The sequence below is a fragment of the Dactylosporangium sp. CA-139114 genome, assembly GCF_050955725.1.
In the GTDB taxonomy this organism is placed as follows: domain Bacteria; phylum Actinomycetota; class Actinomycetes; order Mycobacteriales; family Micromonosporaceae; genus Dactylosporangium.
This window is the reverse complement of the sequence record NZ_CP192080.1, coordinates 8,341,431-8,455,692: the sequence shown is the minus strand read 5'-3', so window position 1 is coordinate 8,455,692 and position 114,262 is coordinate 8,341,431. Positions and strand designations below refer to the sequence as shown.

The window sequence follows — 114,262 nt, the reverse complement described above, 5'->3', positions numbered from 1 at the left end:
GGACGCGGCCACGCTGGAGCGCATGGCGGTCGAGCTCGAGGAGCACTTCGCGATCGAGGAGGCGGAGTTGGTACCGCTGATCAGCCGCCTATGAGCCCGGCCACGATCTTCGCCGAGAGCATGACGAGGGGCAGCCCGCCGCCGGGGTGCACGGACCCGCCCACCAGGAACAGGCCCGGCACCGGCGCACGGTTCGGCGGTCGCAGCAGGCCGCCCAGGCCGTGGCTCGCCGTGCCGTAGATCGCGCCGCCGGGGGAGCGCGTCGCCCGCTCCAGGTCGGCCGGGGTGAGCACGTCGCGGAAGAGCAGGCGGTCGCGCACGTCGTACCCCCGCGCGGCCAGCACCCCGAGCACCCGCTCCGCGTAGTCGTCCCCGGCGGCGGCCCAGTCGACGGCGCCCTGCGGGGCCGCGTTCACGAGCACGAACCAGCCCTCGTGGCCGTCCGGGCGCACGAGGGGGTCGTCGGCGGCGGTGACGAAGATCGTCGGGTCCTCGACGGGGCGGGGCGGGGTACCGAAGATCGCGTCGAACTCGGCGTCGTAGTCGCGCGGGAAGAGGACCGTGTGGTGGGCCAGGCCCGGGGTGCGCCCGCGCAGGCCGAGCAGCAGCACGAAGCCGCCCAGGCTGCGCGACTCCAGGCGGCGGGCCAGGCGCGGGCGGGGGAGCAGGTCGCGGTACACGTGCAGCGCGTCGGCATTGGCCACGACGACGTCGGCGGGGACCTCGGTGCCGTCGGCCAGGACCACGCCGGCCGCGCGGGAGCCGGCCACGGCGATCGAGCGGACCGCGGCGCCGGTGACCACCCGCACGCCCCGCTCCAGACAGCGCTCGAGCAGCGCGTCGGCGAGGGTGCCGAGGCCGCCGCGCAGGTACCACCCGCCGAACTCCAGCTCCGCGAACGGGATCGCCAGCAGCGCGGCCGGGGCGCGGCGGGGGTCGGCGCCCGTGTACGTCGCGTAGCGGTCCAGCAGCATCCGCAGCCGCGGGTCGCGCAGGTGCGTGCGGCCCAGCCCGCGCAGCGTGCCCCCGGGCGCGATCGCGGCGAGGTCGCGCAGGCGCCACGCGAGGCCGGCCATCCGCAGCGGGGAGTCCACGGGCGCGGTCAGCACGTGCCGCCAGGACGTCGCCCACACCCGCCCGGCCCGCCGCCACAGCCGCCGCCAGTCCGCCGCCGCGCCAGGCCCGAACGCCGCCGCGATCCGCTCGGCGAACGCGTCCCCGGCGGCCGAGTCGAGCGTGGAGCCGTCCGGGAAGTGGTGGCGCACGATCGGGTCGAGCGGCACCAGGTCCAGCCCGCCGCCGCCCGTCGAGGCGAAGAGCTCGGCCGCGACCTGGGGCAGCGTGAACAGGCTCGGCCCGGTGTCGAAGCGGAACGTCCCGGCCGCGGTCTCGCGCACGTGCCGCCCCAGCTTGCCGCCGACCGTCTCCGCCTGCTCGAACACGGTCACCCGATGCCCGGCCGCGCCCAGCCGCGCCGCGACGGCCAGCCCGCCGACCCCGGCCCCCACCACCACTACGGTTGCCACGTCGGACGGCCCTTCCACGTCGTGCGGCCGCGGCGCGCGAACGAGCGCACCACCAGCCAGGCGAACAGCAGCACCGACACCGGGTGGGCGAGGGCGTCGGGCAGCGCGCGGCCGCCGGTCGCCCGGGCGCTCACCACGCGGCCGGCGACGCCCAGGCCGTACGCGAGCAGCCCCCACCACTGTCCGAACAGGACGGACGCGGGCGCCACGACGTAGAGCGCCAGCAGCAGCGCCAGCACCGCCGCCGCGCCCGCCGGCGAGCCGAAGGAGGCCCACAGCGACTTCGCATAGCCTTCGGCGAGCGCGTTCCAGGAGTCGTACATCCGGCAGCGCGCCAGCCCCGATCCGTCCGCGAGCGCGATCCTCCCGCCGGCCCGCTTGACCGCCCGCGCGAGCTCGATGTCCTCCAGCACCTTGTCCCGCACCGCCGCGTGGCCGCCCGCGCGCACGTACGCGTCCCGGCGCACGACGAGGAACTGCCCGCCGGCCGCGGCCAGCGACGGGCGGGGCGAGCGCTCCATGGCCCGCAGCGGCAGGAACGTCAGCCAGGACCACTGCAGCAGCGGCTGGACGAGGCGCTCGCCCGCGGTGCCCGCCTCGATCCGCGGGTACGGGCTGAGCAGGTCCACATCGGACTGTCGCAGCAGGACGGTCGCGCGGTCGGCGGCGTCCGGGGCGAGCACGACGTCGGCGTCGAGGAAGACCAGCACCGTCGCGTCACCGGCGGCGTCGGCGAGCTGCTGGCACGCGTGCGGCTTGCCCAGCCAGCCCGGCGGCAGCGGGCGCCCGGCCAGCAGCGTCACCCGGTCCCCGGCCACGCGCCGCACCAGCTCCGCCGTGCCGTCGGACGAGCCGTCGTCGAGGACCAGCAGCCGTACCGCGGGCGGCAGTTCCAGCAGCGCACGCAGGCACGGCTCCACCCGCCCGGCCTCGTCACGCAGCGGCAGGAGCACCGCCACGGAATCCGCCGCCGGGTCCACTGTGGAACCCGGCCGGCGCAGGAGGCGGGCGTTCACCAGGGTGTGCACCAGCAGCGCGAGCAGTGCCGCGCAGGCGATCAGGAGCGCCACAGCCGCACCGCCAGCGGGATCGCGACGAGCCCCATGCCCAGGGCTCCCCAGGCCGCCGACGCGGGGAGCCCGAGGAAGACCGCGTGGGCGAGGATGCTCGAGGCGTACGTCCAGAGGTACATCGCGTACATGGGCGCGTCGTTGCCGGGCTTCGCGGCCGCCGCGGCGTGCAGCAGGGCCATGAGCGCGACGGCCACGAGCAGCCAGCCGAGGTAGTTGGTGAGCGGGATGCCCGCCACGCCGGGGAGCGCGGGGGAGTCCGTGTGCCACAGCCAGTACCGTTGCCGGACCATCTGGGGATCGAGGAACAGGTCCCAGGCCGCGAGCCCGAGGCCGGCCACGGCGATCCGGGCACCGGCGTGCGCGGTCAACCGCCCCGCGGCGACCCACGCGGGCCACGCCATCCACGTCCACGCCAGCGGGATGACCAGCGGCACGCCGAGCAGCCGCGGGCCGAGCGCGCCGGTGTAGTCGTAGTCGCCGAACGGGTAGCCGGTCGAGCGCCCGATCGCCTCGACGAGGAACCCGCCGCCGGTCGTCACGAGCACCAGGGCGCCGGCGGTGCGCGGGCCGCGGGTCACCCACGCGTGCGCGACCGACACGACGTAGCCGAGCACGACGGTGGCGACCACGAGCGCGGTGCGGGCGGGGCCGCCGGTCAGCGGGTATGCGATCTCCGCGAGCACGAGGGCCCCGAACAGCGCCCAGACCGGCCTCACAGCGGCAGCCGGCGGCCCAGCACGGCGAAGGGACGGTCGTCACCCGGGAAGTTGAAGTGGCGCAGGACGTCGACGAAGCCGAAGCGGCGGTACAGCCGCCACGCCCGCGAGGTGTCCTCGGGCGCCTCCGGGGTGGACAGCAGCACGGTCTGGTGCGCCGCGCGCTGGAGCAGGTCGTGCAGCTGGCGGGCGCCGATGCCGTGGCCCTGCGCGTGCGGGCGGACGTGCAGCTCGACCAGCTCGAAGCAGTCGGTCAGCCAGAACTTGCGGGCGTCGCGGCGCAGCGCGTTGCGCACCTGGTCGTGCCACCACTGGCCGCTGGTGCCGCGGTAGCCGTAGCCGAAGCCGAGCAGGCTGCCGTCGTCGTCGAGCGTGGCGACCGCCTCGAACGAGTCCCGGCGGGTGTGCCCGGCGACGTAGCCGCGGCGGGTCTGCAGCAGCTGCACGGAATACCCCATCGCCTCCCCGTAGACGGCGATGACGTCGTCGAGCCGCTCGACCAGGTCCTCACCTCGCCACCGCACGAGCCTCACTGGACGTCCCTCCACCCGATCACCTCTCGGTCGCCGTCGATGCCGAGCACGCGGAACCGGGCGAACAACTCCTCCGCATACCATCCCAGCTCCGCCGTGCGCGTCACGACCGCGGCGTGCTCGGGCCGACGGTACGCGAACCGCACGACGTCCGCCGCGGAGCGCCAGACGCTCATCGTGCCCTGGAATCCTACGGGGGCCTCGCCGAAGCCGAAGGCGCAGTGGAGCCCTTCGGCCCCGTCGACGGCGATCCCTTCGATGGACCTCCAGAACGTTCTCGCGAGCCGGGGCCGCAGCCGCGCCCGTGTGAGCACCGCGACCGGTCCGTCGCCCTTGCCGGCCCGCACCGGCGTGAACGGGGACCTTCCGGACCACGTCCCGCGGGCGGCGATCGGCTCCAGCGTCAGGGTGCAGCTCGTGGTCGCGCCGCGCATCGGCGGTACCGTCGCCGCGTCCCCGGCCACCAGAGCGGCCCAGCGGGTCAGGTCGGCCGAGCCCACCCCGAACTCGCTGCCCCGGCCGGTGCCGAGCAGCTTCGCGAACTCGGCCGTGCGCCGGACCCGCCGCCGATCGAACGCCATGGACCAGAACATCGCCGGGATCGCGCGCTTCGGCACCCGCCACACGTGCAGCCGGACGGTCACGCCACCTCGGCGGCGGTACCGCTGGTGATGCGCACCAGCTCCGCATATGTGATCGGGAAGACCGCCTGGGGGATGCCGCCCGCGGCCCAGACCTCGCCGTACTGCCCGAGATCCACGTCCACCAGCGTGCGCAGCGGCTTGGGGTGGCCCAGCGGCGACACCCCGCCGATGACCTGGCCCGTGCTGACGCGCACGAAGTCCGGCTCGGCGCGCTTGAGCTTGGCGACGCCGAGCAGCGCGGCGACCTTGGCCGTGTCGACCCGGTGCGCGCCCGACGTGAGCACGAGCAGCGGCTCCCCGTCGGCGTTGAAGATCAGCGAGTTGGCGATCTGGCCGACCTCGATGCCGAGCGCGGCGGCGGCCGCGGCGGCGGTGTGGACCGGCTCGGTGAGCACCTTGACCTGGCACGGGTGGCCGGACTGGTCGCGGGCCCCGGCGGCGTCGAGCGCGTCCTGGATCGCCTGGACGTTGGGATGAGGCTGCATGGCTTCTATCTTGCCCTGCCTGCCTCGGCCTTCTGCTCTTTGGTTTTCGGGGCGTGGCCCTTGCCCGGTGCCGATCCTGGTCTTTCGTTGGGTGCCGACCCTGTGCTCCGTTCGGCGTCGGCCTTGTCCTCTTGCTCGGCGCCGGCCTTGTCCTCTGTTCGGCGGCCGGCTCTGTGCTCCTGTTTGGTTGCCGACTCTGTGCTCCGTTTGGTTCCGATATGTCGGCCGCTTCGCGGCCGAAGCCGCCGACATATCGGATTTATGCGGCGCTGGGCGACATGTCCGTTACTGCGGCTCCGGCCGGCTTTTTTGTCGTACCCCGCCGCTATGGTGCGGATATGACGGTGGGGGCGCGGTGGATGCGGGCCCAGCTGCTGTCCGGGCCACCCGCGGAGGGCGTGCTGGCCGCGGTCGAGCGGCTGGTGGGCGTGCGGGCGCAGTCCTGGCCCGCGGGCTGCCTCGCCGTGCGGGCCCGGACCCGGGGCATGACGCGTGACTTCGCCCAGCCGTGCTCGCATTCGGGCTCTGACCCTGGCGTTGGCCTCGGCCGGGAGGTTCATGGCCTCGTCGGGCCGGCGTCGCGCTCGGGCTCTGGCCTCGTCGGGCCGGCGTCGCGCTCGGGCTCTGGCCTCGTCGGGCCGGCGTCGCGCTCGGGCGCTGGCCTTGGCTTCCGTGCTGGCGTCCGGTCGCAGGGATGATCACCCGAACGGATGTTCGAAAAACCTGGCCCAACCACTGCCGCGCACGAACCCCGCGGTGTACTCTAAACCCATCGAACGAGTGTTCGAACTGCTTCGGGAAAGCGATTCGCGGCGCTGATCCCGAGCGCGGTCCGCGACACCGCGGAGGCCGGATTTTCGCGGGTCCGGCCTCAGGCGGGGCCGCCGTTCGCCGCCCACGACCCCCGGGCGGCGGACGGCGACCCAGCCGGTCGGGTGTGGTGTGGGGAAGCTCCATGCCCGACCGGCACGCCGTCGCAGTCGCGGACCGGCACCCGCTCGACCTACAACTTCATCCGTTTCCAAGTTCCATCCGTTCCCCGGGCTCCACTGCTCCACCCCGATCCCGCGGCGTGACTAAAAGCCGGCTCCGGCCGACTCCCGCGCACCCGCGGCCGAGGCTCCGAAGCTTTCGCCCGACCGGCGGGAGCTGATCCACACCGCCAGGCGGTCGCGACTCCCCCCGCGACGGCCCGGCATGCGCACCACGCGCACCCACAGGCGCAGGCACGACCCTGCCGACGCACCACCGAGGGAGAGCACCGATGCCGACGAACCGATCGACCAGCTCGTCCAACATCAGTCGTTTCCCGGGCCCCCCCTCGACCGCGGGGCCGGACGGCGGTGCGTCCCGCCGGCAGCTCCCGGTCCCCGCGCACGCGCTTCCCCACCGCACCCCGCGCGAGCTGCTCACCATGGCCCGCCACGGCCTGGAAGAGGCCGCCGAGATCCGCGCCGACGGCATGCGTTACGCGACCGCCCACCTGGCCGCCCTGCGCGCGGCCGCCGCGGTCCTGGCCGCCCGAGCCGTCCCCGCCGCCCCCGGCCGCCGCAGCCGAGTGACCAGCGTCTGGTCCCTGCTGGTCCTGGTTGCCCCGGAGCTGAGCGAGTGGTCCGCATTCTTCGCCTCGACCGCGAGCAAGCGCTCCGCGGCCGAGGCCGGCATCCCGCGCGTGGTCACCGCCCGCGAGGCCGACGACCTGATGCGCTCCGCGGAGCAGTTCATCGCCGTCGTCGAGGTCGCCCTCGGCTACTCATACCAGCCGAGGCTCGAAGGCCTGGCCAGCTGACCCGCCACCCCACCAAGCCCGTGCCCGCCACCACCAGCCGCCCGCGCTCATCGCCACCCGAGCCCCCGGCCCCACCCGGCACTCCGGCCCCGTCGGACCAGACCGCGGCCGGCGCTGGCTCACGCCCGGTCACGACGAGCGCGTCAAGCCCTTCGACCCGCACGCCCGTCAGCTCCGCGCCCCCCGCCCATTCCGCGGCACGCGCCCGCTCCTCAGCTCCCGCCTATCCCGCGGCACCTGCCCGCTCGTCAACGCCCTCCCGCTCGTCAGCGCCCTCCCACTCTTCAGCGCCCTCCCACTCCTCGGCTCTCGTCGCGCCGGAGCGCACCGACCTGGCGCCACGCCGTTCGGTGAGCAGCGCCGGGCCGCGCTCAAGCGCGAGGAGCGCGCCGGGCTCGTCGGTGCCTGGACAGGCTGCGCGATCGGTTACGGCCGTCTTCTCGCGCTCCGCCTCGGCGCCGGACGACCCGGACCCGGGCGCGCCCGCGTCCTCGCCCTCCAAACCTGCGGCGCGCCCACCCGCGCCCGTGTCGCTGTTCGTGCCCGTCGCGGGCGGCGAAGTATCCGTCGTCGCGCCTCGGGCTGTTCCCGCGGTCGAGTTCAAGCCGCCGATCGAGTTCGAGTCCGGCTCCGAATACGACGGTCGCGTGGCCGTGGCCGAGATCGTCGAGGCCGCGCAACCGTTCAGCGCCGCCGTGTACGGGGTCCAGCCGGTCGCCGTGTCCGGGGGCGTTGCTGACGTGTCCGGGGTTCGGCCGCTCGGTGCCGCCGCGTCCGAGCGCGGTGCCAGGTTGCCCGGACTCCAGTCGGCCGGCGTGCGTGCTCTTGCCGTGTCCGGAGTTCAGCCGGCCGGCGCGTCCGAGGGTGCCGTGTCCGGGGCGCGGTCGGCCGGCGCGGGTGCTGGTGCCGTGTCCGGGGTGCGGTCGGCCGGCGTGGGCCCGGGTGCTCTTGCCGTGTCCGGAGTTCAGCCGGCCGGCGCGTCCGAGGGTGCTGGTGCCGTGTCCGGGGTGCGGTCGGCCGGCGTAGGCGGGCGTGTTGTTGCCGTGGGCGGGACTCCGGCGACCGACGTTGCCGTGTCCGAGCCTGCGTTTGCGTCGATGGCCCCCACCGTCGAGTACGCGCCGTTCGCGGCCCCCTCGGGGGGATCGGTCTCGGTGTGGTTCGTTCCGCCCGGGGCCGCGTGGCCCGGGTTCCTCACCGCGCCGCCGGGCGAGTCCGCCGGCGGCGAGCGTGAGGACTGAGCGGTCGCTCGTCGCCAGGTGGCGTAGCGAGCTGAGGGCGATTTGCCCATATTTATGCAGACTTATCTTCCGGGGTTTCGCCGGGAGGCCGGGTAGCACAACAGGTGGGGGAGCAAGGAGCCGTGGCTGGCACATCGGCTTCGGTGGTCGCCGAGTTCGAGGGCGGAGCGTACGACGACGTGCGCCCCGGCGATGACGACTGGTCCACGATCAGTGTCGTCGGGGGCCGGGCCGCTCGGCGCCTCGATCGTTCGGCGGCCGCGGACTCCGAGGGCGGGCCGGAGCCCGGCGGTGCGCTGGGGGAGGCCCGGGCCTTCGTGCGCGGGCTGGCCGCCCGGAACAAGGGCGGCGCCACGGTCACGGCCATCGGCGCGGCGACATCCGCCGGACCGGCGGCCGGAGAGCGCCGAAGTGTCGAGGGTCCCGTAAGGCGGAGCGGCGCGGAGACCGTCGGAGAGCGCCGGAGTGTCGAGGGTCCCGTAAGGCGGAGCGGCGCGGAGACCGTCGGAGAGCGCCGAGGTGTCGAGGGTTCCGCAAGGCGGAGCGGCGCGGAGGCCGCCGCAGAGCGCCGGAGTGTCGAGGGTTCCGCAAGGCGGAGCGGCGCGGAGACCGCCGCAGAGCGCCGGAGCGCCGAGAGCGCAAAGAGCGTTGGGCTGCAGGTCGTGCAGGTCACGGGGCTGGGCGGCGTGGTGCGCACGGCCGGTGAGCGCGACGCCGGGATCCTCGCCGGCGCGAAGACGCTGCCCGTGCTCGCCGGGCTGCGAGACCTCCTCCCCGGCGGCGGGCTGCGCCGTGGAGCGACCGTGGCCGTGCACACCTCCTCCGTGCTGCTCGCCCTGCTCGCGGCGGCCTCGAAGAACGGGTCCTGGTGTGCGGTCGTCGGGCTGCCGGCGCTCAGCCCGGTAGCGGCCGCCGAGATGGGGATCGCGCTCGAGCGGCTCGCGCTCGTGCCGCATCCCGGCACCGAGTGGACCACCATCGTGGCCGCGCTGCTCGACGGGTTCGACATCGTCGTCGCGGCGCCGCCGGGGCCGATCGCGCCCGTCGTGGCCTCGCGGCTGGCGGCCCGGGCCCGGCAGCGGGGCAGCGTGCTCATGCCCGCCGGGTCGTGGGCGGGGGCCGACCTGGTCCTCGCGCCGATTCGCCGGGCCTGGGCCGGGCTCGGGGCCGGGCGTGGGCGCCTGCGGGCCCGGGAGCTCACCATTCAGGCCCGGGGGCGCGGGTCCGCCGCCGCGCCGCGCGAGGTCACGCTGCGGCTCCCCGAGATCTCGGGTGTGCTGCCGGCGGTGGCCGGGCCGGCGGAGAGCGGGCCGGCGGTGGCCGGGCCCGGGAGCGATGCGGTGCAGGGCGGCCCGCTGCGGGGGCGCGGGTCCGGGAGCGACGCGGTGCAGGACGGCCCGCTGCGCAGGGTGGGGTGACGAGGACCGTGCGGACGATTGTGATCTGGTGCCCCGACTGGCCGATCGTGGCGGCCGAGATCGTGGACGGCTACCCGGCCCAGGAGCCCGTCGCCGTCCTGCACGCGAACCGGGTGCTCGTCGCGTCCCCGGCCGCGCGGGAGGAGGGCGTGAAGCGCGGGCTGCGCAAGCGCGAGGCCCAGGGGCGCTGCCCCCACCTGATCGTGCTGGAGCACGACCCCGGCCGCGACATGGTCGCGTTCGAGCCCGTCCTCGCGGCCGTCGAGGGCATCGCGGCCGGGGTCGAGGCGCTGCGGCCGGGGGCGTGCGCGCTGGCCGCTCGCGGGCCCGCGCGGTACTACGGCGGCGAGGCGGCCGCGGCCGAGCGGATCGTCGAGCAGATCGCGCAGCAGTGCGGCGTCGAGGCGCAGGCCGGCATCGCCGAGGGCACGTTCGCGGCGGGGCTGGCCGCGCGGGCGGGGGTCCTGGTGCCGGACGGCGGGACCGCGGACTTCCTGGCGGGGCTGAGCATCGCGGCGATCGGGCGGCCCAACCTCGTCGACCTGCTCCGGCGGCTCGGCATCCACACGCTCGGGGAGTTCGCGGCGCTGCCGGGGGCCGACGTGCTGGACCGGTTCGGGTTCGACGCGGCGCTCGCGCACCGGCTGGCCGGCGGGCGCGACGAGCGGCCCCTCGCCCCGCGCCGCACGCCGCCCGATCTCGGCGTGAGCGAGGCGTTCGACGAGCCGATCGAGCGCGTCGACGCGGCCGCGTTCGCCGCCCGGGGGCTCGCCGAGCGGCTGCACGACCGGCTCGCCTCGCACGGGCTGGCCTGCACCCGCCTGGCGATCGAGGCGACCACGGAGACCGGCGAGGAGTTGGTGCGCACCTGGCGCCACGACGGCCTGCTGAGCGTGAACGCCGTCGCCGACCGCCTGCGCTGGCAGCTGGAGGGGTGGGTCCGGCGCGAGCAAAGCGGACAAGATAAACGCATCGTAAAAATCAGACTCGTTCCCGAAGGGGTGGTCGAGCACCTCGGGCTGCAGCCCGGACTCTGGGGCGAGGCCGGCGAGGAGCGCGACCGGGCGCACCGGGCGATGAGCCGCGTCCAGGGACTCCTCGGCCCCGACGCGGTGCTCACCGCCGTGCTCGACGGCGGCCGCGCCGACAAGAGCCGCATCCGCCTCGTGGCCTGGGGCGACGAGCGGGTCGCGCGGGGCGCCGAGGCCCCGTGGCCGGGCCGCGTCCCGGGCCCGAGCCCCGCGACCGTCTACCCCGAGCCCATCCCCGCCGAGGTCCTCGACGAGCACCACCAGCGGGTCCAGGTGAGCGGCCGCCTGGACCTGAGCAATCCGCCCAGATACGCGAAGATCGCCGACGACCCGGCGGTCGAGATCAAGGCCTGGGCCGGCCCCTGGCCGATCGACGAGCGCTGGTGGGACGAGGAGGAGGCCACGAGGGCGGCCCGCTTCCAGCTCCTGCTGGAGGACGAGCGCGCCTACCTGGCGGTGCTGCAGAACGGGTCCTGGTTCATGGAAGCGCTGTACGACTGATGGGCTTCAACAACCCCGACATCCCGTGGAAGCGGCTCGAGCAGAGCATGAGCTGGGAGTCGCCCGGCCCGGACTACCACCCGGACGTGCTGGCGGCCGACGGCGGCGACGGCCCGGCATGGTCCCGCAAGCGCCCGGAGTATCAGAAACCAGACATCAACTACCAGGAATCGACCGTCCCGTACGCCGAGCTGCACTGCCACAGCAACTTCAGCTTCCTCGACGGCGCGAGCCACCCCGAGGACCTGGCCGAGACCGCCGCGCGCCTGGGGCTGGAGACGCTCGCGATCACCGACCACGACGGCTTCTACGGCGTCGTGCGCTTCGCCGAGGCCGCCCGGGCGCTCGGGCTGCGCACGGTGTTCGGCGCGGAGCTCTCCCTCGGCCTGCCCGGCCCGCAGAACGGCGAGCCCGACCCGCTCGGCCGGCACCTGCTGCTGCTCGCCCGGGGCCCCGAGGGCTACGCCCGGCTCTCCCGCGTGCTCAGCGAGGCGCACCTGCGCGGCGGCGAGAAGGGCCGCCCGGTGTACGACCTGGAGCAGACGGCCGCCGCCCTGCGCGACCACGTCGTGCTGCTCACCGGCTGCCGCAAGGGCCCGGTGCCCGCGGCCCTGCTCGAACACGGCCCGGACGCGGCCCGCAAGGAGCTCGACAGGCTCACCGCGCTCTTCGGCCCGGAGTCGGTGCTCGTCGAGCTGACCTCGCACGGCGACCCCCTGGACGACGAACGCAACGACGCCCTGGCGGGCCTGAACCCCGGCCTCACGACCATCGCCACCAACAACGTCCACTACGCCCAGCCCCGGCAGCGCAGGCTCGCCACCGCGCTGGCCGCGGTCCGGGCCCGCCGCAGCCTCGACGAGATCGACGGCTGGCTCCCGGCCGCCGGCTCGGCCTACCTGCGCTCCGGCGAGGAGATGGCCCGCCGGTTCGCCGCCTTCCCCGATGCCGTGCCGAACGCGGCGAGACTCGGCCGCGAGCTCGCCTTCGACCTGCAGCTGGTGGCCCCGAACCTGCCCGCCTACCCGGTGCCCCGGCCCGGCGTGAGCGAGATGGAGTGGCTGCGGCACCTCACGGCGGAGGGGGCGAAGGAGCGGTACCCCGGCAACCAGAAGGCCCACGAACAGCTCGAGCACGAGCTGGCGCTGATCGAGGAGCTGGATTTTCCGGGGTACTTCCTGGTGGTCCACGACATCGTCACCTTCTGCCGCGACAACGGCATCTACTGCCAGGGCCGGGGCTCGGCGGCCAACTCCGCGGTCTGCTACGCGCTCAAGATCACCAATGTCGACGCGGTGCGCTGGGGGCTGCTGTTCGAGCGCTTCCTGTCACCGGAGCGCGACGGGCCGCCGGACATCGACATCGACATCGAGTCCGACCGGCGCGAGGAGGTCATCCAGCACGTCTACGGCAAGTACGGGCGCACGTTCACGGCCCAGGTCGCCAACGTCATCTCGTACCGCCCGAAGTCCGCCGTCCGCGACATGGCCAAGGCGTTCGGCCACTCGCCGGGGCAGCAGGACGCGTGGAGCAAACAGGTCGAGCGCTGGGGCGCCATGAACGCCGGGGAGATGGAGGAGATTCCCAAGCCCGTCGTGGACTTCGCCAACGAGCTGCTCACGTTCCCGCGGCACCTCGGCATCCACTCCGGCGGCATGGTCATCTGCGACCGGCCCGTGATCGAGGTGTGCCCGGTCGAGCACGCCCGCATGGAGAACCGGACCGTCCTGCAGTGGGACAAGGACGACTGCGCGGCCGTCGGGCTGGTCAAGTTCGACCTGCTGGGCCTGGGCATGCTCTCGGCGCTGCGGTACGCCTTCGAGATGATCGACTCCGAGCTGGACATCGCGCACATGCCCCTGGACGACCCCGAGGTGTACGACATGCTCTGCCGCGCCGACTCCGTGGGCGTGTTCCAGGTGGAGAGCCGGGCCCAGATGGCGACCCTGCCGCGGCTCAAGCCCCGCGAGTTCTACGACCTGGTCGTCGAGGTCGCGCTGATCAGACCGGGTCCGATCCAGGGCGGCTCCGTGCACCCGTACATCCGCCGCAAGAACGGCCAGGAGGAGATCACCTATCCGCACGAGCTGCTCAAGCCCTCGCTGCGTAAGACCCTCGGCGTGCCGCTGTTCCAGGAGCAGCTCATGCAGATGGCCATCGACGTCGCCGGGTTCACCCCCGCCGAGTCCGACGAGCTGCGCCGGGCCATGGGCTCGAAGCGCTCGATGGAGCGGATGGGCGCGATCCGCGACCGGCTCTTCGCCGGCATGGCCCGCAACGGCATCACCGGCCCCCTGGCCGTGGAGCTGTTCGACAAGCTGGCCGCGTTCGCCAACTACGGCTTCCCGGAGAGCCACGCGATGAGCTTCGCCTACCTGGTCTACGCGAGCGCGTGGCTCAAGCGATATCACCCGGCCGCGTTCTGCGCCGCGCTGCTCAACGCCCAGCCGATGGGCTTCTACTCGCCGCAGTCCCTGGTCGACGACGCCCGCCGGCACGGGGTGGAGGTGCGCCGGCCCGACATCAACGCGAGCGCCGCGGCGGCGACGCTGGAGGGGGAGCACCTGGACGAGATCCCGGACGCCCCGCGCGACTGGGGCCGCGGCGGCCCCGCCGTCCGGCTCGGCTTCAAGTCCGTGCGCACGCTGGGCGACGCGGTGGCCGAGCGCATCGCGGCGGTCCGGGCGGAGGGCGGCCCCTACACCTCGCTGACCGACGTCGCGCGGCGGGCCGGCCTGTCGGCGGTACACCTGGAGGCACTGGCGACCGCGGACGCCTTCGCGAGCCTCGGGCTCACCCGGCGCGAGGCGCTGTGGGCGGCCGGCGCCGCGGCCCGCGAGACGGCGAACCGGCTGCCCGGCACGGTCGGCGGCCAGCACGCCCCGATGCTGCCCGGGATGGACGCGGTCGAGCGGATGGTCGCCGACGTGTGGGCGACCGGCCTGGCCCCGGACGCGCACCCGGCCCAGTTCGCCCGCCCCTACCTCGACACCATCGGCGCCGTCCCGGTCGAGGCCCTGCACGGGGTCTCGGCCGGGCGCCGGGTGTCGGTCGGCGGGATCGTCACCCACCGCCAGCGCCCGGCCACGGCGGGCGGGGTCACGTTCATCAACCTCGAGGACGAGACCGGGATGCTGAACGTGACCTGCACGCCGGGGCTTTGGCAGCGGTACCGCAAGGTCGCGCGAACGGCGAACGCGATGGTGATCCGCGGGGTGCTCGAGAAGGCCGAGGGCGTGCTCAACCTGCGGGCCGATCACCTGGCGGTGCTGAGCCTGCCGATCCGCTCCTCGAGCCGCGACTTCCGCTGAGTCCCGCGGGGCCGCTCACCCGGTCGCGAGCCGGTCCCAGTCGGCCGCGAACCGCATCGGGTCGGACGGGTCCGCCTTGATCGGGATCACGCCGCCGGGCTGCATCACCGAGACGCGATCGAGCGGCACCGCGAACACGGCCGGCCCGGCGACCGGGGCCCGGCCCTCGACGGTGATGTGCAGCTGGGTGGAGTACACCGGCCGCCCCTGCTCGTCCAGGCTGCCCGCGAACTCGGCGGCGAGCACCCGGATGGTGCCGGGCAGCCCCGTGGCGAGGATCTTCTCCTTCGCGAACGCGGACGCGGCCGGGGGCGCCGCGGGCGGGGCGGCGGCCTGGGCGGGGGCGAAGGACCACTCGATCACGACCCGGGCCGGGTCCAGCGGGTCGACGAGGACCGTGAGCGGGCGGCCGGTGCCGAGCATGCCGGTCGCGACGAGCGGCACGTACTCCTTGACCGTCGTGTCGTAGGTCCCGTGCCCGGGCGCGGTGATGCGCAGCTGGAGGGCGACCTGCGGCTGCTCGTTCAGGTAGACCCCGGTCTGGCGGGCGCCGAGCACCTGCGCGGTGCCGCGCACCCCGCGCTCGCGCACCTCCTGGGCCTCCCGGAACCGCCGGTGCAAACGCGTGCCGACCAGGATCAGGATCACGGCGGTGCCCGCGAGCCCGCCGCCGACCAGCATGAAGGTGGTCCGCACCTCGGGCACGAAGTTCCCGACCGAGAAGAAGACGGCGCCGAGCACGAACTCGAACGCCCCCACCAGGTACATGATGATGGCCGGCCCGCGGGAAGTGGTCATGCCGCGAATCGTGGGGCAGTCAGCCCTTCGCCGCTGTCGTCTCCGCGACGGGTTCGTGTCGCTTCGTGCGCCACAGCCAGAAGAGTCCGATGAACGGCAGGACCAGGGGGACGTACCCGTACCCCTGCCCGTAGTCCGACCAGACCGTCGCGTCCGGGAACGCCTTGCCGTCCACGAGGCTCGCGGTGCCCACGGCGAGCACCCCGAGCAGCTCGAACCCGACCGCGAACCAGGCGACCCGGCGCGAGGTGGCGCTGGAGCGGGCCAGGGCGACGGTGGCCACGATGTAGACGAGCGCGGCGAGCGCGGACAGCGAGTAGGCCAGCGGGGCCTCGGAGAACTTGGTGCCGATCTGCACGCCGGCCCGGGCGCTCGCCGACAGCGCGAAGACGCCGTAGACGAACACGAGCACGCGCCCGAAGCCGCGGTTCAGGGGCTTGCCGGCCGGACCGGTGGAGGTGGGTGTGTCAGCCATTCCAGATCTGTCCGAGTCGCAGGATGAGCACGGGCACGATGACCGCCGCCGCGCCGATGAGCAGGGATCCCCAGCGGGTCGGCTCCATGCGGGCCAGCACGATGCCGGCCGGGGGGAGCAGAACCGCGGTGAGCAGGTATCCGATGAGCGTGACCAGGTCCCCGCCGCGCGGCTCGCCGCCGCCCGCCAGCCGCACCACGAGCACCACGACCTGCACGAGCACCAGCGCCTCGACCAGCCAGAGGCCCGCGAACAGCGGCCGGGAGGGCTCGCGCTGCCGGAAGAACTCCACGAACGCCCAGACGGCGAGCGCGAGCGACAGCACGTGGGTGGCGACTGCCAGCGGCCCGATCACGGCCGAAGCGTATCCGGCCGCGCCGGATGTCCGGGCCGGAGGTCTCGGCCGGAGGAAGGACAGGCCCGGCTCCGCGAGCGTGGTTCACTTCTGTCGGCTACCCGCCACTGGCACATTTCCGGGATTGTTCCGCGCCACCGTGGCCGTACCGTTCATCGCAGCGAAACACGACGACCAAGGGGAACGACAATGAGCGACTTCGACGCCGGCGACACCGGGCACGACGTGGACTTCGGCCACTACGAGGCCGGTCAGGAGCAGGGCTCGCTGGACCAGATGCACCACGCCGCGGGCTCGGAGGCCGACGCCAGCAGCCAGTTCGGCGTGTACGAGGAGGGCCACCACGACACGGACTCGACGGACTTCTCGCAGGGTCACCACGTCGAGTACGACGCGCCGGCGGCCGTGCACTACGAGTCGGACGACTACACGAACTACTCGCACGACGCGACCTCCGACGACCACGTCTTCGCGGCCGAGAGCAGCGAGAACGCCCACCAGGCCAACTTCAGCGAGCTCGACCAGCTCGAGAACAGCTTCGGCAAGTCGTTCGTCGACGGCACCGAGTTCCACTCGGCGGGTGGCGAGGCCCAGTTCGGCGTCGCGGGCAACTAGTCCCACCCCGCATCACACCCCAGCATCAAGCACCGAGCACAGCGAGTGCCCGGCCGGCTCGCCCCGGCCGGGCACTCGTGCGTCCGGCGGGTCCTCAGGCGTGGCCGAGGACGGGGTGGGGGACGTACGGGGACTCGAGGCGTTCGACCTCCCGCTCGTCCAGCGACAGCTCCGTCGCCGCGATGGCGTCCTCCAGGTGGTGCAGCTTCGTCGCGCCGACGATCGGGGCCGTCACCGCGGGCTTCGACAGCAGCCAGGCCAGGGCCGTCTGGGCCGGGGAGACGCCGCGCTCGGCGGCCAGGGCGGCGTTGGCGTCCACGACGTTGAAGTCGGCCTCGGTGTACAGCTGGTCGCCGTACGGGTCGTTGTTCGCCCGGGTCGTGCGCCGCTCGCCGCCGCGGCCCCGGTTGCCGGCCAGCAGACCGCGGGCCAGGGGGCTCCAGGGGATCACCCCGACGCCCTGGTCCGCGCAGAGCGGGATCATCTCGCGCTCCTCCTCGCGGTACACCAGGTTGCAGTGGTTCTGCATCGACACGAACGGGGTCCAGCCGTGCTCGCGGGCGAGGTACTGGGCCTTGGAGAACTGCCAGGCGTACATGCTGGACGCCCCGATGTAGCGGGCCTTGCCGGCGCGGACGACGTCGTGCAGGGCCTGCATCGTCTCCTCGATCGGGGTGGCCGGGTCCCAGCGGTGGATCTGGTAGAGGTCGACGTAGTCGGTGCCGAGCCGGCGCAGCGAGTCGTCGATGCCCGCCAGGATGTGCTTGCGGGACAGGCCGCCGTCGTTGGGGGCGTCGCTCATCCGGCCATGGACCTTCGTGGCCAGGACGTAGTCGTCGCGGCGCTGGAAGTACTTCGCCAGCAGCCGGCCCGTGATCACCTCGCTGGCGCCGAGGGAGTAGACGTCGGCGGTGTCGAAGAACGTGATCCCGGCCTCGGCGGCGCGGCGCACGAACGGGTCGGCGCCCTCCTCGTCCAGCGCCCACGGGCGCTGGGCCGGGTCGCCGTAGCTCATCATGCCGAGACAGATTTCAGAGACCTGCAGGCCGGTCCGGCCGAGTCGCACTTGCTGCATGTCTGAAAAACTATCGCGGTGCCCACCCTCGGACGACTGCATCTCGTGACCGACACCCGGCCCGGCCGCAACCCGCTCGAGGTCGTCGCCGCGGCCCTGCGCGCGGGCTTCGACACGGTGCAGGTGCGCCCCGAGGACGCCCTGACCGATCGGGAGGCCTTCGAGCTGACCGTGCGCGTGCTGGCCATGTGCCGCGAGCTGGGCCGCACGTGCCTGGTCAACGACCGGCTGCACCTCGCGCTCGCGGCCGGGGCCGACGGCGGGCACGTCGGCGCCGACGACCTGCCGGTGGCCGCCGCCCGGCGCATCCTCGGCCCGCACGCGATCCTCGGCGCGACCGCCCGCGATCCGCACACGGCGCGCCGGGCGGTCGCCGACGGGGCCTCGTACCTCGGCGTCGGGCCCGCGTTCGCGACCACCACGAAGAGCGGCCTGCCCGACGCGATCGGCCCGGCCGGGGTGCGCGCGGTGGCCGAGGCGGTGCCCGTGCCGGTGGTGGCGATCGGCGGGGTGACCGCGGCCCGGGCCGGCGAGCTGTTCGCGGCCGGGGCGCACGCCGTCGCCGTGGTGGGCGCGATCAGCGGCGCGGCGGACCCGTACGCGGCGGCCTTGGAGTTCTCGGCATGAGCATGAGCATCGGCATCGTGGGCGGCGGGATCATCGGGCTCAGCGTCGCCTTCGAGCTCGTCGAGCGGGGGGCCGGCGACATCACGGTGTACGACGCCGACCCGGGGCGGGGCGCCGGGCTGGTCGCGGCCGGGATGCTCGCGCCCACGGCCGAGGCCGTCTTCGGCGAGGAGGATCTGCAGGCGCTGATGCTCGAGTCGATGCGCCGCTGGCCCTCGTTCGCCGCGCGGGTCGAGGCCCGGACCGCACTGCCGATCTCGTACCGCACCGACGGCACCCTCCTCGTCGCGCTCACCGCCGACGACCAGGCCGAGATCGACCGCCTCATCGGCTTCTACCGCCGCGCCGGCACCGCGATCGAGCCGCTCACCGGCCGCGAGCTGCGCGAGCGCGAGCCGCTGCTCGCCCCGCGGGTCCGCGGCGGTGCCCTCGCCCCCGGCGATCACCAGGTCGATCCCCGGCTCCTGCTGCGGGCCCTGCGCACCCTGCCGGTGCGGTTCGAGGCGCGGGACGTCGCCGACCCGTCCACGCTGCGGGACGATGTGATCATCGTCGCGGCCGGTGCCGCCTCGGCCGCGCTGACCGGGCTGCCGGTGCGCCCGGTGAAGGGCCAGCTGCTGCGGCTGCGGGGCGCCGAGCCGCTGCTGCGCCACGTCGTGCGGGGCGTGGCCCGGGGCCGGGACGTGTACCTCGTGCCGCGCCGCGACGGCGAGCTGGTCGTCGGCGCCACCGAGGAGGAGCGCGGGCCCGACACCACGGTCACCGCCGGCGGCGTGCTGGACCTGCTCCAGCCGGCCGCCGACCTCCTGCCCGGGGTCGCCGAGCTCGTCCTGGCCGAGACCCTCGCCGGCCTGCGCCCGGGCACGCCCGACAACGCCCCGGTCATCGACCGGCTCGAATCCGGGGTGATCGTCGCCACCGGCCACCACCGCAACGGGGTGCTGCTGGCCCCGGCGACCGCCGCGGCCGTTGCCGAGCTGGCGCTGCTCGGCGCGACCGGGGTGGACGTGCGGGCCTTCGGGGCCGGGCGCTTTACCTGACGGCTCCGGCGGCGTTATCGTCGGACGCGTACCCCACGGGAGTCCGGTGCGACCGGGCTGAGAGGGGGGCTGTGAGCCCCCGACCGTAGAACCTGATCCGGATCATGCCGGCGCAGGGAGGCAGGAGTGAGTTCCATGCAGCTTGTGGTCAACGCCGTCGCATCGACCGTCGACGAGGGCATCACCGTCGCCGACGTGGTGAAGGCGCTCGCCGGAGAGGACCCGCGCGGGATCGCCGTCGCCCTCAACGGTGACGTGGTGCCCCGGTCGCGCTGGGAGCAGACCCGCCCGGCCGAGGGCGACCAGGTCGAGGTGCTGACGGCGGTGCAGGGTGGCTGACGCCCTCGTGCTGGACGGCGTGGAGCTGCCGTCCCGGCTCATCCTGGGCACCGGCGGGGCGACCAGCCACGCGGCCCTCGAGGCGGCCATCCGGGCCAGCGAGACCGCGCTCGTCACCGTCGCCCTGCGCCGGCTCGACCCGGCCGCGCCCTCGCTGCTCGACGTCGTCGAGCGCTGCGGGGTGCGCGTGCTGCCCAACACGGCCGGCTGCTACACGGCGACCGAGGCGGTCAAGCTCGCCCACCTCGCCCGCGAGGCCTTCGGCACCGCCTGGGTGAAACTCGAGATGATCGGCGACGAGGAGACCCTGCTGCCCGACGGGGTCGAGCTGCTCGACGCGGCCGCGCGGCTCGTCGGGGACGGGTTCACCGTCCTGCCGTACACCAGCGACGACCCCGTCCTCGCCCAGCGCCTCGCCGACGTGGGCTGCGCGGCCGTCATGCCGCTCGGCGCCCCCATCGGCTCCGGCCTGGGCATCCGCAACCCGCACAACATCGCGCTCATCCGGCGGCTCGTCACCGTCCCGGTCATCCTCGACGCCGGGATCGGCACCGCCTCCGACGCGGCCCTCGCGATGGAGCTGGGCTGCGACGGCGTGCTGCTCGCCTCCGCCGTCACCCGGGCCGAGCACCCGGCGCGCATGGCCGAGGCGATGCGCCTCGCGGTGCGGGCCGGGCGGCTGGCCCACCTGGCCGGGCGCATCCCCCGGCGCCTGCACGCGACCGCATCCAGCCCGACCGGAGGTATGCCGTGGTAGAGCCCGGCCTCATCGTCTTCACCGACCGCCGGCAGACCGGGCGCCCGCTCGACGAGGTGATCGCGGGCGCCGTCGACGGCGGGGCCCGGGTGGTGGTCCTGCGCGAGCACGACCTCCCGCCGCGGCGCCGGCTCAAGCTCGCGGCCACCCTGCGCAGCCTCCTCGACCAGGTCGGCGGCCGGCTGCTGCTGGAGGAGGACGGGGCGCTGCGCAAGTGCCACGGGCTCGAGGAGCTGGTCGCGGCCGGGGACGACCCCGTCGACTACGTGACCCTCTCGCCGATCTTCGCCACGCGCAGCAAGCCCGGCTACGGCCCGCCGCTGGGCCTGGCCGCGCTGGGCCGCATGGCGATGGCCGCGCCCGTGCCGGTCTTCGCGCTCGGCGGCGTCGACACCCCCGGCCGCGTCCGCGACTGCCTCGACGAGGGCGCCGCCGGGGTGGCCGTGATGGGTGCCGTCATGCGCGCCGAGGACCCGGCCCGCCTGGTCAAGGAGCTGCTGGCCGCATGAACCCGCCCGTGGCGCTCACCATCGCCGGCTCCGACTCCGGGGGCGGCGCCGGAATCCAGGCCGACCTCAAGACCTTCGCCGCGCACGACGTCTTCGGCACCAGCGTCATCACCGCGCTCACCGCGCAGAACACGGCGGGCGTGCGGGCCATCTCCGCCGTCGACCCGGGGTTCGTCGAGGCCCAGCTCGAGGCCGTCCTCGACGACCTGCCCGTCGCCGGGGTGAAGACCGGCATGCTGGCCTCCCCGGACACCGTCGCGCTCGTGGCCCGGCTCGCCCCGCGGCTGCCGAACCTGGTGGTCGACCCGGTGCTCGTGGCCTCCTCCGGCGACCGGCTCTTCACCGCCGACGCCGAGCGCGCGTACCTCGACCTGCTCTTCCCGCACGCCGCCGTGGTCACGCCGAACCTGCGCGAGGCCTCCGTGCTGCTCGGCCGCGAGGTGCTCGACGCCGACGACGCCGCGAAGGCCGCCGGGGACCTGGCCGCCTTCGGGCCCCGGTGCGTCGTGGTCAAGGGCGGCCACCTGCGGGGGAGTGCCGAGGCCGTCGACGCGGTCTGGTACGACGGCCAGACCTCGCTGCTGAGCGCCCCCTGGATCGACACGACCAACAACCACGGCACCGGCTGCACCTTCGCCGCCGCGACCGCCGCCCGGCTCGCGGCCGGCGACGAGCTGCCGGTCGCCCTCGCGCGCGCCAAGTCCTACGTCCACTCGGCCCTCACCCGCTCGGCGTCCTGGACCCTGGGCGCCGGCCACGGCCCGCTGGCCTGGGGCCCCTTCTAGGCACCACCGCTCTGCAGGCGTCGACGTCGCCGCTTCCTCAGGTCATCCATGCCCTTTTATGGGAGGTTTGTCATGAAACGTAAGGTTTTCGTCGAGGGAGTGCCCTTCGCCGAGGTGCAGCTCTCCGGCGACAACCCGCCCGTCCGGCTGTACGACACGTCCGGACCGGTCAGCGACCCGCCGCTGCGCGCCGCGTGGATCGCCGAGCGCGGCCCGGTCGAGCGCACGCAGCTGCACTACGCGCGCCAGGGCGTGATCACCCGCGAGATGCGGTTCGCGGCGATCCGGGAGGGCGTCGAGCCGGAGCTGGTGCGCTCCGAGATCGCCGCCGGCCGGGCCATCCTGCCCAACAACGTCAACCACCCCGAGAGCGAGCCGATGGTCATCGGCTCCCGGTTCCTCGTGAAGGTCAACGCCAACATCGGCACCAGCGCCGTCTCCTCCGGCGTCGAGGAGGAGGTCGCCAAGCTGGCCTGGGCCACCCGCTGGGGCGCGGACACCGTCATGGACCTGTCCACGGGCCGGCACATCCACGCCACCCGCGAGGCGATCGTGCGCAACTCCCCGGTGCCCATCGGTACCGTGCCCATCTACCAGGCCCTCGAGAAGGTCGGCGGCGATCCCACCCGGCTGACCTGGGAGGCGTACCGCGACACCGTCATCGAGCAGGCCGAGCAGGGCGTCGACTACATGACCGTGCACGCCGGGGTGCTGCTGCGCTACGTGCCCATGACCGTCCGGCGGGTCACCGGCATCGTGTCCCGCGGCGGCTCGATCATGGCCGCCTGGTGCCTGGCCCATCACGAGGAGAACTTCCTCTACACGCACTTCGCGGAGCTGTGCGAGATCCTGGCGCGGTACGACGTCGCGTTCTCCCTCGGCGACGGCCTGCGCCCCGGCTCGATCGCCGACGCCAACGACGAGGCCCAGCTCGCCGAGCTCAAGACCCTGGGCGAGCTGACGAAGATCGCGTGGGCGCACGACGTGCAGGTCATGATCGAGGGCCCCGGCCACGTGCCCATGCACAAGATCAAGGAGAACGTGGACCTGCAGATGGAGTGGTGCCACGAGGCGCCCTTCTACACGCTCGGCCCGCTGACGACCGACATCGCGCCCGCCTACGACCACATCACCTCGGCCATCGGCGCGGCGATGATCGCGATGTACGGCACCGCCATGCTCTGCTACGTCACCCCCAAGGAGCACCTGGGCCTGCCCGACCGCGACGACGTCAAGGCCGGGGTCATCGCCTACAAGATCGCCGCGCACGCCGCCGACCTCGCCAAGGGCCACCCGGGCGCCCAGGCGTGGGACGACGCGCTGTCCAAGGCCCGCTTCGAGTTCCGCTGGGAGGACCAGTTCAACCTGGCGCTGGACCCGGACACGGCCCGCGCGTACCACGACGAGACCCTCCCGGCCGAGCCCGCCAAGACCGCGCACTTCTGCTCCATGTGCGGGCCCAAGTTCTGCTCCATGAAGATCAGCCAGGATCTGCGCGAGTACGCCGAGCTGGGCATGCGGCAGAAGTCCGACGAGTTCGCCGAGGCGGGCGGTCAGGTGTACCTGCCGCTGCTCCACTAAGGTCGTCTGGGTGGAGTCTTCTGCGCCCCGCACCGCCGTGGTCTGGCGCGTGCTGCGTGACGAGCTGGCCCGGGCCGCCCGGCCGCTGAACGCCCTCGACGTCGGCGGCGGCACCGGTGGCTTCGCCGTCCCGCTCGCGCAGGCCGGTCACACCGTCACCGTCGTCGACGCCAGCCCCGACGCGCTCGCCGCGCTCACCCGGCGCGCGGCCGAGGCCGGGGTGGGGGAGCGGGTCACCGCCGTGCAGGGCGACGGCGACGGCCTGGCCGACCTGGTCCGGCCGCAGAGCGTGGACCTGGTGCTCTGCCACAGCCTGCTCGAGGTCGTGGACGACCCGCACAAGGTCGTCGCCGCGCTCGCCGGGACCCTGCGCCCCGGCGGCGCGGCCAGCGTCGTGGTCGCCAACCGGGCCGCCGCGGTGCTGGCCCGCGCGATCGGCGGCCACCTCGCCGCTGCCTCGCTGCTCGTGGCCAGCCCCGACGGCCGGGGCGACGCCCGCGACCGGCTCCGCCGCCGCTACGACGCCCAGAGCGCCACCGCGCTGCTGGACGAGTGCGGCCTGGCCGTCGAGCAGGTGCACGGGGTGCGCGTCGTCGCCGACCTGGTGCCCGGCACCGTCGCGGAGAGCGAGCCCGAGGCGCTCGCCGCGTTCGAGCTGGCGCTGGCCGGGACGCCGCCGTACCGCGACATCGCGACCCAGCTCCACCTGCTCGCCCGCCGCACATGACCCCGGGCCCGCTCGACCCCATCGAGCCGCGCTACGGCCACGACAGCCTGGCCGACGTCATGCCAACGGCCCTGCACGCGCTCGGCGTCCCGGGGGAGCCGGACGCGCTGGGCCTCGCCGGGGCGCTGGACGGGGTGCGGCGGATCGCGGTCGTCCTCCTCGACGGCCTGGGCTGGCACCAGCTGCCCCTGGCCGCGCCCGACGCGCCGACGATGACCGACATCGCCGCGGGCCGCCTCGGCCTCGGCCGCCCCATCACGTCCGGCTTCCCGTCGACGACCCCGGTCAGCCTGGTCACCCTCGGCACCGGCACCGCACCCGGCCGCCACGGCATCGTCGGGTTCAACCTGCACCGCCCCGGCACCGACCAGGTCGTCAACCATCTGCACTGGACGGACGAGCCCGACCCGGCCACCTGGCAGCCGGTGCCGACCGCGTTCACCCGGGCGAGCGAGGCCGGCCTGGCCCCGACCGTCGTGACCGACCCGAGGTTCGAGGGCACCGGCTTGTCCCTGTCGGCGTACCGCGGCGCGCGCCTCGGCCCCGGCGTGCGCCCGGACGCGATCGCCGACGAGATGCTGTCCGCGCTGGCCGGCTCCAGGCTCGTGTACGGCTACCTCAACGACGTCGACAAGGCCGGCCACGACTCGGGCATCGCCTCGCCCGACTGGCACCGCGCGGCCGCCGACGCCGACCGCCTCGTCACCCGCCTGGTGGACGGCATGCCCCCGGACACGGCCCTGATCGTGACCGCCGACCACGGCCAGCTCGACATCCCGGCCGACCGCCGCATCGACCTCGACCGCGACGAGCGCCTGAGCGCGGGCCTGGCCCACGTGGCCGGCGAGGCGCGGGTACGGTACCTGCACACGCTGCCGGGCGCCCGGGCGGACGTCCTGAGCGCGTGGCGCGAGGTGCTGGGCGACCGCGCGTGGGTGGCCGAGCGCGACGAGGCGGTGGCGTCGGGCTGGTTCGGCCCCGTGCCCGAGTCCCACCTGCAGCGCATCGGCGACGTGGTGGTGGTATGCCGCGAGCGCTGGGTCGTGATGGCCAGCGCCCACGAGCCGGCCCGGCTGGCGGAGATGGTGGCCTTCCACGGCGCGAACACGACCGCGGAGATGGAGATCCCGTTGCTGGTCGTCCGCCGCTGAGCGAGGCTTCGCCCGGCTGGTCTTGCGGTTCGAGCGCTGGTCGTCCCCGGCGGGGCGCGGACTCGCGGCGGGTTGCCTTGCTGGCTGTGCGTCCGGTCAGCGCGGCTTCGCGTCGCTGGTCGGGCGCGGCCGAGCATGGCGATTGCGCTTGTGGACCTGTGCCGGCGAGCTGGCTTCCGAGCCGAAATGTCGGGCTTCGTCCCTCAGCCCGACATTTCGGATTTATACCCCGACAGGGTTTTTGGCCGGCGATTGTGCCGCTGTGGCCAGCAGGGCGGTCAGGTGGCGTACGTGCCGCGCGAGCCGCGCGCCCGGCGCCTCCGTGTGTCGCGCGACCAGGGCCAGGAGCTCGTCCCGGTCCGCGGCGACGATCACGCCCGGTGCGCCGGCCGCGGGATCGCCGGCCAGCACGGCGACGTCGGCTCGGCGTACGCCCAGCTGCCCCGCGCGGTTGACGAACGTCTCGCCCGGGATGAGCAGCGGCACGCGGCGGGCTCGGGTCCAGCCGGCGACGACCAGTACGGCTGCGGCTTGTTGGTTCATGGCTCTTGTCCAGTCGGCCGTCGGGGTGATCACCAGACCGGGGAAGACGCTGCCGGTCAGTGCCGGATGCCGGCGGCGCAGCCCCTCGACGGCCGCGACGACCGGCGCCAGGGGCGAGGTCATCGCGACGTGAGCCATACCCGGAAGGTAAGGCAATCCTAAGTTCTCGTCAATATTGTCAGGGGGTGCCGCTAAGGTTCGCGATGTGGGGCGAAGTCAGGTGGTACCACGCGGAGGCGCCGGCGAGTTCGGACCGCACGCCGACGACACGGGCTGCACCGTGCTGCACGTCGACATGGACGCGTTCTACGCGTCGGTGGAGATCCGGCGGCGGCCCGAGCTGCGCGGCAAGCCCGTCGTCGTCGGCGGGGCGGGGCCGCGCGGGGTCGTGTCCGCGGCGAGCTACGAGGCGCGCAAATACGGCGTGCACAGCGCGATGCCGGGCGCCCGGGCCCAGCGCCTGTGCCCGCACGCGGTGTTCCTGCCGCCCGACTTCGCGGCCTACACCGAGGCCTCCCGCGCCGTGATGGCGATCTTCCGCGACGTCACGCCGCTGGTCGAGCCGCTCTCCCTCGACGAGGCGTTCCTCGACGTCGCCGGGGCGCTCAAGCTGCTCGGCCGCCCGGCCGAGATCGCCGCGCTGATCCGTCGCCGGGTCGCGCAGGAGCAGCGGCTCACGTGCTCCGTCGGGGTGGCCGGCACCAAGTTCCTCGCCAAGCTCGGCTCGACCCGCGCCAAGCCCGACGGGATGGTGGTGGTCCCGCGCTCGCGCGAGCTCGAATACCTGCACCCGCTGCCCGTCGAGGCGCTGTGGGGCGTCGGCGAGCGGACGGCCGAGCACCTCCAGCGGCTCGGGCTCAAGACCATCGGCGACCTGTCGTCCGCCCCGGTCGGTCTCCTGCGCTCCGCCGTCGGGGAGGCCGCGGCCCGCCATCTGCACGAGCTGTCCTGGGCGCGTGACCCCCGACGGGTGATTCCCGAACATGTGGAAAAGTCCATCGGCGCGGAGACGACCTTCGACGTCGACGTCAGCGACCTGTCGACCATCCGACGCGCGATGCTCGCCCTGTCCGGCAAGGTCGCCGAGCGCCTCCGCCACGCCGGGCAGGCCGGCCGGACCATCTCGGTGAAGATCAGGCTCGCCGATTTCCAGACCCTGAGCCGATCACGCACAGTAGATGTCCCCACCGACGTCGCCCGCGAGATCTTCGAGCTCGGCTGGGCGTTGTTCCAGGCCGCACGCCCGGGCGAGCGAATCCGGCTCATCGGCGTGCGCGTCGAGGGCCTCGTCCACGCCGACGGTGCGCCCCGGCAGATGACGCTGGGTGAGCGCGACCACGGCTGGCGAGACGCCGAACGAGCCGCCGACGCGGTCGCCGCGCGCTTCGGCCAGGGCCTCGTCAAGCCCGCCAGCCTGCTCCGCGGTGACGGCATGCGCACCGACGGAAACGGAGCCGCACCGCGCGGGGAGGGGGCAACCGGGTCCCCGAGAGGACACAATGGAAGGGCATAGGAGCCACCTCATCGGGAAGTTGGTCGGAAAATCGGCACGGCCGGACCATCGTCCCGCTTTCCGACGGGTTGGCCCCCTCGTAAACTTGCCAGTACGCAGCCGTCCGGCTGTGCCGGACCGCCGGCCCGTCCAGGGCCGGCCTTCGCGACCGGGGAGGAGTGCCGTGCCGCTCTCGGAGCACGAGCAGCGGCTGTTCGAGCAGATCGAGCGGTCGCTAGCCGAGGATCCCAAGTTCGCTTCGGCGGTGCGCGCCACCGACCCGCGGTTCCATGCCAAGCGCCGGATGATCGCCGCAGGGATCCTGCTGCTGGCCGGCATGGCGCTGCTTGTCTACGGTGTCGCCATTTCCATCCCACTCCTCGGCGTCGGCGGCTTCCTGGTGATGCTGTGCGCCTTGGCGTTCGGCGTCCAGGCCTACCGCCGGGGCCAGTCCACGGACCTGCACGTGGTCGGCGGAACGGCCACGCGCCGCACCCGTCAGCGCCGCGGCGGCCTGGTGGACCGCCTCGAGGAGCGCTGGCGCCGCCGCCCCGAGGGCGACCTCTGACGGCCGCCTGAGCGGGCACGGGCCTGAGGGCGACCGCCAGCGGTCGCCCACCACGGCGGTGGATGGCCTGTCCAGCTGCAGCCTGCCCTGACACCGCCGCGCACCCGCCCCGATGTCGAGGGCAATTTGCCGCGCCTCGGTGCGGCTTTTTTCGTTGCGCCATGATCACAGTGGCGGCCGCGTCCCAGCCGACCGTCCGTGACGTCGCGGGGCCGGCTCCGTCCTCCGCCGCACGGCCAACGCCCAAGACCGGACGCCGTGACATCGCGCGGCCGGCGCCCAAGACCGGATCCCGCGACATCACGCGGCCGGGGCCGGCGCCCGAGACCGGATGCCGCGACATCACGCGGCCAGATCCAAGGTGACCGTGGTCCCGGCGGACCGGATCGGCAACCCGCTGGATCGGTGTGCGCGGCTGCTGCGCGAGCGCTGGTACGGCAGTGCCATTGTGCGGCTGCGGCCGGTGGGATTCTCGCGTCGGGCAAGCGTGATGCTGAACTTGGTCCACGGCGGGTCGGCGGAGATCGGACGGTGGCTGGGCCGGGGCGGTTTCCGCAGCCGCGTGGATGCGCCGCAACTTCCCGGCATGCCGTCGGGCCAATCCCCAATCCCGCCGCCGCTGCGATTCCTGACGGAATGCATCCTTGCCGGGCCACCAATTCCGTGCCTTCGTTCTATCGCGCATAGCAGTCAATTCACGAGCGCTGAACAACTGCATCTGCCCCATACCGGCAATTACTCGGCATGCGCCGGAAACCATGATCCCGACCACGCCGAAACGCACAGGACGAACACATTGAAACCGGGCCACCGAATGATGACCCGCTTCGGGATCTTGGCGTAGGTTGGTTCAGTTGGGCTGCTGTCAGTCGGTGTGGCCGCCGGGGCCGAGGGTGATGTGGTCGACGCCGTCGCCGGTCAGGTGCCACGACTCAAACCGCGGATCGGCTCCGATGAACAGTTCGCGGCTGTCGAAGGTGAGCGCGAGCGCGCCGCGCTTGCGGATTGCGACGGTGGTGATGGACGCGCGGCAGGAACGGCGTTTCGATGACCGGTTCGGCATCGACGCGGTAGCCCTCGTTCGGTCGCGTGCGATGAGGGTGAGCCGGACCTCGTAGCCGAAGGCGGTGCGCCACACCTGGCAGCCGGTCAGCGCGGTGGGTACCTTCACCGACGGCAGGCAACGGCCGAGCGACATCCACAGTCGCCGGACTCATGCGAGCAGAAGGGCCGCCCCCCGCGGACGGGGGAGCGGCCCAGCATGCCCGAAGCAACAGGAACGACTACTCCGCCCGCCTAGCCACGATCCGCCGCACGCTCAACCTGCGCATCGAGGCATCCCACCCGCGCCCGACGGCAAGCGCCGCCCCGCCGGTCCGGGCCGAGAACCGGTTGCGCCACCGCCGCAGCACAGACGGCGGCAGGAACCGGGCGACGAGCCGGACCTTGCGCGTGGCGTTCGAGGCGAAGGCCGACTCCACCGACGTGATCGCCGAGCGCAGCTCGCGCCCCGTGAGCGGCTGCCGCGCGTAGCGCGCGTGCTCCTCCGCCGTCGAGATGAGTCGCGCCCCCGACTCGGCCGCGTCGCGCAGGCGTTCGTTCCTGACCAGGCGGTCGACCGTCGCGCGGGGTGTCTCGGCCTCGTCGATCGGCACGCGGTAGTCGACCATCGTGTCGATGAGCTCGTCCCACGCGCGGTGGGCGCTCTCCCGGGCCGCGCCGAGCGCGCGTTCGTCCGGGATGACCGTCATGGCCGGGCCGTCGCCGGTGGGGATCGGCGTCGCGGCCGGCGTCGACGCGGCGAAGGTGAGCCGGCGCTGGCGGGTGCGGGAGCGGGCCAGGGCCGGCGTCGCCAGCAGCAGGGCCAGCAGGACCACCGCGAGGAGCATGATGCCCGCCAGGCTGGTCACGAAGTTCGCCACGCGCGCCAGGGTGTTCACGTCGCCGGCCTTGGTGTCGGTGTTGGTGTCGCCCTGGCTGCCGTGGGTGTCGGCCTGGGCCGCGGGCGCGGAGGCGTCGGGCTGCGGGCCGCCGCGGTCGTTGCCGGGCCGGTCGACGTCGTCGTTGCCCGTCACGGCGCCGGGGGCCGGCAGGTACGAGGCGGTGACGCTGCCGTTGATCCACGTCGACGGCGTCGCGTCGAAGGGCAGCCAGCCGTAGCCCGGGAAGTACACCTCGGTCCAGGCGTGCAGGTTGAAGTTGGTGAGCGTCATCGTCCGGTCGGTGGTCTTGCCGCCGCGGGCGAAGCCGAACGCGACCCGGGACGGGATCTTCGCCTCGCGCAGCATCCAGCCGAAGGCGGCCGCGTACTGGGCGCAGTACCCGCGCTTGTTCTGCAGGAAGTCCGCGATCTTGGTGCCGCTCGTGTCCGGGCCGGTCGTGATGTCGTACTGGAACCCGTTCTGGGTCGAGAAGAAGTCGAAGAGCGCCTTGACCTTGTCGTACTCGTTCGTCTTGCCCTTGATGGTCTCGTCGACCTTGCTCTTGACGAAGGGGTTGCTCGGGGCCGTCATCAGGTCCTTGAGCAGCGGGTCGTTCGCGTTGATCGGCCCGGCCTGGCGCAGCTGGTCCGGGGTGATGTCCGGGCGCTGGTAGGTGACCGAGTAGGTCTTCTTGGCGGTCGTGTCCTTGCCGGAGTACACGACGGCCGTCTTCGGGTCGAAGGCCCACTGGTTGCTGAGCCGGTCGATCTTGGTGGGCCACGTGTAGATCGGCATGTAGGAGATCGCGAGCTCGTTGGTGACCTCGATCTTCGCCGTGTGCGTCTCCGTCTTGACCGACGGGCCCCACTCCGGCTTGCCGAAGCCGTTGCTCACCGGCGCGCCGCCGCTGATCGGGCGCAGCGCGAAGCCCTTCGAGTTCAGGTCCTCGAGCACGCTGAAGCGCAGGTAGAACGGGTGGTCGTCGTCGACGTTGGTCACCTTGACCATGTCGACGGACTGGCTGCGGTTGAGCTGGCCGGACAGCAGCGCGAACATGCTGACCTGCTTGCCGTTGCGGCCGTTGCCGATGCCGTTGCCGCCGGAGCCCGCGCCGGTGCCGAGGCTGTCGAGCACCCCGCCGGGCATCGCGAACGGCACCAGCGGGATGAGCACGGCGGCGGCGACGCTGATCGCGCCGAGGCGCTGGCCGGCCGCGGCGAGCGGCGAGGGCTCCCACAGGTCCACGTCGCGCCCGTCGCCGGTGAAGCGGCGGCCGAAGCGGCGCACCCGGTCGACGTTGTCGGTGACGAGCAGCCAGAGGAAGCCCACGGCGCCGAGCGCGAAGGGGAACCACGCGGTCGTCTCGGTGTCGACCGTGACCGGCACCGAGTAGATCGCGAGCATCGGCAGGCCGGCCAGCGCGGGCCGGCGCAGGACCACCGCGAAGAGGTCGACGATCAGGGCGACCGCGGCGACGCCGAGCGTGGCGAGGAACAGGAAGCTCTCGCGGTCGCCGACGGGGATGGCGTATTCGCTCATCTCCTCCGACGCCGTGCGCAGCAGCTGCCCGAAGTGGACGATGGTGCCCGGCGACGGGATGATCCCGAGGAACTCCTCGTGGCTGCGGTACAGCCAGGTCAGCGACAGCAGCGCCGCGAGCGCCATCGCCGCCGTCGGCGCCCAGGCCGGGGCCCGCAGGCTGCGCACCAGCAGCCCGACCCCGCACATGACCGCGACCACCAGGAACGAGCGGATCGCCCACGTGTAGTGGTCGAAGACGTTGATCAGCGGCAGTGACGCCAGGAACGCGGCGCCGGCCGCGATCAGCGTCAGATGCTTGCGCTGGTTCACCTGACTCCTCCAGCCACGCTTTCAGCGGACGCGGCCCGCCAGGCGAAGCCTTGCGACCCCCGCCCGGTCTGCGGCCACAGCGCGGACAGCTTCGCCCCGTGCGGCACCTCCACGACCCGCCACCCGCTGCGCAGCAGCGCGAGCGACGCCACGCCGTGGGCGCGGTCGGCCTCCTCGCGCGCCGCCGTCGGCAGGTTCAGCCAGGTCGACGAGTCGATGAACAGCGCGACGCAGGTCGCGTTGTTGGAGCGGAACGAGGCCAGCAGCTCCGCCTCGGCCGAGGACAGCAGCCCGAAGATGCCGATGATCAGGCCGCCGTCGCTGCGTCGCCGCACGCGCTCGATCAGGGTCGCGATGTCGCCGCGCTGGGCCAGCCGCACGTCGGCGAGCTGGTCGAGCAGCGGGCCGTCGCCGTCGATCTCGGTCGCGTCGACGTCCACGCCGGCGTCGGTGACGAGCCGCATCTTGTACCCGGCGTGCCGCAGGTGCACCGCGATGCTCGCGGCCGCCGAGACCGCCCACTCGAAGCTCGCCGTCGGGCCCTCGCCGCGGTGGGCGGTGGAGCGCGTGTCGAGCACGACCGTGGCGCGGCTCTCCCACGGCTGCTCCTCGCGGCGCACCATGAGCTCGCCGGTGCGGGCGGTGGAGCGCCAGTGCACCCGGCGCAGGTCGTCGCCGTAGCGGTACTCCCGCGTCGCCGCGTCGTCCTCGCCGTGCACGGCGACGGACCGGGCGCGGCTCTCGCCGGACCCGGCGAACTCGCCGGCCAGGCGCACCGACGGCAGCGGCACCACCTGGGGGATGACGGTGAGGCGGTCCACGGATGGGAAGGCCCGGGTCAGCTCGCACAGGCCGAACGGGTCGGTCAGGCGCACCACCAGCGGCCCGACCTCGTAGCGGCCGCGCACGTCGGCCCGCACGGTGTAGGCCACGGAGCTGGCCTGGTGCGCGCCGAGCCGCTCCAGCACCAGCCGCGGCCGGGAGCCCAGCGCGTAGGGCAGCCGGTCCTCCAGCAGCATCGTGCCGGTGGGCAGCCGGGAGAGGTTCTGCAGGCGCAGGATGACCCGCGCGCTCGCGCCGACCTGGACGCGGTGCGGGTCGAGCGTGCGGCTGCACGACAGGCGGTAGCGGGTCCGCCCGACGTACGCCGCGGACAGCAGCGGCAGCGCGGCCAGGAGCAGCGCCACGCGCAACAGGTCGCGTTCGCCGAGGATGAGCGCGGCGATGAGGGCCGCTGCGGCGGCGGCCAGGAAACTACGACCCCGGGTGGTGAGCCCCCGCAGCGCCTCTCGCATGCTCAGCGGCCCCCGTACTGCTGAGGCCGGTCGGACGGCAGGGGCAGCCGGTGCACGAGTTCGGCGATGATCGCGTCGGTGGTCCGCCGCGACAGCTGGGCCTCGGCCGTCGGGATCACGCGGTGGGCGAGCACCGGCACGGCCAGCGCCTGCAGGTCGTCGGGGAGCACGAACTCGCGGCCCTCGATGGCGGCGACGGCCCGGGCGGTGCGCAGCAGCTGCAGCGTGGCGCGCGGGGAGGCGCCGAGGCGCAGCTCGCCGGACTCGCGGGTGGCGGTGACGATGTTGACCGCGTACTGCTTGACGGCGTCGGCGACGTGCACGTCGCGGACCGTGGCGATCATCCGGCGCATCATGCTCGCGTCGGAGACGGGCGCGAGGTCGTCCAGCGCGTCGTGACGGCCGTGCACGTCGAGCATGGCCAGCTCGGCACCCATGTCGGGGTAGCCCATCGCGATGCGGGCGGTGAACCGGTCGCGCTGGGCCTCGGGCAGCGGGTAGGTGCCCTCCATCTCGATGGGGTTCTGCGTCGCGACGACCATGAAGGGCACCTGCAGCGGGTAGGTGGCGCCGTCGACGGTGACCTGCCGCTCCTCCATGCTCTCCAGCAGCGCGGACTGCGTCTTCGGCGAGGCGCGGTTGATCTCGTCGCCGACGACGATGTTCGCGAACACCGCGCCCGGCTTGAACTCGAAGTCGCGCGTCTCCTGGTTGTAGACGCTCACGCCGGTGACGTCGCTGGGCAGCAGGTCGGGGGTGAACTGGATGCGCCGGACCGAGCAGTCGATCGAGCGCGCGAGCGCCTTGGCCAGTTTGGTCTTGCCGACCCCGGGAACGTCTTCGATGAGGAGATGGCCCTCAGCGAGCAGCACCGCCAGGGCGAGCCGCACGGTCGCGGTCTTGCCCTCGATGACCTGCTCGATGTTGGCGACGATCGCATCAGTCGCGGCACGGAACTCCGGCGGTGGTAGCGGGGCGCCGAGTTCCTCGAACGTGCGGTGCCTGGTCAACTGGCCTCCTCATGGTCGTGCCGTGGCCACCGTTAGGTGTAAGACCCATAGGTGGACCGCTCGGTTGCAGGGAAACGTTGTCATCAGATTGCAACCGAGCCGTTGTTATCCCCTCAGGCTAGCCGGGGAATTGACATGTCGCCGGACGGAGATACGTCTATAACGGACATCCCGCCCGGCCGGTCGGCGGTACTTTTTTGGACGCCCGGACGTACCCCTGCAAAACCCGGGCAAACGGGCGGCTGGAGTGCCGGGATGGGTCTTGTGGGGGCAGACTGACGGCGTGGACGGCGGGCAGCTCTCAACGGGTGGTACCTCATGTCCGTCGCGTGGCGCGCCCGCGACGAGGCCCTTAACCGCGAGGTCGCGGTCAAGGTGCTCAATGCCCGGCTGGTCCCGGACGCGGCATGGCGCCGGCGCATCCGGCTGGAGGCGCGGGCGGTCGCACGGCTGACACATCCGAACATCACCAATGTGTACGACTACGGCGAGACTTCGGATCAGGTGCCGTTCGTCGTCATGGAGCTGCTGCGCGGCCCGACCCTCGCCCAGCTCCTCCTCGACGGGCCGCTGCCGCCCGCCGCCGCGCTGCGCATCTGCGCCGAGGTCGCGGCCGGGCTGGCCGCCGCGCACGCCGAGGACCTGGTGCACCGCGACGTCAAGCCGGCCAACGTCGTACTCACGCCCGACGCGGCCAAGGTCCTCGACTTCGGCATCGTCGGGTTCGCCGGCGGCCCGGAGCTGGACGAGGGCTCCGAGCGGGTCCTCGGCACCCCGGCCTATCTGGCCCCCGAGCGGCTCACGGGCGGGGAGATCACGCCGGCCAGCGACGTCTACGCGTTCGGGCTGCTGCTCTTCCTCTGCCTGACCGGCCGCCTGCCCTGGGACTCCGAGACGACGACCCAGATGGTGCTGGCCCACATGACCGTCGCGCCGGCGCCGCTGCCGCGGCTGCCCGGCCTGCCCGCGGACGTGCGCGAGCTGTGCATGCGGTGCCTGGCCAAGGAGCCGCGGGAGCGCCCGGACGCCGTGGCCGTCGCGACCCGGCTGGCCCTGGCCGCCGGGATCGTGCCGCGCGGTTCGGCGCTGCCGCGGGAGCCGGTCACCCGTGCCGCCCCCTTCGACGGCCCCACCGAGCTGGTCGAGCCCCCGGGTGCGCGCCGGCGCGCGCTGCTCGGCGTGGGTGCCCTGGCCGCGATCGCCGCGCTGCTGACCGGCGTGGCGCTGCGCGGCACGGACGGCGACGCGCCCGCCACCGCCGCAGACCCGGCCCGCCCGGCCCCGGTCGTCCCTGCTTCACCCACGCCCTCGCGGGAGTCGCCGGCGCCCTCGACCGGCGCGAGTCCGGCCGGTCCGCCCGCGACCCCGCGGCAGGAGCGGCCGGTGCCGGGCATCGACGTGCCGACCGGCGGGGGCGTGGTGGTCGCGATGTGCGCGGGGAAGAAGGTCACCGTGCTGCGGGTGCAGCCCGCGGCCGGGGTCGAGCTCGTGCAGGCCGACCTCGGCCTGCACACGAAGGCCCGGGTCGAGTTCCGCAAGCAGGGGCAGCGGCTGCGTTACGACGTGGCCTGCGAGGGTGGCGCACCGAAGGTGAGATCAAAATGACGGAGCGTGACGGTCCGTTGACCGGGGCCGGATTTGGGTTGGCGGCTGCGGTACACTGCGGATATGACCCGGGTATTCCGGCTTCTTAGCGAGCCGTGCTGACGCGAACACACCTCGCGACGGCACGGCGACCCCTCCTGTGTGAGGGGTTTTTTCATGCCCGGACAATGCTAGGGAATTCCGAGACCTGAGGTGGCGACGAAGTCATGAGCGAGGCAGTGACCGACGGGGCCGTCGACATCCCGCCGTACCGGTACACCGCGGCGATGGCGGCGGACATCGAGGCGTGCTGGCAGGACTACTGGTCCGAGCACGGCACCTTCCACGCGCCGAACCCGACCGGCCCGCTCAGCGACCCGAACCACCCGCGGGCCGCAGCGCCGAAGCTGTACGTGATGGACATGTTCCCCTATCCCTCGGGCGCCGGCCTGCACGTCGGGCACCCGCTGGGGTACATCGGCACCGACTGCTACACGCGGTACTTCCGCATGGCCGGCTACAACGTGCTGCACCCGATGGGCTTCGACTCGTTCGGCCTGCCCGCGGAGCAGTACGCGGTGCAGACGGGCACCCATCCGCGCACCACGACCGAGGCGAACATCGAGCGGTACCGCAGCCAGCTGCGCCGCCTGGGTCTGGCCTACGACGACCGGCGCAGCGTCGCCACCACGGACACCGAGTTCTACCACTGGACCCAGTGGATCTTCCTGCAGATCTTCAACTCGTGGTTCGACCCCGAGCAGGCCAAGGCCCGCCCGATCGAGGAGCTGATCGAGGAGTTCGCGGCCGGCACCCGGCCCGTGCCCGACTCGGGCGAGGGCGCCCGCGACTGGGCCTCGCTGAGCGCGACCGAGCGCCGCCGGATCGTGGACGATCACCGGCTGGCGTACATCACCGAGGCCCCCGTCAACTGGTGCCCGGGCCTGGGCACGGTGCTGGCCAACGAGGAGGTCACCCCGGACGGGCGCAGCGAGCGCGGCAACTTCCCGGTCTTCAAGCGCAACCTGCGCCAGTGGATGATGCGGATCACCGCCTACGGCGACCGGCTGCTGGACGACCTGGACCGGCTGGAGTGGCCCGAGAAGGTCAAGTCCATGCAGCGCAACTGGATCGGCCGTTCGCGCGGCGCCCACGTGGACTTCGCCACCGCCGCGGGCACCCCGATCCGGGTCTTCACCACGCGCCCCGACACCCTGTTCGGCGCGACGTACATGGTGCTGGCCCCCGAGCACGCCATGGTCGACGAGCTGGTGCCCGCGGCCTGGCCCGAGGGCGTGGACGAGCGGTGGACCGGCGGGGCCGCGACCCCGGCCGAGGCCGTCGCCGCCTACCGCGCGTTCGCCGCGTCGAAGTCCGACGTCGAGCGCCAGGCCGACGCCAAGGAGAAGACCGGCGTCTTCATCGGGGCCTACGCGACGAACCCGGTCGACGGCCGGGACGTGCCGGTGTTCATCGCCGACTACGTGCTGGCCGGCTACGGCACCGGCGCCATCATGGCGGTGCCCGGGCAGGACGAGCGCGACTGGGAGTTCGCCGAGGTCTTCGGGCTGCCGATCATCCGCACGGTCCAGCCGTCCGCCGACTTCCCGGCCGACGGCAAGGCCTACACCGGCGACGGCCCCGCGATCAACTCGTCGTTCCTGAACGGCATGGGCGTCGCGGAGGCCAAGGCCTCGATCATCGACTGGCTGGAGGAGAACGGCCACGGCGTCGGCGCCATCACCTACCGGCTGCGCGACTGGCTGTTCAGCCGGCAGCGGTACTGGGGCGAGCCGTTCCCGATCGTGTGGGACGAGGACGGGATGCCCGTCGCGCTGCCCGAATCGATGCTGCCCGTCGTGCTGCCCGAGGTCGAGGACTTCTCGCCGCGCACGTTCGACGTCGACGACGCCGACAGCATGCCGGAGACGCCGCTGTCGCGGGCCAAGGAGTGGGTCGAGGTGACCCTGGACCTGGGCGACGGGCCGAAGACGTACACCCGCGAGACCAACGTCATGCCGCAGTGGGCGGGCTCGAGCTGGTACGAGCTGCGCTACCTGGACCCGGACAACGCCACGAAGATGGTCGACCCGGCCAACGAGCGGTACTGGATGGGCCCCCAGCAGCCCGGCGACGTGGGCGGCGCCGACCTGTACGTGGGCGGCGTCGAGCATGCGGTGCTGCACCTGCTGTACGCCCGCTTCTGGCACAAGGTGCTGTTCGACCGCGGCTTCGTGAGCTCGCAGGAGCCGTTCCGCAAGCTGTTCAACCAGGGTTACATCCAGGCGTACGCGTTCAGGGACGCCCGCGGCGTGTACGTCGAGGCCGAACAGGTCCGCGAGGGCGCCGGTGGCAAGTACTACTACGGTGACCAGGAGGTCACCCGGGAGTACGGCAAGATGGGCAAGTCGCTGAAGAACGTCGTCACGCCCGACGAGATGTGCGAGCGCTACGGCGCGGACACCTTCCGGGTGTACGAGATGTCGATGGGCCCGCTGGACGTCTCCCGCCCCTGGGATACCCGCGCGGTCGTCGGCGCCCAGCGCTTCCTGCAGCGGGTCTGGCGGCTGGTCGTGGACGAGCAGAGCGACGCCACCCGCGTAAGCGACGATGCGCTGGACGACGAGACGCGGCGGCTGCTGCACCGGGTCATCGACGGCGTGCGGGCCGACATCGAGGAGATGCGCTTCAACACGGCCATCGCCAAGATGATCGAGCTGACCAACCGGGTCACCCAGATCTCGGCCGCGGGCACCCCGCGCGAGGTCGCCGACCCGCTGGTCCGCCTGATCGCGCCGTTCGCCCCGCACCTGGCCGAGGAGCTGTGGCAGCGGCTGGGCAACGAGACCTCGGTCGCCTACGCGGACTTCCCGGCCGCCGACCCGGCCTACCTGGTGGCCGAGTCGGTGACGATTCCGGTGCAGGTCAACGGCAAGGTGCGCGGCAAGGTCGACATCGCCGCGGACGCCGACGAGGACACGGTCCGCGCGGCCGCCCTGGACGCGGTGGCCGAGCAGCTGGCCGGCAAGACCCCGAAGAAGGTCATCGTGGTCAAGGGCCGCATGGTCTCGGTCGTGGTCTGAGACGCGGATGGGGCCCCGGCGACGGGGCCCCAGCGCGGGACTACTTGGCGACGGCGGCCAGGCGCTCGTTGCGCAGGGCCGTCGGCCAGCGGTCGTCGATCGGCTCCATGGTGATCCCGGTGGCCCAGCGCAGCAGCAGGTCCGCGATCGCGGGGTTGCGGGCCAGGGCCGGGCCGTGCGAATACGTGCCCAGGATCCGGCCGTTCCAGGCGCCCTCGGACTGCCCGTCGTTGCCGATGCCGGAGGTCACCTTGGCCAGCGGCTTCACGCCCGGGCCGAGGTGGGTGCGCCCGCCGTGGTTCTCGAAGCCGGTCAGCGCCGGCAGGCCCAGCGCCGGGTGCATCTCCCCGGCCAGCTCGCCCACCGCGCGGGTCTCGCCCCGGTCGGAGTCGATGTCCAGCAGGCCCAGGCCCGGGTACTTCGCCCCCTTCGCGAAGAACGAGTGCCCCATGAGCTGGTAGCCCGCGCACACCGCGAACACCGTCGCGCCCCGCTCCACGGCCCGGCGCAGGTTGCCGTCGGTGGCCAGGCGCTGGGCGGCCAGGGCCTGCGGGCCGTCCTCGCCGCCGCCGATGAGGTAGACGTCCCCGTCGGCCGGCACCGGCTGGTCCGCGCGCACCTCGGCGCACTCCACCGGCAGCCCGCGCAGGTCGGCGCGGCGGGCCAGGATGAGCAGGTTGCCCCGGTCGCCGTAGGTGGACAGCAGGTCCGGGTACAGCCAGATCAGGCGCAGGTGCGACTCAGTTGACACGGTCCAGCTCCGCTCGGATGTCCTGGAAGGCGGTGTAGTTGGCGATGACCTCGAGCCGGCCCGGCGGCACGAGCGAGAGCGCCTGCCCGAACGAGCGCACGTGCTCGAACGGCACCTCGTTGACCTCCAGCCGCACCGCCAGGTCCATGGCCCGGTCGCCGGTGATGAGCACCCGGCGCCCGCGCAGCGGGGAGAAGTCGACGTCGTACAGCCAGGACGTGTCGGCCCCGTCGGGGTCCCGGGCGTTGATGCCGAGCAGCGTGGGGACGTCCTCGGCCATGTCGAACGACTCCAGCCAGCCGGCCGGGTTCTTGGCCAGCAGCAGCCGGATGACGCGCCCGTCGCGGTGCACCGTGGCGTAGCGCCCGGCCACGGAGGCGACCTTGGCCAGCTCCGGCACCGCCTTGGCCGGCGGCACCCCGAAGTGCGCGGCCACGGCCAGGGCGGTCGCGGCGTTCGCGCGGTTCACCCGGCCCGGCAGCTGCAGCGTGATCTGGTGGTACGTCCCCGTGTTGTCGACCACCCCGTCCCCGGACACCGTCCAGTGGGGGACCGGCCGGCTCAGGTTGCCCTCGACGCAGGCCCACTGCTCGCCGTTGCGCTCGATGGACCCGCCGCACTCCGGGCACACCCAGGAGTCGTCGTGGAAGCGCTGGCCCGCGGCGACCCACGTCACCGCCGTGCCCTCGGCCACGGCCTTGCTCGCGGCCCACACGACCATCGGGTCGTCGGCGTTGGCCACGAGGTGCAGCCCGCGGCCGGGCAGCGCGTCGCGCCACAGGGCCGCCATCATGGCGACCTCCTTGGCCCGGTCCAGCTGGTCGCGGCTCAGGTTCAGCAGCGCGACGACCCGCGGCCGGGTCTGGTCGAGCACCTGCTTGAGGTAGTGCTCGTCGACCTCCAGCACGGCATACGGCGTCGCGCCCGCCTTGGCCAGCGCCGAGGTGTGCCCGGTCGGCATGTTGGCACCGAGGCTGTTGGTGGCCACGTCGCCCAGCACGCCCATCGCGGCCGCGGTCAGGCGCGTGGTCGTCGTTTTGCCGTTGGTGCCGGAGATCAGGGCGATCTCCCGGCCCGCGGCGAGCTCGGCGAGCAGGTTCGGGTCGACCATGAGGCCGATCCGGCCGCCGATGACCGAGCCGTCGCCCCGTCCGGTGGCGCGTGACAGCGCGGCGGCCCCGCGCGACAGTGAGGTGGCGAGCTTGGCCCGCATCGGCAGCTTGTTGTCCGTCATCTCGCTTCCACGGTGTCCGGCGATGCGCTGACCCTACCCGGCCCGCGCGACACCCCCAACGGGTCCACCGGCGAACCGCCCGGGCCCGCGCACTCCACACCGCTCCACGGTTTCCCCCACTTTCCTCCACCCGAAACCCCGGACGCGCCGAGTGTGAGGAGATGTTCAGCTAACTGGGCGTTATGTCCGGATTCTGGAGCCGGTGGAGTCGCCTCCCCCGATCGGGCACGCCCAGGCTCCTCCACCAGGCTCCACCCCGTTTGACGTGGGATTTCTTCACACGGCGCGCGCCTGGATCGGGCGGTTTTCCGTTGACGGTGGAGGGAAGTGGAGTACAGTGGAGCGCGATGGCGGAGCCGGGGGGCTCGGCCGGCCCCGGGGGGACCGTTCGCGGTGGGAAGGGGTGGTTGTCCGTGTTTCTGGGCACCCACACTCCTCGCCTGGACGAAAAGGGCCGGTTGATCCTGCCGGCCAAGTTTCGGGACGAGCTGGCGGGAGGTGTCGTGATCACCAAGGGACAGGAACGCTGCCTCTACGTGTTCCCCGGCGCCGAGTTCGCCCGGATCGCCGAACAGCTTCGCGCCACACCGATGACGAACAAGGCGGCCCGCGCCTACGGCCGGGTGTTCTTCGCCAGCGCCCACGACGAGGTTCCCGACCGCCAGGGCCGGGTCACCATCCCGCAGCATCTGCGCGAGTATGCCGGGCTGGATCGCGACCTCGTGGTGATCGGGGCGAGCACCCGGGTGGAGATCTGGGACCGCCAGGCGTGGGACACGTACCTCGCCGAGAGTGAAGAGGACTTCGCGGGCATCGAGGAGGGGGTGCTGCCGGGAGGACTGTGAGATCCCTGCAGCAACCGACTTGAGGCCGCCGTACCGGCAGCTCTCCAGCCGCTCAGAGTTTCTCGAAGTCCTGACGCCACTTCCCCGGCGCCAGGGCGGAGGGGCGGATGGGGAGCTGGCGGTACGGCGCTCGCGCACTTGAGCACGTTTTTGGGGAGCACCACGGCGGGACCGCGAATCCCGTCGTCTGCATCACTACGGCGGGTGGTGGTCCGCCGCCGGCAGGGGGTCGACGATGGGGGAGCGGGACGTTCACGTGCCCGTGCTGCTCGAGCGCTGCCTCGAGCTGCTCGCCCCCGCGCTGGCCCGGCCCGCAGCGTTGTACCTCGACGCCACCCTCGGCCTCGGCGGCCACGCCGAGGCCGTGCTCCGCGCGCACCCGCAGGCCCGGCTGCTGGGCCTGGACCGCGACCCGCAGGCCCTCGGCCTCGCGGCGAAGCGGCTGGCACCGTTCGCCGACCGGATCCGCCTCGTGCACGCCGTCTACGACGAGCTGCCCGAGGTCCTCGGCGACGAGCGGATCGACGCCGGTCTGTTCGACCTGGGCGTGTCGTCGATGCAGCTCGACGACGCCGGACGGGGGTTCGCCTACGCCCAGGACGCACCACTGGACATGCGCATGGACCAGACGCGCGGCACGACCGCGGCCGAGGTGCTCAACACCTACAGCCACGGCGAGCTGGCCCGGGTCCTGCGTGTCTACGGGGAGGAGAAGTTCGCCTCCCGCATCGCCGCGTCCATCGTCCGGGAGCGTGAGAAGACGCCGCTGACGAGCTCGGCCCGCCTTGCCGAGCTCGTCCGTGACGCCATCCCCGCGCCCGCCCGGCGCACCGGCGGTCACCCGGCCAAACGCACCTTCCAGGCGCTGCGCATCGAGGTCAACCGCGAGCTCGCGGTCCTCGAGTCGGCGATCCCCGCGGCGCTCGACGCGCTGCGGCCCGGGGGGCGGCTGGTCGTGCTGTCGTACCACTCGCTCGAAGACCGCCTGGTCAAGCAGGCGATCACGGAACGGACCCGCTCGACCGTCCCGGTCGAGCTGCCGTTCGAGCCGCCTGGCAGCGAACCGGAGCTGCGGGCGCTCACCCGGGGGGCCGAGCTCCCCGGCGCGGCCGAAACAGCGGCCAACCCGCGCGCGGCGTCGGTTCGGCTCCGCGCGGTGGAACGCAAGCCACGCCCGAATCCGTCTGGAGTTCGGGCAGACACACTGGGGGAGGTGTGATGAACGTGACGACACTGCCGGCTGACCGGCAGGGAAGGAGTCAGCGCGGTGCACCGCGGTCGGGGGGCCGGACCACGGGGCGCAGCGCTGAGCAGTTCGAGGCGCGACGGGACCCACAGATCGACGGTGCGACGGCACTGCAACCGCAGTACGAGCCGGAGCCCGAGACCGAGCACGAGATCAAGCACGAGTTCAGGAACAGCCCGTCGTCGACCCAGCCCGCCCGACCGGGGCGGGAGGGCCGTCTGCGGGTGGCACCGCCGGCACCGGTCAGTGCGCCGCGGGCGCCCTTCGTGGCGCTGGTGCTGGTGCTGGTGCTCACGGGCGTCGTGGGCATCCTGGTGCTCAACACCCGGATCGCCGAGAACGCGTTCAAGCTGGACGCGCTCAAGACCAAGCAGGCGGGCCTCGACCGCGACGAGGAGCGGCTGCGCAGCGATCTGGCCAACAAGGAGTCGCCGGTGACGCTCGCGTCGCGGGCGAAGCAGCTGGGGCTCGTGCCCTCGCGCACGCCGGCGTTCCTGGTGCTGCCCGACGGCACCAAGCTGGAGATGCCCGGTCCGAGCAAGTAACCAAGCGATTCCACCAAGTCCAGAGCGGGATCCACTGCAGATCCACTGTGGACACGAACGGAAGTCAGGACCATGGCTGGCGACACTTCTGATCGGCGGGGCGGCGAGCGGCGCGGGGGCGCCGGGCGCCGGGAGACCACCGACCGCGGGAGCGGAGCCGGCCGGCAGCGGACGGGCGGTCGCGCCGGTGCGGGGGGTACCGGTGCCTCCGCCCGTTCCCGTTCGGGCGGGGCGGCCGACGAGCCGCCGCTGCGCGGGACGATGTCCGAGGCGAAGCGGTACACGCCGCGCGGGCGCTCCGTGCGCGACGCCTCGGTCGACGCGGGCGGGCGCGGGGACCCGTTCCGCCCCGCCCTGGAGGTGATCCAGGGCGGGCGCAGCGAGCAGCCGCGGCGCGCGAGCCGCCGCCCCGCGGCGCCCGAGCCCGAGCCCGCCCGCACCGACCTGGACCGGGAGGAGCCACCGCGGCAGCGGCGCACCCCGCCCGCCCGCAAGGCCGCGAACCCGGCGGCGCGCAAGGCCGGGAACCCGGCGGCGCGCAAGACCGCGAACCCGGCCGCCCGCAAGACCGCGAACCCGGCGGCGAGCTCGCCGCTGCGCAAGCCGGTGAACCCGCGCAAGGCGCCCGCCAGGCGCACGCCGGTGCGCAAGAAGCAGAGCCGGGTGACCGTGCCCCGCCTCAAGCGCCGCCCCGGCCTGCCCAAGCTCGCCGAGCCGCGCCGCCGCCTGCGCCTGGCCACCGTCCTCGCGCTGGTGCTGTTCGCCGCGATCGGCGTGCGCCTGGTGCAGCTGCAGCTGACGGACGCGAGCGCGTACGCCGCCGAGGGGCTCAAGGACCGCCTCGTGCGCGCCGTGCTGCCGGCCTCGCGCGGCGCCATCCTGGACCGCGACGGCAAGATCCTGGTGCACTCGGTCGAGACCCGTTACGTCGCGGTGGACCCGATGGCGGTGAAGGACCCCGAGGCCCTGGCCGACAAGCTTTTCGCGATCCTGGACAAGTACGGCGTGCCGCGCTCCGACCTCGTGCGCAAGATGACCCCGCACAAGGGCGCCGACGGCCGGACCAACGTGCGCTTCGAATACCTCGTGCACCAGATCGAGCCGGCCGACGGCGACCGCATCGAGGCGCTGCACGTCGGCGCGCTCAAGGTCGACCGCGACGAGCGCCGCGAGATCCCCGGCTACGACCTGGCCTCGAACATCATCGGCTACACGTCCAAGCCCGACCTGAACGGGCAGATGGGCATCGAGAAGCAGTACGACTCGGTGCTGCGCGGCGTCGACGGGCTGCACGTGTACGAGCACGGCGAGGGCGACCTCGACAAGCCGCTGCCCTACGGCTACGAGGAGCTCAAGCCGGCCCGCCCGGGCAGCAACGTGGAGCTCACCATCAGCCAGGACCTGCAGTTCTCGGTGCAGAGCGCCCTCGCCGAGCGGATGGAGCCGCTGAAGGCCGACTTCGCCACGGCCGTCGTGCTCGACGCGCGCACGTCGGAGGTGATGGCGATGGCCAGCTACCCGTCCTTCGCCTCCGCCGACCCGGGCCGCACCGACCCGAGCCTGCTCAAGGACCAGTGCACCGCGACGGTCTTCGACCCCGGCTCGATCCACAAGGCGATCGTCATGGGGGCCGCGCTCCAGGAGGGGATCATCACCCCGTCCTCGGTGGTCACGGTGAACTCGAAGGTGAAGAAGGGCGACACCACCTACACCGACCACCCGCCGCAGCGCGACGGTACGCAGATGACCATCCCGGGCATCCTGGCGCTGTCGTCCAACGTCGGCACCATCGCGGTCGCGGACCGGCTGGGCAAGGACAAGCTGTACGAGTACCAGCAGAAGTTCGGGCTCGGCCAGCGCACCGGTGTCGGGCTGCCCAACGAGTCGCCCGGCCAGCTCCTGCCGCCGGACCAGTGGACCGGCTCCAGCCCGGGCTCGATCCCGATCGGCAACGGCGTGGCCACGACGGCCCTGCAGATGGCGGTGGTGTACGGCACGATCGCCAACGACGGCCTCTACGTCCAGCCGACCCTGGTGAAGAAGATCATCGCGCCCGACGGCACCGTGACGAAGCCGCCGGCCCAGCAGACCCGCCGGGTGCTCGACCCCAAGGTCGCGCAGGAGCTGCGGGTGATGCTCGAGGGCGTGACCACGCTCGACGACGCCACCGGCAAGCAGGCGGCGATCCCGGGCTACCGCATCGCCGGCAAGACCGGCACCTCGAAGCTGCCGCAGAACGGCGGCTACGCCCCGGGCGACGTCGTGTCGTTCATCGGCATGGCCCCGGCCGAGGCGCCCCGCTACGTCATCGCGGTGAACGCGCACGTGCCCGGCGGCGCGGGCGGCTCGGTGGCCGCGCCGGCGTTCAAGGAGATGATGGCGCTCACCCTGTCCACGTTCGGGGTCACCCCGACCGGCACCGAGCCGCCGAAGCTGACGATCTACCCGTGACACCGCCTCCGGGGCCTCGCGGCCGGGCGGGTAGGGTCTGACCCCGTGCCCGGCTATCCCCGTCCGCGGAATGTCCGCCCCACGCTCATCGGTGAGCTGGGCGGCGGCTCGGAAGACGTTTCGGTCACGGGGGTGACACACAGTAGCTCGGCGGTCCTGCCGGGTGATCTCTATGCGGCACTGCCGGGAGCCAGGGTGCACGGGGCCCAGTTCATCCCCGAGGCGCTCGAACGCGGCGCGGTCGCGGTGCTCACCGACCCCGCCGGGGTGCGCCCCGACGCCGGGGTGCCGTTCATCGTCGTGGACAAGCCCCGCGACGTGCTCGGCGACGTCGCCTCGAAGGTGTACGGCGAGCCGACCCGCCGCCTGAGCACCATCGGCGTCACCGGCACCGCGGGCAAGACCTCGACCACCTACCTCATCGAGGCCGGGCTGCGCGCCGCCGGCCAGGTCACGGGCCTCATCGGCACCGTCGAGACCCGGCTGGGCGACCTGACCGTCAAGAGCATCCGCACCACCCCCGAGGCGACCGACCTGCACGCCCTCTTCGCCGCGGCGCTCGAGCGCGGCGTGCAGTCGGTGGCCATGGAAGTCTCCAGCCACGCCCTCGAGGTCGGCCGGGTCGGCGGGGTCCGCTTCGCCGCCGCCGGCTTCACCAACTTCGGCCTGGACCACCTCGACTTCCACCCGTCGGTGGAGGCCTACTTCGCGGCCAAGGCGCGCCTGTTCGACGGCCGCGCCGCCGTGGAGATCCTCAACTTCGACGATGTGTCGGTAATGCGACTGCGCAAGCCGGGGTCGTGGACCTACTCCATTGCGGGTGACCAAGCCGACTTCAGCGTCTCCGGCGTGACCCCCGCCGGCTACGGCCAGGCGTTCGACGTGCACTGGCGAGGGCGGACGGCCCGGTCGGGCGTCCAGCTGCCCGGGCGGCACAACGTGGCCAACGCGCTGCTCGCCATCGCCTCCCTCCTGGCCGTCGGCGTCGACCTCGACGTCGCGGCCCGGGCCGTGGCCGAGGCGCCCGGCTCGCCGGGGCGCATGGAGCGCGTCGAGGCCCCCGGCGAGGTCGTCGGCGTCGTGGACTACGCGCACAAGCCCGACGCCATGGTCGAGGTCCTCAAGGCGCTGCGCACCCTCGCGGCCGCGCGCGGCGGCCGGGTGCTCTGTGTCGTCGGGGCCGGTGGCGACCGGGACCGCGGCAAGCGCCCGCTCATGGGCCGGGCCGCCGCCGACGGGGCCGACCTCGTGATCGTCACCGACGACAACCCGCGCACCGAGGACCCGGCCGCGATCCGCGCCGAGGTGCTCGCCGGGGCCGCGGGCGGCCCGGCCGACGTGGTGGAGATCGGCGGCCGGCGCGACGCCATCGCCTACGCGGTCGCGCAGGCCAAGCCCGGTGACGTGGTCGCGCTGCTGGGCAAGGGGCACGAGACGGGTCAGGAGGTGGGCGGCGAGGTGCTCCCGTTCGACGACCGGGTGGAGCTGGCCGCCGCGCTGGCGGAGGCGGCCTCATGATCGCGCTGACGCTGGCCGAGATCGCCGCGATCGTCGGGGGCGAGCTGCACGGCGGCGGCGGGGACGCGGTGGTCGACGGCAGCGTGGAGTACGACTCCCGCAAGATCGGTCCCGGGAGCCTCTTCGTGGCCTTCGCGGGCGCGAAGGTCGACGCCCACGAGTTCGCCCCCAAGGCGATGGCCGACGGCGCCGCCGGAGTCCTCGGCAGCCGGCCCGTGCCCGGGGTGCCCGTCGTCGTCGTGGACGACCCCCGCCACGCGCTCGGGCTGCTGGCCCGCGCGGTGCTCGACCGGCTGCACGCCGGGGCCGGCATCACCGTCGTGGCGCTCACCGGCTCCTCGGGCAAGACCAGCACCAAGGACCTCGTCGCCCGGCTGCTCGCCGCCCAGGGCCCGACCGTGGCCACCGCCGGCTCGGAGAACAACGAGCTCGGCACGCCCTACACGGTGCTCAAGGCCGACGAGCACACCCGCTTCCTCGTGCTCGAGATGGGCGCGCGGGGCATCGGGCACCTCAAGTACCTCTGCGAGATCGCCCCGCCGGACGTCGCCGTCGAGCTCAACGTGGGCGTCGCGCACATCGCCGAGTTCGGCTCCGTCGACGCCATCGCGCAGGCCAAGGGCGAGCTGGTCGAGGCGCTCGGCCCCGGCGGCGTCGCGGTGCTCAACGCCGACGACGAGCGGGTCCGGGCCATGGCCGGGCGCACCACGGGCCGCGTCGTGCTGGCCGGCGAGGCCGCCGACGCGCAGGTGCGCGCGAGCGACGTCGTGGCCCTGGACCGCGGCCGGTTCGGCTTCACCCTCACCGTCCCCGGCGCGGCGCCCGTCCCGGTCCGCCTCGGCGTCGCGGGGCGTCACAGCGTCGGCAACGCGTTGCTCGCCGCGGCCGTCGCGACCCTGGCCGGCCTCGAGCCGGCCGCGATCGCGGCGGGACTCGGCGATCTCGAGGGCTTGTCGACCCGAAGGATGGATGTCTTCGACCGTGCCGACGATGTCACGGTCATCGACGACTCGTTCAACGCCAACCCGGCGTCCATGGCGGCCGCGCTGCGCGCGCTCGTCGCGGTGGCCGGCGGGCGGCGCAAGATCGCCGTGCTCGGCTTCATGGCGGAGCTCGGCGGGTACGAGCGAGCCGGACACGAGGAGGTCGGTCGTCTCGCCGCGGAGCTCGGCGTCGACCGTCTCGTGGCCGTCAGCGAGCAGGCCGCGCCGATCCTGACCGGAGCGGCCGCCGTGGCGAGTTGGGGAGGAGACTCGGTGCTCGTGACCGATCAGGAGGCCGCCGTGGCGCTGCTGCGCGCCGAGCTGCTTCCGCGCGACGTGGTCCTGGTCAAGGGATCGCGCTACCGGACCTGGGACGTCGCCGACGCCCTGCGCACGGAAGATTTCCGCAAGTGAGGGCCGTCTTCGTCGCGGCGTTCGTCGCGTTTCTCATCTCGCTGTTCGGCACGCCGATCGCGATCAAGTACTTCACCCGCCTGAAGGCCGACCAGCCCATCCGCACCGAGGGCCCGCAGACCCACCTCGGCAAGAAGGGCACGCCGACCATGGGCGGCGTGGTGTTCATCTTCGCCACGCTGGTCGCCTACACCGGCGGGCACATCGCGCTCACCACGCTGCCCGACGCCCAGCTGCGCCCGGCCGGCCCGACGGCCACCGCGGTCGTGCTGCTGGGCCTGTTCGTCTTCACCGGCCTGCTCGGCTTCCTCGACGACTACCTCAAGGTCGCCAAGCGCAACAGCGACGGGCTGAACAAGCGGGGCAAGCTCATCGGCCAGGCGCTCATCGGCGCCATCTTCGGCGCGATCGCGCTCTACGTCTCCGCCGACAAGACCGGCCGCCAGGTCGTCACCACCGTGGCCAGCCCGAAGCTGTCGTGGGTGCACGACATCGACTGGCTGAACATCGGCAAGATCGCCGCGGTGATCTTCTTCGTGTTCGTGGTCATGTCGATGTCCAACGCGGTCAACCTGACCGACGGCCTCGACGGCCTCGCGACCGGCACGTCGATCCTGGTGCTGATCAGCTACATGGCGATCGCGTTCTGGCAGTACCGGCACTGGTGCGCCGACCCGCAGTACCAGGCCCCCTACTGCTACGACGTGCGCGACCCGCTGGAGATGGCCCTGATCGCCGGGGCCGCCGTCGGCGCGCTCGTCGGCTTCCTGTGGTGGAACACCTCCCCGGCCCGCATCTTCATGGGCGACACCGGCTCCATGGCGCTCGGCTCGCTCATCGCCGGGCTCGCGGTGGCCACGAAGACCATCCTGCTGCTGCCGCTGCTGGGCCTGCTCTTCGTGATCATCGTGGTGACCTGGGTCATGCAGATCGGCTCGTACCGCACCACCGGCAAACGCATCTTCCGGATGGTCCCGCTCCAGCACCACTTCGAGCTGGCCGGATGGAGCGAGGTCAACATCGTGGTCCGGTTCTGGATCATCTCCGGTCTCGGCGTCGCGGCGGCCCTCGGGCTCTTCGCCGCCGACTTCCTGCGTGTGATGAGCGGCGCTTCCTGAGGCACATCCCGACGGCGCGTCGCGGCCACCGTGCCGCGGCGCAGCCGGAATGATGGGCGGCATGAGGAGCGACGGGGAGGAAGTTCCGAACGAGGGCGGCTGGCTCGCCAACCTGGTCGGGTCGCTGCGGGGTCTGCTGGACCGTCCGCTCGCCTCCTACTACCTGCTGCTGTCCAGCGTCGGCCTGCTCGTGTTCATCGGCCTGGTCATGGTGTTCTCGGTGACCAGCGTCAACAGCTACGCGACCACGGGCAGCCCGTTCACGTCGATCGTCAAGCAGGCGCTCTCGGCCGTGGTCGGCCTGCTGGCGTTCTGGGTGTGCCAGCGGCTGCCGGTGCGCACGTTCCGCGCCGTGGCCATCCCGATGCTGATCGCCTCGATCGTGCTCATGTGCTTCGTGGATCTGATGGGCTGGCTGTCGGGCCGCCGCGCCCCCGACGGACAGAGCGCGTCGGCGATCCACCTCGGGCCGATCTGGGTCGAGGACCTGTGGCTGCACGTCGGCGGCTTCCAGATCCAGCCGGCCGAGCTGGCCAAGATCGCGCTCGTGGTCTGGGGCGCCGACCTGCTCGTGCGCAAGGGCCGCACCATCATGACCTGGCGCGAGCTGGCCATGCCGCTGTTCCCGGTGACGATCCTGCTGCTGATCCTCGTGGGCTACAACGACCTCGGCTCGATGATCTGCATGGTGGTGCTCTTCACCGGGCTGCTGTGGGCGGCCGGGGCCCGGCTGCCGGTCTTCGGCTGGCTCGGCGGGTTCTTCCTCGCGGGCGTGGTCGCGCTCATCCTGCTGCCGGCCAAGAAGGACTACCGGCTGGACCGGCTCAAGGTCTTCTTCGACCCGAGCATCGACCCGGACGCGAAGGCGGGGCGGTACCAGTACCTGCGCGGCCTGTGGGCGGTCTCCGACGGCGGCTGGTTCGGCGTCGGCCTCGGCCAGGGCCAGCTCAAGTGGGGCCGGCTGCCCAACGCGCACAACGACTTCATCTTCGCCATCGTCGCCGAGGAGCTCGGCGTGGTCGGCTGCATGGTCGTGCTGCTGCTGTTCGGCATGCTCACCTACACCGGCCTGCGCATCGCCCGCCGCGTCGAGGACCCCTTCCGCCGCCTGGTCGCCGCGGCGATCACGATCTGGTTCGTCGGCCAGGCGATCATCAACATCGGCGGCGTCGTCGGCCTGATGCCGATCACCGGCCTGCCGCTGCCGTTCATCTCCGACGGCGGCAGCGCCCTGGTCGTCGCGCTCGGCGCGGCCGGCATCCTCACGTCGGCGGCCCGCGCCGAGCCGGACTGCGCGCGAGCCATGCACGCCCGTCCGCCGCGCAAATGGGTGCGACTACTCTGGGCGCCGTTGCCGCCGCTTCCGCGCGCTCGCGAGGACGACGACGGCACGGACCCTTCGACACGCACGACGGGCCGGCCCACCTTCGCGGGGCCGCCCCGCGGAAGGAGCACCTGATGGCAGCGCTGCGCTCGGTGGTGCTGGCCGGCGGAGGCACCGGCGGGCACATCTACCCGCTGCTGGCCTTCGCCGACTGCCTGCGCAGGCACGACCCCGACGTCCGCATCACGTGTCTGGGCTCGGCGAGCGGCATGGAGAACGACCTCATCCCGCGGGCCGGCTACGACCTGCGGCACGTCCCGGCCTACCAACTGCCGCGCTCGGTGAACATGAACCTGGTGCGCACCCCGGACCGGATGTGGAGGGCGGCGAAGGCGGCCCGCGCGATCCTGGACGAGGTCAACGCCGATGCCGTGGTCGGCTTCGGGGGGTACGTGTCCGTCCCGGCCTACCTGGCCGCCTGGCGGCGCAAGACGCCCAGCGTGATCCACGAGGTCAACGTCCCCATGGGCGTGGCCAACAAGATGGCCATGCGGTTCACCAAGAACGTCGTGCTCGGCTTCCCCCACCAGGCCCGGCAGATGCCGGCCGTGGCGGACGCGCCGGTGGTCGGGGTGCCGCTGCGGCAGAGCATCACGACCCTGGACCGGGCCGCCCGCCGCGCCGAGGCCCGCCGCTCCTTCGGCCTCGACCCCGATCTTCCGACGCTCTTCGTCTTCGGCGCGTCTTCGGGCGCCCGCTCGATCAACAACGCGGTGGCCGGCGCGGCCAAGGCGATCACCTCGGCCGGCGTGCAGGTGCTGCACATCGTCGGGGCCCGCAACGAGGACTTCGAGATCCCGGCCGGCCTGCCCGCGCCGTACGTGCGGATCAAGTTCCTCTCCGAGATGGAGCTCGGCTACGCCGCCGGTGACCTGGCGATCTGCCGCGGCGGCGCGATCACCTGCGCCGAGACCGCGGCGATCGGCATCCCGGCCGTTTACGTGCCGCTGCCCTGGGGCAACGGCGAGCAGCGGCGCAACGCCCTGCCGGTGGTCGAGGCCGGCGGCGGCCTGATCGTCGAGGACGGCGACCTGTCGCCCGAATACGTGGCCCAGCAGATCGTCCCGCTGGTGCGAGACGGCGCCCGGCTCGCGGCGATGAGCCGCGCGGCCGCCGGATACGGGCGCCGCGACGGCGACGAGGCCCTTCGTCGGTATCTGCTGAAGGTGGTCGGAGCATGAGCACGGGGATTACTGCCGAAGAGCTCGGCAAGGTGCACCTCGTCGGGGTCGGCGGGGTCGGCATGAGCGGGCTCGCCCGTCTGCTGCTCACCCGAGGCATCCCGACCTCGGGCAGCGAGCTCAAGGAGTGGCCCCACCTGGCCGCCCTCAAGGCCCTCGGCGGCACGATCTACCGCACCCACGAGCCGTCCAACCTCGACGGCGTGGACACGGTCGTCTACTCCACCGCCATTCCCAAGGACCACATCGAGCTCGTCACCGCCCGCGAGCGGGGCCTGCGCCTGCTGCACCGCTCCGAGGCCCTGGCCGCGACCATGAACGGCCGGCGCGCCGTGGCCGTGGCCGGCACGCACGGCAAGACGACCACCACCTCGATGATCACGCTGATCCTCCAGCACGCCGGGCTCGACCCGTCGTTCGTGATCGGCGGGGAGATCTCCGCCATCGGCTCCAGCGCCCACCACGGCAGCGGCGAGCTGTTCGTGGCCGAGGCCGACGAGAGCGACCGCTCGTTCCTGCTCTACACCCCGCACGTCGCGCTCGTCACCAACATCGACGCCGACCACCTCAACACCTACGGCGACCTGCAGGGCCTCGAGGACGCGTTCGTCGAGTTCTGCGGCCGGGTCGAGCCGGGCGGGTTCGTGGTCACGTGCGCCGACGACCCCGGCGCGATGCGGATGGCGGTGCGGGCCCGGGCGGCCGGCGCCGACGTCGTCACCTACGGCACCGCACCCGACGCCGACCTGCGCATCAGCGAGGTCCGCTCCTCGGTGCACGGGGTGCGCTACATGGCCCACCACGACGGGGTGCCGCTGGGCGAGGTGTTCCTGCCGGTGCCGGGCGCGCACCTGGGCCTCAACTCGGCCGGGGCGATCCTCACCGCGCTGCGGCTGGGCGTGCCGGCCGAGACGGCGATCGAGAGCCTGGCGACGTTCCCGGGTGTGCGCCGCCGCTTCGAGTTCAAGGGCACCGAGGGCGGGGTGCGGGTCTACGACGAGTACGCCTACCACCCGGTGCCGATCGCCGCGGCCCTGCGCACGCTGCGCGACGTGGCCGGCGAGGGGCGGCTCGTGGTGGTGTTCCAGCCGTACCGGGTGTACCGCACCCGCGACTTCCAGGCCGAGATCGCCGAGGGCCTCTCGCTCGCCGACGAGGCCGTGATCATGGAGGTCTTCGGCCCCGGCGAGGTGCGCGAGCCGGGCGAGGGCGGCGTCGCGCTGACCGCGGCGGTGAACTTGCCCGACGCGCAGAAGGTGTTCGTGCCGTCCTGGGAGGACGTGCCCGGCGAGGTGGTGGCCCGCGTCCGCGAGGGCGACGTGGTCGTCACCATGGGCGCGCCGCCGATCTCGCTCATGGGCGACGAGCTGCTCGCCGCGCTCAAGGGCGGGGACGAGCCGGACGGGTACGTGGGCCGGCACTCGCGGGCCGACGACTGACGGTAAGGACTGATCGCCGGTGAGCCAGACGCGCGGATGGCGGCTCGTCCTGGCCCCCCGCGGTGCGCCGCCGTCGGTGCGGCTCTTCGCGGCCCGGGCCCGGCGGCACCGCCTCCGCGCGGCGCTGCCCTGGCTCGTGGCGCTGGGGCTCGCGGCGCTGCTCGGCGGGGCGGCGGCGGTGGTGTACCTCACCCCGGCCCTCGGCGTCGAGCGCATCGAGGTCGCCGGCGCCGGCGTGCTCGACCCGGCGTCGGTGCGCGCGGCCGCCGCCGTGCGCGACGGCACCCCGATGCCGCGGGTGGACGTGCGCGCGGTCGAGCGCCGCGTGCGCGAGGCGCTCAAGCCGGTGCGCACCGTGCGGGTCCAGACGCACTACCCGCACACCCTCGCGATCGCGGTCACCGAGCGCACCGCGGTCGCGGCCGTGCCCAAGGTCGGCGGCTTCACGCTGCTCGACGCCGAGGGGGTGGCGTTCCTGCCGGTCGACGCCGCCCCTCCGGGCCTGCCGATGCTCCGCGTCGCCCAGCCCGAGCCCGGCGACGCCACCACCGAGAGCGCCCTGACCGTGCTGGCCGCGCTCTCCCCGCCGGTGCTCGCGCAGATGACGGCGCTGGTCGCCGAGTCGCCGACCCGGATCAAGCTGGAGCTGACCGGCGGGCGGGTCGTGCTGTGGGGCGACGCCACCCAGAACGCGGCCAAGGTCCGGGTCCTGGAGCGCACGACGATCGAGGCGGGGCACACGCTGGACGTGAGCGCGCCCGGTGTCGTGCTGGAGAAGTGACTTCGGGCACGTGAGCCCGGCGAGTGAGCCCGGACAAGTGGGCGGCTGCCCGTCACACGGGGCTCGCCACCGCCGTTAGGAATTCGACGGCGTCGCAGGCGAATCGCCCGACACGCCGGGGCACGGTCCTTGGATCACGACAGTCGGGCCCTTACCTTGCGATAAGGCATTAGTTGACATAACTATAAGCCTCTAGTAAAGGGTGAGGGTTTGCGGGACCCCCATCCGCTGCGTTCGCATTGGCGGACGCCGCCCGTCACGGGGTCGGGCTCGGGACAGGTCCCTCAGGGATCGGACCGGGATTCATCGCTCGGCACCGGACAGGATCGGCGCTCGCCAACCTCGAAAGGAAAGGTGGTCCGATGACACATCCGCACAACTATCTCGCGGTCATCAAGGTCGTCGGCATCGGCGGCGGCGGGGTCAATGCCGTCAATCGCATGATCGAGGTTGGCCTGAAGGGCGTCGAGTTCATCGCGATCAACACCGACGCCCAGGCCCTGCTGATGAGCGACGCCGACGTCAAGCTCGACGTCGGCCGGGAACTGACCCGCGGGCTCGGTGCGGGCGCCAATCCCGACGTCGGCAAGAATGCGGCCGAGGACCACCGGGACGAGATCGAAGAGGTGCTCAAGGGTGCCGACATGGTCTTCGTCACCTGTGGCGAGGGCGGCGGGACGGGCACCGGCGGCGCGCCCGTCGTGGCCAACATCGCGCGGAAGCTCGGCGCGCTGACCATCGGCGTGGTCACCCGGCCGTTCTCGTTCGAGGGCAAGCGCCGGCAGGTGCAGGCCGAGGCCGGCATCGAGGAGCTGCGCAACCAGTGCGACACGCTCATCGTGATCCCCAACGACCGGCTCCTGGCGCTCGGTGACCGCGGCATCAGCATGATGGACGCGTTCCGCCAGGCCGACCAGGTGCTGCTCTCCGGTGTGCAGGGCATCACCGATCTGATCACCACACCCGGCCTCATCAACCTCGACTTCGCCGACGTCAAGAGCGTCATGAGCGGCGCCGGCAGCGCGCTCATGGGCATCGGCAGCGCCCGCGGCGACAACCGCGCGGTCGAGGCCGCCGAGTCGGCGATCTCCAGCCCGCTGCTGGAGCAGAGCATGGACGGCGCGCGCGGCGTGCTGCTGTCCATCGCCGGCGGGTCCGACCTGGGCCTGTTCGAGATCAACGACGCGGCGCAGCTGGTCACCGACGCCGCCCACCCGGACGCGAACATCATCTTCGGCGCCGTCATCGACGACGCGCTCGGCGACGAGGTGCGCGTCACGGTCATCGCGGCCGGCTTCGACGGGGGCGCCCCGGCGTACCGTCCGGTCGAGGCCCGCGCCCCGCGCACGCCGCACGGCCCGCAGCACAGCCAGCCCAAGGAGCCGGCCCCGCAGGAGCGCCAGGCCCCGCCGCCGCCCCGGCGGGTCCTGTTCGACGACGTAGACGTGCCCGACTTCCTGAAGAACGGTGCGTGATTGATCACGGCATAACCTCTGCTTGAATTGGGTAGGCCGCTGGCGCGGCCTGCCCAATCGCCGTATTCAGGGGGTTTTTCGTGGACGAGCGGACCGAGCAGATCGCGGCCAATCTCGCCTCGGTGCGGGAGCGGATCGCCGCGGCCTGCCACGCCGCCGGACGCGAGCCGGAATCGGTCACCCTGGTGGCCGTCACGAAGACCTACCCGGCGCAGGACGTGGCCCGGCTGGCCGAGCTGGGCGTGCGCGACGTCGGCGAGAATCGGGACCAGGAGGCGGCCCCCAAGGCCGCCGCCGTGCCCGGCCTGCGCTGGCACTTCGTCGGGCAGCTGCAACGCAACAAGGCGCGCTCGGTGGCCGGCTACGCCGATGTCGTGCACTCCGTGGACAGCCTGCGCCTGGTGGACGCCCTGACGGACGCCGTGCTCAAGGCCGGCCGGGACACTGCGTTGGGGGCGCTGGTGCAGGTGAGCCTGGACGACGACGAGCACCGCGGCGGAGCGCTCACCGGACAGGTCGAGAAGGTCGCCGAGGCGATCGCGGCCAGTCCCGGCCTCGCCCTGCGCGGGGTCATGGCGGTCGCGCCGCTGGGCTGGGAGCCGGACGAGGCATTCGCCCGGCTCGAGGCGATCGCGGCACGCATTCGTCAGCGTTTTTCCGGTCCGCACGGTGCGGCGGACTGGATTTCGGCGGGTATGAGCAACGATCTCGAATCCGCGATTCTGCACGGCTCGACACACGTTCGTGTCGGCAGTGCATTGCTCGGAAAACGCACCCCGCTGGGGTAGCCTGGCCCGCGGGAACGGAAAACTACACGGGTGTGGTTCTGCGCCGGCGGGGCGGTGTCGCACAACGTGATCGGTGGCACCGACAACGGGGGGAAGTGCCGCATGGCGGTGGACGGAGGAGCGCGTATGGGTGCTCTGCGCAGGGCGGGCGTCTGGCTCGGTCTCGTCGAGGACGAGGACGATCGTGGGTACGACGATCGTCATTACCGCTACGGCGACGACCTTCTCGACGACGAGGACGACGTCGACGAGGTTCCGGCGCCGCGTTCCCGCATGACCTCGGAGCGCCTGTCGGCCTCGGAGCGCCTCTCGGCCTCCGACCGGCTCTCGTCGTCCGAGCGGCTGTCCGCCTCGGAGCGGCTGTCGGCCACCGATCGCCTGGAGACCGGCTCCGCGAGCCGGACCAGCACCGTGCGCTCGATCACGCGCCCGACCACGTCGGTGAGCTACCCGACGCGCGACAATCTCGCGCTCGCCCCGGCCAGCTCGGTCCGTGAGCGGGCCCAGGTGGACGAGGACAGCGACGACCGCCGTTACGCGATCACGACGCTGCACCCGACCACGTACAACGAGGCCCGCACGATCGGCGAGCACTTCCGCGACGGCGTGCCGGTGATCATGAACCTCACCGAGATGGACGAGGCCGACGCCAAACGTTTGGTCGACTTCGCGGCCGGACTCGTATTCGGCCTGCGTGGTAACTTCGAGCGGGTGACCAACCGAGTCTTCCTGCTCTCACCGGCGAATGTCCAGGTCACCGCGGAGGACAAAGCCAAGATCGCCGAGGGCGGGTTCTTCAACCAGAGCTGAGCGAGGACTCAACGGCCGTGGTGTCCATCACCTTGCAGATCGTGCATCTGCTGCTCTACCTCTTCCTGGTGGCGCTCCTCGCACGCTTCGTGATGGGCTACGTCATGCAGTTCGGACGCCGCTGGCAACCCGGCCGGGGGGCGGCGGCGGCGCTGGAAGTGGTGTGGAGCGTCACCGATCCGCCGCTCAAAGCGTTGAGGCGGGTGATTCGTCCGCTGCGTATTGGTACCGTGGCCGTGGACCTGTCTTCGCTTGTGCTGCTGGTTATCCTGTTCGTGCTGATGTACGTCGTGTTAGGGCGGCTGATCGCGGCGTTCTCGTGACACGCACCGCTCGGCGGCCACGCGGCCGCAACTGACCCGAGGAGTTTCGATGCCGCTGACCCCGGCCGACGTTCACAACGTCGCCTTCAAGAAGCCCCCAATCGGCAAGCGGGGCTACGACGAGGAGGAGGTCGACGCCTTCCTCGACGAGGTCGAGCGTGAGCTCGCCCGGTTGATCGAAGAGAACAACGAGCTGCGCGCGCAGCTCGAGCGCGGCGGCGGCCCCGCCCGCGTGGCGACCGGCGCCGGCGGCGACCCCCGCCTGGCCGCGGAGCTCGCCGACCTCAAGACGCAGTTCGAGCGCGTCCAGCGCGAGAAGGCCTCCGCGGAGCAGGCCGCCCGCGGGATGCAGCAGGAGCTCGACCAGATCCGGGCCCAGGGCGGTCCGGGCGGCGCCGGTGCCACCGGCGACGGCGAGCAGCAGGCGCTGCGCGTGCTCATGATGGCCCAGCGCACCGCGGACGACCACGTGTCCGACGCGCGCCGCGAGGCCGACAAGCTGCTGTCCGAGGCCCGCACCAAGGCCGAGGAGGTCACCCGCGACGCGCGGGCGAAGGCCGACGCGCTCGAGCGCGACGCCCGCCAGCGCCACCAGGAGGCCATGGGCGGCCTGGACGCCAAGCGCACCGCGCTGCAGAAGCACATCGAGGAGCTCAAGCAGTTCGAGCGCGAGTACCGCACCCGCCTCAAGGCCTACCTGGAGAGCCAGCTGCGCGACCTCACCGGCCGCGAGCAGAGCCTCGAGGCCGAGATGGCGCAGCGCGGCGAGGGCGCGGCGCGCCCGGCGGTCGGCGGCGGCCTGGCCACGGCCGGCCTCGCGGGCGGCTACGAGGGTGCGGGTCGCTGACCCGCCGGTCCCCGAGCACGACGCAGCACGGCACCCACACGAGTGAAGTGACGGCACAGCGCGGCTGACCGGCAGCAGCCGGCACGCGGCCGGTCAATGCGACACGCGGCGCCCCAGTCGAAAATTCGGCTGGGGCGCCGGTCATTCCGGGAGACTTCCGACAGGCTCGTTCGTTGTACCGGCTGAGAGACACTCGCCCGGAGAGGCCTTCGCGCACTCGCCCCGGGATTCGCTGTGCGGAGGGACAGGGCCGTGATCGTCGGAAGCCTGCTGCTGATCGTGGTGGCCGTCGGCCTGCTCGTGCTGGGCCTGCTGCAGGGCTCGGACGCCCTGCTGGTGGCGTCCATCGGGGCAAGCCTGCTGGCCGCGGTAGCGCTGATCGTGGGCGGTCGCCAGGCCGCGGCCGCGCGCTCGGCCCGCACCGCCCGCACCGGGCGCCAGGTGCCCTCGGAGCGCTACGACCCGTTCGCCTCCCACCTCGGCGCGGACGAGCTCGGCGGCGAGGACGAGGAGCACGCGGGGGAGTACGGCCGGCGCGTCGAGCGTCAGACGGTCGGGGCCGGGGCGCGCGCCGGCACCACCTACGGAAGTTCCACGGGCGGGCGGCCCGCGGCCCCGGACGAGACGGCGATGATGGCCCCGATCCGGGACGAGCCCGAGTCCGCCATCCCGCAGCAGGGCGACAGCGGCGGCCGCTACGAGGAGTACCCGCCGCAGTACGACCAGCACCCGCCGGCCGGCGCCTTCGAGAACGCCTACCAGGAGCCCGCCGCCGCCGACGATGACGACGATGACGACTACGACGACGACGAGGACCCGGCGGACGAGCCCGCGATCGAGCTCTCCACGGCGGCCGACCTCGCCCGGGTCGCCGCCCTGCACGACGACGTGCTCGTCATCGACGGGCGCCCCCGCTACCACGTGCCGAGCTGCCCGCACCTGCTGGGCCGCGAGCACGAGCCGCTGCCGGCCCACGAGGCCGTCGAGCTCGGGTTCACCCCGTGCGCGATGTGCGCGCCGAACGACGTGCTGCTCGCCGCCCGGCGCTAGAACGCCTCCCGCAGGGCCGTGACGCTCGGCGCGTCACGGCCCTGCGCCTGCGTGCTTCGATTCCGCCCGGCCGGAGGATCGCCCTCGATCGGGTGAACCTTCACAATGGGGCATGCCCACCATCGCGATCCGCGTCCGGCCCGGTGCCTCCCGCACCACGGTCGGCGGCAGCCACCCCGGGCCGTACGGTCCCGCCGTGGTCGTCGCGGTGCACGCCCGCCCCGTCGACGGGCAGGCGACCGAGGCCGCGCTGAAGGCCCTCGCCGCGGCGATCGGGGTGCGCCCGTCCGCCCTGCGCCTCAAGGCCGGGGCGGCGAGCCGGGACAAGCTCGTCGAGCTCGCCGATCCGTCCACCGTGGCACCGCGGGAGCTGGCCGACCGGGTCGCGGGCCTGCTGGCGGGCCGCCGTTGAGTCACGAGCTCAACGTCGCGCTCCTCGTCGGCGCGGCGGTCCTGCTGGTGTGCGTGGGAGCGGTCCGGTTCTCGGTGCGCCTCGGCCTGCCCAGCCTCCTGGTCTATCTGCTGCTCGGCGTCGCGATCGGCGAGGCCGGCCTCGGCATCCAGTTCGCCGACGCCGAGCTGACCCGGACGCTGGGCATCTGCGCGCTGGTGGTGATCATTGCCGAGGGCGGCCTCACCGCGCGCTGGTCGCATCTGCGCCCGGTGCTCGGCCCGGCCGTGGTGCTCTCCACCGTCGGGGTCGTCGTCAGCGTCGCCGTCGTCGGGGCGGTCGTGCACTTCGCGCTGGGGGTCGGGTGGCAGCAGGCGCTGCTGTACGGCGCCGTGCTCTCCAGCACCGACGCCGCCGCCGTCTTCTCCACGCTGCGCCGGGTCCCGGTCCGGCCGCACCTCGCCGCGCTGCTGGAGGCGGAGTCGGGCATCAACGACGCCCCCGTGGTCATCCTCGTCGTGCTGCTCTCGACACCCCTCGGCGGCCAGGCGCCCTGGTATCAGGAGCTGGCCCTCGTCGCCTACGAGCTCGTCGCCGGCGGCGCGATCGGCCTGCTGGTCGGGTTCGGCGGCGCCTGGGCGCTGCGCCGGGCCGCGCTGCCCTCGGCCGGGCTCTACCCGCTCGCCGCGATCGGCCTGACCGTGCTCGCCTACGCGGCCGGCTCCGTCGCGCACGCCTCCGGCTTCCTGGCCGTCTACGTCACCGGCGTCGTGCTCGGCAACGCCCGCCTGCCGCACCGGCGCGCCATGCTCGGCTTCGCCGACGGCCTGGCCTGGCTCGCCCAGATCGGCCTGTTCGTGCTGCTGGGCCTGCTCGCCTCGCCGAGCCAGCTGGGCGGCGCCGTGCTCACCGCGCTGGTCGTCGGCCTGGTCCTGGTGCTGCTCGCCCGCCCGCTGTCGGTGCTGGTCAGCAGCGCCCCGTTCCTGCTCACCCGGGCCGGTCCGGGCTGGCGCGACCAGGCGTTCCTGTCCTGGGCCGGGCTGCGCGGCGCGGTGCCCGTCGTGCTCGCGACGATCCCGCTCTCGGCCGGGCTGCCCGGCGCGCAGGACCTGTTCAACGTCGTCTTCGTGCTCGTCGTGATCTACACCGCGGCCCAGGGTGTCACGCTGCCCCCAGCCGCGCGCCGCCTCGGCGTCACCGCGCCCGCCGAGCCCACCGACCTGGAGGTCGAGGCGGCGCCGCTGGAGCGCATGCGGGCGGATCTGTTGCAGGTCGAGGTGCCGGACGGCTCGAAGCTCAACGGCGTGCACGTGGACGAGTTACGATTGCCTCTCGGTGCGGTCGTGACGCTGGTGTTGCGCGACGGCGGTGCGTTCGTGCCGGCGCCGGAGACCCGTCTGAAGACCCGCGACAGCCTCCTGATCGTCACCACCGAACAGGTGCGCGACGCCGCGGAGCAACGGCTGCGGGCCGTGAGCAGGCGCGGAAGACTGGCTCGCTGGTTTGCCGAACATGGCGATGATCGGCGCCAATAACTGATCAAATTGGTCCGAATACGTGTGGCGTGTTTGTCGGACGCGTGCACATTCCGTATTCTTGCCAGCCACTGGAGTGCGCGACCGCGCGTCGCGCGCCCATTTTGCATCTGGGGGAGCCATGGCCGAGCGGGCTGATGCCGTGCCGATGAGGCGGTCAGCGAGCGGTGCCGGGCGGGGCAATGCCGCCGATGTGACGGGAGGTGCCACTGTGACAAGAGCACAGGAAGCCACCTCTCGGCAAGCCGGGACGCCGTCCCGGGCGACGAAGGCGGCCGCCGCCCCGGCGAAGAAGGCCGCCCCCGCCGCCACGGCGAGCAAGGCCGTGCCGGCCGAACGGGCCTCGGCCCGCAGGCCGGTGGCGGCCGACTCCACCCGCACCACCAGCACGACGACAGCGCCGACCACGTCAACCGCCGCCCGCGCGGCCGAGGGAGCCACCATGGCCAAGACCGCCGAACCGAAGACCACCGCGGCCAAGACCGCTGGGGCGAAGCCCGCCCGTGGCACGCGCACGGCAGCCGAGACGGAGAAGATCCGCGTGGCGCTGATCGAGCGCCGCGACGAGCTCAAGGCCGAGCACGACCAGACGCTCCTGGAGATCCACGAGCTGCAGCAGCACCGCCTGACCGACTCCGCGGGCGACGACCAGGCCGACACCGGCACCAAGACGGGCGAGCGCGAGCAGGAGATCACCATCGCCAACAACCTGGCCGACCGCATCCTGCAGGTCGAGCGGGCGCTGGAGCGGCTCGACGAGGGCGGCTACGGCTGGTGTGAGAAGTGCGGCAACCCCATCCCCGTGGAGCGCCTGGCCGCGTTCCCGTCCGCTACGCTCTGCGTCACCTGCAAGCAGTTGGAGGAGCGGCGCTGACCACTCAGGAGCCCACCCAGGACCGGGCCGAGCCGGCCCCGGACGCAGCGACCCCCGAGGCCGCGCCGTCCGGGTCGCGGGCTCGGGCCTGGTCCGTCTTCGGCCTGGTCGCGGTGGCGATCATCGCGATCGACCTGGCCGTGAAGCAGTGGACGACCTCGACCATCGCCCACGGCGAGCCGCTGAAGCTGTTCGGCGGGCTGATCTACGTGGTCTACACCCGCAACAGCGGGGCGGCGTTCAGCATGCTGGAAGAGCACACGTGGATCTTCCCGATCATCGCGCTCGGCGTCGTGTGCTGGCTGTTCTGGATGATCAAGGGCACCGTCTCGACCGCCTGGGCGATCGCGCTCGGGCTGGTGCTGGGCGGCGCCGCGGGCAACCTCGGCGACCGGCTCTTCCGGGCGCCGGGGCCGTTCCGCGGGCACGTGGTCGACATGTTCAGCTTCCTGGACGACCACGCCGGGCACTTCCCGGTGTTCAACATCGCCGACTCGGCCCTGACCGTCGGCGTGGCCCTGGCGATCCTGCTGGAGTTCATGGGCCGGCGGCGGGACGGCACCCGGGCCAAGCAAGATGCGTGAGGTCCGGTCGCTGCCGGTGCCCGACGGCCTCGACGGCACCCGCCTCGACCAGGCCCTGACCCGGCTCTTCGGGTTCAGCCGCACCGCGGCCGCGGACCTGGTCGAGGCCGGGGACGTCTCGGTCGACGGCGAGGTGCGGGCCAAGGCCGACAAGGTCCGCGCCGGCGCCTGGCTCGAGGTGACGCTGCCGGCCCCGGCCGGGGCGGTCGCGGTCGAGGCGGTCGCCGTGGACGGGCTCGGCATCGTCTACAGCGACGACGACATCGTCGTGGTCGACAAGCCGGTCGGCGTGGCCGCGCACCCGAGCCCGGGCTGGACCGGCCCGACGGTGATCGGGGGGCTGGCGGCGATGGGCCAGACGGTCGCCACCAGCGGCGCGGCCGAGCGCCAGGGCGTGGTGCACCGGCTGGACGTGGGCACCACCGGGCTCATGGTCGTGGCGAAGAGCGAGCCGGCGTACAGCGCCCTGAAGCGCGCCTTCAAGGCCCGCGAGGTCGAGAAGCGCTACCACGCCGTGGTCCAGGGCCACCCGGACCCGCTGCGCGGCACGATCGACGCCCCCATCGACCGGCATCCGAACCACGACTACAAGTTCGCGGTGGTCTCCGGCGGCCGGCCGAGCGTCACGCACTACGACACGATCGAGGCGTTCCCGGCCGCGAGCCTGCTCGACGTGAAGCTGGAGACCGGGCGCACGCACCAGATCCGGGTGCACTTCTCGGCGCTGCGGCATCCGTGCGTGGGGGACCTGACCTACGGCGCCGATCCGACGCTGGCCGCCCGGCTCGGGCTGTCGCGGCAGTGGCTGCACGCCCGGGAGCTCGGGTTCATCCATCCGCGCGACGGCGAGTACGTCTCGTTCGTCAGCGAGTACCCGGCCGACCTGGCGGCGGCGCTCGAGGTGCTGAGCGCCGCCGCGTGAGCGGTCCTACGCGAGCGTGACGTCGTCGGCGTAGACGGTGCCGGTGCCGTACCAGCCGTGCACCCACACCTTGATCGAGGTGGCGCTGCCGGTGCTGACGGAGACGGTCAGCTTCGTCCAGGCCGAGCCGGACCCGGGCGACCACGCGCTCACGTCGCCCGCCCCCGTGGTGGCGCCGAGGAACGCGTAGCTGCCCTGGACCCAGGCCGTCAGCGTGTACGTCCGGTTGGGCTGCACGGCCACCGTCTGGCTGCACTGGGCGTTGTCGGAAGCGGACGCGGCGGCCTTGAGCGCCTTGCTCCCGCCGTGCACGGGCGTGCTCACGACGCTGCAGAGGCTCCCGGTCCACGGCGCGAGCGAGCCGGTCTCGAAGGTGCCGTTGGCGAGCCCGGTCCCGGTGCTCTGGCTCGGGCTCGGTGAGGTGCTGCGGCTCGGGCTCGGCGAGGGCGACGCGCTGCCGCGCGTCGGGCTGGGCGAGCCCGGGGTGCCGCCGCCGCTGGTGAAGGGCGCGAAGATGTGCGAGAACTGCCAGGTGCTCTGGGCGATGCCGGAGCAGGTGTCCGAGGCCGCGCCGCCCGGGCAGCCGCCGTTGTCGCGCTGCAGCGCCCAGAACGACAGCTCGGCGATGCCCTGCTGGGTGGCCCAGGAGGCGACCGCGTTCGCGTCGGCGACGGTGAACGTCTCCGCGGGCCCGAAGTCGTCGACGCCGATCATCTCGGTGACGCCGATCATGGACCACAGCTGCTGGCTGGTCTTGCCGGGGTACAGCTGCTGCAGTTGTGCGTGCAGCCCGTTGGACGCCGTCTTGGTGTCGTCGGCCATCCGGTGCGGCTGGTTGTCGTAGTAGTCGAAGGTCATCTGGTTGACGATGTCGATCCGCGCGTTGTTCGCGACCGCGTTGCGCAGCACCGCGAGCCCGCTGTCGGCCAGGCCGCTCGTGGTCGTCGGCAGCGTGTAGACGAACTGGATGCTCCGCCCGTTGGCCGCGGCCCAGTCCTCGACGAGCTTGACCGCCTTGTTGCGCCGGTCGATGCCGGCCGCGTTGGTCAGCGAGTTGTCCTCGACGTCGAGGTCGATGCGGGTCACGTCGTAGGTGGTGATGACCTTCTCGAACTGGGCCGCGATCTGGTTGACGTCGGTGCAGCTGTCGGCGATCTCGGTGCCGCCGTTGTCGGCCGCGTAGCCGCCGAACGAGGGGATCACGTCGCCGCCGCGGGCGCGGATGGCGGCGATGTCGCTGCCGAACGTCGAGTTCGCGATCGGCATGCCGGTGTCGCCGTTCCAGTACACCGTGCACGAGCCGCGGCTCGCGGTCTGGATGAAGGCCATGGTCAGGTACTTGTCGCCGGACTGCTGGGACAGCCCGTCGAGGCTGTCGCCGTTGTACGCCTCGAAGTACGGGGCGAACACGTGGGCGGGGATGGCGGCCGCGGCCTGGGCGGACGGCGTGACCGCGAGGACGACTCCGGTGGCGGCGAGCGCCACCGCGGCGGCCGCGATGCTGCGAATGCTGGTCGATCTGCGCATGAGACCTCACCTCGGACTGTTAGTAAACCTTCCTGATAGAAATCCTTCACTGCGTCGATGTCAAGACCCCATGAGTCACCCTTCCGGCGGCGCGTGCGACCCTCGTGGGGCGATGAAGCGGCTCCAGCAACTCGACCAGCGGCTCCTGCCGCCGGTCGGCAACGTCCTCGCCCGGGTGTTCCGGGGCGCCCAGCGGCTGCGCGCGTTCACCGTCGTGGTCGGGATCGTCGCGGTGACCGCGACCCTGCTCGCCGTGCACCGCGGCGAGCGGCCCCGCAGCGACCCGTCCCTCGGCGACGTCCTGCGCGTCGGGGTCGCCGAGGGCGGCTCGATCCCGGGCTACGTGCAGGCGGGCCGCGACGAGCTGGCCGCGCTGCCGGGTGACGCGCCGGTCTACGCGCTCGTGTCGTTCACCGCCTACCTGGCCCCCGAGCGGCTCACACCCGTGCTCGCGGACGCTGCGGTGTCGAGCGTCTTCGCACGGGTACCGCTGCCGGGCACCCAGACCGAGCTCGTCCGCCTGGACGCGTACAAGCTGCCCGGCGACGTGGTGTCGGCCATGGACGACACCGCCCGGCGCAAGACGCAAGAGGCGCGGCACTACCGCGACCTGCTCGCCCGGCCGGGCGACATCCCCGAGGAGAACCGGCAGCTGTACCTCTCCGGCGCGATCGTCGCCGACCAGGAGGCGACCGCCTACCGCGAGCACTGCTCATGCGTGTACGCGGCCGTCGTCTATGCCCCGCCCGCCGCCCTGCGCGCCGTCGCCGCCCGGCCCGAGACCCGCGTCGTCGACCCCGTCGCCGAACTGCAACGGCTCGATCGCACCGTGTTCATGCCCCCGCTGCCCGAGCAGACCACGGTCGCGGAACCGGTCAGCGAGGGCGCCGGCACCGTGGTCGCGTCCCCCGGTCCGTCCTGAGGCGATATCCCTTCGGCCTGTCGTGCAGTTGATGCAGGGGATGGGCTCGCAGGAGTGGTCCGAATAGTCTTCGGTCCGTAGCCTGGGGGTCGGATTGACGCGTGCGCGTGTGAGGAGGGGCCGGGGTGGAGGACAGGTCGGCAGATCCGGCTCCCCGCTGGCGCTCGCTGCTGGACCGGGCGCTGCTGGGGCGATCGAGCCCGGGTGATCTGGATTACGACGGAAGGTTCGGGCGCCCCTCGGCCCCATATCCGGGCCGGCCCCAATACGATGACGAACCAATGCTTCCCACCAACGGCACCCGCCCGTACGATGACGCGCCGCTCCGCACCGCCGGGCCCGCGCGCCGTGAGCCCATGGTCGAATACCAGGAGCCCCGTCCGGCCGACCCGACCGAGCAGATGGTGCAGATCCTGCGCCGCGACATCCCCGCCCCGAAGGTGCTGGCCTTCGCCAACCCGAAGGGCGGGGTGCACAAGACGACCGCGACGGTGCTGACCGCCGCCACGATCGGCAGCGTGCGCGGCAAGGGCGTCATCGCCTGGGACGACAACGAGCTGCGCGGCACGCTCGGCCTGCGGGCCGGCAGCGCCCGGCACGCGCGCACGATCCGCCACCTCATCGCCGACCTCGTGCGCGTCGAGCACGCGACCGGCTACGACCTGTACGACATGCTCGACGACTATCTGCGCCACGCCTCCGACGGCTCCTACGACGTGCTCGCCGGCGAGGAGAACCCGCGCTTCGCCCAGCGCCTCGACCCGCACACCGTGCGCCGGGTGCTGGAGCTGCTGCGCCGCACCCACGACGTGATCTGCGTCGACACCGGCAACAACGTGGAGAGCCCCAACTGGCAGACGGTCCTGCAGACCGCCGACCAGCTCGTGGTCACCAGCGTGCCCCGCGAGGACGCCGCGTTCACCGCCGACTGGATGCTCGACCTGCTCGACGAGGCCGGGATGGAGGAGCTGGTCGCCAACGCGGTCACGCTGCTGTCCTGCCCGACGCCCAACCCGACCCCGCTCATCGACGACCTCGCCGGGCACTTCCGCACCCGGACCCGTGCCGTCGTGGTCGTGCCCTACGACCCGGCGCTGGAGAGCGGCTCCAACATCGAATACCCGATGCTGGCGCCGGCGACCAAGCGCGCGTGGCTGCGGGCGGCGGCGGTCATGATGGACCCCTACGCCCGGTAAGCTCCCCGACCGCGCTGCGGAAGACCCGCTGGTGCTCGGCGACCTGCTCGCCGGTGGTGGCCGGGCTCATCAGGGCCATGTTGTGGAACGGCGTGAGCAGGATGCCCCGGTTCGCCAGATAGACGTGGAGATAGTCCTCGAGGTCCGGGTCCGCGGCCTCGTTCGACGCCGTGCCGCTGGTCGGTGCCGGGTCGGCGAAGCGGTACTCGACCCGCGCTCCGAGCCTGGTCACTGACCACGGGAGCCGGTGTTCGGCGATGGTTGCCCGGGTCTGCGCCGCGAACGTCTCCGATTTTTCGGACATTTCCGCATGTGCGGCCTCTGTCAGGACGTGCTCCAGGGTGGCCCTGATGGCGGCGATCGACAGGGCGTTGCCGGCCAGGGTCCCGCCGACGCCGCCCATGTCGACCAGGTCGAGATCGTGCATCCGGCCGAGGCGTTCGGCGATCTCGTCCGACAGGCCGTAGGCCGCGGCCGGGATGCCGCCGCCGATCGCCTTGCCGATCGTCACCACGTCCGGCTCCAGGCCCCACAGGCCCGTCGCCCCGCCCGGGCCGGCCGAGAACGTGTGCGTCTCGTCGTTGACCAGGTAGGCGCCGTAGCGCCGGGTCAGCGCGCGCACCCCGGCCAGGTAGCCCGGCTCGGGCAGGACGATCCCGATGTTGGTCAGCGCCGGCTCCATCACCACCGCGGCCACGTCACCGTGGGCCAGCTCCCGCTCCAGGGCGGCCAGGTCGTTGTACTCGGCGACGCGGCTGGTCACGGTCACGTCGACCGGCGCGCCCACGTTCCCGGGCCGGGGCCGCGGCCCGTCCGGGGTGTTCACGATCAGTGACTCGTCGACCGAGCCGTGGTAGCAGTAGCTGTTGAACAGGATCTTCGGGCGGCCCGTCACCGCGCGCAGCAGCCGGATCGCCCACCGGTTCGCATCGGTGGCGGTCAGCGCGAAGCTCCACCGGGTGACCCCGAACCGGCGGGTCAGCTCGGCCCCGACCCACGCGGCGTCCGCCGTCGGCAGCATCGCGCACGCCCCGCCGAGGGTCTCGAAGCGCTCCCGGACCGCGGCGACCACGGGCGCGGGGGAGTGCCCGGCCATCGCGGCGGTGTCGCCGAGGCAGAAGTCGATGTACTCGTGCCCGTCGAGATCGGTGACCGTGGCGCCGCGGGCCTCGGCGAGGTACAGCGGAAATTCGGCCGCGGTTTTGTTCATCCACGTCATCGGGACCCGGCCGAAGAGGTTCCCGGCCCGCGCGTACTCGGCCGCCGAGCGGGGGTTGCGGTCGGCGAAGGCGGCTCGTTCGCGGCGCAGCAGCGCGCCGAGCCGGTCACGGTCGATCATGCCGAGCAGTGTCGCCGAAAATGTCGTACCCGCGCGATAGGTTCGGGCCGTGGGTTTCGTCCATCTGCACGTGCACACCGAGTATTCGATGCTCGACGGGGCCGCGCGCCTCGGGCCGCTCTTCGCCGAGGCGGCCCGGCTCGGCCAGCCCGCGCTGGCCATGACCGACCACGGCAACATGTTCGGCGCCCACGACTTCTACCACTCGGCCGCGAAGGCCGGGATCAAGCCGATCATCGGCGTCGAGGCCTATCTGACCCCCGGCACCCACCGCGGCGACCGCACCCGCGTGCGCTGGGCCGACGGCGGCGAGAACGACGTCTCCGGCGGCGGCGCCTACACCCACCTCACGCTGCTGGCCGAGACCGCGACCGGCCTGCGCAACCTGTTCCGTCTCTCGTCGCGGGCCAGCACGGAGGGGTATTTCTACAAGCCCCGCGCCGACCGGGAGCTGCTCGCCGAATACGCCCCCGGCGTCATCGCCACCACCGGCTGCCCGTCCGGGGAGATCCAGACCTGGCTGCGCATCGGCGACTTCGAGCGGGCCTGCGCGGCCGCCGCCGAGCTGCGCGACATCTTCGGCCCCGGCAACCTCTACCTGGAGCTGATGGACCACGGCCTCGGCATCGAGCAGCGGGTCCGCGCCGACCTGCTGCGCCTCGGCCACCGCCTCGGCCTGCCGCCGGTCGCGACCAACGACCTGCACTACACGTTCGCCGGCGACGCCGACGCCCATGAGGCGCTGCTGGCCGTGCAGTCCGCGACCACCCTCGCCGACCCGAAGCGCTTCAAGTTCGACGCCCGCGACTTCTACCTCAAGTCCGCCCTCGAGATGCGCCGCATCTGGGACGCCGAGGTCCCCGGCGCCTGCGACAACACCCTCGCCGTGGCCGAGCGCGTCGGCGACTACGCGGAGGTCTTCGCCCACCGCAGCCTGATGCCCGCCTTCCCCGTCCCGCCCGGCACCACCGAGGAGGCCCAGCTGCGGGCCGCCGTCGACCGCGGACTGGCCCGTCGTTTCCCGGGCGGCGTCCCGCGGCCGCACACCGAGCAGGCGAGCTACGAGCTCGGCGTGATCACCGGGGCCGACCTCGCCGGCTACTTCCTCGTCGTCGCCGACCTCGTCGCCCACGCCCACCGGGAAGGCATCCGCGTCGGCCCCGGCCGCGGCTCCGCCGCCGGATCGCTGGTCGCCTACGCGCTGGGCATCACCGAGCTCGACCCGCTCGCGCACGGGCTGCTCTTCGAGCGCTTCCTCAACCCCGAGCGGCCCAGCATGCCCGACATCGACATGGACTTCGACGAGCGCCGGCGCGGCGAGATGATCCGCTACGCCACCGAGCAATACGGCGAGGACCGGGTGTCGCAGATCATCACCTACGGCACCATCAAGGCCAAGGCCGCGATCAAGGACGCCGCCCGCGTCCTGGGCTTCCCGTTCTCCCTCGGCGAGCGGATCAGCAAGACCGTGCCGCCGCCGGTGCTCGGCCGCGACATGCCCCTGCACGGCGTCTTCGACCAGGCCCACCCCCGCTACAAGGAGGGCGGCGAGCTGCGGCGGCTCTACGAGTCGGAGCCGGAGGTGCGCACCGTCGTCGACACCGCCCGCGGCCTGGAGGGCCTCAAGCGGCAGTGGGGCGTGCACGCCGCCGGCGTCATCCTGTCCCGGGAGCCGCTCATCGACGTGCTGCCGATCCAGAAGCGGGAGCAGGACGGCGCGATCATCACCCAGTGGGACATGGGCGCCTGCGAGGCCATGGGCCTGCTCAAGATGGACTTCCTCGGCCTGCGCAACCTCACCATCATCGACGACGCCCTCGACGCGATCCGGCACAACCGCGGCATCGACGTGGTCATCGAGGACGCGCCGCTCGACGACGGGCCGACCTACGCGCTGCTGTCGCGCGGCGACACCCTCGGCGTGTTCCAGTTCGAGGCGACGCCGGTCCGGCAGCTGCTGCGCGCGATGGCCCCCGACGGCTTCGCCGACGTCGCCGCCGTCGGGGCGCTCTACCGGCCCGGCCCGATCGCGGCCAACGCGCACAACGAATACGCCGACCGCAAGAACGGCCGCCGCCCGGTCACGCCGATCCACCCGGAGCTCGCCGCCCCGCTCGAGGACATCCTCGGCGACACCTACGGGCTGATCGTCTACCAGGAGCAGGTGATGGCGATCGCCCAGCGGGTCGCCGGCTACACCCTCGGCGCCGCCGACCGGCTCCGCCGGGCCATGGGCAAGAAGAAGAAGGAGATCCTCGACCAGGAGTTCACGCTGTTCGCCCCGGCGATGCGCGAGCGCGGCCACTCCGAGGCCGCGATCCGCACGCTGTGGGACATCCTGGTCCCGTTCTCCGACTACGCGTTCAACAAGGCGCACAGCGTGGCCTACGGGCTCGTCGCCTACTGGACGGCCTACCTGAAGGCCAACTTCCCGGCCGAATACATGGCCGCCCTGCTCACCTCGGTCGGCGGCGACAAGGACCGCTCCGCCCTCTACCTCGCCGAGTGCCGGCACATGGGCATCCGCGTCCTGCCGCCCGACGTCAACGCCTCCCAGGGCCGCTTCGCCGCCGCCGGCACCGACATCCGCTTCGGCCTCGGCGCCGTGCGCAACGTCGGGGCCGCCGCCGTCGAGTCCATCCTGCGGGCCCGCCGCGAGCGGGGCGCGTTCACCGACTTCTACGACTTCCTGGCCAAGGTCGACCAGGTCGTGTGCAACCGCAAGACCATCGAGTCGCTCATCAAGGCCGGCGCCTTCGACTCCCTGGGCCACTCCCGCCGCGGCCTGCTCAGCGTCCACGCCGACGCCCTCGACGCGGTCTCGAGCGTCAAGCGCAACGAGGCCATGGGCCAGTTCGACCTCTTCGGCGCCCCGCTGCTGAGCGCCCCGCCCGTCCCCGCGATGGAGTGGGACAAGCCCGAGCGCCTCGCCTTCGAGCGCGAGATGCTCGGCCTCTACGTCTCCGACCACCCGCTGCGCGGCCTGGAGCACATCCTGCGCGCCGCCGCCGACCGCCCGATCGCCGCCCTGGCCGAGGAGGGCACCGTCGCCGACGGCGCCGTGGTCCGCCTGGCCGGCATCCTGTCGGGCGTGCAGCGCCGCGTGACGCGCCAGGGCCGCCCGTGGGCCCAGGCGGTGCTGGAAGATCTGGACGGCAGCATCGAGGTCATGTTCTTCCCGGACACCTACGAGCTGGTCGACCAGTGGGTGGCGGAGGACGCGGTCGTGGCGGTGAAGGGCCGCGTGGACCGCCGGGAGGAGGCCCCGCGCCTGATGGTCATGGACCTGACCCTGCCGGACCTGACCACCCCGCCGCCGTCGACGCCGCTGCCACCGTGGCCCACCGTCTCGTCCACCGCCTCCTCGCCCGATTCCCCCGCCCGCGCCGCTTCCTTCCATGGGCCCTCCTCGCCCGGCTCCTTCCCGCCGCCCGGCAGTTCGCGGCCCCCCGTCTCGCACGACCCGTTCTCGGACTCCTCGCGCGCCCGGTCCGCGCCCCCGCACGACTCGCAGCCGGACCTCTCCCGCTCCCGGCCTCCGGCCTCCCGCGACCCGTTCTCGGGCGCGGCGGGGCCGGGAACTTCGGGGGATTCGGCGGCTTCGGGGCGGGATGCGGGGGTTTCGCCGGGTTCGAAAGGTGATGTCGACTCGCTTGCCGGGTGGAGGCGTCGGCCTGGCAGGATGGGATCGTGAGCATCGCCCCGATTTCGCCCGTCGAGCAGACCGAGGCCGTTCGGCCGGCGCGCGTGCCGATCCTTCGGGAGGTGCTCGTCGCCCTGCTCGCCGCCGTGGTGGTCGCGGGCCTGGGCGCGCCCTTCGGCCTGCTGTGGTCGAAGCTGGCGCCGCACGTGGAGCTGGTGCAGACGCAGTACGGGCCGTATCCGATCGACCCGGAGCCCGAGGGCTACTGGGCCGACGACGGCTGGTTCGTCCTCATGGCGATCGGCATGGGCATCCTGGTCGCGCTCGCGGCGTGGTTCCTGCTGCGGCGATACCGGGGCCCGCTCATGCTCCTCGGCCTGGTCATCGGCTCCGCGGGCGCCTCGGTGCTCGGCGCCTGGCTCGGCAGCAGGATCGGCTGGGCGCACTACACGGACCTGGCTAAGCACGCCCCGGTCGACACGCACATCTTCCGCCCGGTGAAGCTGCGCACGGGCGTCTCGTCGCTGCTGTTCGGCTTCATCCCCTGGGTCCGCGGCACGATGCTCATCCAGAGCCTGGCGGCGGCCGCGGTCTACACGGGCCTTGCGGGCTTCCACGTGTCGCCGACGCTGCGCTACGACAACATCCCGCCCGAGTACCTCTCGCCGCCACCCGGCGCGCCGCACCCGGCGCCCTACCCGGCCTCGGGTCCGCACCCGGGCTCGCCATCGCCCTACCCGCCGGCTCCCGGCGGCCAGGCCGTCCAGTTCCCCGGCGCCCCGGCACCGGCCACGCCCGGCCCGCATCCGGCCACGCCCGGCCCGCATCCGGCGGCGCCCGGTCCGCTCGCGGCGGCGTACGACCAGGCCCAGCAGTTCCCGGGCGCCCCGGGTGCGGCTCAGCCGGGTTCGGGCGCGGCGCGGTTCGACCAGGCTGTGCACCACCCCGGTGCGCCCGCGCCGTCGACGTCGGCCGAGTCCGAGACGTCCGCCGGGCCGGCGAACTGGACCGCCCCTGGCGCCCCACCGCCGCCTGCGGCCCCGTCGTCGGACCCGCCGGTGTGGCCGGGGTCGCCGAACGCGGAGCCTCCGCGCTCCTGACGCCGCAACGGCACCGGCGACGCGGCCGTCCGACGTCGGCGGCGGGTCCCGGTGCCGGAGTGCGAGGGGAACCGCTCGCGCTCGCTGTGGCCTCGGTGCCGAAGCGGGTCGCCTTCGGCGGGGACGGGTTGGCGAGCGCGGGCGGGGGATCAGTTCGGGCTTGAGGGGACCGCGAGGTCGGAGAGTGACACCGGGACCGCGCGGACCTGGCCGAGCAGGGCCGTCTCGCGGCGGAGCAGGGCGCGTTCGGCCTTCAGGCGGCTCGCCGTGTCCGGCTCGGACAGCAGGGCCTGGCGATCCTCCAGCGTCAGCGACGCCGTCGCCGCGACGAGGTGCGACAGGACCGTCGGGTCGTCCGGCAGCTGCTCGCCGTCCTCGTCGGCGCGGACCGCGCGCAGGTAGTCCTGGTAGGCCGCCAGCACGCCCGCGGCCAGCCGGCCCTCGCGGTCCGGCTCGCCCTTCGGCTCGGGCAGCCACTCGACCTCGCCGGTCAGATACGGCGCGTCGTTGCGCGCCAGCCCGAGCAGCCGGAACCGGCGCCGGCCCAGCGTCATGAGGTCGAAGCGGCCGTCGGGCAGCTCGGTGATCTGCCGGATCTCGGCCGCGCAGCCGATCTCGTACAGCGACAGCGACTCCCCGGCCGTGATCGACGCGTCCGAGGCCTCCGACTGCCGGCCGACCTCCCAGCCGCGCCGGATCGCGATCACGCCGAACTCGCGCGGCAGGCTCGCCGGCAGCTCGGTGAGATGCTGCACGAGCGTCCGGTACCGCGGCTCGAAGACGTGCAGCGGCAGCACCAGCCCGGGAAACAGCACGGTGCCCAGCGGAAAGAGCGGCAGCAGCTCCACGAGCCGAAGCGTAGCCGAGCCCGGGCGGCACCGTCGCTCAGGACGCGCGGCGGCGTATGAGACCGGAATGGTCCGTTCCGGTAAGGTCGGGTCATGGGACGTCGGCGGGAGGCCGAGCGCAACGACGGGGCCATCCTCGCCGCCGCGCGGGACGTGTTCATCGAGGACCCCAAGGCGCCGATCGCCGCCGTGGCCGAGCGGGCCGGTGTCGGCATCAGCGCGCTCTACCGGCGGTACGACGGCAAGGAAGCGCTGCTGAGGACCCTCTGCCACGACGGGCTCACGCGGTTCATCGCCGAGGCCGAGGCGGCCGCCGCGCTGGAGGACGGGTGGGAGGCGCTGACCGGCTTCCTCCGCGCGGTCGTCGACGCCGACGTGCACTCGCTCACCGCGCACCTCGCCGGGGCGTTCACCTCGACGCCGGAGATGATCGCCGACGCGGCGCGGGCCGGGGGGCTGGTCGAGGGGCTGATCGAGCGCGCCCACGCGAGCGGGCGGCTGCGCCCCGACGCCGGGGCGACGGACATCACGCTGGTGCTGCAGGGGTGCGCGGCGATCCGCGGGCCGGACCGGGAACGGACGGGGCAGCTTCGCCGGCGGTACCTCACCCTCATCCTCGACGGCCTGCGCGCCGGCGAGCGCGGGGACCTCCCCGGACCGGCCCCGGCGCCGGACGAGCTCGACTGGCGCTGGGCACAATCCCGACAGCCCGCAGGGCGGGACGGCGGCGCATAACCGCTGGCGACGCCGAATAGACTCGCAAGGGTGTTGAACCGGATCGACCTGCGCGGCTCCGCCGAGGACCCGCGCCGTCTGCTGCCCCGAGCCGCCATTGACGTATCCGTCGCCACCGAGCAGGTGCGCCCGACCGTCGAAGCGGTCCGTGAGCATGGCGCGTCGGCGATCCGCGAGGCGGCGAGGCGCTTCGACGGCGTCGACGTCAAGCAGCTGCGCGTGCCGCGCGAGGAGATCGAGCGGGCCGAGGCCGAGCTCGAGCCGGATGTGCGCGCCGCGCTGCTGGAGTCGATCGCCCGGGCCCGCAAGGTGCACGAGGACCAGCGCCGCACCGAGACCACGACCGTCCTCGCCGAGGGCGGCACCGTCACCCAGCGCTGGCTGCCGGTCGGCCGGGTCGGGCTCTACGTGCCCGGCGGCCTGGCCGTCTACCCGTCCAGCGTCGTCATGAACGTCGTGCCGGCCCAGGCCGCCGGGGTGGCCTCGATCGCCGTGACGAGCCCGCCGCAGAAGGACACCGGCCTGCCCAACGTGAACATCCTGGCGGCGTGCGCGCTGCTCGGGGTCGACGAGGTGTACTCGGTCGGCGGCGCGCAGGCGATCGCGATGCTCGGATACGGCTTCAGCGACGAAGAGCCCGGGTGCGCCCCGGTCGACATGATCACCGGCCCGGGCAACATCTGGGTGACCGCCGCGAAGCGCATGCTGCGCGGCACCGTCGGCATCGACGCCGAGGCCGGCCCGACCGAGATCGCGATCCTCGCCGACGACACCGCCGACCCGCGCCACGTCGCCGCCGACCTGATCAGCCAGGCCGAGCACGACCCGCTCGCGGCCAGCGTGCTCGTCACCACCAGCCCCGAGCTGGCCGACGCGGCCGACGCCGAGGTCGCCCGCCAGGTGGCCGCGACCAAGCACCTCGAGCGCGTCACCGAGGCGCTGCGCGGGACGCAGTCCGCGATCGTCCTCGTCGACGACCTCGAGCAGGGGCTGCGGGTCGTCGACGCGTACGGCGCCGAGCACCTCGAGATCCAGACCCGCGACGCGCGCGCCGTGGCGGAGCGGGTGCGCAACGCCGGGGCGATCTTCGTCGGGGCGTGGTCGCCGGTCTCGCTCGGCGACTACTGCGCCGGCTCCAACCACGTGCTGCCGACCGGCGGCTGCGCGCGTCACCAGTCCGGGCTGTCGACGCAGACGTTCCTGCGCGGGGTGCAGCTGATCGAATACAGCCGCGACGCCCTGCGCGAGGTCGCCGGGCACGTGGTGGCCCTGTCCACCGCCGAGGACCTGCCCGCCCACGGCGCCGCCGTCACCGTCAGGTTCGACGCATGACCACGCTGGACGACCTGCCACTGCGCGACGAGCTGCGGGGGATGTCGCCGTACGGCGCGCCCCAGCTCGACGTGGCCGTGCGCCTCAACACCAACGAGAACTCCTACCCCGTGCCCGAGGCGGCCGTCGCGGAGATGGAGAAGGCGCTCTCCTCGGTGCTGCGGGACCTGAACCGATACCCCGACCGCGACGCCGTCGCCCTGCGCACCGACCTCGCCGCCTACCTCGGACACGGCCTGACCTGGCACAACGTCTGGGCCGCGAACGGCTCGAACGAGATCCAGCAGGAGCTGCTGCAGACCTTCGCCGGGCCCGGGCGCACCGCGCTGGGGTTCACGCCGTCGTATTCCATGCACCCCCTGCTCGCCGCGGGCACCGGCACCGCGTGGGTCGACGGCCGCCGCGCCGAGGACTACACCCTCGACGCCGAGCACGTGGTGGCGAAGATCCGCGAGTACGACCCGGACCTGGTGTTCCTCTGCTCGCCCAACAACCCGACCGGCACCGCGCTGCCCCTCGACGTCGTCGAGGCCGCGGCCGGGGCGGCCCGCGGGATGGTCATCGTCGACGAGGCCTACGCCGAGTTCGCGCGCACCGGCACCGTCTTCGCGCTGAGCCTGATCCAGCGGTACCCGCGGCTGGTCGTCACGCGCACGATGAGCAAGGCGTTCGCGCTCGCCGGCGGGCGGGTCGGCTACCTGGCCGCCGACGCCGCCGTGGTCGACGCGGTGCAGCTCGTGCGGCTGCCGTACCACCTCAGCGCCATGACCCAGGCCGTGGCCCGGGCCGCCCTGGCGCACACCGACGCCCTGCTGTCGAGCGTGGACGCGGTCAAGGAGCAGCGCGACCGCATCGTGGCCACCCTGCGCGGCTGGAACCTGCCGGTCGCCGACAGCGACGCCAACTTCGTGCTGTTCGGCGCCCCCGGCGGCGACAGCAAGGGGGTCTGGCAGGCCCTGCTCGACCGCGGCGTGCTCATCCGCGACGTCGGGCTGCCCGGCTGGCTGCGCGTCACCGCCGGCACGCCCGAGGAGACGTCCGCCTTCCTGCACGCACTCGAGGAGTTGTTGTGAGCGGTTCGCAGCGGAGCGGAGAGGCCGCTCACCAGGAAATTCAGGGTGATGCCGCGGCATCACCGCAGCGAAGCGGAGGTGCCGACGTGAGCCGTACCGCCCGGATCGAGCGGGTCACCAAGGAGACCAAGGTCCTCGTCGAGCTCGATCTCGACGGCACCGGGGTCGGCGAGATCTCGACCGGCGTCGGCTTCTACGACCACATGCTCAACCAGATCGCCAAGCACGGCGGCTTCGACCTGCGGGTCAACACCGTCGGCGACCTGGAGATCGACGCCCACCACACCGTCGAGGACACCGCGCTCGCCCTCGGCGCCGCGTTCGCGGAGGCGCTCGGGGACAAGGCGGGCGTCACCCGCTACGGCCACGCCCAGGTCCCGCTCGACGAGGTGCTCGCCTCAGCCGTCGTCGACCTGTCGGGCCGCCCGTACGTGGTCCACGAGGAGCCGGCGAATATCGCCCCGCACATCGGCGGCAACTACCCGACGAGCCTCACCCGGCACATCTGGGAGTCCTTCGGGCACTCGGCCAAGGTCACGCTGCACGTGAGCATCCTGCGGGCCGGTCGCCACGGCGCCCAGCCCGACGCCCACCACATCGTCGAGGCCCAGTTCAAGGCCGTCGCCCGCGCCCTGCGCCAGGCCTGCGCGATCGACCCCCGCAACGCCGGTGTCGTGCCCAGCACCAAGGGCGCGCTGTGAGCATCGCTCTGCTGGCGCTGGCCGGGGTGCTGCTCGGCGGGGCGCTCTCGCTGCGGCAGCAGAGCAAGTCGAAGGTACCGTTCGTCATCACGCTGCTGCTGGCCGCGATCTCCGCGGCCGCCGGCGTGCTGTGGCTCAACTAAGGGGAGGCGGATCGTGGCGAAACGCGTGGTGATTCTCGACTACGGCTCCGGCAACCTGCGCTCGGCGGAGCGGGCCGTGGCCCGCGTCGGCGCCGACGTCGAGGTCACCGATGACCTCGGCCGGGCCGCCCGCGCGGACGGCCTGGTCGTGCCGGGCGTCGGCGCCTACGCGGCCTGCATGGCCGGCATCGAGACCCTCGGCGCCGGCCCGGTGATCGCCGAGCGGGTCCGCACCGGCGCGCCCGTGCTCGGCATCTGCGTCGGCATGCAGATCCTGTTCGACGCCGGCGAGGAGCACGGCGTCGTCACCAAGGGCCTCGGCCTCGCGCCCGGCACGGTGACCCGCCTGCAGGCGCCGGTCGTGCCGCACATGGGCTGGAACACGGTCGCCTGGCCCGAGGGCTCGGTCCTCGGCGCCGGCCTGCCCGACGACACCCGCTTCTACTTCGTGCACTCCTACGCCTCGACGGTCACCGATGCTCAGGCCGAGGCCGGCGTGCGCGTCGCGACCACCGTGCACGGCGAGCCGTTCGTCGCCGCGTTCGAGACCGGCGCGCTGCGGGCCACGCAGTTCCACCCCGAGAAGTCCGGCGACGCCGGGGCGACCCTGCTCGCCAACTGGCTCGGGACGCTCTGATCCCGCTTGTCCAAGGAACGGGCGAAACGGCGCGCGCTGCTGGAGGCCGAGCGCGCCGAGCGGATGCGCCGGCACGAGCGCAAACAGGCCCGCCGGGCCGCCGTGCGCCGGCTGGTGCCCAAGGTCCGCGTCGGGCGGACCGGTAAGATCTTCGCGCGCCGCTCCTGGAAGCAGCGCACCATCATCGCCATCCTCGTGCTGGCGGTCCTGGCCCTGGTCTGGACGTCGATCGACTCCTGGCCGGCCCGGATCGGCATCAGCGCGATCCTCATCGTCGCCACCCCGGCGCTCACCGTGCTCGTTCTGGACCGAAGGATCTGACACTCATGGCCCTGCAGCTCCTGCCCGCCGTCGACGTCGCCGACGGCCAGGCCGTCCGTCTCGTCCAGGGCGCCGCCGGCAGCGAAACCACCTACGGCGACCCGCTCGAGGCCGCCCTGGCCTGGCAGCGGCAGGGCGCGGAGTGGATTCACCTCGTCGACCTCGACGCCGCCTTCGGCCGCGGCTCCAACGCCGAACTCCTCGCCGACGTGGTCCGCCGCCTCGACGTGCGGGTGGAGCTCTCCGGCGGCATCCGCGACGAGGCCTCGCTGAAGGCGGCGCTGTCCACCGGCGCGACCCGCGTCAACCTCGGCACCGCGGCGCTGGAGAACCCCGACTGGTGCGACCACGTCTGCGCCACCTACGGCGAGCAGGTCGCGGTCGGCCTCGACGTGCGCGGGCACCAGCTCGCGGCCCGCGGCTGGACCAAGGAGGGCGGCGACCTCTTCGAGGTGCTCGACCGGCTCGAGAAGGCGGGCTGCGCGCGGTACGTGGTCACCGACGTGATGCGTGACGGCACGCTCACCGGCCCGAACCTGACCCTGCTGCTCGAGGTCACCGGCCGCACGAAGAAGCCGGTGATCGCCAGCGGCGGCGTGTCCAAGCTCGACGACCTGCGCCAGCTCGCGGCGCTCGAGCCCGCGGGCGTGGAGGGCGTGATCGTGGGCAAGGCCCTGTACGCCGGCGCCTTCACCGTCACCGAGGCCCTCACGGCGCTGCAGGAGTCGGCATGACGGTTGCCGTGCGGGTCATTCCGTGCCTCGACGTCGACGCCGGGCGGGTCGTCAAGGGCGTCAACTTCCTCAACCTGCGTGACGCCGGCGACCCGGTCGAGCTCGGCGCCGCCTACGACGCCGCGGGCGCCGACGAGCTCGTCTTCCTCGACGTGACCGCCTCCTCGGACGGGCGCGCCACGATGCTGGACGTCGTCCGCCGTACGGCGGAAACGGTCTTCATCCCGCTGACCGTCGGCGGCGGCGTGCGCAGCGTCGGCGACGTCGACACGCTCCTGCGCGCCGGCGCGGACAAGGTCGGGGTGAACACGGCCGCGATCGCCCGCCCGGAGCTCATCGCCGAGATCGCCCAGCGCTTCGGCAACCAGGTCCTCACGCTCTCGCTCGACGTGCGGCGCGGCGCGGGCCGGCCCAGCGGCTTCGAGGTCACCACCCACGGCGGGCGCCGGGGCACGGGCCTGGACGCGGTCGAGTGGGCGGCGCGGGTCGCCGAGCTCGGGGCGGGGGAGATCCTGCTCAACTCGATGGACGCCGACGGCACCAAGGACGGCTTTGACCTGGAGCTGATCCGGGCCGTACGCGAGGTCGTCGACATCCCGGTGATCGCCAGCGGCGGGGCCGGGAAGGTCGCCGACTTCGCGCCGGCGGTCGCGTCGGGCGCCGACGCGGTGCTCGCGGCCAGCGTGTTCCACTTCGGCGAGCTGACGATCGGCGACGTGAAGGGTGCCCTGCGCACCGCCGGGCACCCGATCCGGTAAGGGTCAGCCGGCCTTCTTGCCGGCGGCGACGGCGATGCCGACGATCCAGCCGACGAACAGGCCGTAGGCCGACGCCGCCGCGGCGGCGTTGAGCGCCCCGAGCATCGTCGGGTCGGCGATGATGAACGCGGTCGTGAACGCGGCGAGCGCGGCGCCGAAGATCAGGGCCGCCCAGCCGATCACGACCGCGCCGCCGCCGCCGGCCACCGTCTTGGCGCAGACGGCGAGGACCAGCGCGACGAACAGGATCAACAGCAGCGCGCGCAGGTCGTTGGCGAGCAGCTCCCGGGCGGCGTTGCCGGAGCCGTCACGCGGGCTGATCCACCAGCGCGGCCAGGCCAGCATGCGCAGGAAGAAGCCCCAAACGGTCGAACCGTCGCTGTGCCGGTCGACCCACTCAGTGAAGATCTGGTTGCCGAAGATCAGCACCAGCAGGACCGTCGCCAGGATGCCGGCGCCGGTCGCGGTCCGGGAACGGAAGAGGGCCATACCAATGAATGTAAGGGGCGGCCCGAATCCGCGCAGACGTGAATACGCTGAATGAACAATGGTGCGAACCGCGCCCGGCCCACGTTTACGACCTGGGAAAACTTGCCTCACACCACATGAATTGCGGCCCCGCCGGTCACCCAGTCGGGTCGCTCGCCCGACGCCGGGCGCAGCGCCCACGCCTCCTGCAGCGCCGTGACGGTCGCCCCGATCGCCGGCCGGGTCGCGGCCGCCGCCCGCCACGCGACGCTCACCCGCCGGGCCGCCTCCGGGGCCACCGGGCGCGCGAGCACCCCGGGCGGCAGCGCGGTGCGGGCCAGGCGCGGGATGAACGCCACCCCGAGCCCCTCGGCGACGAACGTCAGCTGCGTCTCGAACTCGTTCACCAGGATCGCCGGGCGCAGCCCGGGCAGCATCCGCAGCAGCCACTCGTGGCAGACGGTCCCCGGCGTCGAGCCGATCCAGCGCTCCTCGCGGACCTCGTCGAGGGTGACCGGGCCGGCCCCGTCGGCGAGCGGGTGCCCGGCCGGCAGGATCAGGTCCCCGACGTCCAGGCCCAGCTCGACGCTCGCGACGCCGGGCGGGTACGTCACCGGGATCTCCAGCCACTCGTCGATCAGGGCGACGTCGACGATCCCGCGCAGGATGCCGGCGAAGCTCGCCTCCCGGTCCGTCTCCAGCAGCGTCGGCTCCAGCGCCGGATGGTCCGCCGCGAGCCGGCGCAGCGCGTGGGGGAGCAGGCCCCGGCACGCCGTCGGGAACGACGAGATGCTCAGCCGCCCCGACACCGTCTCCTGGTGCGCGGCGAGCGCCGCCTCGGCCTCCTCGACCGCCGCGAGGACCCGGCCCGCGTGCTCGGCGAGGACCCGCCCGGCCTCGGTCAGCCGCAGCCGCCGGCCGTCCTTCTCCACGAGCGTGGTGTGCGTCTCGCGCTCCAGCTTCGCGATGTGCTGGGAGACCGCCGACGGCGTGATGTGCAGCGCGCCCGCCGCGGCCGTGACCGTGCCGAACGTCTGGACCGCGCGGAGCGCCTGGAGGCGCGACAGGTCAAGCATGAAGCAATGCTAAAACCTGGATGCAGTACTTTGCGATGGTGCTTCACGGTTCGAGGGCCAATCATCGAGCCATGAAACCTCGCGACCTCGCCCTGGCGACCGTGGTCTCGCTCATCTGGGGCGTCAACTTCGTGGTCATCCACGTGGGCCTGGACAGCATGTCGCCGCTGCTGTTCTGTGCCCTGCGCTTCGGGGTCGCCGCGCTGCCCGCGGTGTTCCTGGTCGGCCGGCCCAAGGCGCCCTGGCGCTGGGTGATCGCGACCGGGATCGCGCTCGGGGTGGTGAAGTTCTCGCTGCTCTTCGCCGGCATGGCGGCCGGGCTGCCGTCCGGGCTGTCGGCGCTGGTCCTGCAGAGCCAGGTCGTCTTCACGCTGGTCTTCGCGACGGTACTGCTGCGCGACCGCCCCGGCCCGAGGCGCATCGGCGGCGTGGTGCTGGCCGGGGCGGGGATCGTGCTGATCGCCACCCAGCTCGGCCTGGACCGTCCGCTGGGCGCGTTCCTGCTGGTCGTGGCGGCCGGCGCGGCCTGGGGCCTGGCCAACGTCGCGATGCGCAAGGCCGCGGCCGCCGACATGCTCAACTTCATGGTGTGGGTGAGCGCGGTCGCCACCCCGCCGCTGGTGCTGCTGACGCTGACCGTCGACGGGCCCGCGTACGTCTGGAGCGCCCTGCGGGGCCTGGACCTCGTCGCCGTCGGAGCCATCGCGTACATCGCCTACCTGAGCACGCTGCTCGGCTTCGGGGTGTGGGGGCGGCTGATCGGCCGCTACGGGGCCGGAACCGTGGCGCCGTTCGCGGCCCTGGCGCCGGTGTTCGCGATCCTGTCGTCCGCGCTGGTGCTGCACGAGCGGATCCACTGGTACGACCTCGTGGGCGGCGCCGCGATCGTCGGCGGTGTGCTCCTCGGCGCCGTGGTGAAATTGGACTTGCCCTCGGATGCCACTGATGCCAGGCTGAGGCCAATCGAGCGCGTTTAGGGGGCCAATGTTGTCGGCTATTGTCCGCGGTGCCCAGCTGGCCCGCATGCTCAACGCCTGGCAGGTCGCCGTCGGGGTGCGCGGCCCGGGCGGGAAACGTCCCGAGTACGTGGTGCTCGCCAACGCGGTGCGCGGCCTGCTCATCGACGGCCGCCTGGCCCTGGGCGTGCGGCTGCCCGCGGAACGGGAGCTGGCGGCGGCGCTGGGCATCAGCCGGACCACCGTGACCGCCGCCTACCGCGAGCTGCGCGAGAGCGGGCACGTGTCGAGCCGCCGGGGCGCGGGCAGCTGGACCGAGCTGCCGGCCGGGCACCGGGTGGGCACGTCGGGGCTGTGGACCCCGAGCGACGACGCCGGCCTGATCGACCTGGGCTGTGCCGCGATGCCGGCCCCGCCGGAGTTCGCGGCGGCCGCGGCGGAGGCGGTGGCGGACTTGGAGCCGTACCTGTGCGGCCCCGGCTACCAGCCGATGGGCCTGCTGGTCCTGCGCGAGGCGATCGCGTGCGCCTACACCGCCCGCGGCCTGCCCACGGCCCCGGACCAGGTCATGATCACCGGCGGCGTGCAGCAGGCCCTGGACCTCCTGCTGCGACTCCTGGTCGCCCCGGGTCAGCGCGCGCTCGTGGAGACCCCCACGTATCCGAACGCCTTGAGCGCGTTCGTGGCCGGCCGGGCGAGGATCAGCTCCTACGCCATCGGCCCCGACGGCTGGGATGCCGACCTGCTGCTGTCGACGGTGCGGGCCGCTCAGGCGCGGGTGGCGTACCTGATTCCGGAGTTCCACAACCCGACGGGCCACCTGATGCCGGCCGCGCTGCGCGAGAAGCTGCCGCCCGCGGCGCACGCCGCCGGCACGGACCTGATCATCGACGAGTCCTTCGTGGACCTGGCCCTGGACCCGGACGTGGCCGCCGCGATGCCGCCGGCGGTCGCGGCGTTCGACCGCACCGCGCGGGTGCTCACGATCGGCGGCATGAGCAAGGCCTTCTGGGGCGGCCTGCGCATCGGCTGGGTGCGCGGCCCGGCCCCCCTGATCGCCCGCCTCGCCGCGGCCCGCGTCGGCGTGGACATGGCCTCGCCGGTGCTCGACCAGCTCGTGGCCGCGCGCCTCCTGCAGCGCCGCGACACGATCGTGGCCGCGCGCCGCAAGCAGCTGCTGGTCCAGCGCGACACCCTGGCCGCGGCGCTGCGGGCCGAACTGCCGGAGTGGCGCTTCGTCCTGCCGCGGGGCGGGATGGTCATCTGGGCCGAGCTCGACGCGCCGGTGTCCAGCGCGCTGGCCCGCTCGGCCGAGGAGCTGGGCGTGCGCGTGGCGCCCGGGCCCCGCTTCGGCGCGGACGGCACGATGGAGCGCTTCATGCGGCTGCCGTTCACGCTGCCGGAGGCGGACCTGGTCGAGGCGGTGCGGCGGCTCGCGGAGGCCCGCACCGACCTGGACCGGCCGCGCCGCCACTCCTGGTCGGCGCAGACGGTGCTGGCCTGACCCGCTCCCCGGCCTCCACGGTGATCTCGGGTCGCGTGGCCGGGCGATGACGCGTCGTGGCCCCCGGGGATGGCGGTTCCCGGGGGCCACGACACTGTGGGGTGTGAATAGAGGTCCTTATATCTCCGCGAGCGTCCCGGCGTACATCCGGTCGATGTCGGCCGCGAAGGACTTCTCCACGACCCGGCGCTTCACCTTCAGCGACGGCGTCAGCTCGCCGTCCTCGATGGACAGGTCCCGGCCGAGGATGCTGAACTTCTTGATCTGCTCCCAGCGGTTGAGCTTCGCGTTGAGCTCGCGCACGTAGCCCTCGACGAGCTCGAAGGCCTCGGGGGAGGAGACGATCTCCGCGTAGGACTTGCCGGCGAGCGGCGTGCCCGCGGCCCAGCCGGCGATCGCGTCCGGGTCGAGCGAGACGAGCATCGTCACGTAGTTGCGGGCCTGGCCGACGACGATGGCCTGGGAGGTGTACGGGCAGACCGACTTGAACAGGCCCTCGATGTGGCTCGGCGCGACGTACTTGCCGCCCGAGGTCTTGATCAGGTCCTTCTTGCGGTCGGTGATGCGCAGGTAGCCGGCGTCGTCGAGCTCGCCGATGTCGCCGGTGCGGAACCAGCGGTCCTCGGTGAACGCGGCCGCGGTCTCGTCGGGCAGGTTGTGGTACCCCCGCATCACCGGCGTGCCCCGCAGCAGCACCTCACCGTCGGAGTCGAGGCGGATCTCGAGGTCGCCGAGGATCTGCCCGACGGTGCCGATGCGCGCCTTGCCCTCCCGGTTGACGAAGGAGCCCGCGGACGTCTCCGTGAGCCCGTACCCCTCCAGGATCGGCAGCCCGGCGGCGAAGAAGAACTCGGCGATCTCCGGGGCGAGCGGCGCCGAGCCGGAGACCATCGCGCGCATCCGGCCGCCGAGGCGGGCGCGCAGCTTGCTGAAGACCAGCTTGTCGGCGATGCCGAGCTGGAACTTGAGCAGGCCGCCGGGCTCGCGGCCGGCCAGCCGCTCGGCGGAGGCGCGCTTGCCGACCCCGAGGGCCCAGGTGAAGATCTTGAGCTTGGCCCCGCCGTCGGCCTGGGCGCCGGTCACCACGCGGTTGTAGACCTTCTCGAAGACCCGCGGCGCCGCGCACATGAGCGTCGGGCGGATCCGGCCGAGGTTGTCGATGAGCTTGTCCACGCGGCCGTCGACGTACGTGGGCAGCCCTACGTACAGGATCCCGCACAGCAGCGTCTTGCCGAACGAGTGCGACAGCGGCAGCCAGAGATACTGCAGGTCGTCGGCGGTGAGCACGCCCGTGTCCTGCTGCGTCTTGCCCTGCCACACCCAGCCGGCGTGCAGCAGCTCGACGCCCTTCGGGCGCCCCGTCGTGCCGGACGTGTAGATGAGCGTCGCCAGCCGGTCGCCCTCGATGCCCGCGACGATGCCGTCGATGAGCCCGGGGTCCGCGGCGATCGCGGCGCGCCCGGCGGATTCCAGGTCCGCCATGGTCATCGTCGGTTTGGCTTCGGTACCGTCCGGAGCCCCGTCGATCAGCACGATGTGCGTCAGGTTCGGCAGTTCCGCGTCCTTGAGCTTCGCCGCCTGCTCGGGGTTCTCGGCGAAGAGCACCTTGGAGCCGGAGTCCGCGACGATGTAGACGGCCTCCTCGGGCTCGGTCGTGGGATACACGGTCGTCGTCGCCGCGCCCGCGAGCACGACGCCGAGGTCGGCGAGGATCCAGTCCAGCCGCGTGCTCGACAGCACCGCGACACGGTCCTCGGGCGCGACGCCCAGCGTGGTCAGGCCGGCCGCGATGGCCCGGGCGTGCTCGTCGACCTCGCGCCAGGTCATCCAGATCGGGTCCCCGGCGTCGTCGGGGGCGGGGCGGCCGAAGGCGGGGGCGTCGGGGGTTGCGGCGACCCGGTGCAGGAACATGTCCGGGATCGAGCGGTACGGCAGTTCGAGCCGCTGGGTCTGGGTCATGATCGGGCTGCCTTCCGGGCGGTCCGGGAGAATACGCCGCAAGCCGTGAGCGCCGTCACGTCCGTCGGTTACCAGACGGTAAACCGTCGATCCCGTTACCGGCTAGACCCGAAACCGAAACGTGAGCAAGCGGCGGAACGCGTGCTCTGGAACCAGATTCAAGACCCAGCAGTCGTACCTCAGATGCCGAGCCGGGCCCCGCGCAGCTTTTCGGCCAGATCGTCCGGGCCGGTCACCGACACCTCGGCGACGGACTGGCGGCCGCTGAAGAACAGCACCAGCTCCCCGGGCGCGCCCGACACCCGCACGACGGGCTCCCGCTTCGGGTTGACCGTGAACGGCTCCACGCCGGGGCCGCGGACCTCGACGCGGGCGGGGAAGCGGCGGGCGGACAGGCGGGCCGTGGTCTTCGCGCGGGCGGCGAGCACCTCGGTGTGCGACGGCGGAAGGTCGCGCGGCGTCCAGCCCGGCGCGGCCCGTCGCACGTCCTCGAGGTGGACGAAGAACTCGGTCGCGTTCATCGCCTCGTCGAACGGGCGCAGCAGCAGCGGCCCGCGCCGCACCCGGTCCACGAGCGCCGGGTAGTCGCCCGCGGCCAGATCGTCCTGCACCTTGCGGGTGTGCCCGGCGACGGCCCTGAGCACGATCCCGGCGGCGGCGTCCGGGCGGTGCTCGCGCAGCACGAGGTGGGCGGCGAGGTCACGCGTCGCCCAGCCCTCGCACAGCGTGGGCGCGTCCGGCCCGGCGGCGAGCAGCGCGTCGGCGAGCGCCGCGCGCTCCGAACGGGCGAAGGCAGTCATGGGCATAACGCTAGCCCCGAAATTGTCGTACCTCGTCGGTAAGGTTGTCGTGCGTTCGGGTCGCTTACCGTCGCGGAACCAGGGAGCGTGTGTTGACCAGTGGCAAGGTGCTCGCGAAGGGTTTCCGGGTGCTCGGCCACGCGGTCCGTGACGAGCCTCACATGTTCGTGTGGTCGGTCCTCGGCAGCGTGCTGTTCAGCCTGCTGACCATCGCCACGGCATTCGTCTCGGGGCGCGTGGTCGGCGAGATCGTGGTGCCGGCCTTCGACCGGGGCCGCGTCGGCACCGGCACGCTCGTGCTGGGCGGCCTGGCCGTGCTCGCGGTCAGCCTCGGCAAGATCGTGGGCATCTTCGGCCGCCGGCTCGGCGCCGGCGCGATGCAGTTCAACCTGCAGGCGAAGTATCGCCGGGCCGTCACCCGCCGCTACCTGCGCCTGCCGCTGGCCTGGCACCAGCGCAACGCGACCGGGACGCTGCTGTCCAACGCGAACGCGGACGTGGAGTCGGCGTGGTATCCGATCGCCCCGTTCCCGTTCGCGGTCGGCACCATCGTGATGCTCGTGGCCGCGGTCGCCTCGCTCTTCGTCACCGACTGGGCGATGGCGCTGGTCGGCGTGGCCGTCTTCCCGGCGCTGCTGCTGGTCAACGTGGCCTATTCGCGGCGCATGTCGCCGCGGGTGGCCCGGGCCCAGCAGCTGCGGGCCGAGGTCAGCGCGGTCGCGCACGAGAGCTTCGACGGTGCCCTGGTCGTCAAGACGATGGGCCGCGAGGCCTCGGAGACCGAGCGGTTCGCGGCCAAGGCCGTGCAGCTGCGCGACGCCACCATCCGGGTCGGCCGGGTCCGGGCCATGTTCGACCCGGTCCTCGACGCGCTGCCCAGCATCGGCACCCTGGCGGTGCTCGTCGTCGGCGGTTATCGGTATCGTGCCGGCGCCGTCGGGGTCGAGCAGGTCGTCAGCGTCGCGTTCCTGTTCACCGTGCTGGCCTTCCCGGTCCGGGCGATCGGCTGGGTCCTCGCCGAGCTGCCCCGCAGCGTCGTGGGCTGGGAGCGCATCCGCCGGGTGCTCGACGCCGAGGGCGACACCGTCTACGGCACCACCGCCCTGACCGGCACCGGCCCGGTCGCCCTACGCTTCGACGGCGTCGACTTCGCCTACACCGACGAGACCGGCAACGGGCCCAAGGTGCTCACGGGGGTCACCTTCGACGTCCCCGCCGGGCGCACGGTCGCGCTGGTCGGGCCCACCGGCTCGGGCAAGTCGACCATCGCGGCGCTCGCCGCCCGGCTCGTCGACCCCGCGGCCGGCACGGTGACGCTCGACGGCGTCGACGTGCGGGAGCTGCACCAGGACGCGCTGACCGCCAGCACCGCGCTCGTCGCGCAGGTCCCGTTCGTCTTCGACGACACCATCCGCGGCAACATCACCCTCGACCGGGCCGGCGTCGACGACGAGGCGGCCTGGAGCGCGCTGCGGCTGGCGCAGGCCGACGGGTTCGTCGGGCACCTCGCCGACGGCCTCGACACCATGGTCGGCGAGCGCGGCACCTCCCTGTCGGGCGGGCAGCGCCAGCGGCTCACCATCGCCCGCGCGCTGGCCGGCTCGCCGCGGCTGCTCGTGCTCGACGACGCCACGAGCGCCGTCGACCCGCGGGTCGAGGCCGCGATCCTGGCCGCGCTGCGCCGCGACGACGGCTCCCGCCCGGCCCCGGCGGCACCGCTCGCGGATCGCCCCGGCGCGGGGTCCCCGGGCCGCGAGCCCGGCTCGGCGGCACCGGCCGCTGGGTCCCGGCCCGCGAACGGGGCCGCCGGGGCCGGCTCGGCGGCGCCGCGGGCGGACCGGCCCGCGCAGGCCGCCTCGATCCTCGTCGTCGCCTACCGCCGGGCCACGATCGCCCTCGCCGACGAGGTGGTCTACCTCGAACGGGGCCGGGTCGTGGCCCGCGGCACCCACGCCGAGCTGCTGGAGACCGCGCCCGGCTACGCCGACCTGGTCACCGCCTACGAGAAGGCGGAGGAGGAGCGGGAGCGCGAGCACGTCTTCGACGGCGACCGGCTGGACGACGGCCGCGACGGGCCCGGGCTCGGCGCCCAACGCCTGGACGAGGGCCGCGACGGCCGGCTGGACGAGGAGACCCTGAGCGCATGACCACCGTCGAGAGCGCGGCCGCGACCGCCGCGTCCGCCACCCGCATGTCGGTGCTGCGCCGCGGCCTGGCCCTGTCCCCGGAGCTGTTCACCGGGCTCGCCGGCACGCTCGGCCTGGCCCTGCTCGCCACCGTCGGCCGCGTCGCCGTGCCCGTCGCCATCCAGCAGGGCATCGACCGGGGCATCCGCGCGCCGGGCGGCCCCGACCTCGGCGTGATCACGCGCATCGTGGCGGTCACCGCCGGGGTGCTGCTCGTCACGATGGTCTGCTCCTACCTCATGAACGTGCGCCTGTTCACCGTGAGCGAGACGGCCCTGGCCGGCATCCGGGCGCGCACCTTCCGGCACATCCACGATCTGTCGATGCTGCACCAGCAGTCCGAGCGCCGCGGCGCGCTGGTCTCGCGGGTCACCGGCGACGTCGACCAGATCAGCCAGTTCCTGCAGTTCGGCGGCCTGCTCTTCGTGGTCAACCTGGGCCAGCTCACGGTCACCACGATCGTCATGCTCTGGTACTCCTGGCAGCTCACCCTCATCGTCTTCGCCGCGTTCGCCCCGCTCGTGTTCGTGGTCCGGTTCTTCCAGCGCCGGCTCAGCGTGCTCTACCTCGAGGTGCGCGAGAGCGTCGGCGCGATGCTCGGCGTGATCGCCGAGAGCGTCGTGGGGGCGCCGGTCGTGCGCGCCTACGGCATCCAGCGCCGCACCGGCGAGCGGCTCGACGGCGCGATCGAGCGGGCGCGGCGCAACCAGTTCCGCGCCCAGACCAACAACGTGATCAGCATGAGCTTCGGCGAGCTGGCGGCCGGGCTCGCGCTCGGCGGCGTGATCGTCGCGGGCACCCTGCTCGGCGTCGGCGGCCACCTCACCGTCGGGCAGCTCACCGCGTTCCTGTTCCTGGCCACGCTGTTCGTGCAGCCGGTGCAGGTCGCCACCGAGGTGCTCAACGAGGCCCAGAACGCGATCGCCGGCTGGCGCCGCGTGCTGGACATCATCGAGACCGAGCCCGACGTCGCCGACCCGGGCAAGGAGGGCCGCGCGCTGCCCGACGGCCCGATCGACGTGCGCTTCGACCACGTCCACTTCGCCTACCCCGACGGCCCCGAGGTGCTCAGCGACGTCGACCTGACGGTCACGGCCCGCACGCGCGTCGCGGTCGTTGGCGAGACCGGCAGCGGCAAGACGACCTTCGCGAAGCTGCTGACCCGGCTCATGGACCCGAGCACGGGCCGCGTGCTGCTCTCGGGCGTGCCGCTGGACACCGTCCGCTTCGACTCGCTGCGCAGCCGGGTCGTCATGGTGCCCCAGGACGGTTTCCTGTTCGACGCGACGATCGCCGACAACGTCCGCTTCGCCCGCCCCGAGCTGACCGACGCCGACCTGCTGCACGCCTTCACCGCGCTGGGCCTGAACGACTGGCTGGAGTCCCTGCCCGACGGCCTGCGGACCCAGGTCGGCGAGCGCGGCGAGTCCCTGTCGGTGGGCGAGCGGCAGCTGGTGGCCCTGGCCCGCGCCTACGTGGCCGACCCCGACCTGCTCGTCCTGGACGAGGCGACGAGCGCCGTGGACCCCGCGACCGAGGTGCGCCTGCAGCGCACCCTGGACGCCGTGACCCGCGGCCGCACGACCATCGCGATCGCCCACCGCCTGTCGACGGCCCAGTCCGCGGACGAGGTCATCGTCGTGGACAAGGGCCGCGTCGTCCAGCGCGGCCCGCACACGGCCCTGCTGAGCGACCCGGCGTCGATCTACGCCCGCCTCTACGCTTCGTGGCTGGAACAGACCCGCTGACGCCTGAGCCCGCACTCCCACCCGCGGACGCTTCCAACTCGCCTCGCCGCGCTTCCGACCCGGCAAGCGTCCAGCCTTCTTGAGCGCTCGCCGCCGGGCGCTGGGCGCTCGTTGCTGGGCGCTCGTTGCTGGGCGCGGGGTGCTCGGTGCTCGGTGTTGGGCGCGGGGTGCTGTGTGCTGGGCGTGGGGTGCGGGGTGCTCGGTGTTGGGCGCTAGGTGGCCGGTGTTGGGGCGCTGGGTTCTCTGTGCTCAGTGCTCAGTGCTCAGTGCCCCGTGCCCGGTGCCCGGTGCCCGGTGCTCAGTGCTCGGTGCTGGGCGTGGGGTGCTCGGTGTTTGGGCGCTTAGCGCGGGGTTCGGGATGTTCAGTGTTCGGGTGCTTGGCGCGGGGTCCGGGGTGCGCGGTGCGGTGCCGCTCGGATGCGCGTCTGGCTCGCCGTGCGGCTGGCGTCCGTGGCTCGGGCGGGCTTCCGGCTCGGCGTCCCCGGCTTGGCGTCTTCGGCTCGGACGAGTTCGGCGGGTGCGGGTGCGGGTCGGGGTGGCTCCCGGCTTGGCGGTTTTGGGTTGGACGCGTTCGGCTCTGCGGGTGCGGGTGCGGGTGCGGGTGCGGGTGCGGGTGCGGGTGCGGGTCCGGGTCCGGGTGCGAGTGCGGGTGCGGGTCGGGGTGGCTTCCGGCTTGGCGTCTTCGGCTTGGATGCGTTCGGCGGGTGCGGGTGTGAGTTGGGCGGGCTTCCGGCTTGGCGGTTTTGGGTTGGACGCGTTCGGCGGTGCGGGTGCGGGTCGGGCGGGCCTCCGGCTTGGCGTCTTCGGCTCGGACGCGTTGACGAGTGCGGGTGTGGGTCGGGGTGGATTCCGGGTTCGCGGCTTTGGCGGACGCGTTCGGCTCGTGCTCGTGCGGGTGCGGTTCGGGCGCGTGGCCGGCTCGGTGTGTGGTACGTCGGTGGGCTGCGTGCTTGGGGGGCTCGGACTCGGGGGTGGGCCGCGATTGTCGAATGTGCGCGGTCCGGGAAGGTGCTCGAGTGCCTTGGCTTGCCGATAAGTCGGGCGCTTCGCGCCGCGACTTATCAGATTTATACCCCGTCGGGCGATAAATGCGACCTGCCCGGAAGTGGAGGGCGAGTCGATTCACGTCCGGCACTATGTGTCGGGGGTTCTCGCAGGCCGGGGATGGCCTACATTGGGCGCATGTCAGCCGGGGGCCGCCGATTCGTGCCGATGCAGGTGCGCGTCGCGGTGACGGGGTTCCACGCGGTGGGCGGGATCATGCTCACGCTCGCGCTCATGGCCCTCGGCGTACTGCTGTCGGGGATGCAGGTGGATCCGGTGGCTCAGGGCGGTACCGGATATTTGGATTTCGTGCTGTTCTTCAACGCGGTGCTGTTCCTGTCGCCGCTGGCCGTGGTCCTGGTTTTCCTCGGCGCGCGGGTGCGGCGGGGCGAGCACTGGGCCTGGCTTGCGAGCCTCGTGTTCTGGGGGTTCGCGGGGACGATGACGCCGCTGCTCGCGTGGGTGCTGGACGCGCCGGTGTCGCTGCGGTTCGTGCCGGTCGTGTGCGCGGCCGTGATGGTCGGGCTGCTGCTGACCCCGCAGGCGCGCACGCACTGCGCGGACCTGGCGGACGACTGACGACCGGCGGCTGCCGGCCTCACGGGCGCGCACGCATCGCGCGGACCTGGCGGGCGACTGGCCGCCGCTCGTGGCCGTGGACGTTGACCTGGCCGTGGGCGCGGTCAGGGCAGCGGGTCGGCCAGATAGTGCTGGACGGTCGGGGCGACGTTGCGCACCACCTGCTCGGGGGTCATGGAGGCGAGGGGTTCGACCTTGAGGACGTACCGCAGCATCGCGAGCCCGATTATCTGCGACGCGACGAGGGCGGCCCGGGTCGGGGCCTCGGCCGGGTCCAGGTTCAGGGCGCGCGTGGCGCGGCGCAGGATCTGGCTCACCAGGAACTCGCGCAGCATGCGGGCGGACCAGTCGTGCTGCATCGCGCTGCGCACCAGGGCCACGACCGGCGTGCCCGCGGGGGAGTCCCAGACCGACAGGAACGTGCGGACCAGCCGCTCGCCGACGCCGTCGAGGCCGGGCTCGAAGACCTGCGGGAGGATCTCGCCGGGGTCGATCGGGGCGTCCATGGCGGCCAGGAACAGCTGGTCCTTGGCGCCGAAATAGTGGTGCACCAGCGCCGGGTCCACGCCGGCGCTGGTCGCGATGTGCCGGATGGACGCCCCGTCGAAGCCCCGCTCCGCGAACGCCTGGCGGGCGGCGTTCAGGATCGCCTCTCGGGTGTCCTGGTTGCCGGGGCGTCGTCCGGTGCGAGCCATGTGCCTCTTCCTGATGTCGTACCGTGCGGTGCCCGCCGGCCCCGCCCGGCGCCCGATATCGGGGCGCCAGGCGGTGCGAGCGATCCCAGCTTATTCGGCCGCTGCTCCGGCGCCCCCGGTGCGTCGATCGACGCCGGCCCGGGACCCGGCTCTCCGCGATCGTCGGGGCACCGGTGGCCCTGCTCGGCGCGTGTGACGCGGCCGGGCCGGGTGCTACGCGGTGCGGCGGCGCAGGGTGGCCGCGCCGAGGAGCAGGGCCAGCAGGACGCAGCCGACGATGATGGCCAGGTCGCGCCACACGACGCCGGTCGGATCGGTGTGGGTGCCCAGTTCGGTGAGGGCCTGCACGGCGTACGACATCGGCAGCGCGTCGCTGATCGCCTCCATCCACCCGGGCATCCGGTCGCGGGGCTGGAGCAGGCCGCACAGCAGCACCTGGGGCAGCACGACGGCCGGCATGAACTGCACCGCCTGGAACTCGCTGTCGGCGAAGGCGCTCACCAGCAGGCCGAGCGCCATGCCGAGCACCGAGTTGCCGACCGCGATGACGGCCACGAGCCACGCCGGGCCGGCGGTGTCGAGGCCCAGCAGCCAGTACGCGAGTGCCGACACGACCGCCGCCTGCACCGCGGCCGCGACGGCGAAGGCCAGCCCGTAGCCGAGCAGGATGTCGACCTTCCCGATCGGCGTGGTCAGGAGCCGTTCCAGGGTGCCGCTGGTGCGTTCGCGGAGCATCGCCACGCTCGTGAGCAGGAACATGATCACGAGCGGGAAGACCCCGAGCATGATCAGGCCCACGCGGTCGAACAGGAGGGGGTTGTCGTCGTAGAGGTACCGCAGCAGCGTGAGCAACACCGTCGGGACCACGAGGATCAGCGCGATCGTCCGGCGGTCGTGGCGCAGCTGGCGCAGGATGCGCGCGGCGGTGCCGAAGGTCAGTCGCAGCGACATGGTGTCAGCCCGCCTTGGTCGTCTGGTCGGGATGGTTGCGGGGCATGGCTCAGCTCACCGTTTCGGTCTCGTGGGCCTGCACGAGCCTGAGGAACGCTTCGTCGAGGTCGTCGGTGCCGGCTGATCGGCGTACGGCATCAGGGGTCTGATCCGCGATGAGGTGGCCCTCGCGGATCAGCAGCAGGCGGTCGCAGCGGCCGGCCTCGTCCATCACGTGGCTGGACACCAGCAGGGTGGAGCCGGCCTTCGCGAGGGCGTGGAATCGTTGCCAGAGCTCGTTGCGCAGCACCGGGTCCTGCCCGACGGTCGGCTCGTCGAGCACGAGCAGCCGCGGCTTGCTCACGATCGCGCAGGCGAGGGAGGCGCGGGCGCGCTGGCCCCCGGAGAGGCGGCCGACGAGCTGGTCCTTGGCCTTGCTCAGGCCCACGTCGCTGACGGCCTCGTCCGCCTCGCGCGCGCCGAGGCCGTAGAGCGACGCGAAGTAGCGCGCGTTCTCGCGGACGGTCAGGTCGGCGTACACGCTGGGGGCCTGGGTCAGGTAGCCCACCTTGTCGCGCAGCGGCCGCGACCCGGCCGGGTGGCCGAGGACGGTGACGGTGCCGCTCGCGACCTTCTGCACGCCGACGACGGCCCGCATGAACGTGGTCTTCCCGCTGCCGCTGGGCCCGAGCAGGCCGGTCACGCTGCCGGCGGGGACTGCGCAGGTGAGGTCGTGCAGCACCCGCCGCTTGCCGCGCGCGATGACGAGGTGCTCGACCTCGATCGCGTTGTCCATCGTGGTTGGTCCTTCCTGGCGGAGGGGTAAAGAACTCAACACTTGATGAAATCAACGGTAGATGAAGTCTTGGCCCCGGGCAAACCCCGACGCCCGGCTGGACCCGGCCCGGTTCGAGCCGAACCCGAAGCGGCGCTTCGCCCACCGTGGCGGGGCGGCAGCCGCCGCGGCCACCGGCGCGGACCTGAGTGCATGCGACAAGGGGCGGACCGGTTGCCCGGTCCGCCCCTTGTGCTGGAATCTGCGTCAGAGCGAGAGGACCCGCTCCAGGAAGTCCTTGTACTGCCGCAGCGCCACCCGCAGCGACTCGGTGTCAGGGTGCTTCGAGGTCTTGTTCGGGTTGATCGCGTGCTGCTGCTCCTGCAGCTTCTCGGCGAGCGTCTCGATCGCGTCGCTGATCACGGCGCTGGCCCGGGCCACCGCCTTGACCGGGTCGTCGACGAACTTGGACTCGGCCTTCGCGATCCGCGTGCGGAACTTGTCGGCCCGCTTGCGCTTCCAGAGCACGATCCGCTCCTCGACGATGTCGCCGGGGCGCAGCTGAGCCGGTGCGGCCGCCGCGTACTCGAGCTCGTCGTCCTCCTCGACCTCGTCCTCGTCGTCCTCGGCCACGATGAGCAGCACGCCGTCCCCGGCGTCCTCCTCGCCGTCCACGTCGGCGACGACGAGCACGACGTCCTCGCCCTCGTCTTCTTCCTCGTCGTCCTCGGCCTCGGCCACGAGGTCGTCGCTGTCGTCGGCGTCCTCGTCTTCGTCGTCGTCCGCTTCGGCTACGAGGTCGTCGCTGTCGTCCGCGTCCTCGGCGTCGGCGTCGGTCTCGGCCACCAGGAGCACGACTTCGCCGGCCTCCTCTTTACCGTCGGCCTCGACCACGACGAGCACCACGTCATCGGCACCGTCGTCCACGGCGGCCGGCTCCTCGGCGCCGTCCTCGTCCTCGTCTGCGGCGTCGTCGGCTTCGGCTGCGATCTCCTCGGCGGCGTCCTCCTCGGCAGCGTCGTCGTCTTCGGCGGCGGGTTCCTCGACCGTGTCAGCGTCGTCGGCCTCGGCCACGACGAGCACGACGTCTTCGGCACCGTCGTCTTCGGCGGCCGGCTCTTCGGCGCCGTCCTCGTCTGCGGCGTCGTCGGCTTCGGCTGCGATCTCCTCGGCGGCGTCCTCCTCGGCAGCGTCGTCGTCTTCGGCGGCGGGTTCCTCGACCGTGTCAGCGTCATCGGCCTCGGACTCGGCCACGACGGGCACGACGTCTTCGGCGACCGGCTCCTCGGCGGCGTCCTCGTCCGCGGCGTCGTCGGTCTCGGCCACGATGAGCACGGCGTCTTCGCCGGCCGCCTCCTCGGCGTCGTCGGCTTCGGCCGCAATCTCCTCAGCGGTGGGCTCGTCGATCGCGTCGGCTTCTTCGGCGTCCGTTTCGGCGGTGGGCTCGTCGATCGCGTCGGCTTCTTCGGCGTCGGTTTCCGCGGCGGCCTCATCGGCGTCCTCGGCGTCGGCGACCGGCTCCTCCGCGGCGTCCTCACCGTCGGCCTCGTCGGCCGCCGCGATCTCCTCGGCCGCGTCGGCGTCCTCGACCACGAGCACCGCGTCAACCTCGGCGGCGGGCTCCTCGTCGGCGACGACGACCGCGACGTCCTCGACCGCGTCGCTCTCCTCGGCATCGTCCGCCTCGGCGGCGGGTCCGTCGGCGGCTTCGATCCCCTCGGCGGCGGCCTCCGCTTCGGTGGCGGTCTCGTCGGCGGCGTCGTTCTCCTCGGTCTCGGCTTCGGCAACCGGCTCGTCGGAGTCTGCGGCGTTCTCGTCGGCGGTCGCGTCCGCCTCGGCCGCGGGCTCGTCGGCTTCGGTGGCCTCGTCTGAAACCACGATGGCGTCTTCGGCAACCGGCTCGTCGGAGTCTGCGGCGTTCTCGTCGGCGGTCGCGTCCGCCTCGGCCGCGGGCTCGTCGGCTTCGGTGGCCTCGTCCGAAACCACGACGGCGTCTTCGGCAACCGGCTCGTCGGAGTCTGCGGCGTTCTCGTCCGCGGCCTCTTCCGCCTCGGCTGCGGGCTCGTCCGAAGTCGCGATGGCGTCTTCGGCGTCCGGCTCGTCGGCGGCGTCGCTCTCCTCGGCCTCGGCTTCGGCAACCGGCTCGTCGGAGTCTGCGGCGTTCTCGTCCGCGGCCTCTTCCGCCTCGGCTGCGGGCTCGTCCGAAGTCGCGATGGCGTCTTCGGCGTCCGGCTCGTCGGCGGCGTCGCTCTCCTCGGCCTCGGCTTCGGCAACCGGCTCGTCGGAGTCAGCGGCGTTCTCCTCGGCGGCCTCTTCCGCCTCGGCCGCGGGCTCGTCGGCTTCCGTGGCCTCGTCCGAAACCACGACCGCAGCCTCACCCTCCGGCTCGTCGGCGGTCTCAGCCTCAGCGGCGGCCTCGTCCGCGGCGTCGATCTCCTCAGCGTCGGCCGAGGCGGCGGGCTCATCCCCAACCACGACGGCCGGCGAATCGGCAGCGTCCACGGCCTCGGCGACGACGGCGTCCGGTTCGTCGGCAGCCTCAGCGACCGGCTCCTCCGCAGCGCCGCCCTCCTCGGCAGCGTCCGCGGACTCGGCAACGGCGACGTCCGCAGAGTCGGCAACGACGGCGTCCGGCGAGTCGGCGGCGTCCACGGCCTCGGCGACACCGGCGTCCGGCTCAACGACGACAGCCTCAGCCACCGGCTCCTCCGAAGCCGCGGCCTCCTCCGCAGCGCCGCCCTCCTCGGTCTCCTCGGCAGCCTCCGACGTCACTTCAGTCGGTGCCTCGTCCGCAGCCGCGACGTCCGTCGCCGCCGCAACCGGCTCGTCGCTCTCCGCGACCGCCCCTTCCGAGCCCGGCGCGCCATCCTCCACCGCCTCGCTCTGCACAACGGCCGAATCGGTGACAGCAGGAGTGTCGTCGCCCGCGACGACCTCGGCATCCGCAACCCCAGTGGCCTCGACGAGGGCCGAGATGTCGTCCGGCACCGCGACGGAGATGGCCGGATCATCAGCCAGCGCCGCGGGTTCCTCGGCGGCGGCAGGGGCAGCGGCGGCAAGAGTGGCAGGAGCGGCGTCGTCGAGCGGTTCGCGCGGCGCCGGAACGGCGGCCTCGGCGGGTGCGTCCGCCGCGGGAGTGGAAGAAGACGACGACGAGGAGGGCGGCTGGTCGTTCGGCGGGGTGATGTTGGGGTGCATGGGTCCTCCGTCCGGCTCGGTCCGAACGGGGGCAGCCTCCCGGTCGGACTGCTGGTTGGCTCAGCGCAGGGGTCGCGGACGCCGGGAGGCCGTGCGGCGCCCGCAACCGACGACCGCACGACCGGCGGTGGGGTGCCCCCTGGAAGACGGGTAGGGGGTGGCCGTCGGCAGGCAGGGAAGGGGTGGGCGACCGCGCAGATCTCCCGTGCGGCGCACCGCCAAGGTACCCCCTCAACACCAGCAGCCATAGACCCCAAACCGCCGAGTCTGTACGGTGCGGGAGAATTGCCGTCGTGCCGTCGAACCTTGATCCAGAAGTGGCCGACCGTCTGCGCCGCAACGAGGCCGGACTCGTGCCGGCGATCGTGCAGGAGCACGGGACCGGCGAGGTGCTGATGCTCGCGTGGATGGACGACGAGGCCCTGCACCGCACGCTCACGACCGGTCGCGCCACGTACTGGTCGCGCAGCCGCAACGAGTACTGGGTGAAGGGCGAGACCTCCGGGCACGTCCAGCACGTCAAGTCGGTCGCGGTCGACTGCGACGGCGACACGCTGCTGATCACGGTCGAGCAGACCGGCGCCGCCTGCCACACGGGCAACCACACCTGCTTCTACACCCCGCTGGAGGTATCCGGATGACGACCGGCGCCGTGGCCCCCGACGAGGCCACCTTCCGCGAGCTCGCGCGCACCCGTCGTGTCGTCCCGGTGACACGGCGCCTGCTGGCCGACGGCGAGACCCCGGTCGGCGTGTACCGCAAGCTGGCGGGCGGCCCCGGCACGTTCCTGCTGGAGTCCGCGGAGCAGGGGGCGGGCGCGGCCGGCGCCGTCTGGTCGCGGTACAGCTTCATCGGCGTCCGCAGCGTGGCCACCCTCGTGGAGCGGGACGGGCGCGCGCACTGGCTCGGGTCGCCCCCGGCGAACGTCCCGGTCGACGGGGCCCCGACCGAGGTGCTCCGCGCGACCATCGCCGCGCTGACCGCCGACGACGCCGACCTGCGCGAGCTCAACCTGCCGCCGCTGTCGGGCGGCATGGTGGGCTTCCTGTCGTACGACGCCGTCCGCCGCTTCGAGCGCCTCCCCGAGATCGCCCTCGACGACCTCGGCCACCCCGAGCTCGGGATGATGCTCGCCACGGATCTCGTCGCGCTCGATCACTTCGAGGGCGCCGCGCTGCTCATCGCCAACGCGGTGCTGCCCGCGGCCGGGGCCGACGACGCCGCGGTCGCCGCCGCCTACCACCAGGCCATCGGCCGGCTCGACGCGATGACCACCGCGCTGTCCCGCCCGACGCCGCCGCTGGTGTCCACTGTGGACCGGGTGCCGCTCGGCGACGTGGTGAGCCGGACGCCGGCCGGGGAGTACCCGAAGGCGGTCGAGGCCGCGAAGGAGGCCATCCGCGCGGGTGAGTGCTTCCAGATCGTGGTCGCCCAGCGCTTCGAGCGCGCGACCGACGCCGACCCCCTCGACGTGTATCGCGTCCTGCGCACGACCAATCCCAGCCCGTACATGTACCTGCTGCGCTTCGACGGCTTCGACGTGGTCGGGTCCTCGCCCGAGGTACACGTGAAGGTCGACGGGCGGCGGGCACTGCTGCATCCGATCGCGGGCACGCGGTGGCGCGGGGCGACGCCGGAGGAGGACGCGGCGCTCGCGGCCGACCTGCTCGCCGACCCCAAGGAGCGCTCCGAGCACGTGATGCTCGTCGACCTGGCCCGCAACGACCTCGGGCGGGTGTGCAAGCCCGGCACGGTGGAGGTGCCCGAGTTCATGACGGTCGAGCGGTACTCGCACGTCATGCACATCGTCTCGACCGTCGTCGGTGAGCTGCACGACGACCGCACCGCCTTCGACACCCTCGCGGCCACGTTCCCGGCCGGCACCCTGTCCGGGGCGCCGAAGGTCCGCGCGATGGAGATCATCGAGGAGCTCGAGCCGACGCGCCGCGGCCTGTACGGCGGCGTCGTCGGGTACTTCGGCTTCGGCGGCGACATGGACACCGCCATCGCCATCCGCACCGCGCTGCTGCGCGACCGCACCGCGTACGTCCAGGCCGGCGCCGGCATCGTCGCCGACTCCGACCCGGCCGCGGAGGAGACCGAGACGCGCAACAAGGCCGCCGCGGTGCTGGCCGCCATCGCGACCGCCGAGACGCTGCGGCCGGCCCGGTGAACCTGTCGGGGCGGCGGGGCCTGGCGACCACGGTGGTGGCCTGTGCCGTGGCGGCTGCGGTCGTACTGTTCGCCGCCACCCGATCCTGGCAGACCGTCGTCACCGTGCAGCCGGCCCCGCTGCCGCCGCTGAAGGTCGACCGCACCGGCACCGAGATCGCGCCCTGGCTCACCGCGCTGGCCGTCGTCGGGCTCGCCGGCGCCGGCGCGCTGCTGGCCACCCGGGCCGCCGCCCGGCTCGCGGTCGGCGTCCTGCTCGTCGTCGCCGGCGCCGGCGTGGTCGTCGCGTCCCTGGTGACCCTCGACGAGCACGTGCGCGTGGCCTGGCCGCTGGTGTGCGCGCTCGGCGGCCTCGTCGTGCTCGCGGCCGGCGTGGTCACCGTGCGCTCCGGCCGCTCGTGGCCGGGCATGGGCGCGCGCTACGAACGCACCTCCGCGCCGGCCCGCCGGCAGCACGCGCAGACCGACATGTGGGACGCGCTCGACCGGGGCGAAGATCCGACGAGGGGTGATCGACCCGAGTAGGGTTCGGCCCATGGCGAGCAGCGCTGAGGAAGTGATCGAGGTCGCCGGGCGCGAGGTGACGATCACCAATCCGGACAAGGTGTACTTCCCGAAGTCCGGCCGCACGAAGATCGACGTGGTGCGCTACTACCTGGCCGTCGCCGACGGTGCCCTGCGGGGCGCGGGCGGGCGGCCGATGGCTCTCAAGCGGTACGTCAACGGCATCGAGGGCGAGGCGTTCTTCCAGAAGCGCGCGCCCGCCAAACGGCCGGACTGGATCGAGACCGCGCAACTGCGCTACCCGTCCGGCCGCACCGCCGAGGAGATCGTCCTGCGCGACGCCGCCCAGCTCGCCTGGGTGGTCAACCTCGGCTGCCTGGAGCTGCACACCCACTCCGTGCTCGCCGAGGACCTCGAGCACCCCGACGAGCTGCGCATCGATCTCGACCCGGTGCCGGGCGTGCCCTGGGGCCAGGTCGTCGACGTGGCGCTCATCGCGCGGGAGGTCCTCGAGGAGTACGGGCTCGCCGGCTGGCCCAAGACCTCCGGCTCCCGCGGCTTCCACATCTACGCGCGCATCGAGCCCCGCTGGACCTTCGCCGAGGTACGCCGCGCCGCCGAGGGCTTCGCCCGCGAGGTCGCCCGCCGCGCCCCGGACCTCGCGACCGGCGCGTGGTGGAAGGAGGAGCGGCAGGGGGTGTTCCTCGACTACAACCAGAACGCGAAGGACCACACCACCGCGTCGGGTTATTCGGTACGCCCCTCGGAAGAGGCGAAGGTCTCCGCCCCCCTGAGCTGGGACGAGGTCCCCGGCTGCGACCCCGCCGCCTACACCGTGGACACCGTGCCCGCCCGCCCCGACCCGTGGGAGGGCATCGAGTCCGCCCGCGGCTCGCTGGAGCCGCTGCTGGAGCTCGCGTCCACCTTCAAGAAGCGCGCGCCCGCCAAGAAGGGCACCGGCCGCCGCCAGCCGAGCATGCCCCTGATCGAGATCACGCGCACCGCGACGCGCGAGGAGGCCCTGGCCGACCTCGACCGCTGGAAGGAGCGCCACGCGACGGTCTGGCCGCTGCTGGAGCCCGCCGACGTCCTGGTCGACTCGATGCGGGGGATCAACTCGGTCTGGTACCGCATCCGCATCAACCTCATCCACGTCCCCGAATCCGAACGCCCGGCGCAGGAACCGCTCGAGCACGAGTTCGACCCCTTCGCGAAGTGGAAGGAAATGCAGGCGAGGGGCGAGATCCCGGCCCGCTGGCGCCGCCCCGACCCGGAGCCGGTTCCCGAGTCCGAGGAGTCCTGACCCGCCGGCCGAGCCGGGCCACGTCCCGCTCCCGCGCGGGCCGTGTGGGAAGGCCGGTCCGCGCGGCGTGCACGCTGTGGCCGGTCGGCGCGGCCTCGGAAGGTCGCCGCCCGTCCGTGAGGTGCGAAGCCGAGGCCGGGAGCGGTGTGCGACCTGTGGATGAGGGGCGTGGGGGAAGCGGGCGTAGCGGTGCGCCTCCTCAGTGACGTCGATCCGGCCGGGCGGTGCGCGGCGAGATAGCCGAATGGCTCGTCACCCGCGGCGCCCGGGCCGTGCCCTCCGCCGGGCCTGGCAGCATCGGCACGACCGGTGCGTGCGTGATCGCTGCTTGAGTGGCGCATGACCCGTGGATGAGGGGCGTGCGGGAAGCGGGCGTAGCAGTGCGCCGCCTCAGCGGCGTCGGCCCGGCCGGGCGATGCGCGGCGAGATAGCCGAACGGCTCGTCGTAGCGACCGTCACCCACGGCACCCGGGCGTGTCCTCCGCCGGGCCTGGCAGCATCGGCACGACCGGTGCGCGACCCGCGGATGAGGGGCGTGCGGGAAGCGGGCGTCACAGTGCGCCTCCTCAACGACGTCGCTCCGGGCGGCGATGAGCAGCAGGCCGGTCGGGCGGCGGGGTGCCGAAAGCGCGGTGCCTGTCTCAGGGGTGCGAAGTCGAGGCCGGGAGCGGTGCAGGGACCGGTCAACGATCGGCGGGTGACCCGCGAACGAGGGCCACGCGGGACGGCCGGTCGCGTGCGGGCCGTGGCTGGTCGGCGCGGTGCCGGAAGAGCGGCGCCCGTCCCGGGGTGTGGGGCCGGGCCTGGGAGCGGTGCGGGCACCGGCGGGCGATCGGCGTCGGCCGGCGGAAGGGGGCGGTGCGGACCGGGCGACGTGGGCACGATCGGTGCCGCGCGGAACCGGGCGCTGTGGGCATCGGCGCGGCGCGGCACTCTGGGGGCGGCGGCCCGCGGATGGGGGCGGCGCGGAACCGCGCGCTGCGGGGACCACCGGTGCGGCGCGGCATTCCGGGGGCTGTGGGCGCGACCGGTGGGCGCGGCATTCCGGGGCTGTGGGCACGATCGTGCGGCGCGGCGCTCCGGGGGCGGCGGCCCGCGGATGGGTGCGGCGCGGCACTCCGGGGGCTGTGGGCACGATCGGTGCGGCGCGGAACTGGGCGCTGCGGGGACCACTGCTGCGGCGCGGCACTCCGGGACCGGTGCAGGCTCCGGCCTGGCTCACCGCTGCCGCCGTCCGCAGCCGCGCGGTGCCTGAAGAGCGGCGCGCGAGGCCGAGGGGGAGCGGTGCGGAGCCGGGGCACGATCGGTCGGCGGGCCGCGGGCCGCGGGCCGCGGGCCGCGGGCCGTGGATGGGGAGACTCGCGCGAAGCGCGGCGCGCTGCGAGGCCGGGGGACGATCGGTCGGTGGGGCGCGGACGGGGGCGGTGCGGGGAGCGAGCGTCAGTGTGCCTCCTCCGGGGTGTCGACCCAGCCGGCCATGAGTACCAGGCCGGTCGGGCGGTGCACGGCGAGATAGCCGAACGGCTCGTCGAAGCGGACCGTCACGCGCAGCGCCCGGGCCGTGCCCTCCGCCGGGCCGGGCCGCATCGGCACGACCGGGGCGGGCGTCACCGGCGCGGCGTGGAAGCCGGGGCCGGTGAAGGCCGCCGCCAGGCTCACCCCCGCCGCCGCCACCCGCAGCGGCGTGGCGCTGATGCCCGGGAACAGGCCGGGAGCGGCGGCCGCGCGCAGCCCGAACACCTCGGCCGCGCCGAGCAGGTCGTGCGCGGCCGAGGCCGCGAAGCGGGGAACTTTCACGACGAGCTCGGGTGCCGGGTCGTCGGCGTCGACCAGGGCCGCGGTGATCCCGGGGCCGCGGCGGCCGACGGGGGCGGCGGTGCACGTTTCCACGGCGGCGGCGAGCACGGCCGGCGCCGGGGCCGTGCCGCCCGCGGTGCACAGCACCACGTCGACGTCGCCGGTGCCGCGGACGGTGAGCAGCGTGACCGGGCCGGCGGCGGTCGTGGCGCAGCGCAGGTCGGTGAGGCCGGGGCCGCGGCGGTGCAGTGAGGCCAGGCGCCGGCCCGCCCACGGGCCGCTCGCGGGGCGCAGCACGCCGTCGGTGAACGGGTCCGCCCAGTCGGCGGTGACGGCCAGGGCCGCGGCCAGGACCAGGGCGTCCTCGTCGGTGACGGCGAACCCGAACGGGGGCACCGGCGCGCCGGTCTGGGCCGCGGCCCAGGCGTCCAGCAGCGGGCGGTCGATCGCGGGGTCGCCGGTCAGGCGCGGGTCGGCGCGGGCGGCCCAGTCGAGGGTCAGCGGCACCCCCTCCCGCGCCCACAGGCCGAGCGCGCCGCGGACGGGCAGATCGAGGGGCGTGGGGGCGACGGCCAGCAGCTCGGTGCGGGCCCGGCCGCCGGCGACGGAGCCGAGCAGGGCCAGAAGGGGATAGATCGCCGCCGCCGAGAGGACCGCCGCGGCGGACACGGAGGCCCAGGTGGCCGTCAATGTGTTCGCTCGCGTCACGCTCATGCCGACACCCTAGGGCGGGGGTACGACAAAACGCGGCGGCGAGGCATTATGCCCTAGTCCATCAGGTGATGTCGGCCATACCCCCGCGACCGTCCACTGACCGGGGGCGACCTAGCATCGGTCGCATGACCACCGGAGAGGGGAGCTCCTTGATCAACGCGGAAAGCGGCCGGGTGCTCGACGAGATCCTCGCCGGAGTGCGCGAGGACCTGGCGGTCCGCGAGGCCCAGGTGCCCCTGGCAGAGATCAAACAGCGCGCCGCCGAGGCCCCGCCGCCGAGGGACGCCTACGCCAAGCTGCGCGCCCCCGGCGTCGGCGTCATCGCCGAGGTCAAGCGCGCCTCGCCGTCCAAGGGCGCGCTGGCCGAGATCCCGGACCCGGCGGAGCTCGCGAAGGAGTACGCGGCCGGCGGCGCCCGCTGCGTGAGCGTGCTCACCGAGGGCCGGTGGTTCGGCGGCAGCCTCGACGACTTCGCCGCCGTGCGGGCCGCGATCGACATCCCGATGCTGCGCAAGGACTTCGTGGTGTCGTCGTACCAGGTGCACGAGGCCCGGGCCTACGGCGCCGACCTGGTGCTGCTGATCGTCGCCGCGCTCGACCAGAACACGCTCTCCGGGCTCCTCGACCGCATCGAGAGCCTCGGCATGACGGCCCTGGTCGAGGTGCACGACGAGGAGGAGACCGACCGCGCGCTGGAGGCCGGCGCCCGGGTCATCGGGATCAACGCGCGCAACCTGCGCACGCTGGAGGTCGACCGGACGGTGTTCGAGCGCATCGCGCCCGGGCTGCCGGCCGAGGTCGTCAAGATCGCCGAGTCGGGGGTCCGGGGGCCGCACGACCTGATCCGCTATGCCTCCGCCGGCGCCGACGCCGTGCTGGTCGGCGAGGGCCTGGTCACGCAGAAGAGCCCGCGCGAGGCCGTCGCCGAGCTCGTCACCGCCGGCAGCCACCCGGCCACCCCGCGGGCGGCCCGGTGAGCGCGAGCGCGTTCCTCTCGGCGGCGGGCCTGCTGCCCGACCCCGAGGGGCACTTCGGCACCTACGGCGGCCGGTTCGTCCCCGAGGCGCTCATCGCCGCGCTGGACCAGCTCGACGCCGCCTACCGCCACGCCCAGGCCGACGAGGCGTTCCAGGCCGAGTTCGGGCGGCTGCTGCGCGACTACGCCAACACGCCCAGCCCGCTCTACCGGGCCGAGCGGCTCGCCCGCGGTACCGGTGCGAGGATCTTCCTCAAGCGCGAGGACCTCAACCACACCGGCGCGCACAAGGTCCGCAACGTCCTCGGCCAGGCGCTGCTGACCAAGCGGATGGGCAAGACCCGGGTCATCGCCGAGACCGGGGCGGGCCAGCACGGCGTGGCCAGCGCCACCGCCTGCGCGCTGCTCGACCTCGAGTGCGTGGTGTACATGGGCGAGGAGGACACCCGCCGCCAGGCCCTCAACGTCGCCCGCATGCGCATGCTCGGCGCCACCGTCGTGCCCGTCACGACCGGCTCCAAGACGCTCAAGGACGCGATCAACGAGGCCCTGCGCGACTGGGTGACCAACGTCGACAGCACGCACTACCTGCTGGGCACGGCGGCCGGCCCGCACCCGTTCCCGGCGATGGTCCGCGACTTCGTCGGCGGGATCAGTGTCGAGGCCCGCCGGCAGATCCTCGAGCAGACCGGCCGGCTGCCCGACGCGGTCGCGGCCTGCGTCGGCGGCGGCTCCAACGCGATCGGCGCGTTCCACGCGTTCGTGCCCGACGCGGACGTGCGCCTCTACGGCTTCGAGGCCGGCGGCGACGGCGTCGACACCGGCCGGCACGCGGCCAGCATCACCGGCGGCTCGACCGGCGTGCTGCACGGCGCCCGCACCTACCTGCTGCAGGACGAGGACGGCCAGACGGTCGAGTCGCACTCGATCTCGGCCGGCCTGGACTACCCGGCCGTCGGGCCCGAGCACGCCTACCTGCACGACACCGGCCGCGCCCGCTACGAGCCGGTGACCGACGCCGAGGCGATGGACGCGTTCAAGCTGCTGTGCCGCACCGAGGGCATCATCCCGGCGATCGAGAGCGCGCACGCCGTCGCCGGGGCGCTGCGGGTCATCCCGGCCCTGGCCGCCGAGCTGGGCCGCGAGCCGACCGTGGTCGTGTGCCTGTCCGGCCGCGGCGACAAGGACATGGACACCGCCCGGGAGTGGTTCGACGTATGAGCGTCCAGACCGCGTTCGACAAGGCCAAGGCCGAGGGGCGCAGCGCGCTGATCGGCTACCTGCCGGCCGGGTTCCCGGATGTCGCCACCGCGACGGACGCCGTCCGCGCCATGATCGACAACGGGGTCGACATCGTCGAGATCGGCCTGCCGTACTCCGACCCGGTCATGGACGGCCCCGTCATCCAGCGCGCCACCGAGGCCGCGCTCGCCGCGGGCTTCCGGGTCCGCGACGGCCTGGCCACCGTGGAGGCCGCGGCGGCGACCGGCGCGCCGATCCTCACCATGACCTACTGGAACCTCGTCGAGCGCTACGGCGTCGAGCGCTTCTCCGCCGACCTGGCCGCGGCCGGCGGGGCGGGCCTCATCACGCCCGACCTCATCCCGGACGAGGCCGGCCAGTGGCTGGCCGCGTCCGACCAGCACGGCCTCGACCGCGTCTTCCTGGTCTCGCCGTCCTCGACCGACGCCCGCATCGCGAGCACCGTCGCGGCCTGCCGCGGCTTCGTCTACGCCACGAGCGTCATGGGCGTCACCGGCGCCCGCGACCGGACCAGCAGCGCCGCCCCCGTGATCGTCGAGCGGGTCCGCGCGATCGGCTCGAGCGTGCCGGTCGCGGTCGGCCTCGGCGTCTCCAACGGCGCCCAGGCGGCCGAGACCGCGACCTTCGCCGACGGCGTCATCGTCGGCAGTGCGCTCGTGCGGTGCCTGCTGGAGGCCGAGAGCCCGGCGGCCGGCGTCGCGGCGGTGGCCAAGCTGAGCGCGGAACTGGCCGAGGGCGTTCGCCGCCACTAACTGGCCGGGGCCGTTCGCCGCCACTCACGGGCGGGTGGCCTCGTTGAGCCCCCGTGCGGCTTTCTTTCCGTTTTGTACCACACGTGCTCCTCCTGGCGGCCGTGTCCTCCGCGCTGATCTCCCCGCCCACCGGGGCAGCGGCGGCCGGCATCGGCTACGGCTCCACCGCCGACGCCGACTGGCGGCAGGACGGCGGCGACCCCGGCCGCTCCGGCCACCAGGCGCTGACCGGCCCCCTGGACGCCGCCGCCGCGAAGCACCTGCGCCCGGCCTGGACCGCACCCGCCACCCGCCCCGGCGAGCAGGTCGGCGGCGCGATCGTGATCGACGGCACCGTGCTGCGCGCCTCCGGCGGCCCGTCGGGGCAGATCCGCCGCTACGACGCCGCGACCGGGCACGACCTCGGCCCCGTGGTCGACGCCCCCGGCCTCGCGTTCGGGCAGCTGGCGGCGGCCGGGGACACGCTGCTCGTCGAGGCGGTCGAGCGCCCGGCGCTGCGGCGCACGCTGCGCGCGTACACCTTGCGGGGCGAACGGCGGTGGACCGTGGACCTGCCCGGCACGGTCTCGGGCGGCTTCACCGCGGCCGGGGACCTGATCCTGCGCGCGGCCGGGGACATCCTCACCGCGTACCGCACCGCCGACGGCTCGGCCGCCTGGACCGCCCCGCTCGGCGGCGAGCCCGGCTTCCGCATGCCGGTCCGGCTCGGCGACCTCGTCCTGCAGGGCATCGAACCGGGCGGCATCACGTCGATCGGCACCGAACCCGGCACCGCCGAGACGAGCGGGTCCAACGGCACGCAGCCGGGCATCGCGGCCTTCGACGCCCGCACCGGCGCCCAGGTCTGGCGGCGCCCCGCGAGCGGCGCCGAGCTCGTGGCGGCCGGCGACGCCGTGTACGCGGTCGGCGAGCGCGGCATCTGCGCCTACACCGCCGCCGACGGCGCCCGGCGCTGGTGCGACGCGCGGACCCTGGAGGCTCCGGTGCACGCGAGCCTCGGCGACGGCGCGCTCTTCGTCATCGACGGCCACGGCGGCCTGGCCGCGTTCGACACCGGCACCGGGGCCCCGCGCTGGCGGACCTCCTACGGCCTGGACGCGGAGGTCGACGCCTCCTACTGGGCCCCGGTGAACGGTGGCGGCGTCGTCTACGCGATGGTGTACCACTTCGCGGTCCGCGGCGGCGTGAGCACCCACCGCGTCGAGCTGGTCGCGGCCGACACGAGCACCGGCCGGCTCATCCGGCGCCTGCAGGTCGACGTGGACGCCATGCGCGGCGAGGAGCCACTGGTGCTGGCCGGCGATCACGTGTACTTCGCCGCCGTCCAGAAGCTCCACGCGTTCTCAGCGTCGTAGCGCGGCCCGCCAGGTGTCCCGGATCGCCTGGGCGCCCCAGGCGTTGGGCTCGATGTGCCCGCACAGCCACAGCTCGCGGTTGGCCGGGTGCGAGTCGGGCCGGGTGATGTCCCCGGCCTGCGCGCCGTGCCCGAGGAACGCCCCGTGCAGGTCCGCGACGGCCGCGCCGTGCCGGGCCGCCGCCGCGCGGATCGCCGCGTTCATCGAGTGCAGCAGCGCCAGGCCCTCGTCGACGTCGGGCAGCCCGGCCCACGAGAGGTCGCCGGTGCCGTCCGTGGGGTCGTAGACGGTGCTCACCACGATCCGAGCGCCGGTCGCGGCGAGGGTCGCCAGGGTCGCGTCGTAGTTCGCGGCCGTCGCCTCGACGGCGGCCGGCACCTTGTCGGGGGACTCGACGATCGCGGTCAGCAGGTCGTTGCCGCCCATCGTGATGGTCACCAGGGCTGGGCGCCCCGCGACCTGACCGAGCTGGCGGCGCAGGACGTCATCGCTCGTCGCGCCGTCGCGCGCGAGCAGCTTCAGCTCGATGCCGAGGTCGTCGGCGAGCAGGGAGGCGGCGCCCAGTCCGGGGCCGCCCGCGTAGTCGTCGATCGACATCGAGTCGCCGAGCGCGTAGTACCGCGGGGCCATACCGAAGATCATCGCGGATGCGGGGCGCCGCGATCCAGAGGGCGGTGCGACGGACCCGGTCCCTCATGAAAACTACGGGAAAACTTCAGGCGGCGGTGACTTCGGGCTCGGGATCGCGCTGCAGCTCGCGGATCACGCCGGCGCGCCCGGCGGCGGCGTCGGCGAGCGCGGTGCGCGTCGTCACGGTCAGCGGCTGCGGCAGCGCGTCGGGGGAGTGCCACGACAGCCGGCTGATCCGGCCGGGCGCGTTGACGACCGGGCCGCCGCCGTCGAGCCGGCCGCGGAAGACGTGCACGAACAGGTCGGGGATGCCGCTGCCGCAGCCGTCGCCGGTCAGCTGGTACATGCCGAGCAGCTCGACGACCTCGGTCTCCAGGCCGGTCTCCTCGCGCACGTCGCGGATGACCGCGTGCACCGGGCTCTCCTGCGGGCGGATCTTCCCGCCCGGCAGCCCCCACAGCCCGTGGCCGCCGGCCTGCCGGCAAAGAAGAACGCGGCCGGCCGCGTCCTCGATGACCGCGGCGACCGCGCAGGTCACCTTGCTACCGTTACTCAGCGTTGAGTAGCTCATGCCCCGACTTTAGGCCGACCCGCCCAGCGTCGCGAGACCTTCGCTGATGGTGATCTCTCCAGCGTGCCTACCCCGGCCCGGGCATCGCTTCCTGGCGGATCGGCGGTAGCGTGTGCACCCGTGAATGCTGTCCTGTCTCCGCTGGCCGAGATCCCGAGCCCGACCCGTGGCGTCTGGGACCTCGGACCGATTCCCCTGCGCGCCTACGCGCTCTGCATCGTGCTGGGCATCGTGGCCGCCTGCTACATCGCCGACCGCCGCCTGCGGGCGCGGGGCGCGCCACCCTGGGTGATCCTCGACGTGGCGATCTGGGCGGTGCCGTTCGGCATCGTCGGCGCCCGGCTCTACCACGTGATCACGTCCCCCGAGGCGTACTTCGGGGAGAACGGCTCGATCCTCAAGGCGTTCAAGATCTGGGAGGGCGGCCTCGGCATCTGGGGCGGCATCGCGGCGGGCGCGCTCGGCGCCTACATCGCGTGCCGCCGGATGAACCTGCCGTTCGCCATGACGGCCGACGCGCTCGCCGTCGCCCTGCCGGTGGCCCAGGCGCTCGGGCGCTGGGGCAACTGGTTCAACAACGAGCTGTACGGCAAGGAGACCTCCCTGCCGTGGGGCCTCAAGGTCTACAACTGGGACACCGAGCACGGCCGGGCCGCGGAGGCCGGCGGGCAGCCGATCGTGCTGGGCGTGTTCCACCCGACGTTCCTCTACGAGTCGCTGTGGTGCATCGGCGTCGCCGTGGCCGTCTGGCTGCTCGACCGCAAGTACCGCTTCGGCCGCGGCCGCGCCTTCGCGCTCTACGTGATGCTCTACACCGTCGGGCGCTTCTGGGTCGAGCTGCTGCGCATCGACGACGCGCACCACGTCCTGGGCATGCGCCTGAACAACTGGACGTCGATCATCGTCTTCGCCGCGGCGCTCGTGTACTTCCTGCGCGTGCGCGGCCCGCAGGAGCACGTCACCTACGACGAGGACGGCCACATCACCCTCGTCGCTCCCGCCGCGGCCTCCGCCGGCTCCGAAGGCGGATCCGAGGCCGGCCCCGCAGCCGACGAGGAGCCGAAGGCGATCGAGGCGGCTCCCGAGCCCGAGGAAGAACCCGCGGAAGCGGCGAAGGAAGAACAGGAAACCAAGGAAACGCAGGGCTGATGCGCACGGCGGTAGTGGTCGGCGCCGGCATCGGCGGGCTCGCCGCCGCCGGCGCGCTGGCCCGCTCCGGCTGGAAGGTCACCCTGCTCGAACGCGACGACCGGCTCCGGCCCGGCCGCGCCGCGCTGGTCCTGTGGCCCAACGGGGTCCGCGCGCTGCGGGCCCTGGGCCTGGCCGCCGGCCTGGACGGCATCTCCACGCCGGTGCCGCCCGCGGGCATCCGCCGGCCGGACGGCTCCTGGCTGGTGCCGCCGGCCGCGCTCGCGACCACCGGCGACCTCAGCTCGCCGCCGGTCGTCGTGCACCGCGAGGATCTGCACGACGCGTTCATCGCCGGCCTCGGCGACCAGGTCGACGTCCGCGGCGGCATCGCCGTGCAGAGCGCCCGGGTGCGCCGCGACCGGCCCGCGGTCGGTGACGGCCGGGTGATGTTCGAGGCCGATCTCATCGTGGCCGCGGACGGGCCGGACAGCGCGATCCGGCGCCGGCTCGCCCCCGCGACCACCTTCGCCAGCGCCGGGTTCGCGGCGTGGCGGGCGGTCATCCCCTGGTACCGCGTCCCCGAGCTCCCCGCCGGCCTCCCCGCGCACGGCGAGCTCCTCGGCTCCGGGCAGCGGTTCGCCTACGCGTCGCTGGGGGAGCGCGGCTCGGCCGGCGGCTCGACCCGCGGCGGCATCTCCTGGGTCGCGACCGTGCCCGGGGCGCTGCGCCCCGAGCCGCCCGCCGGCCAGCTGGCCCTGCTGCGGCGCTGGTTCGCCGGCTGGCACGAGCCCGTGGCCCAGCTGCTGGAGACCACCGAGGCCGAGGACCTGGTGCAGGAGCCGGTCGGTGAGCTCACCCCGCTGCCCGACACGCTCGGGCCGGTGGCGGGCGCGGGCGGCTACGCGCTCGTCGGCGACGCGGGCCACGCCATGCCGCACCACCTGGCCCAGGGCGCCTCCCTCGCGCTGGAGGACGTGGCGACCCTGCAGACGGTGCTCGCGGGCGGGGCGGTGCCGGCGGCGCTGCAGGAGTACAACCGGCTGCGCCGTCCCCGGATTCTCCGGGTGCTGCAGCAGTCCCGCAAAGCCGCGGCGGTGCTGCAGAGCCGCGGCCGGATCGCGGCCTCCATCGCCCGGGTGCATCCCCGCACGCTGGAGCGCGCCGCGGCCGCGGCGACCGAGTGGGGCGGCCCTACCGGGTGAGCACCCCGTGCTCGACGCAGGCGGCCGACCAGCCGCTCGGCAGCACCTGGACCTTCATGCGGCGGCGGCAGTGGGTGCAGTACCGCGGCGGCTCGAGGGTCCTGGCCTGTGCACACGCGGCGTGGGAGCCGTCGGCCAGCGGCTCCCCGCACCGGTCGCAGTAGGTCACAGCGTCGCCGACAGGGCCTTGACCGGCATGCTCAGCTCCTCCAGCAGCGCCAGGTCCTGCTCGGGCGAGCGGCCCAGCGTGGTCAGGTAGTTGCCGACGATCACCGCGTTCACCCCGCCGAGCAGCCCGTCACGGGTGCCGAGGTCACCCAGGGTGATCTCCCGGCCGCCCGCGTACCGCAGCAGCGTCCGCGGCAGCGCCAGGCGGAACGCGGCGATCGCCCGCAGCGCGTCCTTCGGGTCGAGCACCGGCTGCTCGGCCAGGGGCGTGCCCGGGCGCGGGTTGAGGAAGTTCAGCGGTACCTCGTGCGGGTCGAGCTCCTGCAGCTGGATCGCGAACTCGGCGCGCTGCTCGACGCTCTCGCCGAGGCCGAGGATGCCGCCGCAGCAGACCTCCATGCCGGCCGCGCGGACCATCCGCAGCGTGTCCCAGCGCTCGTCCCAGGTGTGGGTGCCCACGACGTTCGGGAAGTAGGACTTCGCGGTTTCGAGATTGTGGTTGTACCGGTGGATGCCCAGCTCGGCCAGCCGGTCCACCTGCGCCTGGGTGAGCATGCCGAGCGAGGCGGCGATGTTGATGTCCACGGCCTCACGGATCGCCGCGACCCCGTCGGCGAGCTGCGTCATGAGCCGCTCGTCGGGCCCGCGCACCGCGGCCACGATGCAGAACTCGGTCGCGCCGGTCGCCGCGGTCTGCCGGGCGGCCTCGACCAGCGAGGGGATGTCGAGCCAGACCGCCCGCACCGGCGAGGCGAACAGGCCCGACTGGGAGCAGAAGTGGCAGTCCTCGGGGCAGCCGCCGGTCTTGAGCGACACGATGCCCTCGACCTCGACCTCCGGGCCGCACCAGCGCATCCG

At 73.3% G+C, this 114,262-nt stretch carries 101 protein-coding genes, 3 pseudogenes and 1 riboswitch (2 of these 105 only partly in view); of the genes and pseudogenes, 71 read left to right on the top strand and 33 right to left on the bottom strand.

The window, feature by feature from the left end; all coding sequences use genetic code 11:
- Positions 1-94, top strand: partial view of a hemerythrin domain-containing protein gene (locus ACQP2P_RS37840; protein WP_433609269.1) — the final stretch only. Its footprint begins 266 nt before the window's first position; only the last 94 of its 360 coding nucleotides appear in the window; its start codon lies beyond the left edge, outside the window; the stop codon is at positions 92-94.
- Here the strand turns inward: ACQP2P_RS37840 and ACQP2P_RS37835 are convergent.
- From ACQP2P_RS37835 to ACQP2P_RS37810, 6 genes are read right to left on the bottom strand one after another with little or no spacing between them, the layout of a single operon-like run.
- Positions 81-1,526: a phytoene desaturase family protein gene (locus ACQP2P_RS37835; protein ID WP_433609267.1), complete on the bottom strand. Its 1,446-nt coding sequence runs from the start codon at positions 1,524-1,526 to the stop codon at positions 81-83. The genes ACQP2P_RS37840 and ACQP2P_RS37835 overlap by 14 nt on opposite strands.
- On the bottom strand, positions 1,514-2,596 hold the full coding sequence (locus tag ACQP2P_RS37830) for a glycosyltransferase (protein ID WP_433609265.1): 1,083 nt from the start codon (positions 2,594-2,596) through the stop codon (positions 1,514-1,516). Before ACQP2P_RS37830 ends, ACQP2P_RS37835 begins: the two co-directional genes overlap by 13 nt.
- Positions 2,584-3,315, bottom strand: coding sequence for a carotenoid biosynthesis protein (locus ACQP2P_RS37825; RefSeq protein WP_433609263.1), 732 nt, complete (start codon positions 3,313-3,315; stop codon positions 2,584-2,586). Before ACQP2P_RS37825 ends, ACQP2P_RS37830 begins: the two co-directional genes overlap by 13 nt.
- Positions 3,312-3,848, bottom strand: a complete 537-nt coding sequence (locus tag ACQP2P_RS37820) for a GNAT family N-acetyltransferase (protein WP_433609261.1) — start codon at positions 3,846-3,848, stop codon at positions 3,312-3,314. Before ACQP2P_RS37820 ends, ACQP2P_RS37825 begins: the two co-directional genes overlap by 4 nt.
- Positions 3,845-4,441, bottom strand: a complete 597-nt coding sequence (locus ACQP2P_RS37815) for a monooxygenase (RefSeq protein ID WP_433619425.1) — start codon at positions 4,439-4,441, stop codon at positions 3,845-3,847. The genes ACQP2P_RS37820 and ACQP2P_RS37815 overlap by 4 nt, the downstream gene beginning before the upstream one ends.
- Positions 4,442-4,488: 47 nt before the next feature.
- On the bottom strand, positions 4,489-4,977 hold the full coding sequence (locus ACQP2P_RS37810) for a YbaK/EbsC family protein (RefSeq protein ID WP_433609259.1): 489 nt from the start codon (positions 4,975-4,977) through the stop codon (positions 4,489-4,491).
- A 1,264-nt stretch (positions 4,978-6,241) separates the two neighbouring features.
- On the opposite strand from ACQP2P_RS37810, the gene ACQP2P_RS37805 reads away from it, so the two are divergent.
- From ACQP2P_RS37805 to ACQP2P_RS37785, 5 genes are all read left to right on the top strand, one after another.
- Entirely contained in the window at positions 6,242-6,766 is a 525-nt protein-coding gene (locus ACQP2P_RS37805) for an SAV_6107 family HEPN domain-containing protein (RefSeq protein WP_433609257.1), read from the top strand.
- A gap of 527 nt (positions 6,767-7,293) precedes the next feature.
- Positions 7,294-8,007 (top strand): hypothetical protein, encoded by a 714-nt coding sequence (locus ACQP2P_RS37800; RefSeq protein ID WP_433609255.1) that lies wholly within the window; start codon positions 7,294-7,296, stop codon positions 8,005-8,007.
- Between the two features lie 653 nt (positions 8,008-8,660).
- Positions 8,661-9,425, top strand: coding sequence for a hypothetical protein (locus tag ACQP2P_RS37795; protein WP_433619424.1), 765 nt, complete (start codon positions 8,661-8,663; stop codon positions 9,423-9,425).
- Positions 9,422-10,957, top strand: a complete 1,536-nt coding sequence (locus tag ACQP2P_RS37790; protein WP_433609253.1) for a DNA polymerase Y family protein — start codon at positions 9,422-9,424, stop codon at positions 10,955-10,957. The genes ACQP2P_RS37795 and ACQP2P_RS37790 overlap by 4 nt, the downstream gene beginning before the upstream one ends.
- A complete protein-coding gene (locus ACQP2P_RS37785) occupies positions 10,957-14,268 on the top strand; it encodes an error-prone DNA polymerase (RefSeq protein ID WP_433609251.1) in 3,312 nt (1,103 codons plus the stop codon). Before ACQP2P_RS37790 ends, ACQP2P_RS37785 begins: the two co-directional genes overlap by 1 nt.
- 15 nt (positions 14,269-14,283) lie before the next feature.
- Here the strand turns inward: ACQP2P_RS37785 and ACQP2P_RS37780 are convergent, their stop codons facing one another.
- The 3 genes from ACQP2P_RS37780 to ACQP2P_RS37770 are packed head-to-tail and all read right to left on the bottom strand — an operon-like array spanning position 14,284 to position 15,896.
- Positions 14,284-15,066, bottom strand: coding sequence for a hypothetical protein (locus ACQP2P_RS37780; protein ID WP_433609249.1), 783 nt, complete (start codon positions 15,064-15,066; stop codon positions 14,284-14,286).
- Positions 15,067-15,085: 19 nt separating this feature from the next.
- On the bottom strand, positions 15,086-15,541 hold the full coding sequence (locus ACQP2P_RS37775) for a hypothetical protein (protein WP_433609247.1): 456 nt from the start codon (positions 15,539-15,541) through the stop codon (positions 15,086-15,088).
- Complete coding sequence (locus tag ACQP2P_RS37770) at positions 15,534-15,896, bottom strand: hypothetical protein (protein ID WP_433609245.1); 363 nt, start codon at positions 15,894-15,896, stop codon at positions 15,534-15,536. The genes ACQP2P_RS37775 and ACQP2P_RS37770 overlap by 8 nt, the downstream gene beginning before the upstream one ends.
- Positions 15,897-16,085: 189 nt before the next feature.
- On the opposite strand from ACQP2P_RS37770, the gene ACQP2P_RS37765 reads away from it, so the two are divergent.
- Positions 16,086-16,511: a hypothetical protein gene (locus ACQP2P_RS37765; protein WP_433609243.1), complete on the top strand. Its 426-nt coding sequence runs from the start codon at positions 16,086-16,088 to the stop codon at positions 16,509-16,511.
- 94 nt (positions 16,512-16,605) lie between these two features.
- On the opposite strand, the gene ACQP2P_RS37760 is transcribed toward ACQP2P_RS37765, so the two are convergent.
- Positions 16,606-17,586: an aldo/keto reductase gene (locus ACQP2P_RS37760; protein ID WP_433609241.1), complete on the bottom strand. Its 981-nt coding sequence runs from the start codon at positions 17,584-17,586 to the stop codon at positions 16,606-16,608.
- Positions 17,587-17,604: 18 nt separating this feature from the next.
- On the opposite strand from ACQP2P_RS37760, the gene thiE reads away from it, so the two are divergent.
- From thiE to ACQP2P_RS37715, 9 genes are all read left to right on the top strand, one after another.
- Positions 17,605-18,213, top strand: coding sequence for a thiamine phosphate synthase (gene thiE / locus ACQP2P_RS37755; protein WP_433609239.1), 609 nt, complete (start codon positions 17,605-17,607; stop codon positions 18,211-18,213).
- Positions 18,210-19,253, top strand: a complete 1,044-nt coding sequence (gene thiO / locus ACQP2P_RS37750) for a glycine oxidase ThiO (protein ID WP_433609237.1) — start codon at positions 18,210-18,212, stop codon at positions 19,251-19,253. Before thiE ends, thiO begins: the two co-directional genes overlap by 4 nt.
- A 25-nt stretch (positions 19,254-19,278) precedes the next feature.
- Positions 19,279-19,389, top strand: a riboswitch (TPP riboswitch).
- Positions 19,389-19,592, top strand: coding sequence for a sulfur carrier protein ThiS (thiS, locus tag ACQP2P_RS37745; protein ID WP_433609235.1), 204 nt, complete (start codon positions 19,389-19,391; stop codon positions 19,590-19,592). It overlaps the preceding riboswitch by 1 nt.
- The gene (locus ACQP2P_RS37740) at positions 19,585-20,349 is read left to right on the top strand and encodes a thiazole synthase (RefSeq protein ID WP_433609233.1); all 765 of its coding nucleotides are present in this window, start codon (positions 19,585-19,587) and stop codon (positions 20,347-20,349) included. Before thiS ends, ACQP2P_RS37740 begins: the two co-directional genes overlap by 8 nt.
- Positions 20,343-20,858, top strand: a complete 516-nt coding sequence (locus tag ACQP2P_RS37735) for a thiamine phosphate synthase (RefSeq protein ID WP_433609231.1) — start codon at positions 20,343-20,345, stop codon at positions 20,856-20,858. Before ACQP2P_RS37740 ends, ACQP2P_RS37735 begins: the two co-directional genes overlap by 7 nt.
- Entirely contained in the window at positions 20,855-21,643 is a 789-nt protein-coding gene (thiD, locus tag ACQP2P_RS37730; RefSeq protein ID WP_433609229.1) for a bifunctional hydroxymethylpyrimidine kinase/phosphomethylpyrimidine kinase, read from the top strand. The genes ACQP2P_RS37735 and thiD overlap by 4 nt, the downstream gene beginning before the upstream one ends.
- A 72-nt stretch (positions 21,644-21,715) precedes the next feature.
- Positions 21,716-23,224, top strand: coding sequence for a phosphomethylpyrimidine synthase ThiC (thiC, locus tag ACQP2P_RS37725; RefSeq protein WP_433609227.1), 1,509 nt, complete (start codon positions 21,716-21,718; stop codon positions 23,222-23,224).
- A 10-nt stretch (positions 23,225-23,234) separates the two neighbouring features.
- Positions 23,235-23,951, top strand: coding sequence for a class I SAM-dependent methyltransferase (locus tag ACQP2P_RS37720; protein WP_433079075.1), 717 nt, complete (start codon positions 23,235-23,237; stop codon positions 23,949-23,951).
- A complete protein-coding gene (locus tag ACQP2P_RS37715) occupies positions 23,948-25,102 on the top strand; it encodes an alkaline phosphatase family protein (RefSeq protein WP_433609224.1) in 1,155 nt (384 codons plus the stop codon). Before ACQP2P_RS37720 ends, ACQP2P_RS37715 begins: the two co-directional genes overlap by 4 nt.
- A 222-nt stretch (positions 25,103-25,324) precedes the next feature.
- On the opposite strand, the gene ACQP2P_RS37710 is transcribed toward ACQP2P_RS37715, so the two are convergent.
- Positions 25,325-25,783, bottom strand: a complete 459-nt coding sequence (locus tag ACQP2P_RS37710; protein ID WP_433609222.1) for a hypothetical protein — start codon at positions 25,781-25,783, stop codon at positions 25,325-25,327.
- 67 nt (positions 25,784-25,850) lie between these two features.
- On the opposite strand from ACQP2P_RS37710, the gene ACQP2P_RS37705 reads away from it, so the two are divergent.
- The 3 genes from ACQP2P_RS37705 (at position 25,851) to ACQP2P_RS37695 (ending at position 28,549) form a co-directional block, all read left to right on the top strand.
- Positions 25,851-27,158 (top strand): DNA polymerase IV, encoded by a 1,308-nt coding sequence (locus ACQP2P_RS37705; protein WP_433609220.1) that lies wholly within the window; start codon positions 25,851-25,853, stop codon positions 27,156-27,158.
- A 163-nt stretch (positions 27,159-27,321) separates the two neighbouring features.
- Positions 27,322-27,705 (top strand): DUF3040 domain-containing protein, encoded by a 384-nt coding sequence (locus ACQP2P_RS37700; RefSeq protein WP_433609218.1) that lies wholly within the window; start codon positions 27,322-27,324, stop codon positions 27,703-27,705.
- 361 nt (positions 27,706-28,066) lie between these two features.
- Positions 28,067-28,549 carry a hypothetical protein gene (locus ACQP2P_RS37695; RefSeq protein ID WP_433609216.1) on the top strand — a complete coding sequence of 161 codons (483 nt, stop codon included), beginning with the start codon at positions 28,067-28,069 and terminating at the stop codon, positions 28,547-28,549.
- A 21-nt stretch (positions 28,550-28,570) separates the two neighbouring features.
- Here the strand turns inward: ACQP2P_RS37695 and ACQP2P_RS37690 are convergent, their stop codons facing one another.
- The 4 genes from ACQP2P_RS37690 to ACQP2P_RS37675 form a co-directional block, all read right to left on the bottom strand.
- Positions 28,571-28,903, bottom strand: coding sequence for a DUF6188 family protein (locus tag ACQP2P_RS37690; protein WP_433609214.1), 333 nt, complete (start codon positions 28,901-28,903; stop codon positions 28,571-28,573).
- A gap of 85 nt (positions 28,904-28,988) precedes the next feature.
- Positions 28,989-31,478 carry a transglutaminaseTgpA domain-containing protein gene (locus ACQP2P_RS37685; protein WP_433609212.1) on the bottom strand — a complete coding sequence of 830 codons (2,490 nt, stop codon included), beginning with the start codon at positions 31,476-31,478 and terminating at the stop codon, positions 28,989-28,991.
- Entirely contained in the window at positions 31,475-32,773 is a 1,299-nt protein-coding gene (locus ACQP2P_RS37680) for a DUF58 domain-containing protein (RefSeq protein WP_433609210.1), read from the bottom strand. Before ACQP2P_RS37680 ends, ACQP2P_RS37685 begins: the two co-directional genes overlap by 4 nt.
- Before the next feature lie 2 nt (positions 32,774-32,775).
- Complete coding sequence (locus ACQP2P_RS37675) at positions 32,776-33,783, bottom strand: AAA family ATPase (protein WP_433609208.1); 1,008 nt, start codon at positions 33,781-33,783, stop codon at positions 32,776-32,778.
- Positions 33,784-34,101: 318 nt separating this feature from the next.
- On the opposite strand from ACQP2P_RS37675, the gene ACQP2P_RS37670 reads away from it, so the two are divergent.
- Both ACQP2P_RS37670 and leuS read left to right on the top strand, forming a co-directional pair.
- On the top strand, positions 34,102-35,388 hold the full coding sequence (locus ACQP2P_RS37670) for a protein kinase domain-containing protein (RefSeq protein WP_433609206.1): 1,287 nt from the start codon (positions 34,102-34,104) through the stop codon (positions 35,386-35,388).
- Between the two features lie 206 nt (positions 35,389-35,594).
- Complete coding sequence (leuS, locus tag ACQP2P_RS37665; protein WP_433609204.1) at positions 35,595-38,450, top strand: leucine--tRNA ligase; 2,856 nt, start codon at positions 35,595-35,597, stop codon at positions 38,448-38,450.
- A gap of 40 nt (positions 38,451-38,490) precedes the next feature.
- On the opposite strand, the gene ACQP2P_RS37660 is transcribed toward leuS, so the two are convergent.
- Both ACQP2P_RS37660 and ACQP2P_RS37655 read right to left on the bottom strand, forming a co-directional pair.
- Positions 38,491-39,201: a type 1 glutamine amidotransferase gene (locus ACQP2P_RS37660; RefSeq protein WP_433609202.1), complete on the bottom strand. Its 711-nt coding sequence runs from the start codon at positions 39,199-39,201 to the stop codon at positions 38,491-38,493.
- Entirely contained in the window at positions 39,191-40,435 is a 1,245-nt protein-coding gene (locus ACQP2P_RS37655; RefSeq protein ID WP_433609200.1) for a MurT ligase domain-containing protein, read from the bottom strand. Before ACQP2P_RS37655 ends, ACQP2P_RS37660 begins: the two co-directional genes overlap by 11 nt.
- A gap of 413 nt (positions 40,436-40,848) precedes the next feature.
- Here ACQP2P_RS37655 and mraZ point away from each other — a divergent pair, with 413 nt between their 5' ends.
- The 22 genes and pseudogenes from mraZ to ACQP2P_RS37545 all read left to right on the top strand — a co-directional run bounded on the left by mraZ (position 40,849) and on the right by ACQP2P_RS37545 (position 63,939).
- A complete protein-coding gene (gene mraZ, locus ACQP2P_RS37650) occupies positions 40,849-41,280 on the top strand; it encodes a division/cell wall cluster transcriptional repressor MraZ (RefSeq protein WP_350615145.1) in 432 nt (143 codons plus the stop codon).
- A gap of 235 nt (positions 41,281-41,515) precedes the next feature.
- Positions 41,516-42,445: pseudogene (gene rsmH / locus ACQP2P_RS37645) on the top strand (16S rRNA (cytosine(1402)-N(4))-methyltransferase RsmH); the annotation flags it as partial.
- 305 nt (positions 42,446-42,750) lie between these two features.
- On the top strand, positions 42,751-43,071 hold the full coding sequence (locus ACQP2P_RS37640) for a hypothetical protein (RefSeq protein WP_433609198.1): 321 nt from the start codon (positions 42,751-42,753) through the stop codon (positions 43,069-43,071).
- 261 nt (positions 43,072-43,332) lie between these two features.
- On the top strand, positions 43,333-45,522 hold the full coding sequence (locus tag ACQP2P_RS37635) for a penicillin-binding transpeptidase domain-containing protein (protein ID WP_433609196.1): 2,190 nt from the start codon (positions 43,333-43,335) through the stop codon (positions 45,520-45,522).
- Between the two features lie 45 nt (positions 45,523-45,567).
- A complete protein-coding gene (locus ACQP2P_RS37630) occupies positions 45,568-47,040 on the top strand; it encodes a UDP-N-acetylmuramoyl-L-alanyl-D-glutamate--2,6-diaminopimelate ligase (protein ID WP_433609194.1) in 1,473 nt (490 codons plus the stop codon).
- Entirely contained in the window at positions 47,037-48,437 is a 1,401-nt protein-coding gene (locus tag ACQP2P_RS37625) for a UDP-N-acetylmuramoyl-tripeptide--D-alanyl-D-alanine ligase (protein ID WP_433609192.1), read from the top strand. The genes ACQP2P_RS37630 and ACQP2P_RS37625 overlap by 4 nt, the downstream gene beginning before the upstream one ends.
- Positions 48,434-49,555 (top strand): phospho-N-acetylmuramoyl-pentapeptide-transferase, encoded by a 1,122-nt coding sequence (gene mraY, locus ACQP2P_RS37620; protein ID WP_433609190.1) that lies wholly within the window; start codon positions 48,434-48,436, stop codon positions 49,553-49,555. The genes ACQP2P_RS37625 and mraY overlap by 4 nt, the downstream gene beginning before the upstream one ends.
- A 61-nt stretch (positions 49,556-49,616) precedes the next feature.
- Positions 49,617-51,014, top strand: a complete 1,398-nt coding sequence (locus tag ACQP2P_RS37615) for an FtsW/RodA/SpoVE family cell cycle protein (protein WP_433609188.1) — start codon at positions 49,617-49,619, stop codon at positions 51,012-51,014.
- Positions 51,014-52,120 (top strand): undecaprenyldiphospho-muramoylpentapeptide beta-N-acetylglucosaminyltransferase, encoded by a 1,107-nt coding sequence (murG, locus tag ACQP2P_RS37610; protein ID WP_433609186.1) that lies wholly within the window; start codon positions 51,014-51,016, stop codon positions 52,118-52,120. Before ACQP2P_RS37615 ends, murG begins: the two co-directional genes overlap by 1 nt.
- On the top strand, positions 52,117-53,559 hold the full coding sequence (gene murC, locus ACQP2P_RS37605) for a UDP-N-acetylmuramate--L-alanine ligase (protein ID WP_433609184.1): 1,443 nt from the start codon (positions 52,117-52,119) through the stop codon (positions 53,557-53,559). Before murG ends, murC begins: the two co-directional genes overlap by 4 nt.
- Positions 53,560-53,578: 19 nt before the next feature.
- Positions 53,579-54,340 (top strand): cell division protein FtsQ/DivIB, encoded by a 762-nt coding sequence (locus tag ACQP2P_RS37600; protein ID WP_433609182.1) that lies wholly within the window; start codon positions 53,579-53,581, stop codon positions 54,338-54,340.
- Between the two features lie 362 nt (positions 54,341-54,702).
- The gene (gene ftsZ, locus ACQP2P_RS37595; RefSeq protein WP_433609181.1) at positions 54,703-55,815 is read left to right on the top strand and encodes a cell division protein FtsZ; all 1,113 of its coding nucleotides are present in this window, start codon (positions 54,703-54,705) and stop codon (positions 55,813-55,815) included.
- A gap of 80 nt (positions 55,816-55,895) precedes the next feature.
- Positions 55,896-56,603 (top strand): YggS family pyridoxal phosphate-dependent enzyme, encoded by a 708-nt coding sequence (locus ACQP2P_RS37590; RefSeq protein WP_433609179.1) that lies wholly within the window; start codon positions 55,896-55,898, stop codon positions 56,601-56,603.
- Positions 56,604-56,729: 126 nt separating this feature from the next.
- Positions 56,730-57,413 carry a cell division protein SepF gene (locus ACQP2P_RS37585; protein WP_433609177.1) on the top strand — a complete coding sequence of 228 codons (684 nt, stop codon included), beginning with the start codon at positions 56,730-56,732 and terminating at the stop codon, positions 57,411-57,413.
- Between the two features lie 17 nt (positions 57,414-57,430).
- Positions 57,431-57,736 (top strand): YggT family protein, encoded by a 306-nt coding sequence (locus tag ACQP2P_RS37580; protein ID WP_344612605.1) that lies wholly within the window; start codon positions 57,431-57,433, stop codon positions 57,734-57,736.
- A 49-nt stretch (positions 57,737-57,785) separates the two neighbouring features.
- A complete protein-coding gene (locus tag ACQP2P_RS37575) occupies positions 57,786-58,583 on the top strand; it encodes a DivIVA domain-containing protein (RefSeq protein ID WP_433609174.1) in 798 nt (265 codons plus the stop codon).
- A gap of 252 nt (positions 58,584-58,835) precedes the next feature.
- Complete coding sequence (locus tag ACQP2P_RS37570) at positions 58,836-59,633, top strand: hypothetical protein (protein ID WP_433609172.1); 798 nt, start codon at positions 58,836-58,838, stop codon at positions 59,631-59,633.
- A gap of 112 nt (positions 59,634-59,745) precedes the next feature.
- Positions 59,746-60,045, top strand: coding sequence for a DUF167 domain-containing protein (locus tag ACQP2P_RS37565; protein WP_433609171.1), 300 nt, complete (start codon positions 59,746-59,748; stop codon positions 60,043-60,045).
- On the top strand, positions 60,042-61,559 hold the full coding sequence (locus ACQP2P_RS37560) for a potassium/proton antiporter (RefSeq protein ID WP_433609169.1): 1,518 nt from the start codon (positions 60,042-60,044) through the stop codon (positions 61,557-61,559). The genes ACQP2P_RS37565 and ACQP2P_RS37560 overlap by 4 nt, the downstream gene beginning before the upstream one ends.
- A 442-nt stretch (positions 61,560-62,001) precedes the next feature.
- Positions 62,002-62,433, top strand: coding sequence for a TraR/DksA family transcriptional regulator (locus tag ACQP2P_RS37555; protein ID WP_433079024.1), 432 nt, complete (start codon positions 62,002-62,004; stop codon positions 62,431-62,433).
- A 113-nt stretch (positions 62,434-62,546) separates the two neighbouring features.
- The gene (gene lspA, locus ACQP2P_RS37550; RefSeq protein WP_433609167.1) at positions 62,547-63,017 is read left to right on the top strand and encodes a signal peptidase II; all 471 of its coding nucleotides are present in this window, start codon (positions 62,547-62,549) and stop codon (positions 63,015-63,017) included.
- Positions 63,010-63,939, top strand: coding sequence for an RluA family pseudouridine synthase (locus ACQP2P_RS37545; protein ID WP_433609165.1), 930 nt, complete (start codon positions 63,010-63,012; stop codon positions 63,937-63,939). Before lspA ends, ACQP2P_RS37545 begins: the two co-directional genes overlap by 8 nt.
- A gap of 6 nt (positions 63,940-63,945) precedes the next feature.
- Here ACQP2P_RS37545 and ACQP2P_RS37540 read toward each other — a convergent pair whose 3' ends face one another.
- Positions 63,946-65,466, bottom strand: a complete 1,521-nt coding sequence (locus ACQP2P_RS37540; protein WP_433609163.1) for a carbohydrate binding domain-containing protein — start codon at positions 65,464-65,466, stop codon at positions 63,946-63,948.
- Between the two features lie 112 nt (positions 65,467-65,578).
- Between ACQP2P_RS37540 and ACQP2P_RS37535 the strand changes: the two genes are divergently transcribed.
- Together ACQP2P_RS37535 and ACQP2P_RS37530 are read left to right on the top strand one after the other, a co-directional pair.
- Positions 65,579-66,388, top strand: coding sequence for a hypothetical protein (locus ACQP2P_RS37535; protein WP_433609161.1), 810 nt, complete (start codon positions 65,579-65,581; stop codon positions 66,386-66,388).
- A gap of 434 nt (positions 66,389-66,822) precedes the next feature.
- Positions 66,823-67,584: pseudogene (locus ACQP2P_RS37530) on the top strand (MinD/ParA family ATP-binding protein); the annotation flags it as partial.
- Here ACQP2P_RS37530 and ACQP2P_RS37525 read toward each other — a convergent pair.
- Positions 67,559-68,923 (bottom strand): transaminase, encoded by a 1,365-nt coding sequence (locus ACQP2P_RS37525; RefSeq protein WP_433609159.1) that lies wholly within the window; start codon positions 68,921-68,923, stop codon positions 67,559-67,561. The pseudogene ACQP2P_RS37530 and the gene ACQP2P_RS37525 sit on opposite strands and share 26 nt — an antisense overlap.
- Positions 68,924-69,011: 88 nt before the next feature.
- Between ACQP2P_RS37525 and dnaE the strand changes: the two are divergent.
- Together dnaE and ACQP2P_RS37515 are read left to right on the top strand one after the other, a co-directional pair.
- Positions 69,012-72,254 (top strand): annotated as a pseudogene (dnaE, locus tag ACQP2P_RS37520) (DNA polymerase III subunit alpha); the annotation flags it as partial.
- 359 nt (positions 72,255-72,613) lie between these two features.
- Complete coding sequence (locus ACQP2P_RS37515) at positions 72,614-73,666, top strand: hypothetical protein (protein WP_433609157.1); 1,053 nt, start codon at positions 72,614-72,616, stop codon at positions 73,664-73,666.
- Between the two features lie 149 nt (positions 73,667-73,815).
- On the opposite strand, the gene ACQP2P_RS37510 is transcribed toward ACQP2P_RS37515, so the two are convergent.
- Positions 73,816-74,514: an LON peptidase substrate-binding domain-containing protein gene (locus ACQP2P_RS37510; protein ID WP_433609155.1), complete on the bottom strand. Its 699-nt coding sequence runs from the start codon at positions 74,512-74,514 to the stop codon at positions 73,816-73,818.
- A 93-nt stretch (positions 74,515-74,607) separates the two neighbouring features.
- Here ACQP2P_RS37510 and ACQP2P_RS37505 point away from each other — a divergent pair, with 93 nt between their 5' ends.
- The 9 genes from ACQP2P_RS37505 to hisF all read left to right on the top strand — a co-directional run bounded on the left by ACQP2P_RS37505 (position 74,608) and on the right by hisF (position 80,948).
- Positions 74,608-75,249, top strand: a complete 642-nt coding sequence (locus ACQP2P_RS37505) for a TetR/AcrR family transcriptional regulator (RefSeq protein ID WP_433609153.1) — start codon at positions 74,608-74,610, stop codon at positions 75,247-75,249.
- Between the two features lie 30 nt (positions 75,250-75,279).
- Positions 75,280-76,581: a histidinol dehydrogenase gene (gene hisD, locus ACQP2P_RS37500; protein WP_433609151.1), complete on the top strand. Its 1,302-nt coding sequence runs from the start codon at positions 75,280-75,282 to the stop codon at positions 76,579-76,581.
- Positions 76,578-77,654 (top strand): histidinol-phosphate transaminase, encoded by a 1,077-nt coding sequence (locus ACQP2P_RS37495; protein WP_433609149.1) that lies wholly within the window; start codon positions 76,578-76,580, stop codon positions 77,652-77,654. Before hisD ends, ACQP2P_RS37495 begins: the two co-directional genes overlap by 4 nt.
- Before the next feature lie 86 nt (positions 77,655-77,740).
- Positions 77,741-78,355: an imidazoleglycerol-phosphate dehydratase gene (gene hisB / locus ACQP2P_RS37490; protein ID WP_433609147.1), complete on the top strand. Its 615-nt coding sequence runs from the start codon at positions 77,741-77,743 to the stop codon at positions 78,353-78,355.
- Positions 78,352-78,498, top strand: a complete 147-nt coding sequence (locus ACQP2P_RS37485; RefSeq protein WP_433609145.1) for a hypothetical protein — start codon at positions 78,352-78,354, stop codon at positions 78,496-78,498. Before hisB ends, ACQP2P_RS37485 begins: the two co-directional genes overlap by 4 nt.
- A gap of 13 nt (positions 78,499-78,511) precedes the next feature.
- Entirely contained in the window at positions 78,512-79,135 is a 624-nt protein-coding gene (hisH, locus tag ACQP2P_RS37480; RefSeq protein ID WP_433609143.1) for an imidazole glycerol phosphate synthase subunit HisH, read from the top strand.
- A 6-nt stretch (positions 79,136-79,141) separates the two neighbouring features.
- Complete coding sequence (locus ACQP2P_RS37475; protein ID WP_433609141.1) at positions 79,142-79,456, top strand: hypothetical protein; 315 nt, start codon at positions 79,142-79,144, stop codon at positions 79,454-79,456.
- Positions 79,457-79,461: 5 nt separating this feature from the next.
- Entirely contained in the window at positions 79,462-80,190 is a 729-nt protein-coding gene (gene priA / locus ACQP2P_RS37470; protein WP_433609139.1) for a bifunctional 1-(5-phosphoribosyl)-5-((5-phosphoribosylamino)methylideneamino)imidazole-4-carboxamide isomerase/phosphoribosylanthranilate isomerase PriA, read from the top strand.
- Complete coding sequence (hisF, locus tag ACQP2P_RS37465; protein ID WP_433609137.1) at positions 80,187-80,948, top strand: imidazole glycerol phosphate synthase subunit HisF; 762 nt, start codon at positions 80,187-80,189, stop codon at positions 80,946-80,948. Before priA ends, hisF begins: the two co-directional genes overlap by 4 nt.
- Positions 80,949-80,951: 3 nt before the next feature.
- Here hisF and ACQP2P_RS37460 read toward each other — a convergent pair whose 3' ends face one another.
- The gene (locus tag ACQP2P_RS37460; protein WP_433609135.1) at positions 80,952-81,437 is read right to left on the bottom strand and encodes a hypothetical protein; all 486 of its coding nucleotides are present in this window, start codon (positions 81,435-81,437) and stop codon (positions 80,952-80,954) included.
- Between the two features lie 107 nt (positions 81,438-81,544).
- A complete protein-coding gene (locus ACQP2P_RS37455; RefSeq protein ID WP_433609133.1) occupies positions 81,545-82,492 on the bottom strand; it encodes a LysR family transcriptional regulator in 948 nt (315 codons plus the stop codon).
- Positions 82,493-82,563: 71 nt separating this feature from the next.
- Here ACQP2P_RS37455 and ACQP2P_RS37450 point away from each other — a divergent pair, with 71 nt between their 5' ends.
- Both ACQP2P_RS37450 and ACQP2P_RS37445 read left to right on the top strand, forming a co-directional pair.
- Entirely contained in the window at positions 82,564-83,469 is a 906-nt protein-coding gene (locus ACQP2P_RS37450) for an EamA family transporter (protein ID WP_433609131.1), read from the top strand.
- Positions 83,470-83,479: 10 nt separating this feature from the next.
- On the top strand, positions 83,480-84,952 hold the full coding sequence (locus ACQP2P_RS37445; RefSeq protein WP_433619422.1) for a PLP-dependent aminotransferase family protein: 1,473 nt from the start codon (positions 83,480-83,482) through the stop codon (positions 84,950-84,952).
- Positions 84,953-85,069: 117 nt separating this feature from the next.
- Here ACQP2P_RS37445 and ACQP2P_RS37440 read toward each other — a convergent pair whose 3' ends face one another.
- Both ACQP2P_RS37440 and ACQP2P_RS37435 read right to left on the bottom strand, forming a co-directional pair.
- Positions 85,070-86,911: an AMP-dependent synthetase/ligase gene (locus ACQP2P_RS37440; protein ID WP_433609129.1), complete on the bottom strand. Its 1,842-nt coding sequence runs from the start codon at positions 86,909-86,911 to the stop codon at positions 85,070-85,072.
- A gap of 179 nt (positions 86,912-87,090) precedes the next feature.
- Positions 87,091-87,711, bottom strand: a complete 621-nt coding sequence (locus ACQP2P_RS37435; protein WP_433609127.1) for a TIGR03085 family metal-binding protein — start codon at positions 87,709-87,711, stop codon at positions 87,091-87,093.
- Between the two features lie 107 nt (positions 87,712-87,818).
- Between ACQP2P_RS37435 and ACQP2P_RS37430 the strand changes: the two genes are divergently transcribed.
- From ACQP2P_RS37430 to ACQP2P_RS37420, 3 genes are all read left to right on the top strand, one after another.
- Positions 87,819-89,858, top strand: coding sequence for an ABC transporter ATP-binding protein (locus ACQP2P_RS37430; RefSeq protein ID WP_433619420.1), 2,040 nt, complete (start codon positions 87,819-87,821; stop codon positions 89,856-89,858).
- On the top strand, positions 89,855-91,645 hold the full coding sequence (locus ACQP2P_RS37425; protein WP_433609125.1) for an ABC transporter ATP-binding protein: 1,791 nt from the start codon (positions 89,855-89,857) through the stop codon (positions 91,643-91,645). Before ACQP2P_RS37430 ends, ACQP2P_RS37425 begins: the two co-directional genes overlap by 4 nt.
- A 1,182-nt stretch (positions 91,646-92,827) precedes the next feature.
- Positions 92,828-93,268, top strand: a complete 441-nt coding sequence (locus ACQP2P_RS37420) for a hypothetical protein (protein ID WP_433609123.1) — start codon at positions 92,828-92,830, stop codon at positions 93,266-93,268.
- Between the two features lie 104 nt (positions 93,269-93,372).
- Here the strand turns inward: ACQP2P_RS37420 and ACQP2P_RS37415 are convergent, their stop codons facing one another.
- The 4 genes from ACQP2P_RS37415 to ACQP2P_RS37400 form a co-directional block, all read right to left on the bottom strand.
- Positions 93,373-93,963, bottom strand: a complete 591-nt coding sequence (locus ACQP2P_RS37415; protein ID WP_433609121.1) for a TetR family transcriptional regulator — start codon at positions 93,961-93,963, stop codon at positions 93,373-93,375.
- A 213-nt stretch (positions 93,964-94,176) separates the two neighbouring features.
- Positions 94,177-94,914, bottom strand: coding sequence for an ABC transporter permease (locus tag ACQP2P_RS37410; RefSeq protein WP_433609119.1), 738 nt, complete (start codon positions 94,912-94,914; stop codon positions 94,177-94,179).
- A gap of 49 nt (positions 94,915-94,963) precedes the next feature.
- Complete coding sequence (locus tag ACQP2P_RS37405; protein WP_433609117.1) at positions 94,964-95,689, bottom strand: ABC transporter ATP-binding protein; 726 nt, start codon at positions 95,687-95,689, stop codon at positions 94,964-94,966.
- A gap of 246 nt (positions 95,690-95,935) precedes the next feature.
- The gene (locus ACQP2P_RS37400) at positions 95,936-98,866 is read right to left on the bottom strand and encodes a hypothetical protein (protein WP_433609115.1); all 2,931 of its coding nucleotides are present in this window, start codon (positions 98,864-98,866) and stop codon (positions 95,936-95,938) included.
- 293 nt (positions 98,867-99,159) lie between these two features.
- Here ACQP2P_RS37400 and hisI point away from each other — a divergent pair, with 293 nt between their 5' ends.
- The 4 genes from hisI to ligD are packed head-to-tail and all read left to right on the top strand — an operon-like array spanning position 99,160 to position 102,845.
- Positions 99,160-99,507 carry a phosphoribosyl-AMP cyclohydrolase gene (gene hisI, locus ACQP2P_RS37395; protein WP_433609113.1) on the top strand — a complete coding sequence of 116 codons (348 nt, stop codon included), beginning with the start codon at positions 99,160-99,162 and terminating at the stop codon, positions 99,505-99,507.
- A complete protein-coding gene (locus ACQP2P_RS37390; RefSeq protein ID WP_433609111.1) occupies positions 99,504-101,039 on the top strand; it encodes an anthranilate synthase component I in 1,536 nt (511 codons plus the stop codon). The genes hisI and ACQP2P_RS37390 overlap by 4 nt, the downstream gene beginning before the upstream one ends.
- Positions 101,036-101,563, top strand: coding sequence for a Trp biosynthesis-associated membrane protein (locus ACQP2P_RS37385; RefSeq protein WP_433609109.1), 528 nt, complete (start codon positions 101,036-101,038; stop codon positions 101,561-101,563). Before ACQP2P_RS37390 ends, ACQP2P_RS37385 begins: the two co-directional genes overlap by 4 nt.
- Positions 101,564-101,573: 10 nt before the next feature.
- Positions 101,574-102,845 (top strand): non-homologous end-joining DNA ligase, encoded by a 1,272-nt coding sequence (gene ligD / locus ACQP2P_RS37380; RefSeq protein ID WP_433609107.1) that lies wholly within the window; start codon positions 101,574-101,576, stop codon positions 102,843-102,845.
- A gap of 1,440 nt (positions 102,846-104,285) precedes the next feature.
- Here the strand turns inward: ligD and ACQP2P_RS37375 are convergent.
- Positions 104,286-105,356 carry a hypothetical protein gene (locus ACQP2P_RS37375; protein WP_433609105.1) on the bottom strand — a complete coding sequence of 357 codons (1,071 nt, stop codon included), beginning with the start codon at positions 105,354-105,356 and terminating at the stop codon, positions 104,286-104,288.
- Between the two features lie 173 nt (positions 105,357-105,529).
- Here ACQP2P_RS37375 and trpC point away from each other — a divergent pair, with 173 nt between their 5' ends.
- The 4 genes from trpC (at position 105,530) to ACQP2P_RS37355 (ending at position 109,702) form a co-directional block, all read left to right on the top strand.
- Complete coding sequence (gene trpC / locus ACQP2P_RS37370) at positions 105,530-106,333, top strand: indole-3-glycerol phosphate synthase TrpC (RefSeq protein ID WP_433090278.1); 804 nt, start codon at positions 105,530-105,532, stop codon at positions 106,331-106,333.
- Entirely contained in the window at positions 106,330-107,553 is a 1,224-nt protein-coding gene (gene trpB, locus ACQP2P_RS37365; protein WP_433609103.1) for a tryptophan synthase subunit beta, read from the top strand. Before trpC ends, trpB begins: the two co-directional genes overlap by 4 nt.
- On the top strand, positions 107,550-108,347 hold the full coding sequence (gene trpA, locus ACQP2P_RS37360) for a tryptophan synthase subunit alpha (RefSeq protein WP_433609101.1): 798 nt from the start codon (positions 107,550-107,552) through the stop codon (positions 108,345-108,347). The genes trpB and trpA overlap by 4 nt, the downstream gene beginning before the upstream one ends.
- An 83-nt stretch (positions 108,348-108,430) precedes the next feature.
- Positions 108,431-109,702, top strand: a complete 1,272-nt coding sequence (locus ACQP2P_RS37355; RefSeq protein WP_433609099.1) for a PQQ-binding-like beta-propeller repeat protein — start codon at positions 108,431-108,433, stop codon at positions 109,700-109,702.
- On the opposite strand, the gene ACQP2P_RS37350 is transcribed toward ACQP2P_RS37355, so the two are convergent.
- On the bottom strand, positions 109,691-110,332 hold the full coding sequence (locus tag ACQP2P_RS37350; RefSeq protein WP_433609097.1) for an SGNH/GDSL hydrolase family protein: 642 nt from the start codon (positions 110,330-110,332) through the stop codon (positions 109,691-109,693). The genes ACQP2P_RS37355 and ACQP2P_RS37350 overlap by 12 nt on opposite strands.
- A gap of 85 nt (positions 110,333-110,417) precedes the next feature.
- Positions 110,418-110,903 (bottom strand): NUDIX hydrolase, encoded by a 486-nt coding sequence (locus tag ACQP2P_RS37345; RefSeq protein ID WP_433609094.1) that lies wholly within the window; start codon positions 110,901-110,903, stop codon positions 110,418-110,420.
- 120 nt (positions 110,904-111,023) lie between these two features.
- Here ACQP2P_RS37345 and lgt point away from each other — a divergent pair, with 120 nt between their 5' ends.
- Positions 111,024-112,052 (top strand): prolipoprotein diacylglyceryl transferase, encoded by a 1,029-nt coding sequence (gene lgt / locus ACQP2P_RS37340; protein ID WP_433609092.1) that lies wholly within the window; start codon positions 111,024-111,026, stop codon positions 112,050-112,052.
- Positions 112,052-113,236 (top strand): FAD-dependent oxidoreductase, encoded by a 1,185-nt coding sequence (locus tag ACQP2P_RS37335; protein ID WP_433609090.1) that lies wholly within the window; start codon positions 112,052-112,054, stop codon positions 113,234-113,236. Before lgt ends, ACQP2P_RS37335 begins: the two co-directional genes overlap by 1 nt.
- Here ACQP2P_RS37335 and ACQP2P_RS37330 read toward each other — a convergent pair.
- Positions 113,226-113,405 carry a hypothetical protein gene (locus ACQP2P_RS37330; protein ID WP_433078778.1) on the bottom strand — a complete coding sequence of 60 codons (180 nt, stop codon included), beginning with the start codon at positions 113,403-113,405 and terminating at the stop codon, positions 113,226-113,228. The genes ACQP2P_RS37335 and ACQP2P_RS37330 overlap by 11 nt on opposite strands.
- Positions 113,402-114,262, bottom strand: the 3' portion of a protein-coding gene (gene bioB / locus ACQP2P_RS37325; protein WP_433609088.1) for a biotin synthase BioB. 123 nt of this gene lie beyond the right edge of the window; only the last 861 of its 984 coding nucleotides appear in the window; its start codon lies off the right edge, out of view — the gene reads right to left on this strand; the stop codon is at positions 113,402-113,404. Before bioB ends, ACQP2P_RS37330 begins: the two co-directional genes overlap by 4 nt.

Bases quoted from the DNA above. Each gene is read 5' to 3' on its own strand.
- ACQP2P_RS37495 (WP_433609149.1), top strand. From the start codon at position 76,578: ATGACCACGCTGGACGACCTGCCACTGCGCGACGAGCTGCGGGGGATG.
- ACQP2P_RS37775 (WP_433609247.1), bottom strand. From the start codon at position 15,541: ATGGCTGACACACCCACCTCCACCGGTCCGGCCGGCAAGCCCCTGAAC.
- ACQP2P_RS37670 (WP_433609206.1), top strand. From the start codon at position 34,102: ATGTCCGTCGCGTGGCGCGCCCGCGACGAGGCCCTTAACCGCGAGGTC.
- ACQP2P_RS37345 (WP_433609094.1), bottom strand. From the start codon at position 110,903: ATGAGCTACTCAACGCTGAGTAACGGTAGCAAGGTGACCTGCGCGGTC.
- thiD (WP_433609229.1), top strand. From the start codon at position 20,855: ATGAACCCGCCCGTGGCGCTCACCATCGCCGGCTCCGACTCCGGGGGC.
- murC (WP_433609184.1), top strand. From the start codon at position 52,117: ATGAGCACGGGGATTACTGCCGAAGAGCTCGGCAAGGTGCACCTCGTC.
- ACQP2P_RS37435 (WP_433609127.1), bottom strand. From the start codon at position 87,711: ATGACTGCCTTCGCCCGTTCGGAGCGCGCGGCGCTCGCCGACGCGCTG.
- ligD (WP_433609107.1), top strand. From the start codon at position 101,574: ATGGCGAGCAGCGCTGAGGAAGTGATCGAGGTCGCCGGGCGCGAGGTG.
- ACQP2P_RS37785 (WP_433609251.1), top strand. From the start codon at position 10,957: ATGGGCTTCAACAACCCCGACATCCCGTGGAAGCGGCTCGAGCAGAGC.
- ACQP2P_RS37765 (WP_433609243.1), top strand. From the start codon at position 16,086: ATGAGCGACTTCGACGCCGGCGACACCGGGCACGACGTGGACTTCGGC.
- ACQP2P_RS37390 (WP_433609111.1), top strand. From the start codon at position 99,504: ATGACGACCGGCGCCGTGGCCCCCGACGAGGCCACCTTCCGCGAGCTC.
- ACQP2P_RS37375 (WP_433609105.1), bottom strand. From the start codon at position 105,356: ATGAGCGTGACGCGAGCGAACACATTGACGGCCACCTGGGCCTCCGTG.
- ACQP2P_RS37690 (WP_433609214.1), bottom strand. From the start codon at position 28,903: ATGTCGCTCGGCCGTTGCCTGCCGTCGGTGAAGGTACCCACCGCGCTG.
- ACQP2P_RS37655 (WP_433609200.1), bottom strand. From the start codon at position 40,435: ATGACGGACAACAAGCTGCCGATGCGGGCCAAGCTCGCCACCTCACTG.
- priA (WP_433609139.1), top strand. From the start codon at position 79,462: ATGGCCCTGCAGCTCCTGCCCGCCGTCGACGTCGCCGACGGCCAGGCC.
- ACQP2P_RS37425 (WP_433609125.1), top strand. From the start codon at position 89,855: ATGACCACCGTCGAGAGCGCGGCCGCGACCGCCGCGTCCGCCACCCGC.
- ACQP2P_RS37540 (WP_433609163.1), bottom strand. From the start codon at position 65,466: ATGCGCAGATCGACCAGCATTCGCAGCATCGCGGCCGCCGCGGTGGCG.
- ACQP2P_RS37415 (WP_433609121.1), bottom strand. From the start codon at position 93,963: ATGGCTCGCACCGGACGACGCCCCGGCAACCAGGACACCCGAGAGGCG.
- ACQP2P_RS37525 (WP_433609159.1), bottom strand. From the start codon at position 68,923: ATGATCGACCGTGACCGGCTCGGCGCGCTGCTGCGCCGCGAACGAGCC.
- leuS (WP_433609204.1), top strand. From the start codon at position 35,595: ATGAGCGAGGCAGTGACCGACGGGGCCGTCGACATCCCGCCGTACCGG.
- ACQP2P_RS37400 (WP_433609115.1), bottom strand. From the start codon at position 98,866: ATGCACCCCAACATCACCCCGCCGAACGACCAGCCGCCCTCCTCGTCG.
- ACQP2P_RS37335 (WP_433609090.1), top strand. From the start codon at position 112,052: ATGCGCACGGCGGTAGTGGTCGGCGCCGGCATCGGCGGGCTCGCCGCC.
- ACQP2P_RS37535 (WP_433609161.1), top strand. From the start codon at position 65,579: ATGAAGCGGCTCCAGCAACTCGACCAGCGGCTCCTGCCGCCGGTCGGC.
- ACQP2P_RS37350 (WP_433609097.1), bottom strand. From the start codon at position 110,332: ATGGCCCCGCGGTACTACGCGCTCGGCGACTCGATGTCGATCGACGAC.
- ACQP2P_RS37440 (WP_433609129.1), bottom strand. From the start codon at position 86,911: ATGACCCAGACCCAGCGGCTCGAACTGCCGTACCGCTCGATCCCGGAC.
- ACQP2P_RS37405 (WP_433609117.1), bottom strand. From the start codon at position 95,689: ATGGACAACGCGATCGAGGTCGAGCACCTCGTCATCGCGCGCGGCAAG.
- ftsZ (WP_433609181.1), top strand. From the start codon at position 54,703: ATGACACATCCGCACAACTATCTCGCGGTCATCAAGGTCGTCGGCATC.
- ACQP2P_RS37565 (WP_433609171.1), top strand. From the start codon at position 59,746: ATGCCCACCATCGCGATCCGCGTCCGGCCCGGTGCCTCCCGCACCACG.
- ACQP2P_RS37625 (WP_433609192.1), top strand. From the start codon at position 47,037: ATGATCGCGCTGACGCTGGCCGAGATCGCCGCGATCGTCGGGGGCGAG.
- trpA (WP_433609101.1), top strand. From the start codon at position 107,550: ATGAGCGTCCAGACCGCGTTCGACAAGGCCAAGGCCGAGGGGCGCAGC.
- ACQP2P_RS37760 (WP_433609241.1), bottom strand. From the start codon at position 17,586: ATGCAGCAAGTGCGACTCGGCCGGACCGGCCTGCAGGTCTCTGAAATC.
- ACQP2P_RS37410 (WP_433609119.1), bottom strand. From the start codon at position 94,914: ATGTCGCTGCGACTGACCTTCGGCACCGCCGCGCGCATCCTGCGCCAG.
- ACQP2P_RS37545 (WP_433609165.1), top strand. From the start codon at position 63,010: ATGCGTGAGGTCCGGTCGCTGCCGGTGCCCGACGGCCTCGACGGCACC.
- ACQP2P_RS37505 (WP_433609153.1), top strand. From the start codon at position 74,608: ATGGGACGTCGGCGGGAGGCCGAGCGCAACGACGGGGCCATCCTCGCC.
- thiO (WP_433609237.1), top strand. From the start codon at position 18,210: ATGAGCATGAGCATCGGCATCGTGGGCGGCGGGATCATCGGGCTCAGC.
- ACQP2P_RS37555 (WP_433079024.1), top strand. From the start codon at position 62,002: ATGGCCAAGACCGCCGAACCGAAGACCACCGCGGCCAAGACCGCTGGG.
- thiS (WP_433609235.1), top strand. From the start codon at position 19,389: ATGCAGCTTGTGGTCAACGCCGTCGCATCGACCGTCGACGAGGGCATC.
- ACQP2P_RS37805 (WP_433609257.1), top strand. From the start codon at position 6,242: ATGCCGACGAACCGATCGACCAGCTCGTCCAACATCAGTCGTTTCCCG.
- ACQP2P_RS37450 (WP_433609131.1), top strand. From the start codon at position 82,564: ATGAAACCTCGCGACCTCGCCCTGGCGACCGTGGTCTCGCTCATCTGG.
- ACQP2P_RS37815 (WP_433619425.1), bottom strand. From the start codon at position 4,441: ATGTTCTGGTCCATGGCGTTCGATCGGCGGCGGGTCCGGCGCACGGCC.
- ACQP2P_RS37455 (WP_433609133.1), bottom strand. From the start codon at position 82,492: ATGCTTGACCTGTCGCGCCTCCAGGCGCTCCGCGCGGTCCAGACGTTC.
- ACQP2P_RS37780 (WP_433609249.1), bottom strand. From the start codon at position 15,066: ATGACCACTTCCCGCGGGCCGGCCATCATCATGTACCTGGTGGGGGCG.
- ACQP2P_RS37810 (WP_433609259.1), bottom strand. From the start codon at position 4,977: ATGCAGCCTCATCCCAACGTCCAGGCGATCCAGGACGCGCTCGACGCC.
- hisF (WP_433609137.1), top strand. From the start codon at position 80,187: ATGACGGTTGCCGTGCGGGTCATTCCGTGCCTCGACGTCGACGCCGGG.
- ACQP2P_RS37635 (WP_433609196.1), top strand. From the start codon at position 43,333: ATGTCCGAGGCGAAGCGGTACACGCCGCGCGGGCGCTCCGTGCGCGAC.
- ACQP2P_RS37615 (WP_433609188.1), top strand. From the start codon at position 49,617: ATGAGGAGCGACGGGGAGGAAGTTCCGAACGAGGGCGGCTGGCTCGCC.
- murG (WP_433609186.1), top strand. From the start codon at position 51,014: ATGGCAGCGCTGCGCTCGGTGGTGCTGGCCGGCGGAGGCACCGGCGGG.
- ACQP2P_RS37460 (WP_433609135.1), bottom strand. From the start codon at position 81,437: ATGGCCCTCTTCCGTTCCCGGACCGCGACCGGCGCCGGCATCCTGGCG.
- ACQP2P_RS37420 (WP_433609123.1), top strand. From the start codon at position 92,828: ATGTCAGCCGGGGGCCGCCGATTCGTGCCGATGCAGGTGCGCGTCGCG.
- ACQP2P_RS37575 (WP_433609174.1), top strand. From the start codon at position 57,786: ATGCCGCTGACCCCGGCCGACGTTCACAACGTCGCCTTCAAGAAGCCC.
- ACQP2P_RS37710 (WP_433609222.1), bottom strand. From the start codon at position 25,783: ATGGCTCACGTCGCGATGACCTCGCCCCTGGCGCCGGTCGTCGCGGCC.
- thiC (WP_433609227.1), top strand. From the start codon at position 21,716: ATGAAACGTAAGGTTTTCGTCGAGGGAGTGCCCTTCGCCGAGGTGCAG.
- ACQP2P_RS37585 (WP_433609177.1), top strand. From the start codon at position 56,730: ATGGGTGCTCTGCGCAGGGCGGGCGTCTGGCTCGGTCTCGTCGAGGAC.
- ACQP2P_RS37715 (WP_433609224.1), top strand. From the start codon at position 23,948: ATGACCCCGGGCCCGCTCGACCCCATCGAGCCGCGCTACGGCCACGAC.
- ACQP2P_RS37680 (WP_433609210.1), bottom strand. From the start codon at position 32,773: ATGCGAGAGGCGCTGCGGGGGCTCACCACCCGGGGTCGTAGTTTCCTG.